Raw genomic sequence first — 110649 nt, 5'->3', positions numbered from 1 at the left:
CGTCATCGCCCATCTCGCCATCACCGGCGGCATGGCCGCGAGCGACAGCCTGGTGCAGCAGATGCTCGGCCACGGCATCGCGGCGAAGCTGTCGCAGCGCTTGGGTGAAGGCGTGCTGAACGGGCTGCTGACGGCACGGCTGGGATTGGCCGCGATCGATGTGACGCGGCCGCTGCCGTTCGCGGCCCTGCCGCCGCCGAAGCTGTCGGATCTGGCGACGGATCTGCTGCGGAAGAAGGACGCCGACGAGTAGATCGCTCCCTTGGACCGCCTCACTCCTTCAGATTATTCGCCCGCTTCACCCAGGCGCGCACGTCCTTGAGGACGGCGGGAAGCACGGTCTTGACCTCCGCCACGGTCATGCCCGCCTTGATGCGGGGATCGTACAGCAGGTTGAGGATGTACTGGTCGTAGACGTCGAAATAGCCCATCGAGACGTTGTCGTTGAACATGGTCCAGGGCACGCTCGTGGTGTCGTTGATCGGCCCGAGCGATTGCAGCAGCTCCTCATAGGCGCAGTCGAGGAAGGTGAAATCGCCGTTGTCGACGGTGAGGATGACGTCGGAATGCTCGATCTCGAAATTGTCGTTCTTGCGGAAGCCGGACAGGCATTGCGGATCGAGCGAGGAGCGGATCTCGCGCGCCTTCTCGGCGCCGTAGAAGCTCGAGATGGTGCGGAAGAGATCGCGGTCGCGCACCAGCTTCACGCGCACATTCGCCGCTTCGTTGGTGTCGATCATGGCGATGTCGAGATGCTGCACGCGCTTGCCGATGTCGGCCACGACCTTGGCGAGCTGCGTCTTGCGATCCTCGCGGTCGCTCTCGGCGTAGACGCGTACCGGCCCGTCGAACTTGCGGATGCGGTCGACGCGGCCGGCAAGATGGTATTCGGCGCCGAATGCCGTCTTCAGGAAGCCTTCAATGATCTCGCCGTCGGTGAAGCTCTTCTTCTCGGCGCGCTGGCGCGAGGACACCGCGGGCAGCTCGGCGGCGGCAGCCATGGGTGCGATGTCAGGCGCGCAGGCGAGCGTCGCGAGGGCCAGCAGGGCGAAGCGAAAGCCGGGCGAGGGCGGGACGAATGCGCTCATCGTGCTGTGACGCTGCCGCATTCGCCCCGCGTGCACAAGAGCGCAAATTCACGCGCCGCGCGGGTTCCTGGTCAGTTGTTCAGCACCACCACCGGGGTGCCGATCGAGACGCGGCTATAGAGGTCGGTGACGTCGTCGTTGGTCATGCGGAAGCAGCCCGAGGAGACGGCCTGACCGATCGTCTCCGGCTCGTTGGAGCCGTGGATGCGGTACAGCGTCGAGCCCAGATACATGGCGCGGGCGCCGAGCGGGTTGTCGATGCCGCCCTTCATGTGGCGCGGCAGGTCCGGCCGGCGCGCCAGCATCTGCGAGGGCGGCGTCCAGTCCGGCCATTCCCTCTTGGCGGTGATCCTGTGCACCCCGGCCCAGCGGAAGCCGTCGCGGCCGACGCCGATGCCGTAGCGCAGCGCCTGCCCGTTCCCGAGCACCAAATAGAGCCGCCGCTCGGCGGTGTTCACCACGACGGTGCCCGGGGCGTAGCTGCCGTTATACATGACGGTGGTGCGGGGGATCGGGCTCGCGCCGCCGCGGCCGATATAGCTGGTGGAACTGGTGCCCGTGAAGTCTATCATCCCCGTCGCGGACGCGTCGGCTGCGCCAGCCAGCAGCAGCGCCATTGCGGCCATCGGTGCGGCAAAAAACCGGATCATCATCTCCCCCAGAAAAAAATCGATTCAACCGGACCCAGAGGCCATATTTGCGCGCGTTTCGCAAGCCACGGGCCCGTGAGGGTCGCATCGTTAACGACTGGCGTTACCAAATCGCAACTGCGCCAATTTGCTGGAAAGCGTTAGCCAAATCCGCGTCTCACCACGCGGGGCAGGGCCGCAATGCCCGCTATTGCTTTGACGCGCCGCGCGAACAATGATTGACCGAACGGATCACTGGCAGGTTGCGGGAGCAGACAGAATGAACGGTGCGGAAAGCCTGGTGCGGACGATGGTCAAGGGCGGGGTGGACGTCTGCTTCACCAACCCCGGCACCTCCGAGATGCATTTCGTCGCGGCGCTCGACCGTGTCCCCGGCATGCGATGCGTGCTCGGCCTGTTCGAAGGCGTGGTGACGGGCGCGGCCGACGGCTATTTCCGCATGAAGGGCACGCCGGCCTCGACCCTGCTGCATCTCGGCCCCGGCCTCGCCAACGGCCTTGCCAATCTGCACAATGCCAAGAAGGCCAATTCCGGCATCGTCAACATCGTCGGCCAGCACGCCGTCTACCACATCGGCTACAACGCGCCGCTGACCTCCGACATCGAGGGCCTGGCCCGGCCGATGTCGTCCTGGGTCCGCACCTCGCCGGATGCCAAATCGGTCGCCGCGGACGGCGCCGCCGCCATTGCCGCCGCGAAAAGTGCGCCGCCGCAGATCGCGACCCTGATCCTGCCCGCCGACACCGCCTGGAACGAGGCCGACGGCATCGCCGAGGTTCCGGCCGAGCAGCAGCGCGCCGGCTATTCGCCGCAGGCGGTCGAGCAGGCCGCAAAGATCCTGCATGGGGACGGCGAAGGCACGCTGCTCCTGATGACCGGCAGCGCGCTGAGCGCGCAGGGTCTGGCGCTGGCCGAGCGCATCGCCGGCAAGACCGGCTGCACCGTGATGGGCCCGACCTTCCGTCCGAAGATGGCGCGCGGCCGTGGCCGTTTCTCGATCGACCGCATCCACTACGTCATCGATCAAGCCCTGCCGATGCTGGCGAAATTCCGTCACATCGTGCTGGTCGAGTCCGACGACCCCGTGGCGTTCTTCGCCTATCCGAACAAGCCGAGCATGCTCAAGCCGCAGGGCTGCGAGGTGCATCGCATGACCTCCTGGGGCGAGAATTCGGTCGCCGCGCTCGAGGCGCTCGCCGGCGCCGTGAAAGCCAGCGCCAGGGACGTCAAGCCGCAGGCGCTGGCTGAGCTGGTCAAGCCGACCGGCGCGCTCACCTTCGCCTCGATTGCGCAGGCCATTGCCTGTGCGATCCCCGAGAACGCGATCATGGTCGACGAATCCCTCACCACCGGCCGCGGCTTCTTCCCGCCGACGGCGGCGGCTGCCCCGCACGACTGGCTGCAGAACATGGGCGGCTCGATCGGCTTCTCGACGCCGCTGTCGATCGGTGCCGCGATCGCCTGCCCGGACCGCAAGGTGATCACCATGGTCGGCGACGGCAGCGCGATGTACACGATCCAGTCGCTGTGGACCCAGGCACGCGAGAACCTCGACATCGTCACCATCGTGTTCGCCAACCGCATCTACCAGATCCTGCGCGGCGAGTTCGACAATGTCGGCGCCGGCGAGCCCGGCCAGCGCGCCAACGACATGCTCCGCCTCGACCGCCCGACCCTGGACTTCGTGGCGCTGGCCAAGGGCATGGGCGTGCCCGGCCGCGCCGTCACCAACGCCGACGAGTTCAACAAGGCACTGGCAGAGGCCGTCGCCGAGCCCGGCCCGCGCCTGATCGAAGTTCAGATGTAGACCGGACCGATTGCGCCGCGAATTCCGGTCTCATGTAGCCCGGATGGAGCGTAGCGTAATCCGGGGCTGGTGTGTTTTGCGAGAGTCCCGGATTGCGCTACGCTTCATCCGGGCTACCAACTTGGCGCGCACGTGATGGGCCCGGAGGCACGATGCAGACGGAGCTGAACAAGGTGATCGCGGCTGTCAGGGACTTCTACGCCCACGAGGGCTTCCTGTTCGAGAAGGACGTCGGCGAGCGGGCGGTCACGCACCGTTTCGCCGTGCATCTGGAGAAGCAGTTCTCGGGCTGGTCGGTCGACTGCAACTACGACCGGCTCGGCGAGCGCACGCTGCATCTGCCGCACGGCACCATCATCTCGACCGACGACCATCTCGGCAAGTCGATCTACCCCGATGTCGTCGTGCATCAGCGCGAGATCCCAAACAATCTGCTCGCCGTGGAGATCCGCAAGGCGAGCAACCACACGCCGCTCGATCACGACCAGCACAAGCTGCGGGCGCTGACCGACGTCCATGTCTGGTTTCCCTATTGGATCGGCCTGCTCCTGGTGCTGGACAGGCAACATGTGACGATGTCGGAGGTCTATGTCAGCGGTGCCGTCGACGAGCCGCTGTCACGCTGGTTCGCCTCGCGACTGGAGGAGACCGGCCGCGCAGCTCGCGCATAGCCGAGCGCGCCATTGCGCACCTGCGCACGCTGCGAGGTCGTGAAGGCAGACCATGCCGGGAGTGTGACCCCCACCACAGTTCCGGCGTGCGATCGGGCCTATCGTGGGCGGACTTGCACGCGTCGATGCCGTAGGCCTACGCTGGCTCATTCGGATCAGGCATTTTGGAGGTTCTGATGCAGAAATCGTATTTGCTGGCTGCGACGGCAGCGCTGATGCTCATGATGCAATCGCCGCTCGCGCTGGCGCAGGGCGCGCCGGCCACGGGCGGAACCGCCGCGCCTGCCGCGACAAGCACTGCGCCGGCTGCGACGACCACAGCGCCAAGCGCGACCACCGACACGTCCAGCCAGCCTACTGACGGCAAGAAGAGCGCGTCGAAGAAGCCGGCGAAGAAGAAGATGACCCGCCAGCAGGAGATCGATCATTCGGTCGACACCGGCACCGTGCCGGCGCGCTATCGCAGCTCGGTGCCCAAGCGGTACCACCAATACATTCCGTTCGCTAAGCAGTAACGGATCGCACCGTGGCGCGACGTGATCGAACGTGGTGCCGCCGATCATTCGGCGGCGTCCGGCCCTCCATTGCGCCACATCGCCGGTGGCGGTCTGCGCGAGCGGTGCTAGAGTAGGCCGAAGCCCGGGGGGAATGATGAGCGACGAGGTGAAGGATGCCGGCCTTGTGGCCATGATCAGCAGCATCCTGGGAGGCAGTAAGCGCGCAGACCCTGTTGCACCGCCTCCGCTCGCCGAGGTCCCGCCGATCGTGCCGGCGGATCCCGTGGAGCCGGCCGCGACGTCCAGGTCCGAGTCCAAGTCCGAGTCCGGATCCGATGCGGCCGAAGCCGAGAGCGCGCCCGATGCCGCAGCGGCGGCCGCCGAGCCGGCCGAGCCGCCCGCGCAAATCGCAACCACGCGGGACGGCAAGCGGCTGCTGCCGGCGGAGGCGATCGCCGATCTCGTGCTCGGCGAGCTGCGCAAGCTGGACAACTTCCCGAGTTCCGGCGTCTCGGTCACGGTCTACGGTTACCGGCACTGGAACGCGATGCTCACTTTCGCGCCGTTCTCCACCAGTTTCCAGAACGCAACCCGGTTCCGCCAGGCCGTGCCGGACCTCGTCTTCAAGCTCCGCCGTTTCGTCGAACTTGAGATATAATCTCGGTCGTCGGCGCCATGGCGTCGCAAGCGAAACAGTTCGACAGGATCTTCAATTGAGCGTCGCCTTCACCAAGGAAGAGAGCGCCGAAACCGCGTCCGAGACGCTGTTGCCGGACCGCCCGATCTCGCCGCATCCGAACCTCGTGACGGAAGCAGGCTTCAACGCATTGCAGGCGCAGCTCGCCGAAGCGCGGGCGGCCTATGAAGCCGCGCAAGCCATCGAGGATGTCAACGAGAAGCGCCGGCAGTCCGCCGTGCCCCTGCGCGATCTCCGCTATCTCACGGAACGCTTGCGTACGGCGCAGGTGATGCCCGATCCTGTCGCGACCGAAATCGTTGCGTTCGGCAGCACCGTGAGCTTCAGCCGCGCTGACGGCCGCGTCCAGACCTACCGCATCGTCGGCGAGGACGAAGCCGATCCCAAGGCCGGCTCGATCTCGTTCGTCGCGCCCGTCGCGAGGTCGCTGATGGGCAAGGCGGTCGGCGACGTCGTCGGTTCAGGTGCGCAGGAGATCGAGATCCTGTCGATTGCGTAGGGGTGCGCAAGCCGAGGTGAGTTGCGTGGCAAAGAGCGCCATCGACAGCAGCAACCCCATTCGCCTAAAGCAGATCCGGAACAGCGCGAGGCCGTCGTCTCCGCCAAACGAAGTTGATGATTGGATGAGACGGTTCTTGTCTGGAGCCTTGCCGTTCTATGCGCTGGCGGGCCTCGCCATGTGCATGTACCTCGTTCTCTACAGGACGAGCCTGTTCGACCTGAACGCCATCGTCCATGGCGCGGCCGGGTCGGCATGGTTTCCAGCCTTCATGTTCGCCTGCGTGCTGGTGGAAGCGGTCTTCCCGTATTTCGGCTATTTTCCCGGCACCGCCCTCATCCTGATGTCCGTGGCGCTCAGTCCGAAGGCCGTGGATGGCTCCGTCTTCCTCGCGGCGTGGCTCGCCATCATCCTGGGCGCCGTTCTCAGCTATGGACAAGCGCGTTTCTTCAGGCCGTTTCTGCAGCGGGTGGCCTCGAAGGCGGCCTTGCGCCGATGCGAGTCCCTGTTCGACGCCTATGGCCGCTATGCGCGCATTGCCTTGTTCGTTCATCCCAACGCCTGTTCGATGTATTTCACGGCCCTCGGACTGCTCGGCCGCAGCCTGACGCGCGAGCTCGCTTATCTCTGCGTGGGTGCCGCGGCCGCAGTGGGCATTCTGTTCGTCATCGTATCCCGGCTGGTGTCGTCCATCGGCCCCACCGACAACGGCGAATTGCAGGTGCTGCTGGCAGCCGCGCTGGTCGCCATGGGGACACTGATCGGTCTCTACACGGCCTGGCGGCCGAAGGCCGCCTGAAGCCTGCTTCGTCATTGCGAGTCTGCAATGACAACGAATCGTTGTGCGTCACTCCTCCGGCAGCTCGACGCCCGTCAGCTCGGTCAATTTGCCGATGAGCCGGTCCTGAAACCTCGGATCGGTCGCCTCACGGGCCGGCTCTTGCTGCTCGAGATGATGCCAATAGCGGCCGCTCACGAGGGCCGCAGGATCCTCGCTGACTGCCAGCCAGGTCTGGGTCCGTTGCCCGGTGTCGATATCGACAGGGGCGCCCGCGCCTCCCATCTTCGTGCGCACCCAACCGGGATCGACGGCGTTGCAGAGGACGTTGGGCCACCGCCGCGCCAGCGCGTAGGCGAGCGCGACGACGTGCAGCTTGCTCTCGGCATAGGCCGTGGCGGCGTTCCAGGCCCGCTTGGTCCAATCGAGGTCGTCGAGCGAGCCCTCTCCGCCGCGGTGCAATCCGCTGCTGAGATAAATCAATCGAGCGGGCCGCGCGATCAGAGCCGTCAGCATGAACGGCGCAAGCGTGTTGATGGCCAGCGTCTCGGCATGGCCTTCCGGCGTCGCGCCGCGGCTCGGCCGCGTGTAGACGCCGGCGTTGTGAATGACCGCATCCATGCGCCCGATCGCGTTGACCTGGTCGGCGATGCTCCGCGTCTCCGCCGCGCTCCCGAGATCGCCGATCACCAATCCCTTCGCACGCGAAGTGAGGCCGCCGAGAGCCGCGGCACGATCGGCTGAACGCGCGTGCAGCACCACGCGGTGCTCCTGATCGAGCAGCCATTGGGCCGCCGCCCGGCCGAGGCCATCGGTGCTGCCGGTGATGAATATGGTCGCCATGGGTTCTCCTAGGTGTTTCGGGACGCAATCTACGGCGCTCGCGGCACGTGGGTCCCGCGATCCCCCTGGCGCCAGCACCAGGCGGACCCGAGGTAAATCGGCCTCCAGCGGCATTGTGTGAAACTTGCCGCTTCGGTCGATCACGAGGACGAATTGACGCGTAGTCGATCGAAAATCAACTCACGGTATGTCTGGTCGGAAGCACCTGATGGTGAAATAATTCCCGGCGCTTTCTTGATTAAATTTTGACGTCGGCCGCGAACCGGCTGCCGACACGGATTTTCATCATGGCCGCGCTTCCTCAGGGCGTTGTGGCGGAATTGCAGCAGGAGAACGCGCGGCTCCTGGCCGAGTTGCGCGCCGCACAAGATCGCGAGACCGCCACCGCGGACATTCTCAAGATCATTGCCAGCTCGCCATCGGAGGTGAAGCCGGTATTCGATGCAATCGCGAGGCGCGCAAATGCCTTGCTCGGCGGCTTTTCGACGACCGTATTCCGCTTCATCGACGGCAATGCCCACTTGGCGGCGTTCACGCCGACGAATTCTGCCGCCGATGAAGCTTTGAAGAAGATGTTTCCGCGTCCGATCACCGATTTCGAGAGTTTTGCGAGGACACAGGCGGGCAAGGTGGTGCCGACCCCCGATACGGAAGCGTTGACGAACGAGATCAAATTCATCGCGCGCGCCCGCGGCTTTCGCAGCATGTTGTTCGTTCCGCTCGCGACTGGCGGCGTGGTGATCGGCATGATCAGCGTCACGCGGGCAGAGCCGGGGGCCTTCGCTCCGCATCACGTGCAGCTTCTGCAGACCTTCGCCGACCAGGCCGTCATCGCCATAGAGAACGTGCGGCTGTTCGACGAGGTGCAGGCGCGTACCGACGACTTGCGGGAATCGCTGCAGCAGCAGACCGCGACCGCCGATGTGTTGAAAGTCATCAGTCGCTCCGCGTTCGATTTGCAAACGGTTCTCGACACGCTGACGGAATCGGCGGCGTCGCTGTGTGGGGCCGACATGGCGGCAATCCTCCGGCAGGACGCCGATGGCTCCTTCTATCACGCAACTCGGTACAATTTCTCGCCGGAGTGGGCCAAGGTCTCGGCGGGCGTTCGGCTCAATGCTGGACGCGGTAGCCTCGTTGGGCGCGTCCTGCTGTGCGGCAAGGCTGTTCAGATTCCGGATGTCCTGGTCGATCCCGACTATGCCTATCCCGAGCAACAGAGGGCCGGCGGTTACCGCACCCTTCTGGGCGTACCCCTGCTGCGGTCCGGAGAAGTGATCGGCGTGCTATTCCTAGGCCGCAAGACCGCGAACTCGTTCACGGACAAGCAGATCGACCTGGTCTCCACTTTCGCTGATCAGGCCGTGATCGCGATTGAGAATGTGCGGCTGTTCGATGAGGTCCAGGCGAAGACGCGCGATCTCGCCGAATCGCTCCAGCAGCAAACTGCGACCGCCGACGTGCTGAAGGTGATCAGCCGCTCGACCTTCGACCTGCAAACCGTGCTCGACACGCTGGTCGATTCGGCGGCACGGCTGTGCGAGGCGGAGATGGCCTTCATCATGCGCCGCGAGGGCGATGAATATCAGGCCGGAGCAGCGGTCGGGTTTTCCGAGGACTACATTGCCTTTCTGCGGGCTCATCCGATCGCTCCCGGCCGGGGCACGGTCACGGGTCGAGCCGTCCTCGAACGCCGTCCGGTGCAAATCCTCGACGTCGCTGCCGATCCCGAATACGGCCTGGAGGCGTCGATCACGATCGCTGGTCAGCGCACGGCGCTCGGTGTTCCCCTTCTGCGCGAAAATGAGCCGATCGGCGCGATCGTGGTCGCCCGCAAGCGCGTGCAGCCCTTCACCGAAAAGCAGATCGAACTCGTCGCCACCTTTGCCGACCAGGCGGTGATCGCCATTGGCAATGTGCGTCTGTTCGAGCAATTGAATGAATCGCTGGCGCGGCAGACGGCAACGTCGGAGGTGCTGGAGATCATAAGCGCTTCATCGGGCGCGCTCGCTCCGGTCTTCCACAAGATGCTGGAGAATGCGACGCGAATTTGCGGCGCCGGCTTTGGCACCATGAATCTGTACGAGGAGGGCGGCTTTCGCACGGTCGCATTGCACAACGCGCCGCAAGCTTATGTCGATACCCGGCTCTACCAGAACATTCGCCCACATCCCGCGAGCGGGCTCGGCACCGTCGAGAAGACTCATCAGACGGTTCATATCGACGACATCAGGACGCAGCCGCCCTATATCGAAGGCAACCCCAACGTTCGCGCGCTCGCCGACCTTGCTGGCGCAAGGACACTCGTCATCGTGCCCATGCTCAAGGAAGATGAGCTGATCGGCACCATCACGATCTTCCGCCAGGAAGTGAAACCGTTCACAGACAAGCAGATCGAGCTCGTGTCCAACTTCGCACACCAGGGCGTGATCGCGATCGAGAATGCACGCCTGCTGAATGAACTGCGCGAGCGCACCATGGAATTGTCGCAATCGCTCGAGGAATTGCGAAATACGCAGGATCGGCTGGTCCAGACCGAGAAGCTTGCCTCGCTCGGGCAACTCACCGCCGGCATTGCGCACGAGATCAAGAACCCGCTCAATTTCGTCAACAATTTTGCTGCGCTATCCTCCGAACTGACCGACGAGCTCGGCGACGCGCTGCGCTCAGCCGGCCTCGGCGAGGTGGAAAGGCAGGACATCGACGCGCTGATCCACATGCTGCAAGGTAACCTGGAAAAGATCGTGCAGCACGGAACGCGCGCCGATTCCATCGTCAAGAATATGCTTCTGCACTCCCGCGAGGGGTCCGGCGAACGCCGCGCGGCGGAGATCAACGCCATCCTCGAAGAAAGTCTCAACCTGGCCTATCACGGAGCCCGCGCTGAAAGAGCCGGCTTCAATATCACGCTTGAAAGAAAACTCGATCCGTCTGCGGGAGCCCTCGAGCTGTATCCGCAGGAAATCACGCGGGTGTTCCTCAATCTGGTTTCAAACGGTTTCTACGCGGCCAGCAAACAAAAGGAGGTCGTCGGTGACGGCTTCGAGCCAAGGCTGCGTGCGACGACCACAGACCTCGGCGGCGCCGTCGAAATTCGCATTCGCGACAATGGCAACGGCATCCCGGCCGACGTCAGAGAGAAGATATTCAATCCATTCTTCACGACCAAGCCGGCCGGCGAAGGAACTGGCCTTGGGCTTTCGATCTGCCACGACATCATCGTGAAGCAGCACGGCGGCAGCATCGAGGTCGATACCGAGCCGGGCGAATATACCGAGTTCATCATTACGCTGCCGCGTACGCGGGCGGCACCATTGTAGAGCGGAGGCAGAAATTGAGCGTCTATATCATGGTGGTCGACGACGAGCCCGATGTCGAGGCGCTGTTCCGCCAGCAGTTTCGGCGCGATCTGCGCGCCGGTCGTTTTCTGATGGAGTTTGTATCCTCGGCGCCCCTGGCATTGCAGCGCGCCGCCGAGATTGCGGATGCCACCCTGATTCTGATCCTGTCCGACATCAACATGCCCGGAATGAGCGGACTGGAGATGCTGCCTATCGTGCGCTCGGCCCGCCCCGATGTACCGGTTATCATGATCACGGCCTACGGTGATGCCGAGACCAAGCGCAAGGCGCTGGAGAAGGGCGCCGCCGACCTGTTGACCAAGCCAATCGACTTCGCCGCGCTGCGCCAGGAGATCGATGCAAGGCTTGAGCAGGCCGCATGATTGCAACCGTTGACGGTGGCAAACCAGAGCGGCTCGCAAAGTGAAGCTGTTGCAGACGCCGCCCCAATTGAGAGCATACATCCACCGTCAATCTTCGTCAGAAAATCGGAGATTCGAAATGAAGACGCTCCTGGTCCCGCTTCAGAATATTCCGATGATGACAGCTACGCTCGCTGTGGCCGTAGGCCTAGCGCGTCGCTCCGGCGCCTATATCGAAGGCTTTCCACTCCGGTTCGGCATCCCTCAATATGCGGCCGCCGAATTGGCCACCGGCATTCTCCTGGACACGTATCAAGTGAAGAGCGAAGCCGAACTGAACGACATGCGCAACTTTTTCGAAGCATTCATGCTGAAGCATGATGTTCCCCGCGCCACCGCAGGGTCGAACCCGCCATGCTTCGGCTGGCTGGAGACCGCGCCTGAGGGCGAAGACTTTGTCGGAAGTTATGGGCGCGCTTTCGATCTGATCGTGATGGCGCGGTCTGACATTGATGCGGTGGGCCCTCACCGCCGCGCGATTGAGTCCGCGCTGTTTGAGAGCGGCAGGCCCGTTCTACTGGCGCCGTCGAATGGACCAAGAAGCGTCGCAACAAACATTATGATCCACTGGAACGGGAGTACCGAGCAAGCTCGGGCAAACGCATTTGCCATGCCGTTGCTCCGTCTGGCCGAAAGGGTATCGGTCCTAACCGTTGTCGGCGGCCAAGCGGTGCCAGGACCGTCTGCCGGTCAGATCGCTCGGCAACTCCAATACAATGGCATTGCGGCCAGCTTGATCAGCGTTGAGCTGGACGGGCGCGAAACTGGTGAGGCGGTCCTCGATGCCGCCAGGGCACACGGTTGCGATCTATTGATCAAAGGAGCCTTCACCCGCACGCGGCTACGGCAGATGATATTCGGTGGAGCGACCAGCTATATCATGGAGCACGCGGATATCTCCCTCCTTATGGCTCACTAGCGCGCAAAAGGCCTGGTTTTATCGCCATTGGCGAGACAGAAATCATTTGATTAACGTTTGTCCGCGGGGTGCAAAGGATCGTGTTGTTCAGGCGCATTGCATTGATCTACGGCAAGTGGTGTATGAAATTGGTGTCGAGCTACCGTAGTGCCACGGCCGCTGCCGGATTCCGCCAGCATTCTCAATGACGTGTTAGCCAATATCCTGCATTTGCTTGAATGTAGTCCACGCCCGTTAGCGGCTTGGTAGCGGAAGATGACGATCATCATCCCATATGCAGCCGAACAGGTGAATGGTCGTGGCATCATTGCATCAGTCGATACACCGCAAGCCCCAAGCGGTCGTTGGCGCCTTCCTGGCCGTCATGCTGGCGTGCGTCCTTGGCCTGGTTGCCTGGAAGGCATCGGTTGCCCGTAACGCGACCCTGGTCCGGGCACAGGAGGACCTGAGCAATCTGGCCCACTCGCTGGCCCGGCACGCGACCAACACCTTCAAGGCCCCTGACGTGGCTATGACGGGAATGGTGGACCTGCTGAAGTACCAGAATCCGTTGCCTGAGCGGTTCAATGCGCACCTGGTCGCGGCGACGCGCTCCATGCCGCAGATCCGCGAGATTGGCGTGCTGAATGCGGAGGGCAGCTGGCGCTACTCATCGTTCGAGCGTCTGCCAGGCCACAACAATTCCGATCGCTCGTACTTCGTTCATCATCGCGACAATCCCGGTTCGAAGATGCTCGTGAGCGGGCCGATTATCTCCAGGACGAGTGGCCGCCCCTCCATCATCCTGTCAAAGCGGATTAGCGCCCCGACCGGCGACTTCGCAGGCGTGGTGCTCGCCGCCGTCGACTGCGACTACTTCAGCAGCTTCTACGCCACATTCGGCGTCGGCACTCAGGGCGGCATCAGCCTTCTGTCCACCGATGGAACGTTGCTCGCACGCTGGCCGGTGGTGGAAGCTGGTCGAAAGATCGCCGACACCTCGCTGTTTCAGAAGCGCCTGAACGAGAGCCCCTCCGGGTCCTACAAGATCACCTCGCCGTTCGACGGTCTCGCCAAATACATCGCATACGAGCAAGGTCCTGAATACCCGACCGTCGTGACTGTGGCGCGATCCGAGAACGAAGTGCTCGCCAACTGGCGGACCGACCTCATTTCGGATGGGCTCATAGCGGCCTTGCTAGTGGCCATCATCATTGGGATGGCGGCACTGCTGAGCAGTCAATTCAGGTTTCGGACCGGGCTCGAGCGGACGCTGCGGGATCGCGAGGCGCGACTGCGATTGTTGGCGGACAACATCGCGGACATCGTCATCGTCATGGATCGAAAAGGATGCCTGAGATACGTCTCCGCGTCCGTGACCACTGTGCTCGGGATGACCGAGAATGACTTTCTCGGCCGGTCATGCCTCGACGTTGTCCATGATGACGATCGGGAAAAGGTCATCGCCGCGAGTCGAGAATTGAAACAGGCGAAGGCTTACAGCTCTGTCCGGTTCCGTGTGCGGCGCAGCGACGGGGCCATGGTGTGGCTGGAGGCTCACTTCAAGCTCGCCGAGCACTCTGTGGGTAGCGAGTTGGAGATTGTTGGGGTCCTGCGCGACGTCACCAAGCAGAAGGGGCTTGAGGACGAATTGTCGTCCGCCAACTTGAAGCTGGCGCAGCTTGCGACCACCGATGGGCTAACGAAGCTCGCGAACAGGCGCAGCTTCGATGCCTTCATCCGCGAGACCTATGGCAAGCATCTCGTGCTGTCAGTTCTCCTCATCGACATCGACCATTTCAAGGGCTTCAACGATGCCCTGGGCCATCAGGCGGGCGATGCATGCCTCCAGCGTATTGCTGAGGTGATCGGAGGCGCCACCGCAAATACGGGCGGCCTGTCAGCGCGGTATGGCGGTGAGGAGTTTGCCGTGGTCCTGCCCGGGGTGGACGAGGAAAGGGCGGTCAGGGTGGCCAACGCGATCCGGATGTTGGTCACGCGGTTGCACATCTATCATCCCCGTTCGCCGAGAAAATACGTGACCATAAGCGTTGGGGTCGCCGGCAAGAGCGAGACGACAGCCGATGAGTTGACGCTCACCCGTGAAGCCGACATCGCGCTCTACTATGCCAAGGCGCAGGGGCGGGATACCACGATCGCCAGTTCCACGATCTTGTCTTCCGGTTTGGAGCTGGCCTCACTGGTGCCGTCGATATCCGACCTGGAGCAGGCCTCCTGATGATCTCTACAAGAGACGGGCGCAGCGTCGCTTTCGAGAGACCCATTCCTGCTACGTGATGGCAATCGACGGCACTTGGCGAGGGCCTGCACAGTCAGGGACGTCTCTGACACTGGGACCAAGCTGATGGCCCGCGCGTCGGCGCATCACGCATGGAAAGAATCACAAGATCTGGCGGAAGAACATTCCGGGCGGCAAGCGGCTCGACGGGGGGGCAACATGGTTTAGTCGCCACTGGCGAGACAGAAATCCCTTGGCTCACGGAGCAACCAAGCGCATGGCTTTGGCTATCAACATTCGGTCCGACCATTCCTCCGCAGAGCGCATCGAAGCCTTGTGGGATGAAGTTGCCGCGTTTGAGAGCCAGCCTTCGATGAGGGATCTCGGCTATCGGCCGCATTTCACATTCGCCATTTATGATGCGCCCGAGATTACCGCGAAGACCGCGTGGGAGACCATGCTCCGCGCAGTTGGAGGCGAAGGGCCATTGCAGGTCGCGTTCAGGCGAATTTGTTGGTTCGCAGGTCCGCCGCTCGTGCTCTGGGCGGAGCCGGAGTTCGATGAAACGCTCGTCCGGTGGCACGCTTCCATCAGCGCTGCAATCGATCCAGCCTTGTGTCGGCTGCATTATCGGCCGGAAAACTGGCGACCTCATTGCACGCTCGGCACACAAATCGCCGACGCAAAGCGCGATGACGCGATCGCTTTCGCGCAGTCATTCAGCGGCAGCATCAGCGTGCTGTTCGACGTCGTGGATTGCGTTTCTTTTCCGCCGGTGCGCGTGGTTGCGGAGCAGAGATTGCCGGTTCGGGCTCCATGAAGTGGTGATCATTCGTCGAGCCCGCAGATCATATGTAATCGATCCGGATCGAGCCGACCTTCTCATCGTGCCGGATGAAGCCTCCCTCGACCCCTGGCATCATCGCAATTTCGACGACGTTGCTCCCGCGCCAGCTGGGTAGTATCTCCGCGTGACCGGCGAAGCCGAGGAATGCGTGGCTGCGATCAGGTGAAAAGGTCCGGTCCATCGGTGCGATGCCCGCATATGTGGAATCCGGTACCGTTGCGTTGCATTCCTGCCTGAAGACGAACACGGCCTTGGTGCCGTCGGGCGACCGCGTCGAGCTCAGGACCACGTTGCGGCAGCTGGCAAATCCTTCGAGTGCGAACCAGATGAGACCAACCATGGCCGCGATTCCGATGCCGGCCACAGCAAGCACCGCGATCGCGATTCGTATCCAGAGTTTCGAGGAGGGCGAGGGAGCGTCATCCAGCTCATCCCTGAATCTCTAAGCCGGCGATGCCCTGCGGGCCCTCAGGCGCAGCATGCTCATCAAGCGTGCGCCCCTCCCGATGATGCCATCATGCCCCTGTTTTGCCCGACGGAGCAAGGAAAATTCGGAAAACTCGTAAACCTTTGATCCGACTGAGGTCGGCTACTGTGCATGGGGTTGTTTTCGAGTTTTTGACAGAGCGGAAGCAAGGCCCGCAGTCCGGCTACGCTCTTCGAGCTACGCCGGACACGCTTCGCTGCCATTGGGGGTGGCTGCGCCACGCGAAGCCTTTTGGCGAAGCGTGGTGGGCGCACAAGGGATCGAACCTTGGACCTCTCCCGTGTGAAGGGAACGCTCTCCCGCTGAGCTATGCGCCCGGGACCATCATGCAGGCGGCCGCAACCTTGGGCCGGCCGGCACATCGGAGCCCGCGATTTAGAAGTGCCGGCCCAAGGTGTCAAGTTTCAAGCCGTCGCCGGGGCGGAAAACCTTGGTCAGGTCGCGCCTTCCGCAGGGGAAGCCGGATTTTGGCCGGTTACGCGCCCTGCTGGCGGGCGCGGGAGGCGTGGGCCTGGAGCGCGCGGATGCGCTCGGCCAGCGTTCCACCGCCTTCGGGCAGGCGGGGCGCTGGAGCGCCGCCCGTCGCGGCATCGTTGGCCGGGCGCGGCGCCGGCTTCGGCGGCTGGCCGGCCTCGGCCGCGAGCAGCGCCTCGATCGGCGAGTTCGGGCCTTCGAGCTGCATCGCGAGTTTTGCCACCTCGGCCGCGATGTCGTTGATGCGCTCGCGCAGAAGCGCGTTCTCCATGCGCTCGGTCGCCCAGGAACTCTCGGCCTGCTGCTGGATCGCGTTGATGTCGCGCTGGAGTTTCGCGCGTTCGTCGCGTGCGCTGCGCAGCTGCTCCTCCAGCGCGGCCTTTTCCGCGCGCAGCTGCTCCATCGCAGCCGACGACTTGCCGCCGCTGAGGCCCGCGATCTCGACGCGCAGCTCCTTGATGGTGCGCTCGTTGGCCTCGTTGGCCTGGCGCAGCTGGTTGTTCTCGTAGTCGCGCTCGGCGAGCAGCTTGCCCTGCGTGGCAAGGCGTCCTTCGAGATCGGCGACGCGGCTCGACAGCATCTCGGCCTCCTTGACCTGCACGATGAGCTGGCGGTCGAGCTCGGTGACGCGCTGGCTCAGATTCTCGACGCGGCCGCGCGCCTCGGCGAGCTCGCGCGAGGCGGTCTCGGATTCGGTGCGCTCCTGTGCGAGGCGCGCTTGCGTGGCGGCAAATTCCTTCTCGGCATCGCCGACCCGGTGCTTCAATTCCTCGATCTGCGCGCGCACTGCGACCAGCTCGACCTGGCGGCTCTCCGCCATCATCGAGCGGTCGGACAGTTCGGAGTTGATCTTGGCGAGCTCGGCCTGCTTGTCCGTCAACGCGATCTCGGCTTCGCGCAAGGACGCCGTCTTGGCGGCGAATTCCTCCTCGGTGGCGCGGAGCTGCTCTTTCACCGCCTTCTCGCGCGCCTCCAGCGCGAAGATGGTGGCGTTCTTCTCGCCGAGCTCGATCTTCATGCGGTTGATGGCGTCGCTCTTCTTGCCGAGCTCGGCGAGCTGGCTCGTGGTCTTGTTCTTGAGCTGCTCGACGCTCATCTCGAGCCGCCGCGCGGACATGGCGAATTCGGCGCGGAGCTGGTCCTTGTCGGCCTGGATCTCGGCCATCGACAGCGGGGTGGCGGCCTCGAGCCGGCGCGTGGTCAGGCGCACCGCGCGGTTATGCACCAGCGGCACGATCGCAAGCCCGCACAGCATCGAGAGCAGGAAACCGATCGCCAGGTACATGATCGGTTCGACCATGGGCCAGAACTCCCAAGCTTAAGGAAAAATTCACCAACGACAATGCCATGGCGGGCCGGCAGAAAGCCAGCCCCGCTCTGTCGTTAACCTTGATCGGTGGGCAGTGGGGAGGACGTGGGCCTAGAACGGGTTCCAGGTCGCCCGCGGGGTGTATTTGAGATAGCCGATATTGGCGCCGAGGCGCAGGCCGAGCCCGGAGCGGATCGGCACCAGCACGATGTTGTTGGAGGTCAGCGCCGTCATGCCGAAGCCGCCGATGATGTAGGCCGAGCCGTCGATGCCGGCGAAGCGCTGGTAGATCGCGTTGGTGGCCGGCAGGTTGTAGACCAGCGTCATGGTGCGGGCGCCGTCGCCGCCCCAGTCGAAGCCGAGCGAGGGGCCCTGCCAATAGACGCGCAAGTCGCCGGCGTTCTTGGTGTAGAGCGTGCCCTCGCCGTAGCGCAGGCCGGCGACGAAGGCGCCGGAGCCTTCCTCACCCAGGATGTAGCCGTTCGGCAGGCCCCATTGGCTGACCGCCTTCTCGATGATCGAGGCGAGCCCGCGCGAGACGTTGCCGAAGAAGCGATGGCCGGCGGTGACGAGCTCGTCCGGCCCATAGGTATTGGGCGTCGGGGTCCGCTGCGGCGGCGGCAGGTCAGGCGGCGGCGCCTGCTGGGCGGAGGCCGGCACGATCCAGCCGATCATCGCGGCAAGCGCGAGCGCAGCAAGGCGTGATGCGAAAGTCATAAAAGAACCCCTGGTACCGAATCCGGTCGCTTCCTTAACCTCACGCCAACAGGCATGGCCCTAGGTTGCGCCGGATGTCCCCTCGACTCGGATGTTATCCGCAGCAACTATGACGGCACAACGGCAGGAAGATAGCCCTTTGCGCCCCGGAATTGCCTTGATCGCCCGCCGCCTCTGCCTGCTGGCGGGCATTTGGATCCTCGGTGCCGGCGGACCGACAGGCGCCGCCACCACCGAGCGGATCGTCGTCAACCGCTTCAGCGGCGTCGCCATTGAGGGCTTCGACCCCGTCGCTTATTTCGTCGCCGGCGCGGCCGTGCAGGGGACGGCGGAGTTCGAGGCGAACCTCTGGGGGGCCGTCTGGCGCTTCCGGAACGAGGGCAACCGCGCCTCTTTCCAGGCCCATCCCGAAATCTACGGACCGCAATTCGGCGGCTACGATCCGGTCGATATCGCCCGCGGCGTCACCGTCCCCGCCAATCCGCATTTCTTCGCGATCGTGGCGCAGCGGCTCTATTTGTTCAGCCGGGAAGACAATCGCGACGCCTTCGTCGCCGATCCCGAGCGCTTCCTCTATGAGGTGGGCAAGCGCTGGCCGGCCCTGCAGGAGAAGCTCGGGCAGTAACGAGCCCTGGTCAGTCGCAGCCTACCGCCTGCGGGTCGCCCCACGCGATGAATTCCGGGATGATGAAGCCGGTATCGCCGCGCTGGCCAAATCGGAGCTCGCCGCCCTTGCCGTCGGTCACCTTGCCGCCGGCCGCGGTCACGACCGCGCAGCCGGCTCCGACGTCCCATTCCGAGGTCGGCCCGAAACGGGGATAGATGTCGGCGCCGCCTTCCGCGATGCGGCCGAATTTCACGGCCGAGCCGCACGTCATCCTGACGGCATTGGGCCTGTCGGCGATGAACGCCTCGCTTCTGGCATCGCCGTGCGAACGGCTCACTGCGGCGATCCAAGGCTCCCCGCGCGCCGGCAGCTTGCGGGTGCGGATCGGCTCGGCGGCGACGATCGTCGCGCCGTTGAACCTCACGCGCTCGGCACCGCGGCCGACGGTGCCGCGCCAGAGCAGGCCGAGTGCGGGTGCGGAGACGATGCCGAGCAGCGGCACGCCGTCCGTCACCAAGGCGAGGTTGACGGTGAACTCGTCGCGGCCGGCGACGAACTCCTTGGTCCCGTCGAGCGGATCGATCAGGAAGAAGCTGCCCTGGAACGGCGGGGAGGCGAGCTGGGTCCGCTCCTCCGACAGCGTCGGAACGTCGCCCGCGAGCTGCGCGAGTCCGTCCGCGATGATGCGGTCGGCGGCAAGGTCGGCCTCGGTCACCGGCGAGCCATCCTGCTTGCCGTCGATCCGCATGGCCGCGCGGTTGACGGCGAGGATCGCCTCGCCCGCCTTCACCACCAGCGCAGTCAGCGGCTCCATCAGGCCGGCAGCGGCCGCTCCGTCAATGATCCGTTTCACCTGCATGCCTCATCTGTCGGCAATATCGTTCCTCGTCCACTGATTCGCCCCGATCGATTCGCCCGGGCTTATGGCCGCCTCGAACCGATCGCAAGCTAGCTGCCGCGGGGTTGCGAATGTTAGAACCCGCAGCATCCGTCAAGCATGCGTGATTCGCGGCGTCCAGCGCCGTGCAATTCCAGGAACCCTCCAGGACCCCATTATATGTCTGACGCTTCGTCGCCCGCGACCACTGCCGCTCCCGATATGCTCGAACTCGCCGCGCTGCTGTGCTCGCGGGTCTGCCACGATCTCATCAGCCCCGTCGGCGCCATCGTCAACGGGCTCGAAGTGCTCGACGACGATCCCAAGCCCGAGGACCGCGAGTTCGCGCTCGACCTGATTCGCAAAAGCGCCAAGACGGCCTCCGCCCGGCTGCAGTTCTGCCGCCTTGCCTTCGGCGCGGCCGGCTCCTCCGGCGCGCAGATCGATCTCGGCGATGCCCACACCATGGCGAAGGGCCATATCGAGGACGGCAAGTGCTCGATCACCTGGAATCTGCCGCGGCTGCTGCTGCCGAAGAACCGCGTCAAGCTGCTGCTCAACATGCTGGTCGTCGCCCAGCACACGATCCCGCGCGGCGGCATGCTGACGGTCGATCCGGTCGGCGAGGGCGAGGTGATGAGCTTTCGCATCACCGCGACCGGACACAATGCACGCCTGCCGCAGAACATCTCCGAGCTCCTGAGCGGCGAGCGCGGGCCGGCTGCCGATGCGCATGCGATCCAGCCTTATTATACGCGGCTGCTCGCGCAGGCCTGCGGGCTCACCGTGACGCTCAAGCCCGAAGGCGAAGCCATCATCGTTACCGCTTCGTAAACGCGAAGCGTCGTTTCCGACGCGTAAATGCAATCTTTACGAGGCGCTTCGGCTTGTCCGGAGCGCCTTATCTCTTTGTTGGTGCCGTTCTTTTGCACATACTCAACCAATATTAAACGCTTTGCGGTGAAGCTGGCCCCATTCCGAAATGGCGCATCACGCCTCGTGCGCGCCCTTCCTGTATGAAGGCCTGTTTTCATGGATGATCTGTTGCGGGAGTTTCTGACGGAGACCAGCGAGAGCCTGGACACCGTGGACAATCAGCTGGTGAAGTTCGAGCAGGAGCCGAACAACGCCAAGATCCTGGATAACATCTTCCGCCTGGTCCACACCATCAAGGGCACCTGCGGCTTCCTCGGCCTGCCGCGGCTGGAAGCGCTGGCGCATGCCGGCGAGACCCTGATGGGCAAATTCCGTGACGGCATGCCTGTGACTGCCGAGGCGGTGACGGTGATCCTGTCCTCGATCGACCGCATCAAGGAGATTTTGGCTGGCTTGGAGGCGACCGAGGCCGAGCCGGAAGGCAACGACCGCGATCTCATCGACAAGCTGGAAGCAATGGTCGAGCAGGGCATGGCGGCCATGTCAGGCTCGGCGGAGCCGATGCCGACAGCCGGCACTGCGGCTCCCGTTGCCGATGCGCCGCCGCTGGTGCCGGAAGCGCCCGCCGCTGCCGCCGTCCCCGCCAAGGAGATGACCATGGGCACGCTGGTCGATCAGACCCTGGAGCGTCCGCTGCGTCCGGGCGAGGTCTCGCTCGACGAGCTCGAGCGCGCCTTCCGCGAGACCGCGATCGAAGCGCCGGTCCCCGCGCCCGTTGCCAAGGCTGAGGTCAAGGCCGAGCCTGCACCAGCTGGTGAAGCGCCCGTGGCGAAGGAAGCCGCAAAGCCCGCCAAGGAGAAGGCCGCGCCGAAGAAGTCGATGGCCGACGAGATGGCCGGCGAGGGCGACCGCATCGCCAACCAGTCGATCCGCGTCAACGTGGATACGCTGGAGCACCTGATGACCATGGTCTCCGAGCTGGTCCTGACCCGCAACCAGCTCTTGGAGATCTCCCGCCGCAACGAGGACACCGAGTTCAAGGTGCCGCTGCAGCGCCTCTCCAACGTCACCGCCGAGCTGCAGGAAGGCGTCATGAAGACGCGCATGCAGCCGATCGGCAATGCCTGGCAGAAGCTGCCCCGCATCGTCCGCGACCTCTCATCCGAACTCGGCAAGCAGATCGAGCTCGAGATGCACGGCGCCGACACCGAGCTCGACCGCCAGGTGCTCGATCTGATCAAGGACCCGCTCACTCACATGGTGCGCAACTCCGCCGATCATGGCCTCGAGACCCCCGCCGAGCGCCTCGCCAGCGGCAAGGGCGAGCAGGGCACCATCCGCCTCTCCGCCTATCACGAGGGCGGCCACATCATCATCTGCATCGCCGACAACGGCCGCGGCCTCAACACCGAGAAGATCAAGGCCAAGGCGCTCTCGTCCGGTCTCGTCACCGAGGCCGAGCTCGAGAAGATGAGCGAAGCCCAGATCCACAAGTTCATCTTCGCGCCGGGCTTCTCCACTGCCGCTGCCATCACCTCGGTCTCGGGCCGCGGCGTCGGCATGGACGTGGTCCGCACCAATATCGACCAGATCGGCGGCACCATCGACATCAAGTCGGTCGCGGGCGAAGGAAGCTCCGTCACCATCAAGATCCCGCTGACGCTCGCCATCGTCTCGGCCCTGATCGTCGAAGCCGCCGGCGACCGCTTTGCGATCCCGCAGCTCTCGGTGGTGGAATTGGTCCGCGCCCGCGCCAACTCCGAGCACCGCATCGAGCGCATCAAGGACACCGCGGTGCTGCGTCTGCGCAACAAGCTGCTGCCGCTGATCCATCTGAAGAAGCTCCTGAAGATCGACGACGGCGCGGCCAGCGATCCCGAGAACGGCTTCATCGTGGTGACGCAAGTCGGCAGCCAGACCTTTGGCATCGTCGTCGATGGCGTGTTCCACACCGAAGAAATCGTGGTCAAGCCGATGTCGACAAAACTGCGTCACATCGACATGTTCTCCGGCAACACCATTCTGGGCGATGGCGCGGTCATCATGATCATCGATCCCAACGGCATCGCCAAGGCGCTCGGCGCCGCCGGCTCCTCGGCCCATGGCATGGGTGACGAAGCGGCCGGCCATCACATCGGAAGTGGCGAGCAGACCACCTCGCTCTTGGTGTTCCGCGCCGGCTCGTCGCAGCCCAAGGCGGTTCCGCTCGGCCTCGTCACGCGCCTGGAAGAGCTGCCGGCCGACAAGATCGAGTTCTCGAACGGCCGCTACATGGTGCAGTACCGCGAGCAGCTGATGCCGCTGGTGGCCATGGAAGGCGTCACCATTGCGAGCCAGGGCGCCCAGCCGATCCTGGTGTTCGCCGACGACGGCCGCTCCATGGGCCTCGTCGTCGACGAGATCATCGACATCGTCGAGGAACGCCTCAACATCGAGGTCGGCGGCTCCTCCTCCGGCGTTCTCGGCTCGGCCGTGATCAAGGGCCAGGCCACCGAGGTGATCGACGTCGGCCACTTCCTGCCGATGGCGTTCGCCGACTGGTTCACCCGCAAGGAGATGAAGCCGTCGCTGCATTCGCAGTCGGTGCTGCTGGTCGACGACTCGGCCTTCTTCCGCAACATGCTGGCGCCGGTGCTGAAGGCCGCCGGCTACCGCGTCCGCACCGCGCCGACCGCGCAGGAGGGCCTCGCGGCACTGCGCGCCCAAAGCTTCGACGTGATCCTGACCGACATCGAGATGCCCGATATGAACGGGTTCGAGTTCGCGGAAGTCGTCCGCTCCGACAACAACCTCGCTGCGACGCCGATCATCGGCCTGTCGGCGCTGGTGTCGCCGGCGGCGATCGAGCGCGGCCGTCAGGCCGGCTTCCACGATTACGTCGCCAAGTTCGACCGTCCCGGCCTGATCGCGGCGCTGAAGGAGCAGACCGCGGGCGCCGCCGGCGCCTCCGAGCTGAGCCGGGCGGCCGCGGCTTAAACCTTGAGCGGCATGGACCAGGAGACCCTGAAATGAGCAAGAAGACCCAGTCCAGCGAAGGCGCCATGGTCGAGTACGTCACCGCGATGATCGGCGGCCAGCTGTTCGGCCTGCCGATCTCCCGCGTCCAGGACGTGTTCATGCCCGAGCGCGTCACCCGCGTGCCGCTGGCCTCGCGTGAGATCGCGGGCGTGTTGAACCTGCGCGGCCGCATCGTCACCGTGGTCGACATGCGCTCGCGCCTCGGCCTGCCCAAGGACGAGGACGGCAAGACCGCGATGGCGGTCGGCGTCGACCTGCGCGGCGAATCCTATGGCCTCCTGATCGACCAGATCGGCGAGGTGCTGCGCCTGCCCGAGGACGGTAAGGAAGAAAACCCCGTCAACCTCGACCCCCGCATGGCCAAGCTCGCCGGCGGCGTCCACCGCCTCGACGGACAGCTCATGGTCGTCCTCGACGTCGACCGCGTCCTCGAGCTCGCGCCCGAGATGATGGCGGCCTGATACGGCGGCATTGCCGCCGAGGGACTTGCGATTGGAAGTGCCCCCGCAAAGGGGGGAAGGAAGCAGAGGTTCACATGCGAACTTGTCTCGTCGTTGATGATTCCAGCGTCATCCGAAAGGTTGCGCGCCGGATCCTGGAGGGGCTCGACTTCCAAATCCTCGAAGCCGAGGACGGTGAGAAGGCGCTGGAGGCCTGCAAGCGCGGCCTGCCGGACGCGGTGCTGCTCGACTGGAACATGCCGGTCATGGATGGCTACGAGTTCCTCGGCCATCTCAGGCGCATGCCCGGCGGCGACCAGCCCAAGGTGGTGTTCTGCACCACCGAGAACGACGTCGCGCATATCGCGCGCGCTCTGCACGCCGGCGCCAACGAATACATCATGAAGCCGTTCGACAAGGACATCGTGACGGCGAAATTTCAGGAAGTCGGCCTGATCTGAGCGATCTCCCGGAGGCTGAACGGATCCTTCGGCGCTTGTTTTCAACTGAACCGTTTCAGTCTGAGTTGGTGTGTAATGAGTGTTGCGTTCGCAGGTAATTCGACCACGGGCACGTCGCGTGAAACCGGGCCGCTGCGGGTGATGATCGTCGACGACTCGGTCGTCATCCGCGGTCTGATCTCGCGCTGGATTGGTGCCGAGCACGACATGGAGGTCGCGGCCTCGCTGCGCACCGGGCTCGAGGCGGTCAACCAGCTCGACCGCATCAATCCCGATGTTGCCGTGCTCGACATCGAAATGCCCGAGCTCGATGGCCTCTCGGCGCTGCCGCAACTGCTCGCCAAGAAGCGCGATCTCGTCATCATCATGGCTTCCACCCTGACCCGCCGCAACGCGGAGATCAGCTTCAAGGCGTTGTCGCTCGGCGCAGCCGACTACATTCCCAAGCCGGAATCGACGCGTGAGGCGTCGGCCGCGGACATTTTCCATCACGACCTGATCCAGAAGATCCGCCATCTCGGCGCGCGGCTGCGTCGCAAGTCTGCGGTTGCGAGTCCGCCGCTGGCGCCGGCGAGCCCGGCTCCCGTCGCGCGCAGTCCTGTCGCGCGGCCTGCCGTGCCTGCGCCCGCTCCGGCCCCCTCGTCAGGCTCGGTGTCAACGCGTCCGTTCTCGACCCAGGCGCCCAAGGTGCTGTTGATCGGCTCCTCGACCGGCGGTCCTCAGGCGCTGATGTCGCTCGTCACCGAGCTCGGCGCCGTGATCGATCGCTTCCCGGTGCTGATCACCCAGCACATGCCGCCGACCTTCACCACCATCCTGGCCGAGCATCTGGCGCGCTCGAGCCGCCGGCCGGCGGCCGAGGCGGTCGACGGCGAGCCGGTCAAGCCGGGACGGATCTACCTCGCACCGGGCGGCAAGCACATGCGCGTCACGCGCAGCGGCGCCGATCCTGTGATCGCGCTCGACGACGGCCCCGCCGTCAATTTCTGCAAGCCTGCGGTCGATCCGCTCTTCACCTCCGCCATCGACGTCTGGCACGGCAACATCCTCTCGGTGATCCTGACCGGCATGGGCTCGGACGGCATGCGCGGCGGCAAGGACATCGTCGCGGCCGGCGGCAGCGTGATTGCGCAGGACGAAGCCTCCAGCGTGGTCTGGGGCATGCCCGGCGCGGCGGCCAATGCCGGCATCTGCGCGGCGATCCTGCCGCTCAACCAGATCGGCGCCAAGGTCAACCGCCTGTTCGCTGGAGACCGCTCGTGACGCCCGCAGATTACGACTATCTGCGCAAGTTCCTGAAAGAGCGCTCCGGTCTCGATCTCTCCGCCGACAAGCAATATCTGGTCGAGAGCCGGCTGCTGCCGCTCGCCCGCAAGGCAAGCGTTCCCGGCATCCCCGACCTCGTCCTGAAGATCAGGAACGGCGACAGCCGGCTTGCGACCGACGTGGTCGAAGCGATGACCACCAACGAGACGTTCTTCTACCGCGACAAGATTCCGTTCGATCACCTGCGCGACACCATCCTGCCGGGCCTGATCCAGGCGCGCGCGGCGCGCAAGTCGCTTCGCATCTGGTCGGCGGCCGCCTCGACCGGGCAGGAGCCCTATTCGATCGCGATGTGCGTGAAGGAGATGGGCGCGGCGCTCGCGGGGTGGCGCATCGAGATCGTCGCCACCGATCTGTCGCAGGAGGTGCTGGAGAAATCCAAGGCGGGCCTCTACAGCCAGTTCGAGGTGCAGCGCGGCCTGCCGATCCAGCATCTGGTGAAATACTTCACGCAGACCGGCGAGCTCTGGCAGCTCAACGCAGACATTCGCGCCATGGTGCAGTTCCGCCAGCTCAATCTGCTGCAGGACTTCTCCCATCTCGGCACGTTCGACGTGATCTTCTGCCGCAACGTGCTGATCTATTTCGACCAGGACACCAAGGCGGTGATTTTCGAGCGCATGGCGAAGGCCATGGAAGCCGACGGCACGCTGCTGCTGGGCGCTGCCGAATCCGTCGTCGGCATCACCGATGCATTCCGCCCGATCGCCGATCGCCGCGGCCTCTATCAGCTCAACCCCGCGCGCTCCGGCCGTCCGATGGGCGGATTGATGCCGCAGCCGCTGAAGGTCGCCGCGGCGAGATGAGTTCTCTTTGTCATTCCGGGGCCGCGCATAAGCGCGGAGCCCGGAATCCATAACCACAGGCCATCGAAATAGGCAGGCGGTTAGACCAGGGCCATTTCATCCGACTGTGGTTATGGATTCCGGGCTCGCGACTTTGTCGCGCCCCGGAATGACAAAATCACAAAATCGCATGCGGCAAGAACCGCGAGCGGTTGCCCGTGATCGGGCTCTCGTCCTCGCGGATCGATATCCCGCAGGGCTCGTGGTTCACCAGCCAGCTTCCGATCACCGGATAGCAGCCCGAAAAGTTCGGTAGCGGTGCCAGCGCCTGACGTACGAAACCTTCGGCGCCGTACGGCCCCGTCTGCTCGTCGAGCGGCATGCCGCCGGAGACCAGCGTGACATTGGCGCCTTCGCGCGACAGCAGCGGCTTGCGCACATAGGACGTGCCGAGCTCGGCGGCGCGCGGATCGTCCTCGAAGAAGGCCGGCAGCAGATTGGGATGGTTCGGAAACATCTCCCAGAGCAGCGGCAAGATGCCCTTGTTGGAGAGCACCGCCTTCCACGGCGGCTCGATCCAGCGCGTTGGCGCATCCTTCAGCTTTGCGCCGAAGGCGTCCTGGAACATCCATTCCCAGGGATAGAGCTTGAAGGCGAGCGCGATGTCGTTCTCGCCGAGATCGACGAAGCCGCCGGCCTCGTCGCGCCAGCCGACCTGCTCGATGTCGAGCAGCGTCGTCGAGAGTCCGGCCTGGCGCGCGGTGTCTTCGAGATAAGCGAGCGTGCCGGCGTCCTCTTCGTTGCCGGTGATCCCTGTGAGATGGACGTGACGGCTCCCAGCGATCTCCTTCCATGCCGCGATCAGCCGCTCGTGGATGGAGTTGAATTGGTCGGCACGCGAGGGGATGACACGGCGTTCGATCGCCTCTTCGAGCCAGGTCCATTGGAACACCGCGGCCTCGAAGATCGAGGTCGGCGTGTCCGCGTTGTATTCGAGCAGCTTTGCCGGCGACTTGCCGTCGAACCTCAGATCGAGCCGGCCGTAGAGGCTGCGGTCGTCGCGCTTCCAGCTCTCGACGATCAGGCCCCAGAACGCTTCCGGAATCTTCAGCCGTCGCAAGGAACGCTCGTCGCCGATGACGCGGCCGGCGAGTTCCAGGCACATCGCGTCGATCTCGCCGGTCGGCGCCTCGATGCCTCGCTCGATCTCCTCCAGCGTAAAGCCATAATAGGCGCGCTCGTCCCAATAGCGCTCGCCGTCGATGGTGTGGAAGACGAAGCCGCATCGTGCGGCGGTCTCCCGCCAGTCGTCGCGCTCGAGGCAGGTGATGCGCTGCATGGATCAGCCGCCGCCCGAGAAGCCGTGGCCGAACGAGCCGAAGCCGCCGCGGCTCACGCTGCTATGGCTGACATTGGACGACGTTCCCGACGAGGAATGGCTGGAGGAATCGCCGCTGAACAAGCTCGATCGCGACGACCAGCGCGAACTGCTGCCGCCCGACGAACTGCTGCTGCTCGTGCAGGTCGTGGTCGTCTGCCCCGGCACGGCGCCGGGCGTGGGCTCGCAGTTCTGCCGCGGCATCAAGGTATAGGCCGTGGTGCCGACGGCGATCGTGCCCATCACCAGCAGCGCGACGTGGCCGGAGCGCTTCACCGGCGGTCGCGGCGGCTCGGCGACTGGCCGGCGCTTGCCGAACTCCTTCTTGGCGGGTTTGTCGGCCATGTCAGTAGATCATGCTGGCGGCGTTCAGCAGGCCCGCGGCGAGCGAGGACAGGCCGAGCCAGATCGCCGGGGCAAGCTCGCCGTCATCGATGCGCCTCGACAAGTCCGGCACCGGAACCTTGACGAGATAGAACACGATGACCTGCACGATCAGCGCGATCGTCGCCCAGATCAGGCAGTCCAGCACGTTGGCCGAATGCGCGATGGCGCTGACCAGCGGCGCCACGAAGCCGAGCAGGCTGAGCCCAAGCGCGATCGCCGCGGCCGGCTGGTTGTCGCGAATGAGCTGGAATTCGTTATGCGCCGTGATGCGGGTGTAGACGAACAGATAGGCCACGATCACGATCAGCCCGGTGCAGAAATAGACCAGGAAGGCGGGCAGGCCGGCGAGTGATTGCAGGATCATCGTTCCCCCATCGTGCAGCGACCATTCGTCGGCAGGGGAAGGCTAGGGGTTCAAACGTTAAGCTTCCAATGAAGCGTCCCCCCAAAAACGAAAACCCCGCCATTTGCGGCGGGGTCCAGGCTGGGAGGAGCGAGCCTGACTGGGCTCGCGACGTAACCCAGGGATCAGGCGGGGATGCGCTCGTCGGCCTCGTGCGGCTCGCGCAGCACGTAGCCGCGGCCCCAGACGGTCTCGATGAAGTTGCGGCCCTCGGAGGCGTTGGCGAGCTTCTTGCGGAGCTTGCAAATGAAGACGTCGATGATCTTCAGTTCGGGCTCGTCCATGCCGCCATAGAGGTGGTTGAGGAACATTTCCTTGGTGAGGGTCGTGCCTTTGCGGAGCGAGAGCAGTTCCAGCATCTGATATTCCTTGCCGGTCAGATGCACGCGCTGGCCGCCGACTTCCACCGTCTTGGTGTCGAGGTTGACGACGAGGTCGCCGGTCTGGATGACCGACTGAGCATGGCCCTTGGAGCGGCGCACGATGGCGTGGATGCGGGCCACCAGCTCGTCCTTGTGGAAGGGCTTGGTCATGTAGTCGTCGGCGCCGACGCCGAGACCCTTGACCTTGTCCTCGATGCCGGCGAGGCCGGAGAGGATCAGAATCGGTGTCTTGATCTTGGAGACCCGGAGCTGCTTGAGCACATCGTAGCCGGACATGTCGGGCAGGTTGAGGTCGAGGAGAATAATGTCGTAATCGTATAGTTTACCGAGATCGACGCCTTCTTCCCCCAAATCGGTCGTGTAGACGTTGAAGCTCTCCGACTTCAGCATCAGCTCGATCGACTGCGCGACGGCGCTGTCATCTTCAATCAGCAAAACGCGCATGCCAGTTCCCCATAGTCGCCGCTCCTGGGCGTCAGGTCGGCCGCATTCGCGGCACTCAACAAAACGCCTTTGAACAACTGATTCGGATCCTGACAACAGATGGTTAACAAAGTCTGATTCTGGAACGCAAGTCCCCCCGGTGCAATTTTTGTCGAATCGCCCTAAGGTCTTGCGTACGAAGCAGCTTTCGTTACCCGATTCCGTTCAAGCTCCACTTTAAGAGACGGGCCTAACCGACTCCCGCGACTCAGCCTTCTTCTGAAGGGGAGGCACGCTCAGTCTCAAAGACAGTGACGCAATGATTAATGATGCGGGTAAACACGAAGTTAAGCGCCGTTCAGAAATATGGCGAAACTTAAGGTTTTCACCGTGATGTCCCGGGATCACCGAAGGCGACCATCTCATGAGGACCCTCATATGAAGGTGCGCTGCTGATGAAGGCCCCCCGATGAAGGCGCTGGCCGAACAGATCGGCGACATCGACGGCATCAACATCTATGGCCGCGTGGTCGGCGTTCGCGGTCTGATGGTCGAGGTGGCCGGCCCTATCCACGCGATGTCGGTCGGCGCGCGGCTGGTGATCGAGACCGGCGCCAACCGCACCATTCCGTGCGAGGTGATCGGCTTCTCCGGCAACAATGCCGTGGTGATGCCGTTCGCCGGCCTCGAGGGCGTGCGCCGCGGCTGCAAGGCGGTCATCGCCAATGCCGCCAACCAGGTGAGGCCGTCCGCGGCCTGGCTGGGACGCGTCGTCAATGCGCTGGGCGAGCCGATCGACGGCAAGGGGCCGCTGCCGCAGGGCTCTTCGCCGATGCCGTTCCGCAATACGCCGCCGCCCGCCCATTCGCGCAAGCGCGTCGGCAGCCCGCTCGACCTCGGCGTGCGCGCCATGAACACCTTCCTCACCTGCTGCCGCGGTCAGCGCATGGGCATCTTCGCAGGCTCCGGCGTCGGCAAGTCGGTGCTGCTGTCGATGCTGGCGCGCAACGTCGATGCCGATGTCAGTGTCATCGGGCTGATCGGCGAACGCGGCCGCGAGGTGCAGGAATTCCTGCAGGACGATCTCGGCGAGGAGGGCCTTGCGCGCTCAGTCGTGGTGGTCGCGACCTCCGACGAGCCGGCCCTGATGCGCCGCCAGGCGGCCTACCTCACGCTCGCGGTCGCCGAATATTTTCGCGACGAGGACAAGGACGTGCTCTGCCTGATGGACTCGGTGACGCGCTTTGCGATGGCCCAGCGCGAGATCGGCCTGTCTGCCGGCGAGCCGCCGACGGCCAAGGGTTACACGCCGACCGTCTTCACCGAGTTGCCGAAGCTGCTGGAGCGTGCCGGGCCGGGATTGGGCGAGGGCGCCATCACCGCGATCTTCACGGTGCTGGTCGACGGCGACGACCATAACGAGCCGATCGCCGATGCCGTCCGCGGCATCCTCGACGGCCACATCGTGATGCAGCGCTCGATCGCCGAGCGCGGCCGCTATCCCGCGATCAACATTCTCAAATCCGTCTCGCGCACGATGCCGAAATCGGCCGATCCGCAGTTCTGGCCGGTGATCCAGCGGGCGCGCCAGGTGATGGCGACCTATGCCGACATGGAGGAATTGATCCGTCTCGGCGCCTACCGCGCCGGCTCCAGTCCCGAGGTCGACGAGGCCATCCGCCTCAACGAGCCGCTGGAAGCCTTCCTGCGCCAGCGCAAGGACGAAAAGGCATCGCTCGCGGAGGGCTATCGCCAATTGGCGCAAATCCTCGGCAATTTGGAAACGGAACGCTAACTTTGTCCGGTCATCATCCGATCCCACAGAGTAGCAGAGCCGGTCTGGGCCCCCTTCGGGCCCGTGGGGTGACCGGTATCGTCCCACGTGCAGCGGGGGGACTTCTGGGGAGTACGAGTCGATGAAGTCACGAGATACCCTCATCCGCCTGAAGAAGTTTCAGGTCGACGAGAAGCGCCGCCGGGTCACCCAGATCGAGACCATGATCGCCGACTTCCAGCGCATGTCGGTCGATCTCGAACGCGAGATCCAGACCGAGCAGGAGCGCGCCGGGATCAACGATCCCTCGCACTTCGCCTACCCGACCTACGCCAAAGCCGCGATCCAGCGCCGCGAGAACCTGACCCGCTCGGCCGACGAACTCAAGGGCCAGCTCGAGGAAGCCAAGGCCGCACTGGCCGAGGCCTTCGAGGAGCTGAAAAAGGTCGAGCTGCTCGACGAGCGCGACCAGGCCCGCGAGCGTGCCGAGGAGAACGCCCGCGAGCAGGCCGACCTCGACAGCATCGGCCTGATGCGTGCCCGCATCGGCGCCGTCGCCTGAGCCGCTAGCGCCAACCATCCAGAAATTCCAAAACCCGGACCCACAAGGTCCGGGTTTTCGCATGTGCTGTCCACAGTGTGGCGCCGCGCCCCTTGGTGGTCCGCTTGGCTGCGCGCTATGGTGGTGCGGTGCCGGGGTCTGCGCGGAACGCGACGGCCCGCGTGTTGGGGGGGCTGAATGCTGACGCCAGCGGAGCTGGTCGGGTTGATTGAGGCGGTGGCGAAGGGCGATCAGGCCGCGTTCGAGCGCCTCTACGCCGCCACGCGCGCGAAACTCTATGGCGTCGTGCTCCGTATCTTGCGCAGGCAGGATCTCGCGGAGGAGGTCATTCAGGAGACTTACGTCAAGATCTGGAACAGCGCGGGCCAGTTCAATCCCGCCCTGTCCTCGCCGATCACGTGGATGGCCTCGATCGCCCGCAACCGCGCCATCGACATCGTCCGCAAGAAGTCGGAAGCCTCCATCGAGGAAGAGCCTCAGGCGATGGAAGTCGCGGCCGAAAGTCCCGATCCGCTGGCCCGCCGCGAGATGACCGAGGAGCTGAAGCGGCTCCTGGAATGCATCGGCCGGCTCGAGCCGGACCGTCAGAGGCTCGTGCTGCTCGCCTATTACAACGGCTGGAGCCGCGAGCAATTGGCGGAGAAGTTTTCAGCGCCGGTCAACACGGTGAAGACGTGGCTGCGGCGCAGCATGCTGGATATCCGGGAGTGCCTCGGACTGTGATCGCTTGGATGATGAGGGTGGTTCTGGACTGCAATTGATGGCCTACACGGAGGACCATATCGCGCTCGCCGCGGAATATGCGCTCGGGACGCTCGGCGCCGACGAGCGCGCGCAGGTCGACACCATGATGGCGGTGGACCCGGCGTTCGCCGAGATCGTGCAGGCCTGGGCCTATCGGCTCGGCGTGCTCAACCAGATGGTCGGCTCGGTCGAGCCGCGTCCGATCGTGTGGGAGAACATCAGGGCGGAGATCGCGCGCACGACCGCCGCGCAGGAGCCGCCTGCGCCTGCCGAAGCTTCGCCGCCACCACAGCCGCCTGTGCCCGAGACGCCCTCGCTGGCAGCTGCGGAATCTCCGCCCGAGAGCTCGCAGTCGGCTGAGGTGCAGCAGCCCGAAGCCGCGGCGCCTGAGGCGCCGCGTCCCGAGTTTGATGCTGTTCCGGAGATCGCGCCGCAATTCATCCCGCAAGTCCATGCGCCGGATGCCAACGTCGTCCGTACGCCGCAGGCGCCGGTGGTCGACGACAGCAATGTGATTCGTCTCGAGAGACGGGTGAAGCGCTGGCGCACCATCGCTTCCGCCATTGGCGCGCTCGCGGCCGCGCTGCTCGTAACGCTGTCGCTGCAGATCTTGCTGCCCGACGCGCTGCCGGGCGCTTTGCGTCCCCCGCCGCGCATCCAGACGGTCGAGGTGAAGACGCCGGCCGCGCCGCTCGCCGCTTCCGCGCAATATGTCGCGCTGCTGCAGGGCCAGGGCGGCGGTCCCGCCTTCATCCTCACCATCGATGGCGCGACGCGGAATTTCACGGTGCGGAAGGTCGGCGCGACGCCGGAGCCCGGCAAGAGCTTCGAGCTCTGGCTGATCTCGGACAAGCTGCCGCGCCCGCGCTCGCTCGGCGTGATCGGCGCCGGCGATTTCACCGCGCGTCCACTGCTCGCCTCCTACGATGCCGAGGTCGTCAATAGCGCGACCTTCGCCGTCACCATCGAGCAGGCGGGCGGCTCGCCGAACGGCCAGCCGACCTCCGCCCCGGTGTTTTCCGGCAAGCTGATCGAGACCGTGCCGCCGGCCCAACCGCAGGCGCCCGCGCAAAAATAGGTGCCACGGCGACTGTCGCCACGGTCCATCCCGCTGTCGCAGCCCGACAAGTGCTCCCGAATCCGCCCTCGATTTGAACCTCGCCTCGGTCCACGGCGTCAAATTCCCGGAATTTGAACGCGATTGATGCCGGAAAGGGCGAGAAAATCAGATGGATGCAGCGAGAACGTCGGGCATCTTCCTTCACCAATATGCAGGCCTGCCGCACGGTCCGGCCTTCGAGCATTGGCGCGAGCGGGCCGTCGGTCGCTGCGGCCTCGATATCGGGCCGAGCCATGGCGACAGCATCGATTGCCGGCTGCAAATCAGCGTCGTCGACAACATCACGCTCGCCATTCCGGAAGGCGCCTCGGCGCAATATTCCCGCACGCAGAGCCACCTTGCCGACGGCAGCGACGATCTCGTCCTGATCGCGGCCCACGCAGGGCTCGTCCGCGTCGGGCAAAACGGCCACACCGTCGAGCTCACGCCCGCCCAGATGGTGCTCGTCGACATGAGCGTGACCGGGACCGTCGGCCACACCGAGGCCGACCGCTTCACCAGCATTCGCATGCCGCGCCGTGCGCTGCTCGACATCAATCCACGCGCCGAGGACAAGCTCTCGCAGGTGCTCGTCGACGGCGCGGTCGCCGAGACCATCTTCCGCTACCACGCGCTCGCCGCCAATCACGCGCCGCATCTCGATGCGGTCGGCCAGCGCCTGACCGCGCAGCACATGGTCGATCTCGTCGGTCTCCTGCTCGGCACCGATGCCGAGCACGCAAGCCGCGCCCGCGGCCGCGGGCAGGCGGCGGCGCGCCTCGATCTCATGCGCGCCGACGTCATGGCCGCACTCGGCCGTAACGATCTCTGCCTCGCCGAAGTTGCGACGCGCTCGGGCCTGAGCCCGCGCCAGGCCCAGCGCCTGTTCGAGCAGGCCGGCACGACCTTCACCGAATTCGTGCTGGAGCAGCGCCTGCTCCACGCGCGCAAGCTGCTCGGCGATCCCCGCGCCAGGATGCGCAAGATCAGCGACATCGCGCATTCCTCCGGCTTCTCCGATCTGTCCTACTTCAACCGCGCCTTCCGCAAGCGCTTCGGCACGACGCCGTCTGAGCTGCGCGAGGCGTAAATCGCGATTTTGTGCAGCGGCGCGGACGCCGCCGCATTTGGTCGGCGCCTGTTGTTGCGCTAGTCTGTCTCCGCGGGCAGGCCGCAGGTTTCCTCGGGAAAGTGCAGTAGGCGGAGATGGCGCGTATCGTCGTGCTCGGCGCCGGGTTTGCGGGGTTGTGGGCGGCCATCGGCGCCGCGCGCAAGCGCGAGGAGATCGGTGCGAGCGATCGCGACATCGAGATCCGTCTCGTCGACCGCAATCCCTATCACAATATCCGCGTGCGCAATTACGAGGCCGATCTCGCCGAGGTCGCGCTTCCGCTTCCGCAACTGCTCGATCCGATCGGCGTCAGCCACGGCCTTGGCGAGGTCGAGGCGATCGATCCGGCCCGGCGCGAAATCTCGCTCGTCACCAGCGCCGGCAAGGAGACGCTGCACTATGACCGCCTCGTGCTGGCGCTCGGCAGCGCGGTGATGCGCCCCGATATTCCCGGCCTGGCCGCACACGCCTTCGACGTCGACACCTATGCCGCGGCGCTCCGCCTTGAAGATCATCTGGTTTCGCTCGGACGCAGCGCGCCGTCTCCGGGCCATTCAACGGTGGTCGTGGTCGGCGCCGGCTTCACCGGCATCGAAGTCGCAGCTGAGATGCCGGACCGGTTGGCGCGCGCAGGGATCACCGGCAGCCGCCGCATCATCCTGGTCGATCCCAATCCGAGCGTCGGCGCCAGCATCGGCGCGAACGCGCGCCCGGTGATCGAGACGGCCCTGGCTTCGCTCGACATCGAGACGCGGCTCGGCGTGCGTGTCGCCGCGATCGAGGCCGCGGGCATGCGCCTGAGCTCGGGCGAATTCATTCCGTCGCAGACGGTGATCTGGTGCGCGGGCATGCGGGCAAGCCCTTTGGCGGCGAGCTTTCCGGGCGGGCGCGATTCCCTCGGGCGCCTCCTCGTCGATCCCTTCATGCGCGTGGCCGATGTCGGCGGCGTGTTCGCGGCCGGCGATGTCGCCTCGAGCGTGATCGACGGGCTGCATCCGACGGTGATGTCCTGCCAGTTCGCCCGTCCCATGGGCCGCTTCGCCGGCCACAACGTGGTCGCCGATCTCGTCGGCCTGCCCATGCTGCCGCTGCGGATCGACTGGTACGTCACCGTGCTCGACCTCGGCGGCTGGGGCGCGCTCTATACCGAAGGATGGAATCGCGAGGTCCGTGCCACCGGCGCGGCGGCAAAGGCGACCAAACAGACCATCAACCGCAAGCGCATCTATCCGCCGCTCTCGGGGCACAAGGACGAGCTGTTCGCGGCGGCCGCGCCGACCGTGCAGGCGCCGCCGCCGACGTATGGGGGAAGGTAGTTGGCAGGCAGGGCCGTGCCGCTTGCTCCGTCATTGCGAGCGCAGCGAAGCAATCCAGAGTCTTTCCGCGGAGGCAGTCTGGATTGCTTCGCTGCGCTCGCAATGACGAATTGGACGCGCGTGCGCTCGCAATGACGAGATACCAGAAATGGGAAAGCGCCCGTGGGGGGCGGGCGCTTTCTGTAGTCGACTTGGGGTTGGGGTCGTCTACATATCCACGTGGCGACTTTGGGGGGCTGGTAAAGAGCCGCGTGAATTCACAAAACTCGTCAGATCTCCTTAGCGAACGAGGGACGCGTTCGAACTGGTGACAACGACCGGCTTGCCGGCCTTGATGACGCGGGCGGTCTGGGTCAGGCCTTCATCCGAACCCGAGCGTGCCGTAATGCCGAGGCCAGCCACCGCGATCCCTGCGACGAGGGCGACGACCACGATTTTCAAATGGGTCGCGCGATCTGCGCTGTAGATCGAGTGGTTCATGGAAGCCTCCTGCCGCCATCTACCCGAAGTAGTCGCCGGCCATTTGAGGCAGGTTCATGCTTCCGGTGCCCATCAACCTAGTATCGGGGGGATTCGTTCCCAAGGGGCCATCACAAGGGCGTGATATGACGTGATAGATCGCGATCAAAGGCGACCCTTGATCGTTCTTTTACATAATTATTTCAAAGCTGTAATGAGCCTAGTGCCGGGTTTTTGAGGCCTTGGTCGACAAGGCGCCAGGAACTCAAAAACCATTTGCCTGTGGCTGAAAAACACACGGCTTCTTAAGGCAAATCAGATGCTTCCGACGGTTTTCAGCCTCGCCCTGGGGTGGATTTCGGCCTGAGACAGCACGGTGGTCTGGGCCCGGAACCGTTCCACCAGGGAGCGCACGAAGGGCCGAATGGAAGCGGAGGTGACCAGCACCGGCGCCTCGCCTTCGCGGGCGGCGCGCTCGAAGGCCTCGCGCACGGCAGTCATGAATTCCGAGAGTTTCGAGGGCTGCATGGCAAGGCTCCGCTCCTCGCCCTGGCCGATGATGGATTCGGCAAAAGCCTGCTCCCATTTCGCCGACAGTGCGATCAGCGGCAGATAGCCGGCGTAAGAGGTGTTCTGCGCGCAGATCTGCCGCGCCAGCCGCGCGCGGACGTGCTCGACCATGGTCGCAGGGTTGCGCGAGAAGGCGAGCGAATCCGCGATGCCTTCGAGGATGGTGGAGAGGTCGCGGATCGAGATGCGCTCGGCGAGCAGCAGCTGCAGCACGCGCTGGATGCCGGAGACCGTGACCTGGCCCGGGACGATGTCCTTGACCAGCTCGCTCTGCTCCTTCGGCAGCTCCTTGAGCAGCTTCTGCACCTCGCCGTAGGACAACAGGTCCGACATGTTGGCCTTGAGCAGCTCGGTGAGATGGGTCGAGAGCACGGTCGCGGCGTCGACGACCGTGTAGCCCTTGAGCGAGGCCTCTTCCTTGAGGCTGGCATCGACCCAGGTTGCGGGCAGGCCGAAGGTCGGCTCGGTGGTGTGGATGCCGGGCACCTGCACCTGGCTGCCGCCGGGATCCATGACCATGAACTGGTTCGGCCAGATCTTGCCGGTGCCGGCGTCGACCTCCTTGATCTTGATGATGTAGGTGTTGGCCTCGAGCTGGACGTTGTCGAGGATGCGCACCGCCGGCATCACGAAGCCCATCTCGATCGCGAGCGAGCGGCGCAGCGCCTTGATCTGCTCGGTGAGGCGGTCGGTGCCGTCGGGGCCGTTGACCAGCGGCAGCAGGGCGTAGCCGAGCTCGATCTTGAGGTCGTCGATCTTGAGCGCGGCCGAGATCGGCTCTTCGGTCGCGGCAGCGCCTGGCGCACCCGGCGTTCCCGGCGCGGGCGCCGCATGAACGGCTGCTTCGGCCTTGGCCGCCACCCGATTGCGGTTGCGGGCGTTCCAGGCCAGCGCGCCGGCGCCGGCGCCGAGCGCGAGGAAGGGCAGGGTCGGAATGCCCGGCAGCGCCGCCAGCACCAGCATCACCGCCGAGGACATCGCCAGCGCCTGCGGATAGCCGGAGAACTGCTTCATCAGCGCCTTGTCGGCCGCGCCGGAGACGCCGGCCTTGGAGACGAGCAGGCCGGCCGCGGTCGAGACGATCAGCGCCGGCACCTGGGTGACGAGGCCGTCACCGACGGTCAGCAGCGTGTAGGTACGGCCGGCGTCGGCGAAGGACATGCCCTGCTGCGCGACGCCGATGATGATGCCGCCGACGACGTTGATGAACACGACCAGGAGGCCGGCGATGGCGTCGCCCCGGACGAACTTGGAGGCGCCGTCCATGGCGCCGAAGAAGCCGCTCTCGTCCTCGAGCTCCTTGCGCCGCTCCTTGGCGACCTTCTCGTCGATCAGGCCGGCGCCGAGGTCGGCGTCGATCGCCATCTGCTTGCCGGGCATGGCGTCGAGGTGGAAGCGGGCGGCGACTTCGGCGATGCGGCCCGAGCCCTTGGTGATGACGACGAAATTGACGATGATCAGGATGGCGAAGACGATGATGCCGATGACGAAGTTGCCGCCCATCACGAAGTTGCCGAAGGCCTCGATGACGTGACCGGCGGCGGCCGTGCCCTCGTGCCCGTGCGACAGGATCAGCCGGGTTGAGGCCATGTTGAGCGAGAGCCGCAGCATAGTCGAGATCAGGAGGACGGTCGGGAAGGCCGAGAACTCCAGCGGCGTCTGGATGAACAGCGACGTCATCAGGATCAGGATCGAGAGCGTGATCGAGATCGCCAGGAACACGTCCAGCACGATCGCGGGCAGCGGCAGGATCAGCACCACCAGGATGGTGAGAACGCCGAGCGCCAGCGCGATGTCGCCGCGCTTGAGGACGGTGACGATGTCATTGAGGGAAGGGATCGAGGGCCTTGCGCTGCCTACGCCCTGTCCTGCCGTGACGTCGACCATGGTAGCTGCCTCCCCGCGCGACTGCCGTCCGCGCGCCCCAAACGTCTGCGCGGCGGCCGACGGGCCGCCGTTCCGAAAGTGAGGCACCGCACTGGCGTCCACGGGAGCTCCCGTTCTAAACGCGGCCGACGACACTCGACTTCACCCGGCAATTCTTGCCGGGTGTATGGTTAGCAAAGGGTTAACGGAGGGGGTGGGAGGAGCTCAGACCGGGATGTTTCGGGGGCGGGTTGTCATTCCGGGGCGATGCGGAGCATCGAGCCCGGAATCCATCGGGCCGCAGGCATGGTGGTGAAATGGATTCCGGGCTCGCGCCAAGAGGCGCGCCCCGGAATGACGGGCAGGCGAGGCTGCCCTACTTCGCCTTCTGCATCTTGGTCACCGTGTAGCCCGACGCCGCTTCCTCGGCCTCGAAGGTGATCTTGTCGCCGACCTTCACCTGCTTGAGCATGGCGGGATCCTTGACCCGATAGACCATGGTCATGGGGTCCTCCATGCCGAGGCTCTTCGCCGGTCCGTGCTTGAGCGTGATCTTGCCGGCGCCTTCGTCGATCTTCTTCACCTCGCCGCTGATCGCCGCGCCTTCGGCGGCGAGGGTTGCAGTCGCAAGGCCGACGGTCAGCGCCAGCGCCGAAGCGATACGGATGATGCGGTTCATGTGGATCTCCTTTCGCGTTACTTCACGGTGACCTGGCCGACCATGCCGTACTCGCGATGGTCGGGAATGAGGCACGAATATTCGAAGGTGCCGCGCTTGCTGAACTTCCAGAGGATCTCGGTCGTCTTCTTTGGGGCAAGCCGCGCCGCATTAGGCTCGTCGTGCTCCATGTGCGGATGCTTCTTCATCTGGTCCGCATGCGCGAGGTTCTCCTTGGTCGTGGCCAGCAGGAATTCGTGGTCCTCCTTGCCGACATTGCGCAGCACGAATCGGATCTGCTCTCCGCGCTTTACCTCGATTTTCGCGGGCGTGTAGTCCATCTCGTTCATCAGGATCTCGATGGTGCGCGCGGGCTTCTTGGGATCGCCGGGCTCGCCGGCTGAATAGTTTCCGTGCCCGTGCTTGTCGTGCGCAAAGGCTGGCGCGGTGGAAAGCGCAGCCAGCGCGAGGGCGAGCCTGATCGTGGTCTTCATCGTGGTCTCCGGTTGGTGGTTCATCGAAACGCTCACATCTTGTGCTTCATCGGCGGACTGCCGGATTTCTGCCGCGCTGGCTCCGGGGTGGGTGCGGCGACTTCGTAGGCGACAGTGCCTTTCGGGAATTTGTACGGACCGGGATCGCGGTAATCGTCGCGCGCGAGGTCCTCGCGGATCTTCATCACCGTGAACATACCGCCCATCTCGATCGGCCCGAACTGGCCGGTGCCGGTCATCATCGGCAGCGTGTTGTCGGGAGCAGGCATCTCCATGTTGCCCATCGCCATGCCGGTCGAGCCCATGGCCATGCCGTCGGGCGCGAGCTTGCCGACGGCCTTGGCGAGGTCCTTGCGCGACACGCCGATCAGGTTGCGCACGTCGTGTCCCATCGAATTCATGGTGTGGTGCGACTTGTGGCAATGGAACGCCCAGTCGCCGGGATTGTCGGCGAGCACGTCGAACACCCTGATGGCGCCGACCGGGACGTCGGTGGTCGTCTCCGGGATCTGCGCGCTCTCTTGAATCCAGCCGCCATCGGTGCAGGTCACCGCAAAGCTGTGGCCATGCAAATGGATCGGATGGTTGGTCATGCTGAGATTGCCGATACGCACGCGTACCTTGTCGCCGAGCCTGACCGGCAAGGGATCGATGCCGGGAAAGACCCGCGCGTTCCAGGTCCACATGTTGAAGTCCGTCATCTCGTTGACGTGCGGCAGATAGGTGCCGGGGTCGACGCGATAGGTGCTCATCACGAACACGAAGTCGCGGTCGACGGCGCGGAAGTTCGGGTCGCGCGGATGCACGATGAACATGCCCATCATGCCCATCGCCATCTGCACCATTTCGTCGGAATGCGGGTGGTACATGAAGGTCCCGCTCTTCTTCATCTCGAATTCGTAGACGAAGGTCTTGCCCGGCTGGATGTGCGGCTGGTTCAGCCCGCCGACGCCGTCCATGCCGCTCGGGATGATCATGCCGTGCCAGTGCACGGTGGTGTATTCGGGCAGTCTGTTGGTGACGAAGATGCGGACCTTGTCGCCCTCGACGGCCTCGATGGTCGGGCCCGGCGATTGCCCGTTGTAGCCCCACAAATTCACCTTCATGCCCTCGGCGAACTCGCGAACCACCGGCTCGGCGACGAGATGGAATTCCTTCCAGTCGCCGTTCATGCGGAACGGCAGCGACCAGCCGTTCAGCGTGACCACGGGGCGATAATCCGGGCCGCTGGTCGGATGCAGCGGCGGCTGCATCACCACCTTGTCCATGGTGGGGGCTTCCGGGATAGACGCGGCCTGGACGCGGCCTTGAATGGCCGATGCGCCGACAAGCGCGGCGGTCCCTAAAAATCCTCGGCGAGAAAACATCTTGGCCTCCGTCTTTAGTGGCCGCCGCCTTCGGCAGGAGCTGCCGCGGCAACGGTGGTTGGATTGTCGGCGCCGCCGGCGGGCAGACCGCCGCCGTTGACCGCGGTCTGCAGATCGGCCTGGGCGAGGAAGAATCTCTGCCTGGCGTCGATCGCGCCGCGCAGCGCCGCGAGGCGCTGCCGCGCTTCGGTGAGCAGCGCGAAGATGTCGACCTGCATGCTGGAGAAGCGCAGCTGCATCTCCTCGGTGATGATCTTTCGCAACGGGATGATCTCGCGCTGGTAGTGGCCGGCGATGTCGTAAGTGGAGCGGTAGACGCGATAGGCGTCGCGCGCCTCGGAGCGCACATTAACGGCCCGCTCGGTCAGGCGATTGAACGCGAGGTTGTAGGTCTCGGCGGCCTGGCGCACGCGCACCTCGCCGCCGTCGAAGATCGGAATCTGGAACTGCAGGTCGAAGCCGCGCTCGCGGAACGGCGGCCCTTCCGGATCCTGGGTGCGGCGGGAGATGCCGGCGATATCGAGCAGCGTCACAAAGCGCGTCGCCTCGGTGAGGTTCAGCGCCTTCGCCAGCGCGGCCAGCTCCAGCCGCGCGACCTGCAGGTCGAGGCGATGCGCGACTGCATCGGCCTCGATCGTGGGGAGGGCCAGCGGCCGGCGCGGCAACGGCGGCAGCTGATTGGGCAGGCGGAAGTCGAGACCGTCGTCCCACAGCCCCATCAGGCGCGCCAGCCTTTCGCGCGCGCTCGCAGCCATCTGCCGCGCGGTGGCGAGGTCGGCGGTGGTCTCGGCATAGAACACCTGCTCGCGGGCCTGGTCGAGCTTGTTGAGCGAGCCGGTCTCGCCGAGCTTGAGCGCGAGCTGTGCGGTCGATTCCGCCGTCGCCTTCGCGTCGGTCAGCAGCCCCACCATCTCGTTGGCGGCAACCGCACGGACATAGGCGCGGCGCACGTCCGAGGCGAGCCGCAGCGTCGCCAGCGCGGCGCGCAGCTGCGCTCCGCGGAAGCGTTCCCGAGCGATCTCGGACCGGAACGGCAGGGTGGCGAGCGCGAGGATGTCGCCGACCACTTGGCGCTCGATCTCGCTGGCGCCATTGCCGGTGATGCGAGAGACTGCGAACACCGGATTGGCCGGCAGGCTCTGCTCGACCAGGTCGGTCTCCGCCAGCGCCAGCTCGTTGTAGGCGGCCTGCAGTCCCTTGTTGTTGAGCAGTGCGATCTGCACGGCGGCGTCGACGCTGAGCGTGCGCGAGAGCAGCTGGCGGACGCGGGCATCGACTGCGGCGGCACCCTCGGCCGAGCGCACGAAGGCGACGTCCTTGTTGATGGCCTGGCTCGTCAGATCCGAGACCGCGCTCATGCCGCTGTCGGGCGAGAACGCGGCGCAGCCGGAAAGTCCGAGCGCCGCGAGCACGAGCAGGCCTCGCGTAAAATGCTGTGACATGGCGCGCTCCTACCGCTCTTGCTTCGGCTGCGGCGTCACCGCCTCGTTGCGGCCGCGCCAGGGTGCCGGCGTCGCTGGCCGCAGGCTGGTATAGGGCGCGATGGTCGAGCGATAGGTTACGGGGGCCATCTTCGCCGCCGGATCGGCCGGATCCGCGCTGGCCATGTGCGTCGTTGCCGGCATGCAGCCGGACAGGGCACCCAAGGCCAGCAGCAGCCAAATGAAACGTGAGTGTCGATCACCCACCGCAGATGCGGCAGATTTCGCCCCGGAAAGCGCAACCATGTCTTAATTCCTGATCTGGAGACCACAGGTTCGCGCGCGCAGAAGCGCGCATCGAAACCGACGCCGTCGTGTCAGATCAGGCGATGGGGGGACGGTAGTGCTGGGGCGGCGCGGCGCTGTGCAGGCTGGGCACGATCTCGGGCGCACAGGTCGATATCGGCCGGACCGGCATGGCGACGCTGGGCAGATCGGCCGGCAGCGCGCTGACGCACATCATCGCACAGCAGGGGCCCACTGTTCCCTTGCCGTCATGATGATTCGGAGCTGGCGCGTCCTTTGCGGCGGTCTGGGAAGAGGTGCCCGCATGCTCGTGCGGAACGTCGCCATGGCTCGCAGCCATACCATGGCTCGCAGCCATGTGATGATGCGCCGGAACGAGGTCAGCCAAGGCCTCGTCGCCAAGGCAGGGCGCAGCACTGCCCCAGGCGAGGCTCGCGGCCGGCGCGAGCACGCAGAACAGATAGGCGAGGGCGATGATCCGCCCCGCCCTGATCCGCGCCGATCGCGTCAATCGCATTAACATCCCGCTGATAGGCTCCTCGCGCGGCAATGTTGCACACGCTTGTTGCAAACTAATGGCAAAAGACGCATTCGCCAAGACCTTATTACCGCAGCGCACCGCGCATGCCCAATATCGCGGCAAGCTGCTTGACCATACGGCGATCCGCGAACATGGTCCTGCCCGTGCACGCGCCAAATCATCCAGGACAAACACCTGACGCCTTCACCCCTGACTCCCGTCAGGCCTGGGTGCGGCTCGTCCTTGCCCTCGTGATCGGCTCGATTGGCGCCGTCGGCATGTGGGCCGTCGTGGTCGTGATTCCGATCGTGCAGGCCGAATTCGCTGCCACGCGCGGCGCGGTGTCGCTGGCCTTCACCCTCATGATGTTCGGCTTCGGGCTCGGCGGCGTGATCGCCGGCAAGATCACCGACCGGTTCGGCATCGTGCCGGCGATGGCGATCAGCATCGCCTTCCTCGGCATTGCCAATGTGCTCGCCGGCCTGTCGGGCCAGCTCTGGCAGTTCGTGGCGGCTTATTTCTTCATCGGGCTCGGCACCTCCGCGACCTTTGCGCCGCTGATGGCCGAAGCCTCGCATTGGTTCGAACGCTATCGCGGACTGGCGGTGACCATTGTCGCCAGCGGCAATTATGTCGCCGGCGCGATGTGGCCGCCGATCGTGAGCTGGGGCACGCAGGAGATCGGCTGGCGCTATACCCATATCGGCATCGGCATCGTCTGCGCCGGCCTGATGACGGTGCTGGTGCTGATCCTGCGCGCACAGATGGGCCGCGACACGGTTCACGATCATGCCAACGCACCGCCGCCCCGGGTCGATCTCAGGCTGTCGACGAACACGCTGACCGTGCTGCTCTCGATTGCCAGCATCTCCTGCTGCGTGGCGATGGCGATGCCGCAGGTGCACATCGTCGCCTATTGCGGCGATCTCGGTTATGGCGTCGCGCGCGGCGCCGAGATGCTGTCCTTGATGATGGGCTGCGGCATCGTCAGCCGGATCGGCTCGGGCTACCTCGCCGACAAGATCGGCGGCATCTACACGCTCCTGGTGGGATCGCTGGCGCAGGGCTTTGCGCTGGTGTTCTATCTGTTCTTCGACAGCCTGACCTCGCTCTATCTGATCTCCGCGATGTTCGGCCTGTTCCAGGGCGGCATCGTGCCGAGCTATGCCATCATCGTGCGCGAGGCGATGCCGGCGAGCGAGGCCGCGACCCGCGTCGGCATCGTGATCTTTGCGTCCGTGTTCGGCATGTCCTTCGGCGGCTGGGTGTCCGGCGTCATCTTCGATGCCACCGGCTCGTATGCCGCAGCGTTCGCCAACGGCGTCGCCTGGAATGCGCTGAACATCGGCATCGTCGTGCTGCTCTTGATCCGCGCGCGGACGGGCTCGGTCAAGACCGGCCCGGGCTTTGCCACCTAAACGGCCTGTCCCGCCTTCAGCAGCGAGCAGCCGGTGATCTTGTAGCTGCCGTCGCCCTGCTGCTCGAGCGTGTAGAGCGCCTCCCAGGCCTCGCCATTGGCATCGATGATATGGACGCGCTGGGCGATCCAGCCGCCATCGCTCTTGCTCTCGCCAAATTCGAAACTCTTGTGACGATAGACCGGCGCGTAGCCGTTCTGCACCATGGACATGAAGATGTCGGGTGCGGGAAAGATCTCCTTGATCGCCGGTGCAGCATAGGAATAAGCGGCCGTCGCATCGTCGCGAACGAAGGCCTGCTCCTGGGCGCGGATGATGCTCTGGGCCGCCGCGACATCGCCGGCAAACGCCGAAACGTGATGACAGGCAACAATGAGAGCGACCAGCAAGGCTGCGATGCGCATGACAGGCTCCGCGTTGAGTATCCCGGCGGAGGCGATGCTAGCACATCTGCGGCGCCAGGGCGTGCACTCAGAAATCACGCGCTGGGCTTGGATGCTCCAGATGCCCACTCATCCGGGACAGCGACACAAAGAGCAGGCAGTTGCGACATGTTCTCCTTAGTTTGACAGGAACGGCTCCGCGATGGCCGAGTTAAGCCGGCAAAACCACCTTACCAAGGAGCAAAGTCATGGCCCGTGCAACAGCCCATCCGGATCATCACTGCATCTCAAGCGAGGACATTGAGGGTACCGAGGTCTATGGAGCAGATGGGACGAATATCGGCGAGATTGATCACCTCATCATCGACAAGGTGTCAGGCCGCGTGGCTTATGCGGTCATGAGCTTTGGTGGATTTGTGGGCTTGGGTCACAGCCACTACCCCATTCCCTGGGGCGCTCTGACATATGACACGTCGCTTGCCGGCTTTCGAACCAATATCACCGAGCAACAGCTGAGGGATGCGCCTGAGTTCAGCGATGACTCCTGGGAAGATCGAGACTGGGAAACGCGAACTCACCGGTATTATGGAACGCCAACCTACTGGGAAGGGCGAGGCGGCCTATAACGCCAGCGGCGCGTCAGGACAGCTGAACTGACGGCGGCACAAACATCAGAGGTCGTGCAAGTCGCCGATCGGCCAGAAGCTGATTCCTGCGTCGCGTTGAAATGGCGCTACCCTGTTTAGTGCCGATGGCGAGATCATACTGCGCCAGAGTTGGCGTTTTGATCGAAGGGATGTTCGAAAGCACGGGCCGAGAGCTACGGTATCAGCTCTCTCAAAATGTGATCGCGGTGCGCGAGGTGCCGCGCCAGTGTCAGCCGAAATGTTTCGCCGATAGCGCGAGCCAAGCTCGTGTCGTGCCCCGAAAGCTCAAGGTCCGCAATTCGAACCTCCTGCTCGGAAAGGTGTCGGTCGGCCAGTGAAATGTGCTCTTCGGCTTCCGCCAGATGGCGAAGCGCCATGGCGCGATCCATTTGTCGCTCCCATGCATAGATGCAGGCGGGAGCACGATTGGTCTCTCAGCCACCGACGCCTACGGCACGGCCTTGGCCGGTGATGACAGGCAAGTTATCTCAGCAAACTCGGCGCAGCAATCCTTTGAAGTTGCTCTAATCAGAGCGGTTACGGATCTGCGACAGGTCGGTTCGCGCTCCAGCAAGTCCTGCTGCACGGCCATGGCTCGCCATTGCCGGGCGGCTTCGCGCAGGCTATGGCCACCACGTTGTCGCGCGTTAGGTCAGCAAGCTTTTCGCATCCATCGGCTCGCTCTAGCATCTGGTCTGGCCAGCATTGTCTAATCCGGTTTTCCGATGAGGCCGATATGCCTGCCACGGCCCGGAAGTGCATTCAGGTGTGTTAATGAAGCCTTTACGTTCTTGGAAACGGCTCGCGGCTTGAACGCTGCGCCACCCTGGTCAACTTTGTTTCGTCCTCATTCGGAAACGGCTCTTGAGTCTTACGGCCTAGAAACGTATCCGGCTTTGGACAGCGTTGAAGCACCTCGGTCGCCTCCGCCACGACCTCGCGGGCACGTTGAAGCGCCAGACGATCCTGTCTGAGCGAATTGGTGAGCCGGGGCAAATTGAGAACTGGCGCCATGCCTGAACCTGCCATGTCGCAAGTCGAAGCGATGTATCAAATGATCCTTTAAATCGGATTAGGTGACAACAGTTCCATGTTTAGCGAAGTCCGCTCGGGGTCAGCGGCTCCCATCGGCAAGCTCCAGCCTAGCGCTTTCGCTTCGTCGCAGGCTTTGTCGTCATCGACGAGCGGGCCTTGCCGGGCGGCGGCACGCGCAAGCCGTCGACGAACACGTCGAGCAGGCGCAGCGCCGTCTCTTGCCAGCCGGGCTGGTCGTGCACGTAGCACATGCCGAAGAAGGCGCGCAGCAGATCCTCCGGGCTGATGTCGGCGCGCATCTCGCCGGCTGCGATGGCGCGGTCCAGCAGCGAGCCGATCGCCTTGGTCAGACGCTCGAAGGAGAAAGCATGCAGCTCCGACCCGCTCTGCACCGCGAGCGCGAGCGCTGCCATCATCCCCTTCTTGGTCGCAACAAACTCGACCCCTGATCGCAGCCAGCGCCGCAGCGCCTCGACCGGATCCTTGGCATTCTTCAATTGCTCGGCCAGCTCGCTGAGCTGCTCGACCTCGCGGCGGTACACCGCCTCGAACAAGGCCTCGCGCGTCGGAAAATGCCGATACAGCGTGCCGATGCCGACGCCGGCCCGCTTCGCCACCGCTTCCAGGCTCGCCTCCGAACCGCCGGCGCTGAACACCAGCTTCGCCGCTTCGAGCACGCGCTCGCGATTGCGCACGGCGTCCGCGCGGGGCTTTCGGGTCTGATCGGTGTGGTCGTCCATGGCGCGCAATGTAGATCACGAATTGGTTAGATTGAACCCATTGGTCGCCTTATCGCGTTGGTGACGCACGGGCTTTTGACGAATTCCAGATTTTTCCGCACCGGCCTTGTTAAGCGGAGGCTGCCTCCGTATCTTCGATCGAGCGTCGGCCGCATCGTGTTCGGCCGGCGCTATTCGACGGCGGCCACGGCGATGGCGCGCTGCGCGATGACTCATGTCCAAATCTGATCGGAGCCTTGTATGAACCACTCCATCAGCCTCACCGTGAACGGTGCGCGGCGCGATTTCGTCCTCGACGATCCGCGCGTCACGCTGCTCGATCTCCTGCGTGAGCGCCTTCATCTGACCGGAACCAAGAAGGGGTGCGACCGCGGCCAATGCGGCGCCTGCACCGTCCTGGTCGACGGCAAGCGCATCAATTCCTGCCTCGCGCTCGCTATCAGCCATGACGGGGCCGACATCCTCACCATCGAAGGCCTCGCGCGCGGCGACCAGCTCCATCCCGTGCAGGCCGCCTTCATCGCACATGACGGCTTTCAATGCGGCTTCTGCACGCCGGGCCAGATCATGAGCGCGATCGGCATGATCAGAGAAGGCCAGGCCGGCAACGATCCCGAGCGCGTCCGCGAATGCATGAGCGGCAATCTGTGCCGCTGCGGCGCTTACGTCGGCATCGTCGATGCCGTGCTGGACGCGCAAGGACAGATGGACGAGACCAATCAGAGGCGTTCCGCATGAAACCGTTCGATTATGTCAGGCCGGCCACCGTCACTGAAGCGGTTGCGGCGGCGGCCCAGCCCGGCGCGGTGTTTCTTGCAGCCGGCACCAACCTGCTCGACCTGATGAAGGGTGGCATCAGCCGTCCGGACCGGCTGGTCGACGTCACGCGTCTCGATGGGCTCGATCAGATCGAGACTCTCGCGGACGGGTCTTTGCGCATCGGCGCGCTGGTGAGCAACGCAGATCTCGCGCATGACGCTGAATTCGCGAGATCATATCCCGCGGTGGCCGAAGCACTGCTGTCCGGAGCGTCGGCGCAATTGCGCAATGCCGCGACAATCGGCGGCAATCTCCTGCAACGGACGCGCTGCGCGTATTTCTACGACACCGCCAGTCGCTGCAACAAGCGCGCACCTGGCTCCGGCTGCGACGCACTTCACGGCGAGAACCGCGGCCATGCCGTGCTCGGCTGGAGCGAGAGCTGTATCGCCACGCACCCTTCCGACTTCTGCGTGCCGCTGGTCGCGCTTGATGCCATCGTCGAGATCGAGGGCAGGGGCGGCCGGCGCGAGGTCGCGCTCGACGAACTGCACCGCCTGCCGGGCGATGCGCCCGAGCGCGAGACCGTGCTTGAGCCCGGCGATCTCATCGTCGCCGTGCGCCTGCCGCCTGCCGCACGCGGCTTTGCCGCGCATGCGCGTTACCTCAAGGTGCGCGAGCGTACCTCCTACGCCTTTGCTGTCGTCTCGGCCGCGGCCGCGCTGCGGATCGAGAACGGCAGAATCGCACAGGCGCGGCTCGCGCTCGGCGGCGTCGCCGCAAAGCCTTGGCGCGCTCGCGCAGCGGAAGACGTCCTCAAGGGCGTCGCGCCGACCGCGGACGCGTTCCAGGAGGCGGCCCGGCGTGCGCTCGAGGGCGCGAAGCCATCGGGCGACAACGCCTTCAAGATCGAGCTCGCGCGCCGCATCGTCGTGCGCGCGCTGACCTTGGCCGCTGCCGGAACGCCAGCGCGTATCCCCGCGCTGCCGGCTTCTCCCTTTGCCACGACTTCCGGAGCCCTCCATGTCTGAGCTCAATTTGACCAGTGCGCCGGCACATCTCAGGCACGGCTCGAACATCGGCCAGCCGCTGACCCGCCGTGACGGCATCCTCAAGGTGACGGGGCAGGCGACTTACGCCGCCGACAACCATCCGCCCGGCATGCTGTTTGCCGTGACGGCTGTCTCGAGCATTGCGCGCGGCCGTGTGGTCTCGCTCGATGTCGCTGCCGCAAAACGCCATCCCGGCGTCGTCGACGTCATGACGCCCGATCACAAGCCAGCGCTCGCGATCGACCCCGACCTCAAGACCAATCCGTTCGTGTTCCGGATGGAGGTGCTGCAGAGCAACGATATCCGCTACGCCAATCAGGCAATTGCGGTCGTGATCGCCGAAACGCTGGAGGCCGCGACGGAAGGCGCGGCGCTGCTGGCCCCGGCTTACGAGGTGCAGCCTGCGCTGGTCGGCCTCGATTCCGGCGAAAGCTTCGTGCCCCCGGTGGTCGGCGTCGGTAATCCGACGGAAAGCCATCGCGGCGATGTCGAAGCGGGCCTCGCCGCGGCCGACAAGCAGATCGAGGCGACCTACGAGACGCCGCCGCAATATCACAACGCGATGGAGCCGCATGCGATCGTGGCGCGCTGGGAGGGCGACAAGCTCTTCCTCGACACGCCGAGCCAGGCCATGGTGATGGCGCGAGCCCGCGTTGCCGAGCTGTTTGGCCTCGCGCCGGAGAAGATTCATATCCGCAGCCCGTTCCTGGGCGGCGGTTTCGGCTCGAAGGGATTCCTGACCGGGCCGCAGATCCTGGGCGTGATGGCCGCGAAGCTGGTCGGGAAGCCGGTCAAGCTGGTGCTGCGCCGCGAGCAGATGTATGGCCCGGTCGGCCACCGTGCGCCGACGCGCCAGCGCCTGCGCCTCGGCGCCGACGGCGAGGGGCGCCTGACTGCGCTCGATCATCACGCGCGAACCGTGTCGAGCACGTTCGACGATTTCTACGAGCCCGCCGCCGATGCCTCGCACACGCTCTACGCGGCGCCTGCGATCCGCACCTCGCACGATGCCGTGCGCGTCAACACCGGCACGCCGCTGTTCATGCGCGCGCCGGGCGAGGCGACCGGCTCGATCGCGCTGGAGAGCGCGATCGACGAGATGGCCTTCGCCTGCGGCATGGATCCGCTCGCCTTCCGCCTGAAGAACTACGCCGAGGTCGAGCCGATGACGGGACGGCCCTTCTCCTCCAAGGCGCTGCGGGCCTGCTACGAGCAGGGCGCCGCGCGCTTCGGCTGGGCCAAGCGTTCGCTTAAGCCGCGGCAGATGCGCGACGATGCCGGCCTCCTGGTCGGCTGGGGCATGGGTACGGCGACCTTCCCGGCGCTGATGTTCCAGGCGGAGGCGCGCGCGGCGATCCGCCGCGACGGCTCCGGCGTGATGGAGATCGGCGCGCACGACATGGGGCAGGGCGCCTGGACGGCGCTGGCGCAGATCGCGGCCGATTCGATAGGCCTCGACATCGACCGCCTCGACTTCAGGTCCGGCACGTCCGACCTGCCCGATGCCGGCATCGCCGGCGGCTCGGCGCACACGGCAACGGCAGGCGCTGCGATCCACAGCGCCGGTGCGGCCGTAATCGGAAAGCTCGCCGATCTCGCCACCAGCGACGAGCGCTCGCCGCTGTTCGGCGCCGGCAATGCCGGCGTGATCGCGCGCGACGGCAGGCTGATCCGCCGCGACGACGAGAGCCGGAGCGAGAGCTATGCCGAGATTCTGGCGCGCGCGGGCGTTGCCGAGATCGAGGCCCGCGGCACCGGCGCGCCGAACCCTGCGGCGATGGAGCATTATGCGATGCATGCCCACGGCGCGGTGTTCGCCGAGGTGAAGGTCGATCCCGAGCTCGGCCAGGTCCGCGTCAGCCGTATGATCGGCGCCTTCGCCGCCGGGCGCATCGTCAATCCGCGCATGGTGCAGAGCCAGCTGTTCGGCGGGATGATCTGGGGCCTGTCCTTCGCGCTGCATGAGGCGGCGATCACAGACCGGCGCAGCGGACGGATCATGAATGCCAATCTCGGCGAGTACCATATCCCCGTGAATGCCGACGTGCCGACGCTCGACGTCATCACCGTCGAGGAGCATGACCCGCACGTCAATGCGCTCGGCATCAAGGGTGTCGGCGAGATCGGCATCACCGGCAGCGCCGGCGCGGTCGCCAACGCGGTCTGGCACGCCACCGGCGTGCGCGTCCGCCGCTTTCCGATCCGGATCGAGGAGTTGCTGACGCAGCGCTGAAGCGCGATTGAAATCGGCCACATTGCTGCAACGACGCAGGTGCGCTCCCTCTCCCGCAAGCGGGAGAGGTGAACGAGCCGCGCCGGACGCGCCGATCTCGCCGTCAGAACGTCGGCGGCGTGCAGGCCGAGATCACCTCGCAGGGCTTGCCGCCGACGCAGCGGAAGCGATGCGGGCGGCGGCTCTCGAAATAATAGGCATCGCCGGGATTGAGGATGCGGCGCTCGTCCTCGACGGTGACCTCGAGCTTGCCTGAGATCACGATGCCGCCTTCCTCGCCGTCGTGGACGAGATGCACGCGTCCGGTGTCGCTGCCGGGCTCGTAGCGCTCTTTGAGGATCTGCAGGCTGCGCCCGAACAGATTGTCGCCGACCTGCCGGTACGAGATCGGCTTCTTGCCGACCTCGGTAAGCTCCTCGGCGCGGTAGAAGATCTTGCGCCTGGACTCCGGCTCCAGCGCGAAGAACTCGGCGAGCCCCATCGGGATGCCGTCGAGGATGCGCTTGAGCGCGCCGACCGAGGGGTTCATCTGGTTGGATTCGATCAGCGAAATCGTCGAATTGGTGACGCCGGCGCGCTTGGCCAGCTCGCGCTGCGACAGCTTGTGGCGCGCCCGGATGAATCGCAGCCGTCCACCGATGTCGACGCTCATGTCCTGGTCCTTGCCCTGATCCCGTGTTGCAGGTGTTGCGGATCGCGCAAATATGGACCGGCAGCCCCAGTCAAATCAATGGCTTGCAGGTCACCAGAAAAGGACTTGTTGCGCTTTCCAAGCCATGGCTCAGCTATGGGGTCAGCAAAGGAGCGCGGCCGTGACCCTTCATCAGATTCCGAACACCATCAAGACCGATTCGTACTGGATGCCGTTCACGGCCAACCGGCAGTTCAAGAAGTCGCCGCGCCTGTTCTCCTCGGCCGAGGGCATGTACTACACCAGCGTCGACGGCCGCCAGGTGATCGACGGCTCCGCCGGGCTCTGGTGCGTCAATGCCGGCCACGGCCGCAAGCAGATCGCCGCCGCCGTCGAGCGCCAGCTGATGACGCTGGACTTCGCGCCGTCGTTCCAGATGGGCCATCCGCTGGCATTCGACTTCGCCGAGCGTCTCGCCGAGATCGCCCCAAAGGGCCTCGACCGCGTCTTCTTCACCAATTCCGGCTCCGAGTCGGTCGACACCGCGCTGAAGATCGCGCTGGCCTATCACCGCGCCAACGGCCAGGCCAGCCGCACCCGCCTGATCGGTCGCGAGCGCGGCTATCACGGCGTCGGCTTCGGCGGCACCTCGGTCGGCGGCATGGTCGCCAACCGCCGCGCCTTCACCACCCTGCTGCCAGGCGTCGACCACATCCGCCACACCCATGATCTCACCCGCAACGCCTTCGCCAAGGACCTGCCCGAGCACGGCGCCGAGCTCGCCGACGATCTCGAGCGTCTGGTCGCCCTGCACGGCGCGGAAACGATCGCCGCCGTCATCGTCGAGCCGGTGCCGGGCTCGACCGCGGTGTTGCCGCCGCCGAAGGGATATCTGCAGCGCTTGCGCGAGATCTGCGACAAGCACGGCATCCTCCTGATCTTCGACGAGGTCATCACCGGCTTCGGCCGCCTCGGCACGCCGTTCGCCGCCAACTTCTTTGGCGTCACGCCGGACCTGATGACCACGGCCAAGGGCATCACCAACGGCACCGTGCCCTGCGGCGCCGTGTTCGCCAGCCGCAAGGTGCACGACGGCATGATGACCGGCCCGGAGAACCAGATCGAGCTGTTCCACGGCTACACCTATTCGGCGCATCCGGTCGCCTGCGCCGCGGGCATCGCGACCCTCGACATCTACAAGGACGAAGGCCTGCTCACGCGTGGTAGCTCGCTCGCCGAATACTGGCGCGATGCGCTGCATTCGCTCAAAGGCCTGCCGAACGTCGTCGACATCCGCAATTGCGGCCTGATGGGCGCGGTCGAACTCGCACCGCGTGGCGGCGTGGTCGGCGCGCGCGGCTACGACATGCTGGTCGAATGCTTCAACAACGGCCTCTATCTTCGCACCGGTGGCGATTCCGTCGCGATGTCGCCCCCGCTCATCGTCGAGAAGAGCCACATCGACCAGATGATCTCGATCCTCGGCGACGGCATCAAGAAGGTGGCCTGATAATTGCTCTCGCCGCTAGCGAGTTGTGTCCTTGCAGCGGCGAGCGTGATGCCGCAGGAGTTTGACGAAGCGTGAAAGTTCTGATCCTCGGCAGCGGTGTCATCGGTGTCACCTCTGCCTACTACCTCGCGCGTGCCGGCCATGATGTGACGGTCGTCGACCGCCAGCCGGAGCCGGCACTGGAGACCTCCTTCGCCAATGCCGGCGAGGTGTCGCCGGGCTATTCCTCGCCCTGGGCCGGCCCCGGCGTGCCGGTGAAGGCGATCAAGTGGCTGTTGATGAAGCACGGTCCGCTGGTGATCCGGCCGAAGCTCGACCCGGTGATGTGGGTCTGGCTGCTCAAGATGCTGCGCAACTGCACCAGCGCGCGCTACGCGGTCAACAAGAGCCGGATGATTCCGATCGCGGAATACAGCCGCGACTCTTTACGCGATCTGCGCCGCGACATCGGCATCCAGTATGACGAGCGCTCGCAGGGCACGCTGCAGCTGTTTCGCTACCAGGCCCAGCTCGACGGCACGGCCGAAGACATCGCCGTGCTCAAGCAATATGGCGTTCCCTTCGAGGTGCTGAGCCGCGAGGGCTGCATCGCCGCCGAGCCGGCGCTCGGCGGTGTGAAGGAGAAGTTCGTCGGCGGGCTGCGCCTGCCGCAGGACGAGACCGGCGACTGCCACATGTTCACGCAGGCGCTGGCCAAGCATGCCGGGGCGCTCGGCGTGCGCTTCCTGTTCAACACCTCGATCAACCGTATCGTCACCGATGGCGCGCGCGTCAGCGGTGTCGCCACGAGCGCCGGCCTGCTGCAGGCGGACGCTTACGTGCTCGCGCTCGGCAGCTGGTCGTCGCGGCTCCTGGCGCCGCTCGGTATCTCGCTGCCGGTCTATCCGGTGAAGGGCTACTCGATCACCGTGCCGATCAAGGACGCCGCAGGCGCGCCGGAATCGACCGTGATGGACGAGAGCTACAAGGTCGCGATCACCCGCCTCGGCAATCGCATCCGCGTCGGCGGCACCGCCGAAATCTCCGGCTATTCGGACAAGCTTTACGACGCACGCCGCGCCACGCTCGATCATTCGCTGACCGACCTGTTCCCGCGCGGCGGCGACCTGTCCAAGGCGACGTTCTGGAGCGGCCTGCGCCCGATGACGCCGGACGGCCCGCCCGTGATCGGCCGGACCCACTACGCCAACCTCCACCTCAACACCGGCCACGGCACGCTCGGCTGGACCATGTCGTGCGGCTCGGGCCGCGTGCTCGCTGACATGCTGTCGGGCAAGAAGCCGGACATCGACGTCAGTGCGTTGTCGGTGGAGCGGTACAAGCACCGGTTTGGGTGAGGCTCTATCCTCTCGTCATTGCGAGGAGCCCTTGCGACGAAGCAATCCAGGCTGTCTCCGCGGTGAGACTCTGGATTGCTTTGCTGCACTCGCAATGACGGCGTGGAGACGCCGCGGATTTCTTCCACCCGCCGCGTCCGTTGAAAGCAGCTACCCCGCCCCCGTCACGCAATTCACCCACAGCACCACGGCCTTCGCATCCCGCGCCGGATTGGAAAACCGGTGCGGCCGTCGGCTCGCGAAACGAAAACTGTCGCCCGTCTTCAGCGACCACGTCTGGCTGTCCACCGTCAGCATCATCTCGCCTTCGAGCACGAGCCCGGCCTCTTCGCCGTCGTGGGTGTAGAGCTCGTCGCCGGTGGAGCCGCCGGGCTCAAGATGCACCAGGAACAGATTGAGCTTGTTGTCGCTGCTCGCCGGGCTCAGCAATTGCTTGGACACGCCCGTGCGCCACAGCTTCAATTCGGGCCGCTGCACTCCGCGCGTCACCACCTGATCCGATGCGCCGTCGGCGCTCGGGCTCGCGCCGAACAGCGCGGCGATGCCGACGCCGAGCACGTCGGCGAGCGTCGCCAGCACCCGCAGCGACGGCGACGACAGCCCGCGCTCGATCTGGCTGAGGAAGCCGATCGACAGCTCCGTGCGCGCGGCGACCGTCTCCAGCGAGAACTGCCTGACTCGCCTGAGATCCCGGATGCGGCGGCCGACCGCGACGTCCATCGCCGGCTCGGCCGGCTTGGCAGCGGCTTTGGCTTTCACCTTGGCCGGCCTGTTCCTGGCCGGCTTTGCGGCGGCCGGTTTGCGCATTCTTTTGCCACCGCTCACGTCAAACCGCTTCCTTCATGTGCATGAAAACCGCTTGCATCACCCGCAAAAGTGTGACCAAATTTTCATATTGGTGAAAATAGGCCGAAACGGGCCGGCCCGCAACGTTTGATCGCGACATGCGCGCGCCGCCGCCGGCCAGGCCCAAAAGGGGGATGCGATGAAGCGTTTTGTTCAGGCCGCAGTTGCGGCGCTCGCCATTGCCACAGCGGTGCCGGCAGCGGCGCAACAGGCTCTGAAGGTCGGCTCGACTCCGACGGGCATTCCCTTCACCTTCCTCGACACCAAGACCAACACCATCCAGGGCATCATGGTCGATCTCATCACCGAGGTCGGCAAGGATGCCGGCTTCAACGTGCAGATCGAGCCGATGGCGTTCTCGGCGCTGATCCCCTCGCTGACTTCGAGCAAGATCGACATCATTGCGGCAGCGATGTTCATCACGCCGCCGCGCAAGGAGGTCATCGACTTCTCCGACCCGATCTACAGCTACGGCGAGGGCCTCGTGGTGCCGAAGACCGACACCAAGGCTTACGCCACGCAGGAGGATCTGAAGGGCCAGACGGTGGGGGCGCAAGTCGGCACCGCCTTCGTCGACGCGCTGAAGAAGACCGGCCTGTTCTCCGAAGTGAAGGCTTACGACACCATCCCGGACATCCTGCGCGACGTGAACACCGGCCGCCTCAAGGCCGGCTACGCCGACTATCCGATCCTCGCCTACAATCTGAAGCAGGGCGGCTTCCCCGAGGTGCGCCTGGTCGACGGCTACAAGCCGGTCACGGTCGGCTCGGTCGGCATCGGCGTGCGCAAGGGCGAGAGCGCACTGCTCGGCAAGATCAACGCTTCGCTGGCGAAGCTGAAAGCCAACGGCACCATCGACAAGATCCTCGATAAATGGGGCCTGAAAGCACAAGGTTGATCGATAGAAGCTGATCGAAGGCTGCCCGATGAAAGGCTTCTGGCGCGACGCCGTCGAGTTCTTCCCGATCCTGCTGAACGGCGTCGCGCTGACGATCATCGTCACGATCGGCTCGCTGTTGCTGTCGACGGTGCTCGGCCTGGTCTGGGCGATGATGCGGGTCTCCGGCATCAAAGCGCTGTCGATGCTCAGCGCCAGCCTGATCAACGTGATCCGCGGCATCCCGATCATCGTGCTGTTGTTCTACCTCTACTTCGTGATGCCCGATCTCGGCGTTACGCTCAGCGCGTTGCAGGCCGCGATCCTCGGGCTCGGCATCGCCTATTCGGCCTACCAGGCCGAAAACTTCCGCGCCGGCATCGAGGCGATCGACAAGGGGCAGATCGAGGCGGCGCAGTCGATCGGCATGGGCTGGTGGCTCACCATGCGCCGCGTGGTGCTGCCGCAGGCCGTGCGCATCGTGCTGCCGCCCTACGGCAACGTCATGATCATGATGCTGAAGGATTCCTCGCAAGCCTCGACCATCACGGTCGCCGAGCTCGCGCTGCAGGGCAAGCTGATCGCGTCCTCGACGTTCAAGAACACCAGCGTGTTCACGCTGGTCGCCCTGATGTACCTCACCATGAGCATTCCGCTGATCCTCTTGGTCCGTCACTTCGAGAAGCGGGCCGGCAAGCGATGATCGAGCTGAGCGACGTCCACAAGAGCTTTGGCAAGGTCGAGGTGCTCAAGGGCATCACGGCGAGCGTCGAGAAGGGTGAGGTGGTCTGCATCATCGGCCCCTCCGGCTCCGGCAAGTCGACCATCCTGCGCTGTATCAACGGCCTCGAAAGCTACGACCGCGGCGAGATCAGCGTCGAGGGCTTGAGGGTCGATCGCGACGCGCCCTCGATCGTGAACATCCGCACCCAGGTCTCGATGGTGTTCCAGCGCTTCAACCTGTTCCCGCATCGGACAGCGCTGGAGAACGTGATCGAGGGGCCGCTCTTCGTGAAGAAGGAGCCGCGCGCCCAGGTGCTCGAGCGCGGCCGCGCGCTGCTCGCTCAGGTTGGGCTTGCGGAAAAGGCTGATGCGCATCCGCCGCAGCTCTCCGGCGGGCAGCAGCAGCGCGTCGCCATCGCGCGGGCGCTCGCCATGCAGCCCAAGGCGATCCTGTTCGACGAGCCGACCTCGGCGCTCGACCCCGAGCTGGTCGGCGACGTCCTCGGCGTCATGCGCAAGCTCGCCGACGACGGCATGACCATGGTCGTCGTCACCCACGAGATGGGCTTTGCGCGCGACGTCGCCGATCGTGTTCTGTTCATCGATGGCGGCGTCATTGTCGAGCAGGGCCCGGCGAAATCGGTGCTCAATCAACCGCAGCACGCGCGGACGCAGGACTTCTTGCGCCGCGTGCTGCATCCGCTCTGACCGGTTTCGACATGACGCGCCTGCCTCTGCCGCCCTCGCTCTATGCCGACACCGCCGTGGCGCCGGTTGCCACGCCGCCGCTCGATGTCGACAAGAGCGTCTCGGTCGCGATCGTTGGCGGCGGCTACACCGGCCTTTCCACCGCGCTGCATCTGGCGGAGCAGGGTGTCGAGGCCTTGGTGCTGGAGGCGCAGGAGCCGGGCTGGGGCGCGTCCGGCAACAATGGCGGCCACACCAATCCCGGCCTGAAGCACGATCCGGATCAGATCGAAGCCGATTTCGGCACCCAACTCGGCCGCCGCATGATCGCGTTCGCCTATGGCACGACCAACTTCACGCACGATTTGATCCGCCGCTACCAGATCCCGTGCGAGGCGCGGCAGAACGGCACCTTGCGCGCGGCTTACAACGAGAGCAGCGCCGCCGCGATCGAGAAGACCGCGCAGCAATGCATCCGCCGCGGCATGCCGGTGAATTATCTGAACCGCGAGCAGTTGCGCGAGATGACGGGCACCGACCGCTACATCGGCGCGATGTTGGATGCACGCGGCGGCGATCTGCATCCCCTGAGCTACGCCCGTGGTCTTGCCCGCGCCGCGATGTCGGCGGGCGCGAAGGTTCATGGCGAGACGCCGGCATTGTCCCTGCGCCGCGACGGCACGCGCTGGCGCATCGAGACGCCGCGCGCAGTGGTTCATGCGGATAAAGTCCTGCTCGCCACCAACGGCTTCACCGACGATCTCTGGCCGGCGCTCCGCCGCACCATCGTGCCGGTGTTTTCCTCGATCGCCGCCACCGCGCCGCTTTCCGACGCAGTCGCCCGTTCGATCATGCCGACGCGTCCGGTGCTCTACGAGAGCGGCCATATCACGGTCTACTATCGCATCGATCAGCAGAACCGTCTGTTGATGGGCGGGCGCGGCCCGATGCGCTGGATCAGGTCGCCGCATGACGTCGCCTATCTCATGCGTTATGCGGAGCGACTCTGGCCGCAGCTCAAGGGCGTTGCCTGGACCCACGGCTGGAACAGCCGGCTCGCCATCACTGCGGACCATTATCCGCATGTGCACGAGCCCGCGGAGAACATCCTGATCTCGCTCGGCTGCAACGGCCGCGGCGTTGCGCTTGCGACCGCCATGGGTGCGCAACTCGCCCGCCGCCTCATCGGCGGCGCCAAGGCCGAGATCGACATGCCCATCACGGGCATCAAGCCGATCCCGATGCACGCGTTCTGGCCGGTGGGCGTGACGACTGCGGTGATGGCGGGCCGTGTGCGCGATCGACTCGGCATATGAAAAAGGCGCCGCTCGGTGAGGAGCGACGCCTTGCTCGGATCCTAGCTCGACTCAGCAGCGACCCTGCTTCCAAAGTCCGGGCGGGCACGCGTGACCGCGCCAGCCGACCTTGCGACCGTGGTACCAGCCGAACGACTTGCCATGGTGATGATGGCCCATCTTGTGGCCATGACCATGTCCATGTCCGTGCCCACCCTTCGCCAGCGCGGCGCTCGTAAATGTGAAGCCGGCCGCAATGATCAGCGAGGCGGCGAGCGCAAGTTTCTTCATGATGTCCTCCAGTGGGGCGAGCGCATTTGTCCGTTCAGTGAACGAACGGTGGGTGGGTAAGTTCCCTGCGAATGTGGAGGAGTCGTGACGCTCGCCTGGATGCGTAATCGCGCCGGAGCTCAACGCGCGCTGGCATGTCGAGCGGAGTCAAGCCTCCGCCACCGCATCGGCCCAGGGCTGGAAAATCTCGACCGCGCCGGAATTGACCTCGCCCTCGCGCATCACGACGCTCGGGCAGGCGAACTTCTGCGGCAGCGCCTGCACCCGGCTCTCTTCATAGTCGAAGCGCGCGGCCAGCGCCTCGCGCACCTCCGCCGGCAGACGCGCATCGCCGATCACCACCGCGCCTTCGCTGGCGTCGATGCGCGGCTGGTGGATGGCGCCGTCGAGGTCCATCCCATAATCCATCGCGAAGGACACGAGCTGCATCACCGACGGCAGGATGCGGCGACCGCCGGAGGCGCCGATTGCGAGGCGCTTGCCGTCCTTGGTCTCGGCGATGACGGGCGTGTAGTTGCAGAGGCAGCGCTTGCCGGGTGCAAGCGAGTTGGTGGTGCCGGCTGTCGGGTCGAACCACATGATGCCGTTGTTCATGGTGATGCCGGTGTGCGGTGTCACGTAGCGCGAGCCAAAGGACGACAGTAGCGTCTGCGTCACCGCCGCGATGTTGCCGTGACGATCGACCACCGAGAAATGCGTAGTGCAGGCCGGCGCCAGATATTCGGCGCCGAGCGAGCGCTTGCCGTCGGCATCGCCCATATCCTTGAGCCGTTCGCGGAAGGCGGCCTGCAGGGCGAGCGCATATTCGACATAGGCGCCGGCATCCGGCGCGCCTGCCGGCGTCAGGCTCTGCTGCAACAGCCGCAGCGCATGAGCCATTGTCGGCCCCGCGGTGAGCTCCGGGGTCGCGAACACCCTGCCTTGGCGATAGGGGATCGCCAGCGGCGCGCGCAGATGGGCGCGGAATGCGGCGAGATCCTCCACCGACAGCGAGCCGCCGTCGGCCTTGATGTCGGAAGCAATGCTCCTGGCGAGATCGCCCTGATAGAAATCGCGCGCGCCCGCGTCGGCGAGATGTGTCAGCGTCGCCTTCAGGGCGTCCTGCGGCAGCCGCGTCTCGAATTTGATGCCCCAGGGCGCGGTTGGGGGCAGGCCGTCCTTCAGATATGCGGCCGCGCTCGCGGGGTATCGCCTGAGATCGGCGGCCGAGCCCGCGATCGTCACCGTCGTCCACCAATCGACCAGCAGGCCTTCGCCGGCAAGCCGAGCTGCCGGCGTGACCAGATCCTTCCACGGCATCTTGGCGTAGCGGCGGTGCGCCTCTTCCATTCCGGCGACGACACCGGGTACGGCGATCGAGCCGGGGCCGTGGATGTTGCGATCGTCCTTCACCCTTGGCCAGGGAAACAGGTCGGACGACGCGCCTTCGCCGCTGAGCGGATAATCGGCCGTGCGCAGGCTTTGCGGCGCGCACATGCCGTAGTCGATCACCTCATAGCGATTTTCCTTGGCGCGGTAGAGCACCATCGCACCGCCGCCGCCGATGCCGCTGTTCCAGGGCTCCAGCACGTTGAGGGCAAACGTGGTCGCAACGATCGCGTCGACGCAATCGCCGCCCGCGGCCAGCACCTGCGCCCCGGCTTCGGCCGCCCGCCGCGATTGCGAGGCGACGATGCCGCCCTTGGAGGTGACGGCGGGCTTGCGGACGGTCTGGTTGAGGCTGAACTGGTGAGGCATGGTGTCGTCTTGATCTCTGGATTCAGTTGCGTCGTGCACTGAGGTTGAAAGCTCTGCGATTGGCGAAGCGCGCGGACAATGGCACATTGCCGCCAACGAGAACATCGAAAGGGAGGCGCGGCATGGCTGGTGTGAAACAGGCGCGGGATGGCGCGGTCGGGATCCTGACGCTCGACGAGCCGGCCAGCCTCAACGCGATGACGCCAGACCTGCTCGGCGCACTTGCCCTAGCCGTCGGCGAAATGACGGGGGACGAGGCCATCCGCGCGCTGGTGCTCACGGGCGCCGGGCGGGGATTTTGCTCAGGACAGAATTTGAAAGCCTCAGAGGCGCTCGGCGAGGACATCGCGGCCGGCGTGATGCGCTTCTACTGGCCGGCCTTCAAGGCCTTGCGCGAATGCCGAGTGCCTGTTGTCGTTGCCGTCAATGGCGTCGCGGCCGGCGGCGGCTTCAGTCTCGCAATGGCCGGCGACATCATCGTCGCGGCGCGGTCGGCGAGCTTCATCCAGGTGTTCAGCCGCATCGCGCTGGTGCCCGATCTCGGCTCGACCTGGCTCTTGCCGCGGCTGATCGGCCGGCAGCGCGCGCTCGAGCTGATGCTGCTCAATGAGCCGCTGACGGCGGAACGCGCCCAGGAGATCGGCCTGGTCCGGCAGGTCGTCGACGACGCCAAGTTGATGGATGAGGCGTTAGGTTTGGCGCGCCGCCTCGCCGAAGGACCGACGCGCGCTTTGGTCGCAACCCGCGCTCTGGTCGAGGAGAGCGAGCATGCGACCTATGAAGCGCAGTTCCGCCGCGAGATCGAGCTTCAGGCCACGATCCGCAAGAGCGCGGACGCCATGGAAGGCCGCAATGCGTTCGTGGAGAAGCGCAAGGCGAAGTTTACCGGGAGGTGAGGTGGGCATGCTTCTCATCCAACCGTCATGCCCGGGCTGTCCCGGGCATCCACGTCTTCCTATCCGAGCCCCCAAAACGTGGAATGGCCGGGTCAAGCCCGGCCATGACGACGATTAGTGCGATTTCTATGGCCGCGCGCTCAGCGCATGCGATCCAGCCGGCTGGCCTGGTACTTGGCGCGCCATTTCGGGCCGGGTCCGCGCATGTAGTGCAGCTCGGGGCGGTAGGGATTGGCTGCGACGCGGATCAGCGTCTGCCATCTGGTGGCGACGAAGCTGAGGGGCTGGCGCAGCAGGCTCAATGAAGCGAGCAACATGGCATCACCTCAATGCGGCTTGCCGAGCATGGCGGTGAAGGGGAGGTCGAACAGATCCTCGCCGTCGGAGCCGCTGACGTGGATCACCCAGTCGCGCCAGTCTTCGGCGCCGGGGGTCTGGATCATCGAGTTCATGATCTGAGCGGCGCGGTCGCGCGCCTCGGTCAGATTGGCGACTGCGGCGCCGTAGCGGTCGATCAGCGTGCCCTCGGTGTTGGAGCAGTGAAAATAGACCTGGACCATAGGCGCCTCCTGTAGAAAGCGATCGGGACGGCAAACCGATACCACCCCAAGCATTCGCGAAACATTCGGGTCGAGCCCGGTAAGGGAATTTACGGATATTGGTCGGGCCCAAGGTCGTTACAGGTTTAATCACAGGCGGGTGATGACTGGACGGCGTTGCGGCGGCATGGAACAACGCCCGCGGGAAGGCGGGGCTCACCGTGAACCAGTTCACATTCGATCGCGAACGGCCAAATCTGCGCTTGCCTGCAGCGGTCGTTCTTGCAGCGGGCTTCGCCGCCGCGCTGCTCGGCTTCGCCCCGGCTTCGTCCGAGCCGGTCAGAAAGAGCGGCTACGCGATCGGCACGGAAGCCTGCGGCAGCGGCGATCTCGCCTTTCCCAGGATCCAGATCGACATGAAGGCGGGATATTGCGCCGGCCTCGTCGCCAGCGAGGGGGACCGCCTCAAATTTCCGCGCTCGATCGTCCAGGTGCCCGGCCGCGACCTTTTGGTGGTCGCCGATATGGGCGGCTGGGGCCACACCGACGGGCGGCTGCTGCTGCTCGATCCGCGTGCCCCGCAGGGGCAACGCCTCAAGGAGCTGCTGACGGGGATAGAATATCCGTTCGCTCTCGTCATCGGCCCGGACAGGAAGCTCTATGCCTCGACCGCGGAAACGATCTTCCGGTTCGACCCGCTTGCCGACAATCCACGCAGCACGGTCGAGACCATCATCCGCCACATGCCCGGCCGCCGGATCGCGCTGCCGGATGGCACGAGGACCGATGAGAGCGCGCACCCGTTCAAGCAGTTCGTGTTCGACCGGAACGGCCGGCTGTTCGTCAATGTCGGCTCGCACAGCGACGATTGCATCACGCCTGCGCCGATCACAAGACCCTGTGCGGCGGCCGAGGGCGTGTCCGCGCTGGCCTCGATCTGGCTGTTCACGCCGCCCTCAAGCGGCGTCTTCCTGGCATTGAAACCCGGCGATCCCGACCCGCCGCACAGCGTCTATGCGCGCGGCCTGCGCAACTCGATGGCGCTGGTGCTGCACCCGAAGTTTCCGGACGCTGGCTACGCCTTCCTGCAAGGCGAGAACGCCCGCGACCTGCCCGACATCTTCAAGCCGAACGAGGAGATCAACGCGATCGAGCAGGGCAGGCACTACGGCTGGCCCTATTGCTACGATTTGTCGACGCCGAGCCCCGAATTCAGGCTCGTGCTGCAATCGGGCGCGTACAAGTCGTTCTGCTCGGCCAATGCGCTTTACAAGGCGCCGCTCTCGCTGCTGCCGCCGCACGGCGCGCCGCTCGCGATGCTGTATTACCACGGCGCCAAATTCCCGGAGCTGGAGGGCAAGCTGCTGGTCGGTCTGCACGGCTATCGGCCGACCGGGAGCCGGCTGCTGGTCTATGACGTCGACGATCACGGCTTTCCAAAGCCCAGCGCGGCACCGGTGCGCTATCACGTCAGTTGCGCGGCCGAGCCGACCCGCAGTTTCCGGACCGACGCCGGCGAGGTCGCCGCCGCGCCGTTCGAAGAGCTGATTGCAGGTTGGCACCGCGTCAACGGCGCGCGGCCGCAAGGTGCGCCGGTCGGCATGACGGTTGCCGAGGACGGCGCGATCTGGCTGGTCGAGGACAAGAACAGGACCGTGATCCGCATCGATCGCGCTGCTGGCGAAGGGCCTGCGCCTCTCCCCTGCGATACGCGCAGCCAGGCGATGATCGACCAGCTCGCGGCTTTCGTCGCCAGAGACGCGCAGAACGGCGTTCGCCTTACCACCTTGCGCAAGGGCCTCGTCGAGAAGCATTGCGTCGGCTGCCATTCGGATTTCGGCCTGAGCGCGGGGCAATCGGATGCGGAGAAGGACAGGGCGGTGCTGCACTTCATGCTGGCGCAGGACGGCTGGATCTACCCTGGCGATCCCGACGCCGGCAGGCTGCGGACGCGCCTGCGCGGCCTAGGCGCCGAGAAGCTGATGCCGCCGGGCGGCGAGAGCCTGCCCAAGACCGAGCCTGGTTACACGCGCCTGCTCGATACCGCGGACCTGTTCGTCGCCAAAATGGTGCCGGGCACGCGGATGCGGATCAAGCCAGGCCCGCCGCAGCGGAAGTTTTTCAGCAAGGCCAACAAGGAATGCGGCGAAATACCGGCTGGAAACGTCGTCGTCGTGACACAAAGGAGCGCTGTAGACAGACCCGGCTTTAGCCGATTCTTCCGGCCAGCCGATCCCTATCTGAACGGCGAGTGCACCGACGGCGATGGCTATTACATCCGGCAGGAACTTCTGGTGCCTGTGCAGTAGCATCCTGCTGGTCACGACGCTGCCGGCCGCTGCCGAAACAAAACTGTTCGAAAGCGCACAGGTGACGCCCGCCGGCGAATACACCTTCGGCATCGAAGGGCCGGCCGCCGATCTCGACGGCAATCTGTTCGTCGTCAATCTCGGCAAGCCCGGCACCATCGGCAAATTGCCCGCTGGTGGCGCCGCCTCGGAGCTGTTCACGACGCTCCCCGAAGGCAGCGTCGGCAACGCGATCCGTTTCGATCGCAGCGGCACCATGTTCATCGCCGACTACAAGAAGCACAACATCTTCGCCATCCCCAAGGGTGCGACCAAGCCCGCGGTGTGGTTTCACTCCGGCGAGATGAGCCAGCCCAACGACATCACGATCGCGCCGGACGGCACGATCTATGCGAGCGATCCGAACTGGAAGGGGCGCGAAGGCCACATCTGGCGCATCGCCAGGGGAGCGGACGGTACGGTGCGGGGGCAGGTGATGTCGACGCTGCGCGCCATGGGCACCACCAACGGCATCGACCTCAGCCCTGACGGCAAGACGCTCTATGTCGGCGAATCCAGCAGCGGCCAGATCTGGTCCTATGCGATCAGCGGCAACGAGCTGACGGCTGCAAAACTCGTCAAGGCGTTTCAGCCCGACACCATCGACGGCCTGCGCACCGACGTTGCCGGCCGCCTGTACGTCGCGCGCATTCTCAAGGGCACGATCGCGCTGATGAAGCCGACCGGCGCGGTCGAGCGCGAGATCCCGCTGAAGGCCAAGGAGCCGACCAACATTGCCTTCGGCGGCAGCGACGGCAAGACCGTCTTCGTCACCCAGCGCCAGGGTGGCTTCATCGAGTCCTTCCGCACCGACCAGCAGGGCCGCGAGCACTGCCTCCAGCGTGGGCGTTGCTGAGCTTCGCAAGCGCTCTGCTTTCCGCGCAGGGCAGCGCGCCGATGGACGGCATTTTTCTTGCTTGCATCCGGCGGCCGTGGCGATCAAGACTCTGCGGCACGTCCAGTAGCAGGCGACCACGGAGTGTTGAGTGAAAGCCGTCTATACCGAGCTGCACCGCAGCCACGATCCGCAATTCTTCTTGGTGCGTGGTGTCGTCAAGCGCACCACAGAGCAGCCCGAGCGCGCCGATCGCCTGCTCAGGGGATTGAAGGACGGCAGGCATCAACTGGTCGAGCCAACCAAGTTCGGGCCCGGTCCGCGCGCACGCATTCACAGCCCGGAATACCTGTCGTTCCTCAGCGAAGCCTGGGACGCCTGGACGGCGCTCGGCGATTCCGGCCCGGAGATGATCGGCAATATCCATCCCGTGCGCCATGCCGCGACCTATCCGACCCACATCGTCGGCAAGCTCGGCTGGCATACCGCCGACACCGCAGCGCCGATCGGCCCGGGCACGTGGGCCGCGGCCTGCGCCGCCACCGATGTTGCGGTGACCGCAGCGCAGATGGTGATGGATGGCGAGGACGCAACTTACGCGCTCTGCCGTCCGCCCGGCCATCACGCCTATCGCGACATGGCCGGCGGCTTCTGCTTCCTCAACAACAGCGCGATCGCGGCGGCGCATCTGCGGCAGAAGCATGAGCGCGTCGTGATCCTCGACGTCGATGTCCATCACGGCAACGGCACGCAAGGCATCTTTTATGCCCGGCCCGACGTCTACACGATCTCGATCCATGCCGACCCCGTTGCGTATTATCCGTACGTATGGGGCTATGCGCATGAGCGCGGCGAAGGACCCGGCCTCGGCACCAACCTCAACATTCCGCTTCCCATCGGCACCGGCGATGACGGCTATCTCCAGGCGCTGGACATCGCGCGCAAGGCGATCGAATCCTTTGCACCCGGCGCCCTCGTCATCGCACTCGGCCTCGATGCCTCCGAGCACGATCCGCTCAAGGGATTGGCCGTCACCACACCCGGCTTCCGCCGCATCGGCCAGGCCATCGCGAAGCTGGGCCTGCCGACCGTGCTCGTGCAGGAAGGCGGCTATCTCTCGGACATTCTCGGCGCCAACCTGACCTCTGTGCTGGCAGGATTCGAAGAAGCGCGGTGAGATCGCTTCGCCTCTCCGCTTGCCCGCCTCACTCAGCCGCTTCGCGGAGGGGCCAGGCATGGCGGCTGATGGGAAGGCCGCCGTCGGTGCGGGAGCCGTCGGCGATCGCGAGGCGATGCGCGGGCGATGGCGAGCACAGCGAGAAGCGCCAGGCGTCCGGATCGTCGACGATGTCGGGCTTGAAGCTGATCTCGATGGCCTCGCGTGACACCTGCATGGCGAAGGCGTCGAGCGGCAGATTCAGCCCGAAGCCCCTGGCTTTCAGATAGGCCTCCTTGAGCGTCCAATAGTCGAAGAAGCGCTCGATCGCCGCCGGCTCCGGCAGTCCGCGCAAGGCTTCGACCTCTTCCGGCGCAAAGAAGCGAAGCGCGGTGGACAGCGGCGCGACGCGCCGCGACACGGTTTCGACGTCGACCCCGACGGCCTCATGCCGCGACACCACGCAGGCGACGCAGCCGTCGGCATGCGACAGGCTGAAATGCAGCGCGGTCGAGGTGGCCGGTGCTGCGACGAACGGCCGGCCATAGCGGCCCGCGCCAAACGTCCAGTCGGTGGGCGCGACGTTGGAAGCGACCTGTGACAGCGCCAGGCGCAACATCGCATGCGCGAAGATGTACTGCCGCCGATGCCGCTCGAACACGAAGCGATCGGCCCGGGCCCGCTCGTCGACCGAGAGCAGGCGTCGGCACGCCTCGGCCGCGCCCGGCACGTCAATGGTCTCGATCAGTCCGACAAAGAGTTCGATTCTGTCGTCTGCCATCAATTGGGCCCATGGCGTCGGGCGAGGCCAAATCCCTCGGTCTCGACGGAAGAAACAACTGCGCAAGAATCAGCCGAGAGGACCGTACCTAGCGGTCCACCCGGGCGAATTCTTGTCGATTTGCAGGCCGGTTTACAGGCGCAAGCTTGTGCGAGCCCCCAAACTCGACACGCAAGCGGCCGCTCTGCGAAGATTCGTACGGCCGTCCCCGACCGACGAGTTTACTTCTTCTTGGACTTCTTCTTCTTGGACCCGCGCAGAGCCTTAAGGCTGGCGTCGACATCCTTCAGTGCGAGCTGGAGTTTTTGCTTCTCGAAATTGAGCAGGTCTTGCAGCGCCTTGCGGTCCTCCGCGCTGAGCGAGGTCTTCTTGGTAAATTTGATGAAACCCATAACACTCCCCCGGTTGAAAATGATCATCCCAAATCAAAATCCGAGAATAATCTTGCGCGACGACGCCAAATAATCAAGCTGCAACTTGATCATTCACAGCTTTGGGGCGTGAACCCGTATTCTGGCGCGATGTCGCGGCATCAAGCGGCCCTGCGCGCGAGCAATCTGCCGAGTGGTGCGTTGGGCTGGGCGATCGCCGCCGTTAGCAGGGCGACGAGGTCCTCCATCCATTCGCCGACCGCTCGGCCCTCGAGCAAATCGCGCTTGTAATTGCAGGAGCCGGTAATGCCGGTCGGGCGCTCCTTGAGCATCAGCGACAGCCAGGTCTGGTCGATCGGCAGCACCGGCTGGCCTTCGCGCGTGACGTTGCCGATCGATTCCGTCGCGAGATCCGGGAGATCGAGCGGCCGGCGCAACGGATTCTGCAGCGTGAAATAGACCTGGAGCAGCGAGGCCGGATCGATCCCCTCCTGCTCCAGTCGATCGGCCAGGACGTTGAACGGCAGCTCCTGCCGCGCATGCGCCTCGAGCACGCTCTGGCGCACCCGCAGCAGAGCCTGCGCGAAAGACAGGTCCGGCGTGATTGTCGTGCGGACGATCACCGTGTTCTCGAACGGGCCGATGATCCGGTCGGTGTCCGGCTGGGCACGATTGGCCATCGCGGTCGCGACCGCGATGTCGGTGCGGCCCGTCCGGGCCAGCAGCATGGCCTTCAGGCCGGTGAGGAAGCACATGAACAGCGTGCAATTGTGCTGGCCCGCAAACGCCGTCAGCCGGGCGATCAGCTCGCGCTCGAGGCAGACCGGATGATGCCCGGTGGAGGCGCCCGGGCTCGATTCGCCGTCGAAGAGGGGACCCGCTCCGCGCAAATTCAGGATCCAGTCGGAAGCCTGGCGGCGCGCCGCGTCGGTGCCGCACCACCAGCGCTGCCAGCGTGCCACGTCCGAAAAGGCCGGCGGCGGGCTCGGCAGCGGCGCAGACGGATATCCGGCCAGCGCGGCATAGCGGCTCGACAATTCCTCGAACAGCACGCCGATCGACCAGCCGTCGACGACGGCGTGATGCAACGTCAGCAGCAGCACGTGGTCATCGTCGTGGAGCCGCAACAGCCGGGCGCGCAACAGCGGCGCGCGCGTGGTGTCGATCGGGGTATAAGCCTCCTGCTCGATCAGGAGATCGATCTTCCTGAGCTCGAGCGCCTTGCGCCGCTTGTTGTTGTGGGAATGACCGTCGCCGATCGTCTCGACCGTCATGATTCGGCCGAGCGTGCGTGGCGCGGCGATGCGGCTTTCCGGCTCATCGCTGTTCCAGGCGAACGCGGTGCGCAGCGATTCGTGCCGGCGCACCACGTCGTCGATCGCCTTTGCCAGGGCGGCCGAATCGAGCGGGCCCTGCAGGCGGAAGGCGAAGGGCAGGTTGAGCTGCGGCAGCCCCGGCAGATTCCGCTCGATGTGCAGCATCTGGTCCTGTCCGATGGAAGGCGCCGGCGGCCCGCCCGCAGCCGATCGCGGCAGGCTTGCGGCAGGCTCGTGCGGCTTCGTGGCCACGGTCTGTTCGACCCGCCGCGCCAACCCCTCGATCGTCGGCGCCTCGAAGATGGCCTTGATCGGTAACGAGACGCCGAGCGCCCGCGCGATGCGCGCCATCACCTGGCCGGCCAGCAGCGAATGGCCGCCGAGGTCGAAGAAATTGTCGGTAACACCGATGCGTTCGACGTTCAGCAGGTCGATCCAGATGTCGGAGAGCACCTTTTCGGTGAAGCGCCGCGCCGGGACGGCCGCATCCGCGCCGGACGTTTCCGGCGGGACGGACGCCAGCAGCGCCGAGCGGTCGATCTTGCCATGGGCGTTGAGCGGCACCTGATCCAGGAACAGGAAGGCGGCGGGGATGGCGTGGACGGGCAGGCGGCTCTTCAGGAAGTCGCGCAGCTCGCTGGCGCTGCTCCGGCTGCCGGGCTTGGCGACGACATGGGCGATCAGCCTGATGTCGCCGCTCGCCTCGCGGCGCGGTTCGACGATGGCGGCGCGCACGCTTGGATGCTCGGCCAGCGCGTTCTCGATCTCCTTGAGCTCGATACGATAGCCACGGATCTTGACCTGATGGTCGGCGCGGCCGAGGCATTCGATCGTCCCGTCGGCGCGGCGCCGGGCCAGATCGCCGGTCCGGTAGAGCCGGCTGCCGGCCTGGCGCGAGAACAGATCGGGCAGAAAGCGCTGCCGGCTCTGCGCGGGATCGTTGATATAGCCGCGGCCGATTCCGGCGCCGCCGATGCAGAGCTCGCCGGTCACGCCGATCGGTTGCGGCTGGAGCTGCGCGTCGAGCACGTAGAGCTGCGTGTTCGGCAGCGGCGCCCCGACCGGAACGTTGGCCGTCGCGATCGCCGGCGCCTTGGTAAGGCGATGCAGGGAGACGTCGTCGGAGCATTCCGACGCGCCATAGGCATTGATCAGCGGCACCCTCGGGCAGCGGGCAAACCAGGCGCGGCAGAGCTCGACGGGCAACGGCTCGCCGGTCGAGATCAGCAGCCGCAGCTTCGCGAAGGCGCGCCGGATCGGCGCCTCGTCCATAAGCTCGAGAATGAGGCGCAGCAGCGAGGGCACGATCTCGAGCACCGTGATGCCCTCGCGCTCGATCTCGCGCGCCAGCAGCATCGGGTCCTGCACGATCGCGCTGCCGCAGACATGGACGCGCGCGCCGACCATGGGACCGGCGAGGAATTGCCAGACCGAAATGACGAAGCTCTGCGGCGCGATCTGCGCGATCACGTCCTTAGGCGAGAGGCCGAGTTCGGAGATGAGCGAGGCCAGATGGTTCGACAGGCCGCGCTGCTCGATCATGACGCCCTTCGGCGCGCCGGAGGAGCCGGACGTATAGACGAGATAGGCAAGGCTCGAGGCGGCGCGGCGTGCGGCGCGGGCCGGCTTTGTCGACCCGGATGCAAGAGCGTCGTCGAGCTCGGCCACCGGGATGCGCTCGACCAGCGGTTCGAGCAGGGCCTCGACCATGGCAGACTGAGCCCGCCCGGTCAGCAGCACGCGGGCACAGCTCGATCCGAGGATGGTCGAGAGCCTAGCCGTCGGCTGGTCGGGATCGAGATTGAGGAAGGCCGCGCCGACGCGCTGCACCGCGATCATCGCGGCGAGCAGGTCGGGCCCGCGCTCCGCGAGCAGGGCAACCACGCTCTCGGCGCCGACGCCCTCACGGGCAAGCCAGCGCGCGGCCGCCCCAGTGCGACGCGCCAGCTCGCGATAGGTCAGGGACGTGCGACCGTCCGAGACCGCGACTGCGTTCGGCGTCTTCCTCGCCTGGCGCTCGAAGCGTTCGCTCAAGTTGCCGCGTGTGGTGAAATTGGCCGGCATGCCCCGGCCTTTTGCCAGCGCTTGCCGACGTTCGGCCTCGGTCAGGAGCGGCAGGCGCGAGATGCGCTGTTCCGGATTGGCGATGACGGCCTTGAGCAGCGCCTTGAACTGGGCCGCCATGGCTTCGATCGTCGCGGCCTCGAACAGATCGGTGGCGTATTCGAAGAAGCCGGTGAAGCGGCCATCGGCCTCGACCAGTTCGAGCGTGATGTCGAACCGCGCCACCCTGGGATCGACTTCCAGCCGCCGGGTCGACAGGCCAGGAAAACGCGCTGCCTCGATCGAGGCGTTCTGGAGGATGAACATGATCCGGAACAGCGGATTGCCGTCGCTGCGGCGCGCCACCCGCAATGCGCGCAACACCTCCTCGATCGGAAGGTCCTGGTTGCGGTAGGCGTCCAGCGTGACCTGCCGTACCCGCCGCAGCATCTCGCCGAAGCTCGGATCGCCGCTGAAATCATTGCGCAGGACCAGGGTATTGGCGAACAGCCCGATCAGGCGTTCGCTCTCGATCTGGTTGCGGTTGGCGATCAGCGATCCCGTGGCGACGTCCTCATGCGAGGTGTGGCGGAACAACAGGCACTGGAAAGCGGCGAGCAGCGTCATGAACGGCGTGACGCCCTGGTTCTGGCTCAACGCGCGCAGCTCGGACGAGAGGGACTTTGAGAATTCAAGGTAGTGACGCGCGCCGTGTCCGCTCCAGATCTCAGGTCTCGGCCTGTCGGTTCTCAGCGGCAGCATGGTGACGCCGTCGAGCTGGGTCCGCCAATAATCGAGCTGCTCCCTGGCCGCGGGCGTCTGCGCCCAGCTTTGCTGCCAGAGTGCGAAGTCGCGATATTGGAAAGCGGGCGGCGGCAGTGCGGCCGAATGCTTCTTGCGTGTCGCGGCATAATGGACGGCGAGCTCCTGCCAGAACAGCCGCTGCGACCAGCCATCGGTGGCGAGGTGATGGACGTTGACCACCAGCGCATGGTTGTTCCTGTCGAACGACAGCAGTCTCGTCTTCAGGGGCGGCGCGTGGGCCAGGTCGAACTGACGTTGCGCAAGCCTGAGCGCCTCGCGCCGGATTGCCGCAGGCCGCCTGCCCGCAGGGCATGGCTTGAGCTTGATGCGCTCCAGCCGCGGCGTCGATGACAGCACGAGTTGCATCGGCTCGCCCTGGCGCTCGACGAACACCGAGCGCAGCGCCTCATGGCGCGTTGAGATCGCAGCGAGGCTCGCAGACAGCGCGGCGGCGTCGACCGGGCCCTTGAGGACGGCGATCTCGACGACGTTATAATTGTACTGCGTCGGGTCCAGTCGCGAGAGCACGTACATCCGCTGCTGCTGGAACGACAGCGGTGCGTCCGTGCCTGCAAGCCGGCGCCAGCCCGGCAGCGCCGTCTCGCGCCGGCTTGCGGCGGTCTCGATCCGGGCCGCAAGCGCTGCGACCGTCGGGCAATCGAAGATATCCTCGAACGAGAAGTCGACATTGAAGCGGTCGCGCAGGCGCGAGCGCATCTGTGTCACCGCGAGCGAATCCGCGCCGAGCGCGAAGACGTCCTGGTCGGCGCCGACCTGCGGCAGCTCCAACAGGCCGGCCCAGATCTCGGCGAGCTGGCTCTCGACCGCATTGCGCGGCAGCCGGGTCTCGTCGTCCGCGTCGACCGTTGCAATCAGCCCGGCGAGGGCGTTGCGCTTGACCTTGCCGCTGGCGCCCTTCGGCAGCGCCGCCACGCTGCGGATCACGCTCGGTATCTTGTAGGCCGCAAGCCGTTTTCGTGCGAATTGGCGCAACTGGTCCGGGGTCGCCTCGGCATTCGGCCGCAGCACCACGACGGCCGCGACGTTCTCGCCGAGCTTCTGGTGCGGGACCGCGAACACGCCGGCTTCCAGCACCGCCGGATGGCTGAGCAGGACGTCTTCCACCTCCAGCGGCGATATCTTCTGCCCGCCGCGGTTGATGACGTCCTTGATGCGGCCGACGATGAAGAGATAGCCGTCGTCATCGAGATAGCCGAGGTCGCCGGTCCTGAACCAGCCGTTGCGGAATGCGGCCCGCGTCGCCGGCTCGTCATTATAATAGCCGCGGCTCATGTTCGGCCCGCGCAGCACGATCTCGCCGTGCGCCCCGCTTGCGAGCGTGCGGCCGGTCTCGTCCATGATCGCGATCTCCGGGCCGGCGGCGCGACCGACCGACGCGACCTTGCGCAGCTCGAACCGATTGGCCGCAATCTGCGAGGCCGCCTCGGTCATGCCGTAAGTTTCGAGCACGGGAACGCCGAACGTTGTCTCCAGCCCGGCGAGAATCGTCGGCGCGAGCGAGGCCGAAGCCGACCGGATCACGCGCAGCGACGATGGTCGGGCGCGGTCGGGGTTTACTTCCGCCGCCGTCAGCAATGCGCGATGAATGGTCGGCACCGCCGTGTACCAGGTCGGTTGCAGCTCCCGCATCCAGCCGAAGAACGAGGCTGCGTCGAAACCGTCGGTGCAGATCACGCTGGAGCCCGCGGCCAGCGCCGTGAGCAGGCCGGAGATCAAGCCATGGGCATGAAACAGCGGCAGGACGTTGAGCAGGCGATCATGCATCGTGAGCGACAGCACATGGCCGGCATTGTAAGCGGACAGGCAGACATTGCGATGGGTCAGCGGCACCATTTTCGGTCGCGCCGCCGTGCCTGACGTCAGCAGGATGAACGCATCGTCGTCGCCGCGCGAAGCGCCGCCGGCATTGGCCGGCCCGATCGCCGGAGCAATGAACGCGCAGCCGCCGAGATCGTGGGTGGGCCCCGCCACGAAATCGATCAATGCGATGTCGAGCATCCTGGCGGCGTCACGGCTCGCCGAGTTCATGTCGGCCCGGGTCACGAGCGCGGTCAGCTTCAGTTCGCTGAAATAGCGTTGCAGCTCGTCCGCCGTCAGATCAGGGTTGACGGGGACGCAGGCGCAGCCTGATGCGACTGCTAGCAGCGCCAGGGCAGTATCGGCGCCGCGCGGCAGCGCCACCGCGATGCGGTCTGCGGGACGGATGCCGAGTTCACGCAAGGCACGCACCAGTTGCCGGATCGACTCGGCCAGCGCGCCATAGCTGAGCGCCGGCCGGCCGGGAGCGAGGAGTGCGGGCGCCGCCGGCGTCCTGCGGGCGTAGAATTCGAGAAGGCCGCTGATATGCGCGAACACCTTCGTTTCGGCCGTGGTGCCGGCTGATGCTTCGTCCGCTCCGGATGCAATGTCCGACAACGCCATTCCCTTTTGGACCGATTAAGTTATTCTTCCAAGAAGTTGGGGAATGCGTCCAGTCCGAGGTGAAGTTTGGACCCCAAAATCTGTGGTTGAGGGGCCCTCGAGCCCTTCGACGGAGTAAGGGTCGGGCAGAATCACGATGCTGGAGAACGAGCCGAGCACGAGTTTGGAAGGTGGGCTGAATCACTGGCTCGAAAGCATCGGCCTCGGGCACTACACCGATCTTTTCGCGCAGCACCGCCTCGATCTCGACGTCATCGCGGATCTCACCGAAGCCGATCTGGTCGAGCTCGGATTGCCGCTCGGCGATCGCAAGCGGCTGCAGCGGGCGATGGCGGCGCTGTTTCAAGCGGAAACCACGGAGGCGCCGGCGGAGGCGCCGCGTCCGCAAATCCGGGCGGAGGTCGGAGCCGAACGGCGCCAGCTCACCACGATGTTCTGCGACATGGTGGATTCCACCTCGCTGTCCGCGCAGTTCGATCCGGAGGACGTCCGCGACATGATCGCGGATTTTCGCGAGACCTGCGTCCGGGTGGTCAAGCAATACGAGGGCTTTGCCGCCCGTTTCGTCGGCGACGGTATCCTGGTCTATTTCGGCTATCCGACCGCACATGAGGACGATGCCGAGCGCGCGGTGCGCGCCGGGCTCGAGATCGTGCGGGTGCTGTCGACGGCACGCGCGGTCGAGCCGCGTGGTGCGCTCAGCCATTCACCCGCCGTCCGCATCGGGATCGCGACCGGCCTCGTTGTGGTCGGCGACCTCGTCGGGCAGGGCACCGAAGAACGCGACTCCGCGGTCGGGGAAACCGTCAATCTCGCGGCGCGCCTGCAAGGCCTGGCGCCGCCCAACGGCGTGGTGATCTCGGCCTCGACGCAGGCGCTGCTGAAGGGGAAGTTCGACTACCGCAATCTCGGAGTCCACGACTTGAAGGGGATCTCCGAGAAGGCCCAGGCCTGGCACGTGGTGCGCGCCTCGCGGTTGGAGACCCGTTTCGCTGCGGCGATGGGTACGCGCCTGACGCCGCTCGTCAACCGCGAGGAGGAGATCGCGCTGTTGATGGGGCGCTGGCAGCAGGCCAAGGACGGCGACGGCCAGGTCGTGGTCAAGTTCGGCGAGCCCGGAATCGGCAAGTCGCGCATCATCCAGGAGATCTTCGAGCGGATATCGGGCGACCGCCATGGACAGGTCTCGCTGCAGTGCTCGCCCTATTACACCTCCACCGCGTTCCATCCGTTCGTCGAGCAGCTCAAATTCTCCCTCGGTCTCGATCGCGAGGATTCGTCCGCGCTGTCGCTGGCGAGCCTGGAGAACGCGATCGCCGCCGCCGATGGCGACATTGAGCAGGTCACCCCGCTGTTTGCCGCGCTGCTGTCGATACCGACCGGGGACCGCTATCCGCCGCTCGAGCTGTCGCCGCAGCAGCAGAAGGATGCGACGGTCGTGGCGCTGGTCAACCATTTCCTCGGCCTTGCGCGCGAGATGCCGCTGGTGATCGCGTTCGAGGATTTGCATTGGATCGACCCGACCTCCCGCGAGGTGGTCGACCTCCTGGTCGATCGGGTGCAGAACCAGCCGATCCTGGCGATCATCACCGCGCGCTCGGAATTCCAGGCGAGCTGGAACGCGCATTCGCACATCACCACCCTGGTCCTGAACCGCTTGAGCCGGCAGTTGCGCACGACGCTGGTGGAGCGCGTCGCGGGACGCGAGCTGCCCAAGGAGGTTGTCGAGGAGATCATCGTCAAGACCGACGGCGTGCCGCTGTTCCTGGAAGAGCTGACCAAGACGGTTCTGGAATCCAATCTGCTGACCGAGCGGCACGGGCGCTACGTGCTGTCGGGACCGTGGCGGCAGCTCGCAATCCCGGCCACCCTGACCGACTCGCTGATGGCGCGGCTCGACCGGATGGGACCTTTCAAGCGCATCGCGCAGATCGGCGCCACGATCGGCCGCGAGTTCTCCTACGAGACGCTGCACGCCGTTGCCAATGCGCCGGCCGAGCAGATCGAGGCGGCGCTCAGCCATCTGCAGGAAGCCGGGCTGATCATGCGCCGCGGCCATCCGCCGGATGCGCTGTACTCATTCAAGCACGTGATGATCCAGAACGCCGCGCATGGGAGCCTGTTGCACAGCGAGCGGCGCAAGCTGCATGCGCGGATCGCCCAGGTGCTCGCCGAGATGTATCCGGAGAGGACCGAGCGCGAACCGGAGCTGCTCGCCCATCATTTGACCGAATCCGGCCAGAGCGAGGGCGCTGCCAGCTTCTGGCTCAAGGCCGGCAAGCAGGCGGCCAAGACCGGGGCCAATCTGGAGGCGATCGGCCACCTGCGCCGCGGCCTTAACGTCGTGCAGGCCAATGCGCGCATGCAGGGCGCCGACGAGATGGAGCTCAAGCTGCGCATCGCGCTCGGCAACGCGCTGATCGCCGCCAAGGGCTACGCGGTGCAGGAGGTCGAGGAGAACTACATCCGCGCGCTGGAGCTCGGCCGTCAGCTCGATGACGACGAAAAGGTCTTCGCTGCGACGCGCGGGCTCTGGGTGTGCCATTTCATCCGCGCCGATCTCACCCGCGCGCACGATCTCAGCGTCGAGCTGTTGAAGTTTGCCAAGCGCGAGCGGCTGAACGAGCGGACGCAGCCGGCGCAGCAGACCGGCTATCTGATCGAGGCGCACCGCGCGATCGCGATGACCATGCTCTATCGCGGCCGCTTCGCAGCCTCGCAGCACCATTTGCACCGCTGCATCAACCTGTTCAGCCCCGATCTGCACTCCGACCTGATGGAACGGCACGGCATCGATCCCGGTGTCGTTTCGCTGTCCTATCTCGGTTACCTCCTGTGGTTCCTCGGTCGGCCCGACGCGGCGCGCCAGCACAGCGAGCAGGCGATCGCGAACGCCGAGAAGATCCGCCACCCCTTCACGCTCGCCTTCGCGCTGGTGTTCGGCGCCTATCTCCGCCAGCATTTGCGCGACGTCGAAGGCACGCGCGACTACGCCAATCGCGCCATGATCATTGCCACCGAGCACAATTTCCTGCACTGGAAGCAGCAGGCGGCGATCCTGCGCGGCTGGGCGCTGGCTCAGCTCGGCGAAGCCGACGAAGGCCTCGGCCAGATGCGCTTCGGCCTCGACGAGTACGAGGCGATGGATTCCTGGCTCGCCGGCTGCTGGTTCCGCTGTCTGCTCGCGGAAACGTACGCCAAGGTCGGGATGCGCGACGCCGCCTTGCGCGCGCTGGATGGTGCGCTTGCGACCGCAAGGCGGACCGGCGATCACTTCTATCTCGCCGAGGTCTATCGCATGCAAGGCGAGATCACGCTGGCGGGTGGCGACCCGGCGTCGGTACAGGAGGCGGAGGACCTGTTCGGCCTTTCGCTGGAGACCGCACGCAAGCAGGGAGCGCTGTCCTGGGAGCTTCGCACCGCCGTCTGCCTCGCGCGCCTGTCGCATCAAGCCGGCAAGCGCGAGCACGCAAGACTCCTGCTGATGCCGATCGTCGGCAAATTCAGCGAGGGCTTTTACACGCCGGACCTGAAGCAGGCGATGCAGCTCCTCGATGAGCTCGGTAGCGACGCGGCGGTGCGCGAGCAGGCCGGTCTGTGACATGAGCGATCTTGCCGCCGCGCGTGCGCGCTACGCTGAGTTGATCGCCAGGCGCGAGCGGATTGCCTCGAAGCGTCTGCTCGATGCGCTCGCCGCTGTTCCGCGCGAGGACTTTCTGCCAAGAGGACCCTGGCGCATCAAGGGCGAGGCGGCGCGCAGCTACCGGCTGACGTCCGACGCCGATCCCGTTCATCTCTACGACAACGTGCTGGTCGCGATCGATGCACGCCGCAAGCTCGACACCGGCCTGCCGAGCCTGTGGGCGCATTTGATCGACATTCTCGACGTCAAGCGGACGGACCGTGTGGTGCAGATCGGCTGCGGCCTCGGCTATTTCTCGGCGGTGCTGTCGATGATGGTCGGCGAGAAGGGCCGCGTCCATGCGATCGAATGCGACGAGCGGCTCGCGACCCGGGCGGCGAGCTATTTGCGCGGCTATGGCAATGTCACGGTCGTCCACGGCGATGGATGCAAGGACGTGAGCGAGCCCGCCGATGTGATCATCGTCCATGCCGGCTTCCCGCACCCGCACCCGCTCTGGCTGCGGTCGCTCCGTCCGCGCGGCCGTCTTCTGGTGCCGCTGACCCAGCGCGACCGCGAAGGCGCCGCCCTCAAGATCACGCGGAGGGCCAGGGGTTTCGAGGCAGAGGCGATCCAGCAGATCCGGATCTTTCCCGGCCGGGGCCGCGGCGTGACCGCCCTCGACGACCGCGTCGCCGACTGGTGGCAGCGCGCCTCAGCCCTGGCGCCGCTCCGCTTTCGCGGGCTGGAGCAGGGGCTGCCGTCGGATGGCTAACACTTCGTTTCGCTTTACCTTGATTTCGATCGTGAGTTTCCGGCATCTCGCATTGCCGCTATCAGTGCGGGTCTGATGGCCATTTGAGCGTGCTCCATGCATTCCGTTGCCCTGCTGACTGCCAGCTACGCCAAGGATATCGAACGCTTTTCGCTGCTTAGCGAGAGCATCGACACCTGGCTGTCGGGATACACGCGCCATTATGTGCTCGTTAACGATGAGGACGTGCCGCTGTTCGCGCGCTTCGCGTCCGACAAGCGGGTGATCGTTCCGGCCTCGCGCTATCTGCCGAAGTGGCTGTTCGCGCTGCCGCCGGCGCTCCAGTTCGGCAGCCGGCGCGTCTGGCTGTCGCTGCTGTCCTCGCCGGTGCACGGCTGGCACATCCAGCAGATCCTGAAGATCGCCGGCGTCCTCAACGCGCCCGAGCAGCGCGTCTGCATCCTGGATTCGGACAATCTGTTCTTCCGCGAGTTCGACGTCAGCCGATATGCCGGCGCTGAGACGACGCCGCTGTTCGTCACGCGCAAAGCGATCGCCGCCGACCACCCGTTGCACGGCCTGTGGCTGCGCACCGTCGACCAGCTTCTCGGCATCAAGGAGCGCGCGTTCCCGGCGGACGATTATGTCGGCAACGCGCTGGTCTGGGACAGGGACACGGCGCGTGCGATGACGGACGCGATCAAGTCGGCGACCGGCCTGAGCTGGGCGCTGGCGCTGTGCCGGAAGAAGAAGTTTTCGGAGTATCTGCTTTACGGAAACTTCGTCGCCAATGCGCCGGAACACCTGGCGCGACATCGGCTCACCGAAGACAGCATCGCGGTCTCGCACTGGGACGACACGCCGCTCGACCGCCCGGCCATCGAAGCGATGATGCGCACGGCCTCGCCCGAGCAGGTCGCGCTTTGCATTCAGTCCTATTCGTCGACGTCGATCGCCGACATCCGCGACGTGTTCCGCCTGTCCTCGCGCGAGCGGCGCGCGCCGAGCCTGGCCCCCGATCATATCGGCGATGTGGCCGCGTTCGAAACGCCGAAGACACGCTGATTTCTAAAGCATGATCCGGAAAAGTGCATAGCGGTTTCCGAAAAGATCATGCTCGAACAATAATCTAAAGCGCGATGACGATTCATCCTAATCGCATCGCGCTTTAGCCGTCCTTCGTGAACTTGCTGATGACGTCCATGAACGGCTTCGGCTTGAACTCGCCGTCGAGCGGCAGGGGGCGGTTCGGCTGCTTGTCCTTGCGGGCAAAGGTGCCGTTGATCCAGCTGTAACGGTCCGAGATGCCCCAGGTCAGGATCGACCGCACCGGGCCGCTCGCGGCAACGGCCGTCAGCAGGTCGTCGACGCGCTTGGCGACGACGGCGTCGCGCTCCGCAGGACTTCCCGCCAGCTTCTGGTCGTCGACGTCGAGCTCGGTGATGAGAACCTCGAGCCCCCAGGAACGCAGCTCGGTGACGAATTTGGCGAGCCCGTGCGTGTCGATCTCAAGCTCGGCGTGAAGATGCGCCTGCAGCCCGACGGCGTGGAGCGGAACGCCCTGATCGAGCAGGTCCATGATGAGGGTGCGATAGGCCGCCCGCTTGGCGATGAACGAGTCCTTCGCCGACTCGATGTCATATTCGTTGATCGCGAGCTTGACGAAAGGGTCGGCCGCGGCCGCCGTGCGGAACGCCAGCGGAATCCAGCGATCGCCGAGATGTTGCGTCCAGAAGGTGTCGCGCCGGTCCTTCGGGCTGCGCGGATTGTCCGGGATCGGCTCGTTGACGACGTCCCACGACGTCAGCTTGTCCTTGTAGTAGGAAACGACGGTGCCGATGTGGTCGAGATAGGCGCGTTCGACGCCCTTGCTGCCCTTGATCTGCTTGGTCCAGTCCGGAATGTCGTGATACCAGGCGAGTGCGTGGCCGCGCATGGTCAGATCGTTGTCGCGCGCGAAATCCAGGATCGCGTCGGCGCGCTCGAAGGTGAACGTATGGGCGTCCGGCCGCAGCATCGGCCATTTCAGCTCGAGCACCGGCACCACCTGCGTGCAATAGGTGCTGATGGCCTCGCCGAGCCGCGGATCGGCTTGCAGGTCCCAGAGCGTGGCGGCTGCGCCGTAGCCCGGGCGGCGTTGGACGCGTTTCGAGGCCGGCACCGCGGACGCCGATGCGCCCGCCGCGAGCGTTGCGACACTGCCGAGCAGGAATTCGCGTCGGTCGAGCCCGGTCACGCGTGCCGCTGCATCGCGGCTTCCGCGATTTCGTAATAGTGAAGCGCGCCCTTCTCGAGCGTCAGGTGGTCCAGCACATAATCGCGCGGCGCGAAGCCTCCTGCGTCGACCTGCGACCAGAAACGGCCCCAGCCCGCCGCGAAGCTGCCCGCATCAGTGAAGGTCATGCCGCAGCGCGCGTCGAAATAGGGCACCGAGGACACGTTGCCCTCGTATCGCACCTTGTCCGGGAAATATTTCGGATCCTGCCAGGGTCCGCCGCGATCCCAGGCGAAGACGGGCACGCCGCTCGAGAGTGCTTGCTGGCAGGCGATGCCCTGGCTCTCGTGCTCGCAGAGGAAGATCATGCTGCGGCAGCGCGCCAGCGCGGCCTTGTAATCCTCTTCCTTGTATTGCCCGTAGCGGATCGTTTCGACCGTGCGGCCGCTGGCTTCGAGAAACTTTCGGATCGGCTCGATCAGCTCCGGTTGATACCGGTCGTAATCCCAGCGGACCTTGTCGTAGAACAGCACGTCGATCTTCTTCTGCGCGGCCGGCGCCGGGACCCACAGATCCGTCTCGATGCCGACGGGCCAGGCACCGACATGGGGCCAGTGCGGACGGAACATGTCGGCATACCAGGCGCACGGCAACAGCACCTGCCTCACGTCGAGATCCTCTAGAGTTTCTGGTGCGTCGATCGGATGGTCATACATGGCGACGCCAAGCAGCAGTGGATTCTTCCACTTGAACCAGTCGAGCACGAACGGCCGGCCGATGATGCAGGCCAGTTCCTCCGGATGCTTCCGAATGTAGCGATAATCGTTGATGCGGTAGCGAATGCCAAGCCGATCGAGACCTGCGCACAGATTGAGCAGAACGCGCCGCTGTCCGCTGATGAAGGACTTGCCCAGCAGCAACCGGCGCAGCAGCGGCCGAAGGTGACGGTCGCCGGGAAACCAGCGGTCGTCTCGTTCCTCGAAGAAGAGGTTGAGGACCATCCTGTCGCGGCCCTTCGCGCCGGGATACGCCGGAGCCGCGGGAGCAGTGGCGGTTCGACGCGGGAGGGAGGTCGATCTCGCCCGTGTTCGTTCGACAACGTCCATATCAGTTACATCAGTGCGTCGGAGGAGTCGGGCGACGTTTCGCTATCATTGCTTCTTTTCTGTGATCGCGCCCGCTCCTTCAAGGACAGGGCAAATTTAACGCTAACGCGCGATAACCGCGTGCTCGCTCCATTAGCGATCCGATTTGCAGGGTTATCCGGCTATCCTTGACTTGTCCTTGACCTATCCTTGGCAATGCCAGCGGCGAGCCCCGATTGTCGCACCCAATCGTCTTAACGATCCGTTAATCCTGATGGCCGCCCACGGTCCCGTGCTCGCATGCTGAACCGCCATTTCTCGATCTATCTCGTCGCCTACATCCTGCCTGCGGCGGTGGGCTTCTTCGCCGTCACGGCCTATACGCGGCTCCTCAGCCCGGCGGAGTACGGCGTCTATGTCGTCGGCATCAGCCTTGCCGGGATTCTGGGCGCGATCTTCTTCGCCTGGATCAAGCTGTCGGTGTCGCGCTATCAGGCGATGTCGGCGGAGGTCGATTTTCGTGGCACGGCAATCGTCGCCTTCGCGCTCACGGCCGCGGTGCTCTGCGCCACCACTCCGCTGGTCGTCCTGTTCCGCAGCGATGTCAGCGTCGAGCTGCTGCTCGCCAGCATGTTCGTCGCGATCATGGCCAATGCAGTCGATGTCGGCCAGGAGTTCGAGCGCGCTAAATTGCGCCCCTACCGGTTCGCGGCGATCTCGATCGTGCGCAGCGTCTCCAGCGTCGGCTTCGGTCTTCTCGGAATCTGGCTCGGCTGGGGTGGATTGGGGCTGCTCGCCGCATTCGGCCTGGGGTCGCTCGCCGGCATCATCCTGAACCTCGTCGGCGACCGCACCGGGATCGCGCGCTTCCAGCGCAGCCAGTTCATGCAGCTGGCGCGCTACGGCCTGCCGCTGACGCTGGCGGGATTGTCCGTGGCGGTCTATTCGGCCTGCGACCGCCTCATTGTCGCTTATCTGCTCGGCAAGGACGCTGCCGGCATCTTCGGCGTTGCCGCCGATCTGCCGCGCCAGTTCATGGTCATGATCGCATCCAGCGTCGCCGCGGCGACGGTGCCGCTGGTGTTCCGGTCATTGTCCGAGAACAACGGCGAGACGACGCGGGAGCGGCTGACCGAAAGCCTCGAGCTGCTGCTCGTCGTGGTGGCGCCCGTTGCGGTCTGGCTTGCGCTTGCGGCGGACCAGGTCGCCGGAACGCTCGTCGGGATCGACTTCCGCGCCGGCGTCTCGGCCCTGTTGCCGACACTGGTGCTTGCGCGGCTTTTCGGCATCGCCAATCAGTTCTACGTGCAGATCAGCTTCCAGCTCGCCGAGCGGCCCTTCATGCTGGCGGCGCAATCCTTTCTCACGCTGGTGATCAGCGTCATCCTGATGTTCGCGCTGATCGGCGGCTACGGCCTTCACGGCGCGGCGCTGGCGACGCTGGCAACCGAGGCGATCGGCTTCCTCGTCGCACTCGTCCTGATGCATCGGGCCCATCCGGTCCCGTTCGAGCTCAACCGCCTCGCCGGCGTTGCCGCCTCCGCGGCATTGATGGCGGCGGCGATCCTTGTTGCGCGCGCGCAAGTGGGCGGCACCGGCCTCGCCTCGCTCGTCATCGTCAGCCTCGCCGGCGGCCTTGCCTATGCGGCCGCGGCCTGGCTGCTCAATGTTGCGAACGTGCGAACGTTGTCGCTGCGTTTCCTGCGAACGTTGAACCGCAAGGCTCTCGGCGTCTAGCGGGAGGGCTATTCGCGCGTCCGTACGGTCGCACCAAAAGGTGATCCGGACATTCTGCCGCAGCGATCGAGGCCAGCTCCGGCCGCCCTCGGCTGACGGCCGCCTTCCGCCTCCGCGAGGCGTCGTATATGAGAGATTTGTCGTCCGAACGTACCGAATCCCGCCACAGACGGAACGTAAGGCGACTGCAATTTCTTAATGCAACGATTCCAATCTGACACGTGAGCGATACCAGCCGACTGGCAGCTCGACCGAGGATGGCATGAAAAACCGATCGACGACGGCGCAATCCATCAGGGCGGTGGGGCGCCGGGGGCCTGCCGGAATCATGGCGCTCGTGGCGGCGGCGACCCTTGCGGCGGCCACCCCGGCGATTGCGGCCAAGCAGCAGCGCCAGGTGGCCGAGGCAGTCGCGCCGCGGGTGGCCGGCGATCCGGTCATGGCGATCGTGTCGATCAAGAGCCAGCAGGTCACTTTCTACGATGCCGACGGCTGGATCGTGCGCGCGCCGGTATCGACCGGCACCACCGGACGCGAGACGCCGGCTGGCGTCTTTGCCATCCTTGAGAAGAACCGGGAGCATCGCTCGAGCCTTTATGACGATGCCTGGATGCCGCACATGCAGCGCATTACCTGGAACGGCATCGCCCTGCATGGCGGACCGCTGCCCGGCTATGCCGCCTCGCACGGCTGCGTGCGAATGCCGTTCGGCTTCGCCGAGAATGTGTTCGACAAGACCTATATCGGGATGCGCGTGATCGTCTCGCCGCATGACACGGTCCCGACGGAATTCTCTCATCCCTCGCTGTTCGTGCCAAAGCCGGAGGCCATCGCGGCCGTGCCCGGCCGGGCCGACAAGCTCTCCGCCGAGGCGGAGGAGGCCACAAGGGCGGCCGACGAGGCCAAGAAGGCTGCGTCCGCCGCCGCGAAGGAAGCCGCCTCGCTCCCGGCCGCGTTGCGCAAGCTGGAACAGCAGAAGACCCGCGCCGATGCCGAGCTCGCCTTCGCCGACAAAATGCTCGCAAATGCCAAGACGGATCAGGCCCGCGCCAAGGCCGAGGAGCTGAAGCAGAAGGCAGCAACCAAGGCTGCCGACGCGGCGACGCAGCTCGAGGCCGCCAGGGCCGCCGCGCAGCCGAAGCGCGATGCGGTGGCTGCGACCAAGGAAGCCGCGAAGACCGCTGCGGCCAGAAAGACCGAGGCCGTGAAGGCGGCGACCGACGCGAAGCTCGCGGGCGAGCCGGTCTCGGTCTACATCAGCCGGGCGACGCAGAAGCTCTATGTGCGTCGGAACACGCACAAGCCGGCGCCCGACGGCGGCGGCGAGGTGTTCGACACCAGCATCGAGGTCCCCGTCACGATCCGCAATCCCGAGCAGCCGATCGGCACGCATATCTTTACGGCGATGGCGAAGACCGGGACGGGCCTGCGCTGGAGCGTTGTCACGATCGAGAACGGCGATGAGGCGCGCAACGCACTCGACCGCATCACCATCCCGCAGGACGTATGGGACCGCATCGGACCGACCGCGTTGCCGCGTTCCTCGATCGTCGTCTCGGACGAGCCGCTGAGCAGCGAGACCAATTACCGCACCGAGTTCGTCGCGGTGCTGAGCAACGAGCCGCAAGGCGGCTTCATCACGCGCAAGCCGACCGCGCCTGCCATGATCGCCAGCGATGACGGCTGGGACAACGGCTTCGGCTTCTTCTATCGCGATCCCTACGTCCAGCCGGCCAACCCGCGCCGGCGCAGCCAGTACCAGTACTATCAGCCGGCGCAGCCGTTCCAGCGCGGCTTCTGGTAAAGGACGCGCCGCCTCGGCCAACGCCCCTGCTACGGGCGGGCCTCGATCACGATCGCCTGGATCTTGCCCTCCACCGGACCGGATCCATGGCGGGCCCGGATTGCCTCCGCAACCGTATCGGTCGCAGCCTGAAGCTTGCCGGCATCCCGTGCCTCGATCTCGCTGCGCAGCGGCGTGCCCTGGCAGAGCGCAATGGCGACATCTTCGGCTAAAGGCGCGCGGCTGATTTCGGATCGGGTTTCGATCGAGATGTCGCGGAAGCCAGCTCGTTCGAGATCGCTCCTGATGACGGCCTTGTCGTGATAGCCGTGCGGCGTCCGGACCATGAAACGCGGCGGATCATTGGGAAACAGCTTCTCGAGCGCGACCGTTGCTTCATGCGTGAGCGCATTCTCCTCGATGCGATCCCAAACGTTGAACACGAACGTGCCGTCCGGCTTCAGGACGCGCCTGACCTCGCCATAGGCCTTGATGCGGTTCGGAAAGAACATCGCGCCGAACTGGCAGCAGACCACGTCGAACTCGGCGTCGCCCAAGGGCAGGGCCATTGCGTCCGCCTGGCGCCAGGTGATGCGATCGTCATTCGCCTGGCGCTGCGCTGCGACCGCGAGCATCGGTTCGTTGAGGTCCGTTGCAACGTATCGAACGCCGCGCGGCAGCGCCGCCGCCACGGCACGCGTCACCGCACCGGTGCCCGCTGCGATCTCGAGCAATACAGCGGGAGAGCGTGCGGCAACGCGCCTTGCGATGTCCTCCGCATAGACGGCGAAGATCATCGGGACCAGATACTCGTCGTAGATTTTCGGAATCGAGCCGGCGAAAACCTTGTCAGTGTCGGGCATGCTAGCCTCGCTGAAGGTTCGGACACGAGGCCACGTTACCATGGTTTCCCGCAAGAGCCAGCAACGGCGTACATTGCGGGCAATCGGTTCTACGATCTCCCGCCGCCGATCTCGCGGATCGGCCGCGTGCCGTCCCAGCTCATCGCGGCCTGCCGCACCTTCTCGAAGAACGGGCCCTTGGTGCCGCTGATGTCGGAGATTTCGATCACCGTGCCCGGATGCGCCTGCGTGTCGAAATAGGCAAAGCGTCCCTTGTTGCCGCCGATCTGGCCCTCATGGCCGATCCGATAGCCGAGCCCGAGCGCCTTGTCGTAGAGCGCCTGATAGTCGTGGCTCCAATACGACATGTGCTGGAGCCCTTCGCGCCCGGCATCGAGAAATTCCCTGTAGAGCGAGGGCGCGTCGTTGCGCTGCTGGATCAGCTCGATCTGGAGATCGCCGGAATTCGCCAGCGCAATGCTCATCTCGACGGCCGAATCCCGGCCGCGATGCCGGAACCAGTCGGTCTTGACCCGGTCCATGTAGTACCAGGGGCCGACGCCCATCACCTCGATCCAGTGCTTCATCGCGGCGTGGATGTCCCGCACCACATATCCGTTCTGGCGCACCGCGCCGAAGATACGGCTCATGCCCGCGCTCCTGTCGTCAGCTTGCTCACTTGACCTCGATGCCCGCGTCCTTGGCAACCTGCTTCCAGGCCGTGATGTCGCGGGCGTTGATGTCGCGCTGCTCCTCGCCGGGCACGAATTGCGGCGTGATGCCGAGCGCCAGCAGCTTCTGCTTCACGACCTCATCGCCAAGGGCCTCCTTCAGGGCCGCCGACAGCTTCTGCGTGATCGGCGGTGCGACACCGGCCGGCGCATACATCGCCCAGGACAGGCTGCGGTCGAACGCCACGCCCTGCTCCTTGTAGCTGGCGATTTCGGGCAGGCTCGGCGACCGCTCGCCGCAGGCGGCCAGCGCCTTGATCGAGCCCTCCTTCACCAGCGGCGTTGCGGTGGCAACGTCGAGCGTCGCGAGCGAAATGTGGCGGCCGAGCAAATCGCCGGCCAGCTTTGCGATGCCGTTGAACGGCACGTGGTCCATCCTGATGCCGGTCTGCTGCATCAGGATCTCCGCGCAGAATTGTCCGGTCGAGCCGACGCCCCAGCTGCCGTACTGGATCGGCTCGCCCTTCTTGGCCAGCGCGACCAGACCCTTGATGTCATTGGCGGCAAAGTCCTTGGTTGCCACCAGCATGATGGAGGAGACGCCGACGCGCCCGATCGTCGTGAAATCCTTGATCGGATCGTAGGGCAGTTTTGGATAGATCGCGGGCGCCAGCACATGCGTGGTCATGCCGCCGACGGTGATGGTGTAGCCGTCATTGGCGGAAGTCGCGACCATCTGCGTGCCGATCGTGCCGGCGGCGCCGGTGTGGTTCTCGATATAGATGCTCTGCCCGAGCGTCTTGCCCATCCTGTCCGCAAGCAGCCGGCCGACTACGTCGCCGCCGCCGCCGGCCGCGTAAGGCAGCAGCATCCTGATCTTGCGGGTGGGGTAGGCGGCAGCATCCTCGGCGCGGGCGGACGGCGCCGCTGACAAGATCAGCAGCAATGATGTGACGATGCGAAGCGCTGCGATGGTTTGCGCGGGCAAAAGGCGAGCGTGGCTTGCCATGGCATTCTTCCCCAATTGCTCTCCGCTTATCGAGCGGAGTTAAAACGAACGATCGTTCGTACGGTTGACTAGCGAACGAGCGTTCGTTAGTCAAGCAGCATGGCTGTCGACACCTCCAGCGCGGCTGAAGCGGCTGCGCCCACGACGCGCGAGCGCATCCTCGCCGAAGCGCTCAACCTGTTCGCGCAGAGCGGTTATGGCGGCGCCTCGATGCGCGAGCTCGCGCGCCGCGTCGGCATCCGCGAGAGCAGCCTCTACAACCATTTCCCCGGCAAGGCGGCGATCCTCGAGGCGATCGTCAGCGAGCATGGCCCGGCCAGCTCGGCGAGCCGGCTGGAGGAGCCGCGCTACAAGCAGCTGGCGCGGCAGCCGGCGGAGTTCTGCCGGCAGTTCGCGCTCGACCTCGTCGAGCAATGGTCCGATCCGCGCGAGCACCAGTTCCAGAAGGTCATCACCGCCGAGCGCAACCGCGTGCCAGGCATTCGCGCCAAATTCGCCGATCATTTCTACGCGCGCGAGCAGAGCCTGATGACGGATTATTTCCGCGGCTTCGCGCTCGCCGGCCTGATCTCGACCACTGATCCGCGCGAGACCGCGCGGCTGTTCGCCGCCGGTCTGATCTACATCCGCCTCGAGCATTACGTGATGGGCGCGGTGCCGTCGCCGCGGCCGAAGGTGATCGAGGCGATCGACCGCTATCTCGCCTTCTTCCTGTCGCTGATCGCGGCAGGTCAAGACGCCGACAACAAGAAGCGAAAGCCCAAGGGAGAAATGCGTGGCAAGGCTGCCCCTGATTGATCCGGAGACGACGAGCGGCGACATTCGCGCCTCGTTCGACCGCATGCCGGTCAAGCTCAACATCTTCCGCATGATGGCCCATGCCGAGGCCAACATGATTCCGGCGATGCGGCTCGGCAATTCCATCCTGCACAAGCAGAAGCTCAGCGCGGTCAACCGCGAGCTTCTGATCCTCCAGTCCGCCCAGCTCGAAGGCGGCGCCTACGAGTGGCGCCAGCACGTGCCGATCGCGCTCGGCGTCGGCTGCACGCAGGACCAGATCGACGCCGTCGAGCGTAGTGACTACGACGCCGCCGGCCTGAGCGAGGCCGAGCGCGCGCTGCTGAAGTTCGGCCGCGAAGTGGTCGAGAACGTCCGTGTCCCCGAGACCATCTTCGCGGCCGTGCGAAAACATTTCAGCGACCAGGAAATCGTCGAAGCCATCGTCGCGCTCGGCTTTTACATGATGATGGCGCGCCTGACCGAAGCAACGGAAACCGATCTCGATCCCGCCGCTGGCATGAAGGTCTATGACGGCGGCAAGAAGCCAGGCGGCTGAGATGGCGGACACCGAGAGCAAGCCGGAGCGTTACATTCGTCCGCCGAGCGTGGAATCATCCGGAGAAGCGCCGGGCAGGGGGCGCCTCAAAGGGCGCCGCATCCTGATCGTCGGCGGCGGCCAACGCGTGTTCGACGCAGCGAGCGATCCAATCGGCAACGGCCGTGCCATGAGCATCCTGTGCGCCCGCGAGGGCGCCAAGGTCGCGGTCGCCGATCTCAACCGCAGCTCCGCCGAACAGACGGTGAAGCGCATCACGGATGAAGGCGGCGACGGTCTTGCCATCGCGGCCGACGTCACCTCGGAGGCCGACGTCGTCCGCATGATCGACGAGGCGCGCCGCGCCATGGGCGGGCTCGACGGCATGGTGCTGAACGTCGGCACATTCGGCAAGGTCGGGCTCGATGCCGTCAGCCCCGAGGAGTGGAACAAGATCTACGACGTCAATGTCCGCGGCCCCATGCTGTGCTGCCGCGCCGGCTTGCCGAAATTCGACGATGGCGGCGCCATCGTCTTCATCTCCTCCATCGCCGCGCTGAAGGCGGGCTCGCAGATGGCGGTGTACGATTCCTCGAAAGCCGCGCTCGGCGGTCTGATGCGCAACATCGCCCATCTCGGAGCGCGCCGCGGCATCCGCGCCAATCTCGTCTATCCCGGCCTAGTCGACACCCCCAACGGCCGCGAAGCCGGCGCGGGCCGCCCCAGCCGTGGCAAGGGCCACATCCCGTTCGGCCGCCAGGCGACGGCCTGGGAGATCGCCTATGCCGTGCTGTTCTTCCTCTCGGACGAAAGCGTCTACGTCACCGCACAGACCCTCGCAGTCGATAGCGGCCTGAGCGCAATGTAAGTGCTCTTCTGTAGCCCGGATGGAGCGCAAGCGTAATCCGGGACCGATGCCTCACCGCGCAACCTGCCCCGGATTGCGCTGCGCTCCATCCGGGCTACGGATGCGACAGATCAGATGATCGAGCGAGATGTGCCCCGGCCCGTAAGCCATGAGGGCAAGCGCCATCGCCGCCCAAGTGAGGTGAATCGGCCAGCCGTCGGGCACCGTGAGCTCGACGATCACGGTCATGAACAGCAGCCCGAGCGCGGCGAACCGCGTGCCCAGTCCCAGCACCAGCAGGATCGGGAACATGATCTCGCCGGAGCCCGAGAGAAAGGCCATCACCGTCGGGGCCGGAAAGTGATAGGGCCCGCCGGGCAGATGCAGCATGAATTCGTCGCTGAACAGCGTCACCGCGGTGTCGTTGAGCTCGAGGAAGCCGCTCCATTTGAGCAGGCCCGAGCGCCAGAACGGCACGGCCAGCGCGAGGCGCAGCACCAGCTGGACGAGCGATGGCACCGCGAGCGCCTGCACCAGATGATTGGCTCTGTCGATGAGTGCTCCGGGCGACGGCAGGCCGCTGGCGGGCGTCATGGGCTGCTCCGTGATCATGATGGGTCTCCGCAACAGAGCGAGGTGAAGGCGCCGGCTTCGATCAGCCCGGCAATATTCGCGGCAATGTCGAATTCGCTCGCCGCTTCCAGCGCTGCCGCAGCGGCTTCGCCGAGCGGCCGGCCCGACATGAGATGGTGCGCGAAGACCGCTCCGCCGGGCGGAAGGCGGCGCACGGCGACGTCGAATTCGCCTCGCGTGATCAGGGCATCCTCCGGCGTCGAGGCATCGATCCGCATAATCGGTGCGTCGTCGCGGTTGGCCGCAAAGATCGTCACGGCAGCGTAATTCGAACGCAGGCACCGCGCGGCCGGGTGCGGAATGAAAACCAGATCAGCCAGGCGGTCGGGCGTCACCGCCGAGAGCCGGGCCGACGACAGCGGGATGGCGTCGGCGGCGTGATAGGCGTCGAGCCAGGCCCGCTCGAGACGCGCGACGTCGCCGAGCCAGGGCAGATCTTGCGCATGCTCGTAGGCTTCGATGAAGTCCGGAAAGTCGCGGCCATATTCGAACAGCAGCGGCGATGTCGGCGGATTGCTGCGCACATGCAAGCGCGCCATCGCGCGGAAGAAGTCGACGCCGGTGATGCGCTGCACCGCCGGATAGATTGCGGCGAGCGCGTCGATCAGGCTGACCGTGACGTTGTTGCGGTAGACGTCGTAGCGCCGGCCAGCGGCCTTGCCGTTCGGGCCGGTCACGAGCTCAGGCGTGCTGCGCGCCGGATCCAGCAGCGCCGGCGCGAACGATGCGGCAAAGCACAAACCTGGTTCAGGCGGCATGACGCTCTCCTGCCGGCACGGCGGACTGATGGCGGTCGAGGATCGCCTGGGCGGCAGCGGCTTCCGCTTGCAGCACCGGCCAGTCCGGAATCTTGCTGTCCCATTCGATCAGCGTCGGCACCGGCCCGCGGCGGCGGATCACGATCTCGTAGAGTTTCCAGACGGCGTCGGCCACCGGGCCATCGTGGCTGTCGATCAACAGCAGGTCACCTTCGTTGTCGGCCTGCTCGGCATGCCCGGCGAGATGAATTTCCTCGACGCGCGACAGCGGGAAATCAGCGAGGTAGTCGAGCGCAGAATATCCATGGTTGGCCGCGGAGACGAACACGTTGTTGACGTCGAGCAGCAGGCCGCAGCCGGTGCGCTCCGCAACGGCGCGGATGAACTCGGTCTCGCGCATCGAGGATTCGCGAAAGGCGAGATAGGTCGACGGGTTTTCCAACAGCAGCGGCCGCCGGATCGCCTCCTGCACCTGATCGATGTGATCGCAGACGCAAGTCAGCGTCGCTGCCGTGTAGGGCAGAGGCAACAGATCGTTGAAGAAGCTGGTCTCGTGCGTCGACCAGGCGAGATGCTCGGAGACCAGCGCCGGCTGATAGCGCGCGACCAGGCCGCGGAAGCGCGCCAGATGCGCCTTGTCGAGCGGCCGGGGTCCGCCGATCGACATGCAGACGCCGTGCAGCGAGAGCGGATGATCGCGGCGGATCGCCTCCAGCGCGCGATGCGGCGGCCCTCCCGCGCCCATGTAGTTCTCGGCGTGGACCTCGAAGAAGCCGCGCCGATTCTTTGCCTCGAGGATTGCCGGGAGGTGCTCGGGCTTGAAGCTCGTCCCGGCAACGCCGCCGATCGGCGTTGCGAAGCGGAGCGGCAGCGCTGCTGGCGGGGCCGGCTTGATCGTGCTCATCGTGCTGCTCCGTTCGCGCTTGCCGTTGCGCCGGCCGTCAGATCGGCTTCAGCGAACCCTTCTTGCCGCCCGGCAGCTCGATGCTGGTGCAGGTGCCGCCCTTGACGAATTTCCAGGCATTACCCTGGTAGTCCACGGTCGAGGTGCCCTGGCAGGTGGTGCCCGGTCCCGCCGCGCAATCGTTCTGGCCTTTCAGTGCGACGCCGAAGCACTTCTCTTTCTTGGCGGCGACGGCGGCATCGGCTTCGGCCTTGCTCAGGGGGGCGGCGGAGGCAAGGGTCGCGAGCGCGGTCGACACCGCACCGGCGAGGACGAGGGAGGTGACGGTATGTTTGGCAGACATCGAGGTTCTCCTGTTCGAATGGTGCCGCCCGGCAGGCGAGCGCGCATGATCTCCTTCGTTCCGCGCGCCGCCCGTGTTACGGCGGGCTGCTCACGAAACCGTGAGATCGATTGGATCGGGCGCACGGTCGGTGCGCTTGGACGGGATTAGCGGGCAAGTGGGTGCCCAAATCCAATGCCTTGGCGCTATCGACACGTTAGAGCGAGAGCATTGGATGCGTCCGACCAAACTTGGCAGAGGTAACGGACGGTAGGAAATCTGCGTAGGAAGATGACAGGAGTCGCGCCCACCCAAAGGCGGATAAAACCATGAACGTCGATCCCGGACGCCAGCTGCGCGCGATCGCAAGGATGACGGTCAGTATCCGCCTTGCTGTCTCCGCGCTGGTCCTCGCCGCGATCCTGCTGACCGCGGCGCTCTCCAGCCTGCTGTGGTGGCGCACCGCGGAGGCGGCCAGCCGGCAGCTCGCCTCGACCATCAACGAGCAGATCGTCGCGGCGGTGCGCAAGGAGGTCTCGGCCATCGTCGACGAGGCGCGCGCCGCGCATACCGCGATCCGCACCCTGTTCCTCCAGAACGTGCTCGACACCCGCGAGGCCGACAAGCGCGAATTCGTCTTCCTCTCGCAATTGCAATCGCAGGCCACGATTTCCTGGGTCGCGTTCGGCTGGCCTGACGGCTCCTTCTTCGCCGCGCACAAGCTCGGCGATCGGCGCCTGGAGATGATGGAGATCTCGCTGACGGATCATCCGGGCGAGCGCCGCGTCGACGAATACGACGTGGTGCCCGGCGACATCGAGTTCGCCAACCGCCGCTTCGAGCCGACCGATTTCCGCGTCGCCGATCAGGCCTGGTTCAAGGCCGGCCTCGGCGCGGAAGACCCGCAATGGTTCAGGGTGATGGACCACGCGACCGGCGAGCGGCCGTCGATCGCCTTCGCCGGCCCGATCGACGTCTACCAGGAGCGCCAAGGCGTGCTTGCCGTCATCATCGAATATACCAGGCTTGCGCGCTTCCTGTCGCAGCTGGAGGTCGGACGCACCGGCACCGCCTTCATCGTCGACGGCAGCGGCGAGCTCGTCGCAGCGCCGGACAAGGACGCCGACGAGCTCCATCCGGCGCGTGGCGACACGGCGCTGCTGCCGCTGGCGCGCGCAGCGCTCGATCAGGCCGGGGAGGCCGGCCGCAAGGAGGCCTGGCAAAGCCGGCTCACCTCGGGCGGCGCGGCCTATGAGGTCGCGCTGACGCCGCTGCCGTTTCCCGGCTGGTCGCTCGCGACCGTGATCCCCGAGGCCGAATTTCTCGGGCCGGTCGAGACGACATTGCATCGCCTTATCCTCGGCCTCGCCGTCGGCGCCGTGCTCGCGGCGCTGGCCTCGGCGATGCTGGCGCGGTCCGTCATTGCCGCGCCGCTGTCGCGCGTCGTCGGCGAACTGCGCCATGTCGAAGCCTTCGCGCTGGAGCAGGTCCGCCGCCATCCGTCGCGGCTGAAGGAGATCGCAAGCCTATCGGGTGCGATCGCGGAGATGGCGGCCGGCCTGTCCGCATTCCGCAAGTTCATCCCGGCCGATCTCGTCCGTGGCCTGCTGCGCCAGGGCGTCGAGGCGAAGCCCGGCGGCAGCGTTCAGGAGCTCAGCGTGATGTTCATCGACATCGCCGGCTTTACCGGACTGTCGGAGCGGCTCGGCGATCGCGTCGTGCCGCTGCTGTCGCGCTATCTCGACCTCACCTCGGAGATCATCGTCGCCAATGGCGGGACCATCGACAAGTTCATCGGCGATGCCGTGATGGCGTTCTGGGGCGCGCCGCAGCCGCAAGGCGATCACGCCGCACGATGCTGCCGCGCCGCGCTCGCCTGCCGCCGGGCGATCGACGAGTCGGGCCTCGTCGACGATCTCGGTCAGCCGCTCCAGATCCGCATCGGCATCAATTCCGGCCGCATGCTGGTCGGCAATATCGGCTCGGAGCTGCGGCTGAACTACACCGTGATCGGCGATGCCGTGAACGTCGCGAGCCGGCTCGAAAGCGCCAACAAATCCTACGGCACGCAGATCCTGATCGGCGCGGCAACCGAACGTCTGGCGCGCGGCGCCGTCGTCACGCGCGAGGTCGACAGCATCGCGGTCTACGGACGCGAGGAGGGACTCTCCGTCCACGAGCTGATCGGGATGGTGAACGAGAATGCGGTCGGCAGCATCGGCTGGATCGCGGATTACGAACGCGGCCTCGCCGCCTATCGCGCCCGCCGCTTTGCCGATGCGCTCGCCGATTTCGAGGCGGTGCTGAAGCGGCGCGGCGACGATCGCCCGGCCGAGCTGATGCGTGACCGCTGCCGTCGGCTCGCTGCAGCTGCGCCCGACGTCAGCTGGCGGCCTGTGGCGGCATTGGCGTCGAAATAGCGACATCATCCGGCTACAAACTCTGGTACATACTCCGACTTTCCCGGACGAGCTCAAGACATGAAGGCAACGCTGCTCAATCCTGAAATCTACACCCGCTCGCCGTGGAAGAACGGCGCCGGCGTCTTCACCGACATCGCGGATGCGCATCGGGCCGATGCGCCGCGGAAGGACTGGGACAGCCTGCTCTGGCGCTTTGCGTCGACGCCGATTCTTGCGTCCGGTCCGTTCTCCCACATGCCCGGCATCGACCGCTTGCAAATGGTCGTCGAGGGCCGCGGGCTGGTGCTGAAGTCGCCGACGCAGGAATTCGACGAACGTGAACCTTTTACGACGGTGCGGTTCACCGGCGAGCTCGAGATCGTGACCGAGCTCGAGGCCGGTCCCGTCGAGGTCGTGAACCTCATGGCGCGGCGCGGCGCGGCCGAGATCGATCTCCTCGCGTTGAAGCAGCCCGGCGACCGGCACCTCGCCGCCGGCACGCATCTGGTCTACGCCCCGCGCGGCGAATGCCGCATCCGCCTCGACAACGAGGAATTTGCGATTCCCCGCACCGGCACGTTGAAGGTCGAGCTGGCCGGGCCGTCGCAGCTTGCGCTCGTCGCGGGTCTGGCGGTGCTGGGGTCGATCCGGCTTCTGGTCTAGAACCTCAGACCGATGCGCACAATCCATGCAACTAGCTAGGTTGACGCCGCCGGGCCGGCGCACGATATCTGCTGGCTAAACCGCAGCTCGAGGGGCAGGATATGAATGCGCCACACACATACGCCCCCACACTGGCCGACGGCGTCATCGACTGGCTGACCAACGGCACGCGCGACGAGCGCTTCATCGACGACATCTTCGCGCTGATGTGCATCCGCCTGCAGCAGGCGGGCATTCCGCTCAAGCGATCGACGCTTCACGTGATGATCCATCATCCGCAATGGCTGGGTGCCCGCATGATGTGGTCCGACGGCAAGCGCGAGGCGGAGATCACGCTGGCCGACTATGACGTTCGCGAGCGGTCCGAATATATCGGCAGCTCCGCCAACGAGATCCATGACGGTGCCGACGAGGTCCGCGAAAAGCTCGAACAGGATTCCTCGCTCGGTCGCAAGCATGCCCTCTATGACGACATGCGGTCGCTGGGCATGACCGACTATGTGGCCTGGCCGCTGCTGCACACGCTCGGCAAGCGCCACGTCGTGACCTTCGCCACTGATCGTCCCGGCGGTTTCGAGGATGTCCACATCGCCGGCCTGAAGAAGCTGTTGCCGGTGCTGGCGCTGGTCAGCGAGATCCGCATCAAGAATCGCCTGGCGCGCACGCTGCTGGAAACTTATGTCGGCTCCCATGCCGGCGAGCTGATCCTGGCCGGCGCCACCAGGCGCGGCACCGGCACGACGGTGCGCGCCGCGATCATGATCTGCGACCTCAGGGACTTCACCAAGATCTCCGACAACTGGCCGCGCGACGATGTCATCGACCTTCTCAACGACTATTTCGACGCGATGTCGGAGCCGATCGCGCGGCACGGCGGCGAGATCCTGAAGTTCATCGGCGACGGGCTGCTCGCCATCTTCCCGCTGCATCAGCCGAACGCCTGCGCCAATCTTCTGCATGCGGTGGCCGAGGCGAGGGGAGCCATGGCCGCGCTCAACGATCGGAACAGCGCGACCGGCCGCGCGCCGCTGAACTACGGCATCGGCGTCCACGTCGGTGATGTCATGTACGGCAATATCGGATCTGCCCAGCGGCTGGATTTCACGGTGATCGGCCCGGCCGTCAACATGGCCTCCCGCCTGGAGGCGCTGACCAAGACGCTCGGCAGGAATGTGCTGCTGTCACGCGATTTCGCCGAGCTTGTCGAGAAGGAGTTCGCATTGGAGCATGTCGGCCGGCACGAGGTGCGCGGCTTCAACGCCCCGATCGAGCTCTATGCCTATCCGGCTCGCGCTATTTCCGGTTAGTTCCGGGGGCGTTCGGCAGGGCCTGTTGGCCCCCCTGGGTCTGCCTGGCCGGATCGTTGTCGCCCGGCCTCATCGTTGACGACTTCGCCGGTGCATTGGCGCCGCCGTTGTTGGCGTCCGACGACGTATTGAGGCTGGAGGCGCCCGCGCCGGTCGTGCCGCCGGTGCCGGTCGAATTGATGCCGGAGCCCGTCCTCGACGGCCCCGCGCCGCTTTGCGCGAAGGCGGAAGGAGACGAGGCGAGCGCCGCGATGAGCCCTGCTATGACGAGTGCTTTCATGTCCGCTCCTGTGCTCGGCCTGGTGCATGATCCGGACCCGGAGGGCCGCGCAGCGCAAAGTGCGCAGCGGTTTTCCAAAAAGATCATGCTCAAAAAATAACCTGGAGCGCGATGACGGTTCATCCTAATCGCATCGCGCTCTAGGCCGCCCCGGCCCGGCATCCGGGGGCGGGCTTGAGCCGGGGCCGCCATTTGCCGGAATGGTGAGACGCCGGCGAAGGGCCAATGCGCGGGAACGCGTGGTCGTTCCAAATTCGATGGGGCGCCGCAAACCCGCTGAACTAGGCTGACCAGCGGTCCTGCTCTTCCTGGTGGGCTTGCTCGTTCAGCCGGTCGGCGATCTCGTCCGCAATCTGCTCGGTCTCGGCCGAGGCCACCGGCTCGCCCTTGTGTGTCTTCAGCTTGTCCTTGTCGGCTTCGATCGGAAAGTCGTCGGGTGTCAGTCCGGTCGTCTTGTTCATGGTGCGCCTCACTGTCTCCAGTTGGGGAAAACACACGTGAAGGGCCGATCGTTGCTTTGAGGATGAAGCCGCTGGACGAGGCGGCGTCAGGCGCCGCCGACTGCCCGCGTGATGGTGCCGCTCCCGCCGCAGGTGGCGCAAGGCGCGCCGTCGATGCGTCCCTTGCCGTGACAATCGGGACAGACGTCGTCGCCGGTGCCCTTGGTTCCGGGCGGAGCTTCGTCACCGGGATTGAGCGCTGCTTGCGTGGGAATCTTGGCGTCTTGTGCGTGGGCAGCCTTGGTCTTGGTCATCTGCGCCTCCTCGACAACACCGCAACGCGCCTTGCCGCAGAAAGTGCCAATCGGAGTTCGCAGCGCAGTCAACGGAACCGCGCCGCTGTTCTCGCTACTTCTCGACTGCGCCCGTCCAGTCCTTGAAGCCGCCGACGTTGTAGACGTTCTCGTAACCCATATCCTTCAAGAGCTTGCCGGCCAGCGCCGACCTGCCGCCGGATGCGCAATAGAGGATGACGGTCTTGCCCTTGTCGAACGCCTTGTCGTGATAGGGCGACTCCGGGTCGGCGCGAAACTCCAGCATCCCGCGCGAGACGTTCACGGCGCCGGCGATCTTGCCGCTGGCGGCGACTTCCGGCGCATCGCGAACGTCCACGACCAGCGTGTTGCCCTTGTTGATCATCTCGGCCGCCTGCTCCGAGGTGATCTTCGGGACCGCCGCGCTCGCAGCTTCCAGCATTTGCTTGACACTCGTTGCCATAAATTCTCTCCGGATTTTCTTCTGCCGCCCCATAGGAGGATAGCACATCGATCTGGACATCGCTCCTGGATAAGCTTGTCCCGCCGGAGTCAGAGGCCGGAGGTCCGGTTGCCAAGGCCGGATTGTCCGACTAGCCTTGCCGAAGCTACGCCCAAACGGTCTCTGGCCGCACCTTCATGCCCAAATTTCTCCGCATCGGTGTCCATCAGTCCAACGTCTCCGGATACACCTCGAAGGCGTGGTGCGTCAGACGCGTCGGCGCGGCGGTCTTCCTGAAATGGGGCGCGGTGGAGGTGCAGGGCGCCGGCGCCGGGCGCAAGGTCTACTGGTCGCGGTCGCCGCAGGAGAAGACGATCCGTTGCGGCACCGCGCAGCGCGCGCAGGAGTACACGAAAGCCGCGATCGCGCGGCGCCGCAATCACCGCTATGAGCCGCTGACCGGACCCATCGCGAACCGGCGCCGGTCGGCTGCCCGCGCCGCCGAGCTCAAGCAGGCGCTCGCCACCATCCTCATCGTGGACATCGTCGGCTCCACGGCGAAGGCAGCCAAGCTCGGCGATGCGCGCTGGACCAAGGTGATAGGCCATTATTACGCGGCGGTCCGCAAGGAGCTGAAGACGTGCCGCGGCAAGGAGGTCGTGACCACGGGCGACGGCGTGCTGGCGACCTTCAGGAAACCCGCTGCCGGCATCGCCTGCGCGGCCGCGATTCAGAAAGCCGTGCGCACGCTCGGCCTCGAGATCAGGGTGGGTCTCCACGCGGGCGAATACACCATCAGCGGCGGCGAAATGGTCGGCCTCGCGTTCCACATCTGCACCCGGGTTGCAGCGAAAGCACGCGCGGGCGAGGTGCTGGTTTCGAGCGCGGTAAAGGAACTGATGGCGGCGCAGTCCGCAATCAACCTGAGGGATCATGGCCAGCACCGGCTCAAGGGGGTGCCCGAAAGGTGGCGGCTGTACCGGGTGGAGGGCTGAGGGCATCGCGGCGCAATAAGCCTTGCGAGGCTGCGCCTCAGTCACAGCCCCTGGATTCAAGCTTCCGCCTTCATGTTTGCGAAACGGTCCCGCAAATAGGCGGCGAAGGGACGCCTTCCCTCATCCTGGCTCCAACTGTCGATCGCAAGGCGAAAAGCTCCGATTGAGACCATCGCGACTATGCGGAGTGCCGTTCGCCGCTTGGGCTGCGGCCACATCGTGCAGAGCGCGTCGAAGACCGCCTGTTCCTGTTGGGCGTATTTGGTGGCCTCGCGGGCGCGAAGCGTCTCGTTGGTGCGGATGAACCGGTCGATCTCCATCATTTGTTTCCGGGCCTGGACGTCCTCGTAGGACGCCGTGAGTCTGACCACTGCATTCTTCACCGCTTCGAGCGGCGGCTGCTTGGTCGATTGCTCCAGAACGGCGCGCCCTATGGCTTCGGCGAGACCGCCCTGCCAGGCCAGGATGATGTCTTCCTTCGACTTGAAATAATAGAAGAAGGTCCGACGCGAAATTCCCGCTGCCTCCGCGATGGCGTCGAGCGTCGTCGCCTCATAGCCGTTCCGAAGGAAGAGCCTCAGACCGGTGTCGGTGATCCGTCGCAACGTTTCGCGGCGCTTTTGCTCCCTCAGTCCCTCGCTTTTCGGTGATGGGTCGTCTCCGTCCTGTTTCGACACACAACGGCCTCATTCAAAATTACACTCAGTGCGATAAAATTCCGCATCAAGTGCGAAATTACTGCATGTGAGGCCGGCCAGCAAGGCTCGGGCCGATTCGAGGCGTCCAAGACCAGCGAACTGGATCAAGATGACTGCAGACAGGGACGGCCCGGCGAACGACCGGGATGCCGATGCTTCGCGTTGCGATTTCCACGATGCCGAGGCCGGTTTGCTGCAAGCGGCGGCCGGGAAGGACCAGCGCACGCGCAGCTCCGGCAACATCGAGCTTCTACGCCGCAATCCTGCCGGTTACGTCGCCTCCAGCCATCGCCAGGGCGCGCCGCACCGGCCTCGCCGTGCAATCAGCAGACCTCGCAGGAGCCTGCAATCCGTCCCCCGGACGATACATGACGCGCGAGCCCGTCATGCCGGCGAGCAGCGCCTCGACGGCGCCGTGCAAGGCTCGCCAAGGGAACGTGACCAGCGTCGATTTGTCGCTCGGACCCTCGCGCGCGCGGTGAAGGCCATACGTTCGCCGTATCTCGGCAATTTCGGCGTTCTCATCCTGCTGTGCGCAATCTCGTTCCATCCCTGCTTCGATCTGGCGAACGTCGTTTCGAACAGCTTCCTCTGTCTCGGTGCGAAGGCGGCGTTCGCCGCGACCGTCAATCTCGTGGTGGACGACTGGACCCCGACGATCCAGGCCTTTCTGGCCGGCCGCCTTCTGCGCTGGATTGGCCTCAGCCTTCTGCTCGCGCTGCTCCCCGTGCTGACCGTCATCCGCGCCGGGACGCTGGCCAAGCTGCGGGCGCTAGCCGCCCTCTTGCTTGTCCGGCTGCGCGGGATCCTCAGAGCTTCGCTGCGGCCACTGAATCGCGCAGCGCGGGAGGGCCGCGGCGCAGGTGTCGTTCACGAGAAGGTCAACAGGCTCGGGCGGCACAACGCTTGAAAATTACACTAGGTGTAATTTAACTGGCCCGATGTGATGTTGTGCCGTGGGAGATGGCCCGATGCCTGGTTGGAGTGCGAGCGATATTCCGTCCCAGCGGGGGCGTTGCGCCGTTGTCACGGGCACGGGTGGCCTGGGTTACCAAGATGCGCTGGCGTTGGCGCGTGCGGACGGCGAAGTGATCATTGCCGGTCGCAATGCCTCGAAGGGAGCAGACGCCGTCGCGCGGATCCGATCCCGTCAGCCCAACGCCAACGTCCGGTTCGAACGGCTCGACCTTGCGGATATTCATTCGGTGCGGGCCTTCGGCTCCCGTTTGCGTGGCCAACGGGACAGTCTCGACCTGCTCGTCAACAATGCCGCGGTCATGATGCCCCCTGTCCGGCAAGTAACGGCCGACGGGTTCGAAATGCAGTTCGGCACGAACCACCTCGGCCATTTCGCGCTGACGGCCGAGCTTCTGCCGCTGCTGCACAAGGGCGTCGAGCCGCGCGTCGTCACCGTGTCCAGCCTGGCAGCGCGCAGCGGAGCGATCGAGTTCGACAATCTGCAGGCTGAGCGTCGCTACCAGCCGATGCCGATCTACAGCCAGTCCAAGCTTGCGAACCTGATGTTTGCGTTCGAGCTGCAGCGACGCAGCCGGAGGTTCGGCTGGGGCATCACCAGCGTTGCGGCCCATCCCGGCGTATCGCGGACCGACCTCATTCCGAATGGCGCCGGCCGGATGAGCCTTCCCGGCCTGGCGCGGACCGCCCTCTGGTTCCTGTTTCAGCCGGTGGCGCAAGGTGCGCTGCCGACGCTGTTCGCGGCGACGTCGCCGGACATCGTCCCCGGCGGCTATTACGGTCCGGACAAGTTCGGCGAAATCCGCGGTTCGCCGTCCGTGGCCCGCGTGCCGCCGCAGGCCGATGACGATGCGGTGGCGTCTCATCTGTGGGATGTCTCGGCAAGACTGACCGGCGCTCGCTTAGCGACGGAGTCGTCCCGCACCCAGGCGAGGACGGATCTGTGCACTTGAAGCGGCCTCGCGCAGGTCCGCCATTCCGAGGCCCGGCGGCCGCGTAGAAAGACGAAGCAGAGGACTCCAACATGACCCGTCGAAATCTGGTGCTGATCGCTTTGGGAGTTTGCCTGATGAGTGCTCCAGCCCACGCGACGCCGCCGAACAAGGTGCTCGGCACCTGGAGAATGGTCTCCGCTCAGATCGATCCGGAAGGAAAGAACCTGCCGGCCTATGGCGCGCGGCCGAACGGGCTGCTGACCTTCACGCCGGACATGCACTTCATCGAGGTGCTGACCGACTCGGACGTCCCGCGCTTTGCCTCCAGCGTGCGGGGCGAGGGCACGGACGCGGAAAACCGCGCGGCCATGGCCGGCAGCATCGGCTTTTTCGGCACCTACACGGTGGATGAGAACGGCGAGTTCAGCGGCAACAAGGTCGAGGGCTGCACCTTTCCGAACTGGATCGGCAGCGTTCGGACGCGGAAGGAATTGCGTCTGGTGGTCGACGGCGACGTCATGACCGAGAATTTTGAACGACCTGACGGCACGAAGATCCGCATCACGTTCGAGCGGGTCCGCTAGCGCCGTTCACGCCGACGGCGTTACCTTCGGCTCCGGAAAGGGGCAGGGCGATCGCATATGGGAGCGATCTCGCCTGTGGCCATTCTTCGAGACGCCCGCCGTTAGCGGGCGTTGAAGGGCGAGGCGCGCGCTCAGCTCGCGCAAAGCACCATATGCAATAGTCCTGGAAGAGGGGCTCGGCCCGACCGTCGCCGCCTTGATGTTGACATTCAGCTTCAACCTGCTGACGAGTCTGGGGCTTGGCGAATCCGCCAAGCTGATGCTGCAGGGTGCGATCATCGGCCTTGCAGCGGCCGCATATTCGGCAAGGCGCCAGTCATGATTGCCTCGATATCGAAACGAGAACGGATGCGGCCGCAGCCGCGATGACAACAGGAGAGATGACATGACCGATGTGATGGCTGGAGCCGAACCATTCTTCATGCAGGGCAAGGGGCCTGCGGTCCTCGTGCTCCACGGCTTCACGGGAACGACGCAAAGCATGCGGTATCTCGGCGAAGAGCTTCACCGGCGCTTCGGCTTCACCGTCAGCGGGCCTCGCCTGCGGGGCCACGGCACCTCACCGGACGACATGGAAACGACCGGCTATCTCGATTGGCTCGCGTCGGCGGAGCAGGCGCTTCACGAGCTGGCTGGCCAGGGCACCAAGGTCTTCGTCACCGGCCTGTCCATGGGAGGCACGCTGACGCTCAACCTAGCCGCACGTTTTCCGAACATCGTCGCAGGCGCCGTGCCGATCAACGGTGCCGCCGGAATCTTCGATGGCGCGATGGCCGAGCTCGTATCGGACGGCGCGGCGCCGAAGCGCGTTCCCGGCATCGGATCGGACATCAAGGCCGCCGGCGTCAAGGAGCTGGCCTATCAGGAGGTGCCAGTCGCTTGCCTCCGGCAGGTCCACGTCCTGATTGCTGCGACCGAAAGCCTGCTGCGCAAGGTCAGCTGTCCCACGCTCGCCATTCATTCCAGAGAGGACCACGTCGTGCCGGCGGCCAATGGCAAGCGAATCGCGCAGGAGGTCAGTTCCAACGACGTGCGCCTGCTTTGGCTCGACAATTCCTATCATGTCGCCACGCTCGATAACGACAAGGATCTGATCGTAGAGCGCTGCGGACGATTCATCTCGGAAATCGCCGGGGCGGCGCCTGGATAGAACAGCGCTTCTGCATACGGCGGTCGTAGAATGATGGGCTTGAGATCCTACGATAGCCGCTTTCGCATCTTCGGGCTGGCTCAGCCTTCGAACCGCCAGTTCGCCGGCACCCAGCGATAGCCGTCGTCCGTCTTCCTGATGTTGCCGATGCCCGGAAACGGGAAATGGAATCCAAGCACCGGTATGCGGTCCGTCGCAGCGCGGTCGAACAAGCGCCTGCGCGACTGCAACGCGGTATCGGGATCGAGATCCGGCCCGGGCCGCCAGGCATTGTCGATGTTGAGTAGGGGGCTATAGGCGGCATCGGACGTGATCAGCAATGCTTGCGCGCCGGAATGCACCAGGATCGCCGACATGCCCGGCGTGTGGCCGCCGGCGGCGATCGTCGTTATGCCCGGCAACAACTCGCTGCCCGGCCGGTACAGCACGGCAGACTTGGCGACGGGCGCCACGCTTCGCTTGATATTGGCGATGAAGGCGCGCCGGAAATCTTCCGGCATGGGCAGCCGCGACAGGTCAGGCTCGTTACGGATGAAGAACGCAAAATCGTCCTCGGGAAGATGGACCGTCGCCTTCGGAAAAGCGCTCGATCCGTCGGCGCGGCTGAGATTGCCGACGTGATCGGGATGCGTATGCGTGATCACGATGGCGTCGATGTGCTCGGGCTCCACGCCGATCGCCGCAAGATTGCGGAATAGATGTCCGCCATCGGGGCCGAGCGTTTGCGCTGCACCTGCCTCGATCAGGATTCTCCTGCCACCGGTTTCCAGCAGAAGCGTGTTCAGGTTGAGCCTGAAGGTGTCGGTCGGCAGGAACGCATCGCTCAGCGTCCTGCCGAGTTCCTCCGCCTGGGCGGTGTGGGCATAGATGCGCGGATTGCCGCTCAGCGTGCCGTCGCTGACGACGGTTGTCTTGATATCGCCGATCCGAAAACTGTAGTGGCCGGAATTGGCCCTGCCAGCAGGCGTTTGCGCGATCGCGGCCGGCATGCCCAGCAGCGGCGTCATCGCTCCGGCCGCGCCGCCTGCGAGCATTATGCGGCGGCTGATGTTCAGAGGTGATGGCATACGGCTTCTCCGGCCTATCGCGGTGGGGTCTGTGTACGATGATCTGGCATCATCCACAAATGTCATGATAGAATTTACATTATGCGTTCGATGGATTTGGCGAAAGTCGACCTCAACCTGCTGGTGGTGTTGCATGCGCTGCTCGAGACCGGCAGCGTCACGCGCGCCGCTGAGCGTCTCGGCAGCAGCCAACCCGCGATCAGCCGTGCGCTGGCAAAGCTGCGGCGCCTGTTCGGTGACCGGCTGATGGTGAAGGCGGCAAGCGGCATGACGCCGACGCTGCGCGCCGAGGCGATGCGCGAGCCGCTGGCGACCTTGCTCGGCGGCGTCGAGACATTTCTCCACAAGCCGAAATTCGATCCTTCCGCCACCGACCGCGTCTTTCGCATCGCGACGACCGATTATGGGGCGCTCGCCATCCTGCCCAATGTCGCCGCCCACTTTGCGCGCGAGGCACCCGGGGCGGCGATCGAGGTCGTCAGCTTCTCGCGTGATGTGTTCCGCATGCTCGCTGACGGTCAGGTCGATTTCGTGCTGTATGCCGATAATCCGGTATCCGGCTCGTTTCGGGCGCGCGAGCTGTTCCGCGAAAATTTCGTGACGCTGGTCCGGCAAGGGCATCCTTTGCTCAAGCAGATGCGCGGGGCAAAGGACGTGCTGCCGATCAAGCTGTTCACGGCCTGCCCGCACATCGTGGTCAGCATTTTTGGCGGGCAGGGCGGGCCGATCGATACCGCATTGGCCGAGCGCGGCTACAAGCGGCACGTCGCGCTGCGTGTTCCATATTTCGCAACGGCCGCGGTGATCACGGCTGCGTCGGATTACCTGGTGACCATGCCCTCGCGGGCGGCCCGGCAGCTTGCGCCGCGGCTCGGTCTCGTGATGCTGAAACCGCCGGCGCAGGTGACGCCCTACGGCTATCGCCTGCTCTGGCACGAACGAAGTCACGACGATCCCGGCGCGGTCTGGTTGCGCCGGCTGGTGGTCGATTCTGTCAAGTCGGGCGCCGCCTAAACCAAAACATGGAGCAAGACGCCGCAAAGCGTGCTCGTCATGAATGTTGCTCCCGATGTCGGAACCCGGGCCGGCTGTTCGTCTTGAATCCAAGCCGCCTCGAACCGGAGTTCTGCGTAAATGGCCCCGCGCGCCAATTGGAAAGGCTTCCTGAGACTGTCCCTCGTCACCTGTCCCGTGGCGCTCTATCCCGCTACCTCCGAGAGCGAGAAGATCTCGTTCAACCAGCTCAACCGGCAGACCGGCCACCGCATCAAATACGTGAAGGTGGACGCGGAGACCGGCGACGAGGTGACGAACGAGGACATCGTCAAGGGCTATGAGCTCGAGAAGGGCCAATACATCGAGGTCTCCAAGGAAGAGCTCGAGGAGATCGCGCTGGAGTCCACGCGCACCATCGAGATCGACGAGTTCGTCGACAAATCGGACATCGACGCGCGCTATCTGATCCGCCCCTATTACATCCGGCCCGACGGCAAGGTCGGCCACGACGCCTTCGCGGTGATCCGCGAGACCATTCGCGAGATGAACAAGGTCGCGATCGGGCGCGTGGTGCTGACCAACCGCGAGCACATCATCGCGCTGGAGCCGATGGACAAGGGCCTCGTCGGCACCCTCTTGCGCTACCCCTACGACGTGCGCAGCGAGGCCGAATATTTCGACGACATCCAGGACGTGAAGGTCACCAAGGACATGCTCGATCTCGCCCGGCACATCGTCAACCAGAAGGCCGGACGCTTCGCGCCCGAAAAGTTCGAGGACCATTACGAGACCGCGCTGATCGACCTGATCAACGAAAAGCGCGCCGGCAAGGTGATCCGGCCGAAGGAGCGGCCGAAGGGCGAGAACGTCGTCGACCTCATGGAGGCGCTGCGGCGGAGCGTCGGCAAGGAAGTCGGGAAGCAGGCCGCGCCCGCGAAGGCGGACAAGCCGGCGAAGAAGCCGAGGAAGGCGGCGGCCGGCCAGAAGGAGATGCTGATGCCGATCGCCGGCAAGAAGGCGGCCGCCAGGGAGACGTCCGCGAAAAAGCCGGCCGCAGGGGCGCGGCGGAAATCGGCATGAAGCATCCCGTGACGCCGGACTTAAATCGAAAACACGCCCTATGCCGCTTGGTACGCGAAGGTCCTAGTCGCAGGCCTCAAAGGCGCTCGTCAGGGCACTCCGGACATGTATCGCCGATCGAATCGAGGACATCGTTGATCTCCGCGACCGCCTGATCGGCAGAGACGCCGTCCGGCGGATCCTGGCGCGCAAGCGCGACCGCGCGATGGCGCGCGTGCGGGTCGGCGCGATCCCTGGCCCAGCCGTGCTCCTCGCATTCGCAGATCGCGCCGGCCTCGTGCAGCACGTGGGTGGCCCATCCCCGTAAGGTCCGGATCGCCGGCCGTCTTTCCCTGGTCATCAGCATGCGAGATTGCTCCTGCGGGACGAATCCGTGCCGCCGCCAGATCGTTCCGGGCTGTTAACACGGGTCAGAGATTCTCAAACGGCAGGGCTGGGCTTGTCCACGTGTTCCGGATGAAGGGGAGCGCGCGTTGTGACGCAGCGTCTGTATGCGTTGCAAGCACCCAGCAGAGCCAGGCAGGTTTCCTCCTGAGGAACCCTGGTGCTGAGAGGCGGCTTATGTCGTCATCGGTTTCGGAGGAAAAGCCATGGTCATTGATGCGTTCGCTGGCACCACGCCGGTGTTTCTCCCTGAGCAGTTCTTCGTTGGTCGCTTGGAAGGATGGGCGGTGGTCGAGAGTCTCGTCGGCGGGCTGTTGAAGCGGGCGACGATCACGGCGCATGGCGAATTGGACGCGGACACCGACACTGTCGTTCTGACTGAAACCTACACCTTTGATGACGGCCATAGCGACACGTTGCGCTGGACGATCCACAAGCTGGGCGAAGGTCAATACATCGGCCACGAAAATCGACTGGAGGGTGAAGCCACGGGCGAGCAGACCGGTTGTGCATTCCATTGGAAGTACACGCGCGACACGCCCCAAGGCGACGGAAAGTCGTTCAAGCTGAACTTCGACGATTGGTTCTATGCGATCGATGACCGCGCCTGCATCGTGCGCGGATCCGCCGGGCGCGCGGGCATTCCGTTCGCGACGGCGCATGTGACGTATCGGAAGCTTTAGGTTCGCCCGACGCGGGCTGCAGCCCCGCTCTCCGGTGCGCCCTTCTTTCTCGAACTTAACATTTTTGAATCGCGAAGGCACCGAAGCAAAGTACGGTGGGCGTTTTCGCGGGAGTGAATCTTCTGGCGCTGATTGAGCCAGAGCGGGGGCCGGGGCGTGAATTTCCAGGTTACGGTTTTGAAGATCCTGGTGAGCTATCCGGATGGCTTTGCCGTCATGGAAGACCTCAAGCGCGACATGGTGATCCTGGCGACCAGCGGCCGCGATTGGGCCGACCGGACGAGGCGTCTTGCCAGCCGCGTGCCGGACCTCGACATCTTTTCACAGGGGCTGGTCGAGCGCATCAGCGGTGGCTGGAGACTGACGTCGAAGGGGCGAGACATCTTGGCGTTCATGGAAGCCCGACCGGCACCAAGCGAGCCCAGCCTGGCGGCCCCGGTCGATGAGACGTCCCAGCCGGTATTGGAGATTGCTCCGCTTTCCCCGCTGCCGCAGCCAGCCGACCGGGCCAAGCGTCGGCGCGAGCGCCGAGAGCGTCGCCGCGAAGCCCGCGAACGGGCGCGGGCGAACGCCTCCTGAACCGGGATTGAGGTCGGCAACGAACTAGCGGTCCATCGCCGCGCTCGAAGGGGCGCCAAGCCGGCGGCGACGCGGAGGCGACGGGGTGCTAACCACCCCATCTCTCGTAAGGATTATGACCTGGCTCTGGTTGATCATCATAGTGCGGGGCCGGTTGACGGCGGTCCGGCCGTGCCGGTGAATAAGCCCAGGCCGCAGTACTCCCGGTCGTCAGAACACGAGGATGCGCTTTTGCATGATGCCGATGGACCTGGCCTGCCACCGCGGCGCTGACGGGGGCCCACAGGATAATCAAAAGGCTCAAAACGAGACCCGATCGCATGGGAGTTTCTCCGATAGACCTACGATGATGAGTTAGATGAGCCTCGGTCCACGCCCTCGCAATCGGTGACGCCTGCAAGACTGGTAACGTCCTCGGCATCACGCGCGGGTTGGCGGTCGAATTCGTGCGAATCTGTAAACCCCGCACTCGGCTTCATGCTGGCAGTTGCGTCACGGTTTGGAGTCTTTCGTCGCCGGGGTGCGTCACGCGATGATGAGCACACCGATTT

The 110649-nt window shown here is 65.3% G+C and carries 108 protein-coding genes and 1 tRNA gene (1 of these 109 running past the window's edge); 62 read left to right on the top strand and 47 right to left on the bottom strand.

Going from position 1 to position 110649, the window contains the following annotated elements; genetic code table 11:
• On the top strand, positions 1-253 hold the end of the coding sequence (locus tag ACTEK7_RS23580) for a YcjF family protein (RefSeq protein WP_225148005.1). It extends 776 nt beyond the left edge of the window; 253 of the gene's 1029 nt are visible here — the last part of the coding sequence; its start codon lies beyond the left edge, outside the window; its stop codon occupies positions 251-253.
• 19 nt (positions 254-272) lie between these two features.
• Here ACTEK7_RS23580 and ACTEK7_RS23575 read toward each other — a convergent pair whose 3' ends face one another.
• Positions 273-1088: a DUF2927 domain-containing protein gene (locus tag ACTEK7_RS23575; RefSeq protein ID WP_225113924.1), complete on the bottom strand. Its 816-nt coding sequence runs from the start codon at positions 1086-1088 to the stop codon at positions 273-275.
• 71 nt (positions 1089-1159) lie between these two features.
• A complete protein-coding gene (locus ACTEK7_RS23570) occupies positions 1160-1738 on the bottom strand; it encodes a L,D-transpeptidase (protein ID WP_036009766.1) in 579 nt (192 codons plus the stop codon).
• Positions 1739-1997: 259 nt separating this feature from the next.
• Here ACTEK7_RS23570 and ACTEK7_RS23565 point away from each other — a divergent pair, with 259 nt between their 5' ends.
• The 6 genes from ACTEK7_RS23565 to ACTEK7_RS23540 all read left to right on the top strand — a co-directional run bounded on the left by ACTEK7_RS23565 (position 1998) and on the right by ACTEK7_RS23540 (position 6708).
• Positions 1998-3545: an acetolactate synthase large subunit gene (locus ACTEK7_RS23565; protein ID WP_225148004.1), complete on the top strand. Its 1548-nt coding sequence runs from the start codon at positions 1998-2000 to the stop codon at positions 3543-3545.
• Positions 3546-3697: 152 nt separating this feature from the next.
• The gene (locus ACTEK7_RS23560; RefSeq protein ID WP_036009755.1) at positions 3698-4216 is read left to right on the top strand and encodes a hypothetical protein; all 519 of its coding nucleotides are present in this window, start codon (positions 3698-3700) and stop codon (positions 4214-4216) included.
• A gap of 176 nt (positions 4217-4392) precedes the next feature.
• On the top strand, positions 4393-4731 hold the full coding sequence (locus tag ACTEK7_RS23555) for a hypothetical protein (protein WP_036009769.1): 339 nt from the start codon (positions 4393-4395) through the stop codon (positions 4729-4731).
• 136 nt (positions 4732-4867) lie between these two features.
• Entirely contained in the window at positions 4868-5371 is a 504-nt protein-coding gene (locus ACTEK7_RS23550) for a hypothetical protein (protein ID WP_225148003.1), read from the top strand.
• Between the two features lie 55 nt (positions 5372-5426).
• Positions 5427-5909: a transcription elongation factor GreA gene (gene greA / locus ACTEK7_RS23545; protein ID WP_036009784.1), complete on the top strand. Its 483-nt coding sequence runs from the start codon at positions 5427-5429 to the stop codon at positions 5907-5909.
• A 124-nt stretch (positions 5910-6033) separates the two neighbouring features.
• Entirely contained in the window at positions 6034-6708 is a 675-nt protein-coding gene (locus tag ACTEK7_RS23540) for an SNARE-associated domain-containing protein (protein WP_225126682.1), read from the top strand.
• Positions 6709-6756: 48 nt separating this feature from the next.
• Here ACTEK7_RS23540 and ACTEK7_RS23535 read toward each other — a convergent pair whose 3' ends face one another.
• Entirely contained in the window at positions 6757-7530 is a 774-nt protein-coding gene (locus ACTEK7_RS23535; protein ID WP_225148002.1) for an SDR family NAD(P)-dependent oxidoreductase, read from the bottom strand.
• A 287-nt stretch (positions 7531-7817) separates the two neighbouring features.
• Here ACTEK7_RS23535 and ACTEK7_RS23530 point away from each other — a divergent pair, with 287 nt between their 5' ends.
• The 5 genes from ACTEK7_RS23530 (at position 7818) to ACTEK7_RS23510 (ending at position 15250) form a co-directional block, all read left to right on the top strand.
• Positions 7818-10850: a GAF domain-containing protein gene (locus ACTEK7_RS23530; RefSeq protein ID WP_225148001.1), complete on the top strand. Its 3033-nt coding sequence runs from the start codon at positions 7818-7820 to the stop codon at positions 10848-10850.
• Positions 10851-10864: 14 nt separating this feature from the next.
• Positions 10865-11254, top strand: coding sequence for a response regulator (locus ACTEK7_RS23525; protein WP_036009791.1), 390 nt, complete (start codon positions 10865-10867; stop codon positions 11252-11254).
• A gap of 118 nt (positions 11255-11372) precedes the next feature.
• Positions 11373-12212 carry a universal stress protein gene (locus tag ACTEK7_RS23520; RefSeq protein WP_225148000.1) on the top strand — a complete coding sequence of 280 codons (840 nt, stop codon included), beginning with the start codon at positions 11373-11375 and terminating at the stop codon, positions 12210-12212.
• A gap of 292 nt (positions 12213-12504) precedes the next feature.
• Positions 12505-14430, top strand: coding sequence for a diguanylate cyclase (locus ACTEK7_RS23515; RefSeq protein ID WP_225147999.1), 1926 nt, complete (start codon positions 12505-12507; stop codon positions 14428-14430).
• A gap of 277 nt (positions 14431-14707) precedes the next feature.
• Positions 14708-15250 carry a 2'-5' RNA ligase family protein gene (locus ACTEK7_RS23510; protein ID WP_225147998.1) on the top strand — a complete coding sequence of 181 codons (543 nt, stop codon included), beginning with the start codon at positions 14708-14710 and terminating at the stop codon, positions 15248-15250.
• Between the two features lie 28 nt (positions 15251-15278).
• On the opposite strand, the gene ACTEK7_RS23505 is transcribed toward ACTEK7_RS23510, so the two are convergent.
• The 4 genes from ACTEK7_RS23505 to ACTEK7_RS23490 all read right to left on the bottom strand — a co-directional run bounded on the left by ACTEK7_RS23505 (position 15279) and on the right by ACTEK7_RS23490 (position 18264).
• Entirely contained in the window at positions 15279-15617 is a 339-nt protein-coding gene (locus ACTEK7_RS23505) for a hypothetical protein (RefSeq protein ID WP_225147997.1), read from the bottom strand.
• 389 nt (positions 15618-16006) lie between these two features.
• Positions 16007-16081 (bottom strand) — tRNA-Val (locus ACTEK7_RS23500).
• 158 nt (positions 16082-16239) lie between these two features.
• Entirely contained in the window at positions 16240-17538 is a 1299-nt protein-coding gene (locus ACTEK7_RS23495) for a coiled-coil domain-containing protein (protein ID WP_128266564.1), read from the bottom strand.
• Positions 17539-17658: 120 nt separating this feature from the next.
• Positions 17659-18264 carry a DUF1134 domain-containing protein gene (locus ACTEK7_RS23490; protein ID WP_036009799.1) on the bottom strand — a complete coding sequence of 202 codons (606 nt, stop codon included), beginning with the start codon at positions 18262-18264 and terminating at the stop codon, positions 17659-17661.
• A gap of 139 nt (positions 18265-18403) precedes the next feature.
• Between ACTEK7_RS23490 and ACTEK7_RS23485 the strand changes: the two genes are divergently transcribed.
• Entirely contained in the window at positions 18404-18889 is a 486-nt protein-coding gene (locus tag ACTEK7_RS23485) for a YHS domain-containing (seleno)protein (protein ID WP_036009801.1), read from the top strand.
• A 10-nt stretch (positions 18890-18899) separates the two neighbouring features.
• Here ACTEK7_RS23485 and ACTEK7_RS23480 read toward each other — a convergent pair whose 3' ends face one another.
• Positions 18900-19730 carry a 3'(2'),5'-bisphosphate nucleotidase CysQ family protein gene (locus tag ACTEK7_RS23480; RefSeq protein WP_225147996.1) on the bottom strand — a complete coding sequence of 277 codons (831 nt, stop codon included), beginning with the start codon at positions 19728-19730 and terminating at the stop codon, positions 18900-18902.
• Positions 19731-19928: 198 nt separating this feature from the next.
• On the opposite strand from ACTEK7_RS23480, the gene chpT reads away from it, so the two are divergent.
• The 6 genes from chpT (at position 19929) to ACTEK7_RS23450 (ending at position 26675) form a co-directional block, all read left to right on the top strand.
• Positions 19929-20582 carry a histidine phosphotransferase ChpT gene (chpT, locus tag ACTEK7_RS23475; protein WP_036009803.1) on the top strand — a complete coding sequence of 218 codons (654 nt, stop codon included), beginning with the start codon at positions 19929-19931 and terminating at the stop codon, positions 20580-20582.
• Positions 20583-20780: 198 nt separating this feature from the next.
• Positions 20781-23600 carry a hybrid sensor histidine kinase/response regulator gene (locus ACTEK7_RS23470; RefSeq protein WP_474809623.1) on the top strand — a complete coding sequence of 940 codons (2820 nt, stop codon included), beginning with the start codon at positions 20781-20783 and terminating at the stop codon, positions 23598-23600.
• A 32-nt stretch (positions 23601-23632) separates the two neighbouring features.
• Positions 23633-24103, top strand: a complete 471-nt coding sequence (locus tag ACTEK7_RS23465) for a chemotaxis protein CheW (RefSeq protein WP_074448087.1) — start codon at positions 23633-23635, stop codon at positions 24101-24103.
• A 74-nt stretch (positions 24104-24177) separates the two neighbouring features.
• Positions 24178-24543 carry a response regulator gene (locus ACTEK7_RS23460; RefSeq protein ID WP_007600538.1) on the top strand — a complete coding sequence of 122 codons (366 nt, stop codon included), beginning with the start codon at positions 24178-24180 and terminating at the stop codon, positions 24541-24543.
• A gap of 75 nt (positions 24544-24618) precedes the next feature.
• The gene (locus ACTEK7_RS23455) at positions 24619-25806 is read left to right on the top strand and encodes a protein-glutamate methylesterase/protein-glutamine glutaminase (protein WP_225147789.1); all 1188 of its coding nucleotides are present in this window, start codon (positions 24619-24621) and stop codon (positions 25804-25806) included.
• The gene (locus ACTEK7_RS23450; RefSeq protein WP_225147788.1) at positions 25803-26675 is read left to right on the top strand and encodes a CheR family methyltransferase; all 873 of its coding nucleotides are present in this window, start codon (positions 25803-25805) and stop codon (positions 26673-26675) included. Before ACTEK7_RS23455 ends, ACTEK7_RS23450 begins: the two co-directional genes overlap by 4 nt.
• Positions 26676-26832: 157 nt before the next feature.
• Here the strand turns inward: ACTEK7_RS23450 and ACTEK7_RS23445 are convergent, their stop codons facing one another.
• From ACTEK7_RS23445 to ctrA, 4 genes are all read right to left on the bottom strand, one after another.
• Positions 26833-27993, bottom strand: coding sequence for a glutathionylspermidine synthase family protein (locus tag ACTEK7_RS23445; protein ID WP_225147787.1), 1161 nt, complete (start codon positions 27991-27993; stop codon positions 26833-26835).
• Positions 27994-27996: 3 nt separating this feature from the next.
• Positions 27997-28377, bottom strand: a complete 381-nt coding sequence (locus ACTEK7_RS23440; RefSeq protein WP_074448088.1) for a hypothetical protein — start codon at positions 28375-28377, stop codon at positions 27997-27999.
• 1 nt (position 28378) lies between these two features.
• A complete protein-coding gene (locus ACTEK7_RS23435) occupies positions 28379-28783 on the bottom strand; it encodes a DUF350 domain-containing protein (RefSeq protein WP_036011880.1) in 405 nt (134 codons plus the stop codon).
• Between the two features lie 164 nt (positions 28784-28947).
• Positions 28948-29649, bottom strand: coding sequence for a response regulator transcription factor CtrA (gene ctrA, locus ACTEK7_RS23430; RefSeq protein WP_016848562.1), 702 nt, complete (start codon positions 29647-29649; stop codon positions 28948-28950).
• Positions 29650-30097: 448 nt separating this feature from the next.
• Between ctrA and fliI the strand changes: the two genes are divergently transcribed.
• The 6 genes from fliI (at position 30098) to ACTEK7_RS23400 (ending at position 36234) form a co-directional block, all read left to right on the top strand.
• On the top strand, positions 30098-31423 hold the full coding sequence (gene fliI, locus ACTEK7_RS23425) for a flagellar protein export ATPase FliI (RefSeq protein ID WP_036011877.1): 1326 nt from the start codon (positions 30098-30100) through the stop codon (positions 31421-31423).
• Between the two features lie 121 nt (positions 31424-31544).
• Entirely contained in the window at positions 31545-31964 is a 420-nt protein-coding gene (gene fliJ, locus ACTEK7_RS23420; protein ID WP_025032035.1) for a flagellar export protein FliJ, read from the top strand.
• Between the two features lie 177 nt (positions 31965-32141).
• Complete coding sequence (locus ACTEK7_RS23415; protein WP_036026817.1) at positions 32142-32687, top strand: sigma-70 family RNA polymerase sigma factor; 546 nt, start codon at positions 32142-32144, stop codon at positions 32685-32687.
• Between the two features lie 37 nt (positions 32688-32724).
• The gene (locus ACTEK7_RS23410; RefSeq protein ID WP_225147786.1) at positions 32725-33786 is read left to right on the top strand and encodes an anti-sigma factor; all 1062 of its coding nucleotides are present in this window, start codon (positions 32725-32727) and stop codon (positions 33784-33786) included.
• Between the two features lie 151 nt (positions 33787-33937).
• Positions 33938-34897: a helix-turn-helix transcriptional regulator gene (locus tag ACTEK7_RS23405; protein WP_225147785.1), complete on the top strand. Its 960-nt coding sequence runs from the start codon at positions 33938-33940 to the stop codon at positions 34895-34897.
• Positions 34898-35013: 116 nt separating this feature from the next.
• Positions 35014-36234, top strand: coding sequence for an NAD(P)/FAD-dependent oxidoreductase (locus ACTEK7_RS23400; RefSeq protein WP_225147784.1), 1221 nt, complete (start codon positions 35014-35016; stop codon positions 36232-36234).
• A 279-nt stretch (positions 36235-36513) separates the two neighbouring features.
• Here ACTEK7_RS23400 and ACTEK7_RS23395 read toward each other — a convergent pair whose 3' ends face one another.
• From ACTEK7_RS23395 to ACTEK7_RS23360, 8 genes are all read right to left on the bottom strand, one after another.
• On the bottom strand, positions 36514-36714 hold the full coding sequence (locus ACTEK7_RS23395) for a hypothetical protein (protein WP_036011854.1): 201 nt from the start codon (positions 36712-36714) through the stop codon (positions 36514-36516).
• A gap of 294 nt (positions 36715-37008) precedes the next feature.
• Complete coding sequence (gene flhA / locus ACTEK7_RS23390) at positions 37009-39150, bottom strand: flagellar biosynthesis protein FlhA (RefSeq protein ID WP_036036007.1); 2142 nt, start codon at positions 39148-39150, stop codon at positions 37009-37011.
• Positions 39151-39505: 355 nt separating this feature from the next.
• Positions 39506-39808: a copper-binding protein gene (locus ACTEK7_RS23385; RefSeq protein WP_057027389.1), complete on the bottom strand. Its 303-nt coding sequence runs from the start codon at positions 39806-39808 to the stop codon at positions 39506-39508.
• Between the two features lie 17 nt (positions 39809-39825).
• Positions 39826-40281: a cupredoxin domain-containing protein gene (locus ACTEK7_RS23380; protein ID WP_036011860.1), complete on the bottom strand. Its 456-nt coding sequence runs from the start codon at positions 40279-40281 to the stop codon at positions 39826-39828.
• A 32-nt stretch (positions 40282-40313) separates the two neighbouring features.
• Positions 40314-41648, bottom strand: coding sequence for a multicopper oxidase family protein (locus ACTEK7_RS23375; protein ID WP_225147783.1), 1335 nt, complete (start codon positions 41646-41648; stop codon positions 40314-40316).
• A gap of 14 nt (positions 41649-41662) precedes the next feature.
• Entirely contained in the window at positions 41663-43090 is a 1428-nt protein-coding gene (locus ACTEK7_RS23370) for a TolC family protein (protein ID WP_225147782.1), read from the bottom strand.
• Between the two features lie 9 nt (positions 43091-43099).
• Positions 43100-43375, bottom strand: coding sequence for a hypothetical protein (locus tag ACTEK7_RS23365; RefSeq protein ID WP_225147781.1), 276 nt, complete (start codon positions 43373-43375; stop codon positions 43100-43102).
• A 76-nt stretch (positions 43376-43451) separates the two neighbouring features.
• Positions 43452-43898, bottom strand: a complete 447-nt coding sequence (locus tag ACTEK7_RS23360) for a hypothetical protein (RefSeq protein ID WP_225147780.1) — start codon at positions 43896-43898, stop codon at positions 43452-43454.
• Between the two features lie 149 nt (positions 43899-44047).
• On the opposite strand from ACTEK7_RS23360, the gene ACTEK7_RS23355 reads away from it, so the two are divergent.
• A complete protein-coding gene (locus tag ACTEK7_RS23355; RefSeq protein WP_225147779.1) occupies positions 44048-45313 on the top strand; it encodes an MFS transporter in 1266 nt (421 codons plus the stop codon).
• Here the strand turns inward: ACTEK7_RS23355 and ACTEK7_RS23350 are convergent.
• Complete coding sequence (locus tag ACTEK7_RS23350; RefSeq protein WP_225147778.1) at positions 45310-45717, bottom strand: DUF4864 domain-containing protein; 408 nt, start codon at positions 45715-45717, stop codon at positions 45310-45312. The genes ACTEK7_RS23355 and ACTEK7_RS23350 overlap by 4 nt on opposite strands.
• 227 nt (positions 45718-45944) lie before the next feature.
• Between ACTEK7_RS23350 and ACTEK7_RS23345 the strand changes: the two genes are divergently transcribed.
• The gene (locus ACTEK7_RS23345; protein WP_051057095.1) at positions 45945-46322 is read left to right on the top strand and encodes a PRC-barrel domain-containing protein; all 378 of its coding nucleotides are present in this window, start codon (positions 45945-45947) and stop codon (positions 46320-46322) included.
• A gap of 194 nt (positions 46323-46516) precedes the next feature.
• On the opposite strand, the gene ACTEK7_RS23340 is transcribed toward ACTEK7_RS23345, so the two are convergent.
• Positions 46517-46732, bottom strand: coding sequence for a hypothetical protein (locus ACTEK7_RS23340; RefSeq protein WP_036011828.1), 216 nt, complete (start codon positions 46730-46732; stop codon positions 46517-46519).
• 753 nt (positions 46733-47485) lie between these two features.
• Positions 47486-48118 (bottom strand): TetR/AcrR family transcriptional regulator, encoded by a 633-nt coding sequence (locus tag ACTEK7_RS23335; protein ID WP_225147777.1) that lies wholly within the window; start codon positions 48116-48118, stop codon positions 47486-47488.
• Positions 48119-48358: 240 nt separating this feature from the next.
• Here ACTEK7_RS23335 and ACTEK7_RS23330 point away from each other — a divergent pair, with 240 nt between their 5' ends.
• From ACTEK7_RS23330 to ACTEK7_RS23320, 3 genes are read left to right on the top strand one after another with little or no spacing between them, the layout of a single operon-like run.
• Positions 48359-48856: a (2Fe-2S)-binding protein gene (locus ACTEK7_RS23330; protein WP_225134779.1), complete on the top strand. Its 498-nt coding sequence runs from the start codon at positions 48359-48361 to the stop codon at positions 48854-48856.
• Entirely contained in the window at positions 48853-49908 is a 1056-nt protein-coding gene (locus tag ACTEK7_RS23325; RefSeq protein WP_225147776.1) for an FAD binding domain-containing protein, read from the top strand. The genes ACTEK7_RS23330 and ACTEK7_RS23325 overlap by 4 nt, the downstream gene beginning before the upstream one ends.
• Entirely contained in the window at positions 49901-52162 is a 2262-nt protein-coding gene (locus tag ACTEK7_RS23320) for a xanthine dehydrogenase family protein molybdopterin-binding subunit (RefSeq protein ID WP_225147775.1), read from the top strand. Before ACTEK7_RS23325 ends, ACTEK7_RS23320 begins: the two co-directional genes overlap by 8 nt.
• Positions 52163-52265: 103 nt before the next feature.
• Here the strand turns inward: ACTEK7_RS23320 and ACTEK7_RS23315 are convergent, their stop codons facing one another.
• Entirely contained in the window at positions 52266-52814 is a 549-nt protein-coding gene (locus tag ACTEK7_RS23315) for a cupin domain-containing protein (RefSeq protein WP_018646206.1), read from the bottom strand.
• Between the two features lie 160 nt (positions 52815-52974).
• Here ACTEK7_RS23315 and aptA point away from each other — a divergent pair, with 160 nt between their 5' ends.
• Both aptA and ACTEK7_RS23305 read left to right on the top strand, forming a co-directional pair.
• On the top strand, positions 52975-54303 hold the full coding sequence (aptA, locus tag ACTEK7_RS23310; RefSeq protein ID WP_225147774.1) for an omega-aminotransferase AptA: 1329 nt from the start codon (positions 52975-52977) through the stop codon (positions 54301-54303).
• A 71-nt stretch (positions 54304-54374) separates the two neighbouring features.
• The gene (locus tag ACTEK7_RS23305; RefSeq protein WP_225147773.1) at positions 54375-55640 is read left to right on the top strand and encodes a D-amino acid dehydrogenase; all 1266 of its coding nucleotides are present in this window, start codon (positions 54375-54377) and stop codon (positions 55638-55640) included.
• A 150-nt stretch (positions 55641-55790) separates the two neighbouring features.
• Here ACTEK7_RS23305 and ACTEK7_RS23300 read toward each other — a convergent pair whose 3' ends face one another.
• Positions 55791-56447 (bottom strand): helix-turn-helix domain-containing protein, encoded by a 657-nt coding sequence (locus ACTEK7_RS23300; RefSeq protein WP_192893337.1) that lies wholly within the window; start codon positions 56445-56447, stop codon positions 55791-55793.
• Positions 56448-56625: 178 nt separating this feature from the next.
• Between ACTEK7_RS23300 and ACTEK7_RS23295 the strand changes: the two genes are divergently transcribed.
• Genes ACTEK7_RS23295 through ACTEK7_RS23280 form a run of 4 tightly spaced genes read left to right on the top strand, consistent with a single transcriptional unit; the run spans position 56626 to position 60089 of the window.
• Positions 56626-57384, top strand: a complete 759-nt coding sequence (locus ACTEK7_RS23295; protein WP_225147772.1) for an ABC transporter substrate-binding protein — start codon at positions 56626-56628, stop codon at positions 57382-57384.
• A gap of 28 nt (positions 57385-57412) precedes the next feature.
• Complete coding sequence (locus ACTEK7_RS23290) at positions 57413-58066, top strand: amino acid ABC transporter permease (RefSeq protein WP_024341720.1); 654 nt, start codon at positions 57413-57415, stop codon at positions 58064-58066.
• Complete coding sequence (locus ACTEK7_RS23285; RefSeq protein ID WP_036011798.1) at positions 58063-58794, top strand: amino acid ABC transporter ATP-binding protein; 732 nt, start codon at positions 58063-58065, stop codon at positions 58792-58794. Before ACTEK7_RS23290 ends, ACTEK7_RS23285 begins: the two co-directional genes overlap by 4 nt.
• 11 nt (positions 58795-58805) lie before the next feature.
• Positions 58806-60089: an NAD(P)/FAD-dependent oxidoreductase gene (locus tag ACTEK7_RS23280; protein WP_225147771.1), complete on the top strand. Its 1284-nt coding sequence runs from the start codon at positions 58806-58808 to the stop codon at positions 60087-60089.
• A gap of 51 nt (positions 60090-60140) precedes the next feature.
• Here ACTEK7_RS23280 and ACTEK7_RS23275 read toward each other — a convergent pair whose 3' ends face one another.
• On the bottom strand, positions 60141-60359 hold the full coding sequence (locus ACTEK7_RS23275; RefSeq protein ID WP_225147770.1) for a hypothetical protein: 219 nt from the start codon (positions 60357-60359) through the stop codon (positions 60141-60143).
• Between the two features lie 147 nt (positions 60360-60506).
• The gene (locus tag ACTEK7_RS23270) at positions 60507-62096 is read right to left on the bottom strand and encodes a gamma-glutamyltransferase family protein (RefSeq protein WP_225147769.1); all 1590 of its coding nucleotides are present in this window, start codon (positions 62094-62096) and stop codon (positions 60507-60509) included.
• A gap of 122 nt (positions 62097-62218) precedes the next feature.
• Between ACTEK7_RS23270 and ACTEK7_RS23265 the strand changes: the two genes are divergently transcribed.
• Positions 62219-62992, top strand: a complete 774-nt coding sequence (locus ACTEK7_RS23265; RefSeq protein ID WP_109145186.1) for an enoyl-CoA hydratase-related protein — start codon at positions 62219-62221, stop codon at positions 62990-62992.
• A 140-nt stretch (positions 62993-63132) separates the two neighbouring features.
• Here ACTEK7_RS23265 and ACTEK7_RS23260 read toward each other — a convergent pair whose 3' ends face one another.
• Together ACTEK7_RS23260 and ACTEK7_RS23255 are read right to left on the bottom strand one after the other, a co-directional pair.
• A complete protein-coding gene (locus ACTEK7_RS23260; protein WP_172788150.1) occupies positions 63133-63309 on the bottom strand; it encodes a hypothetical protein in 177 nt (58 codons plus the stop codon).
• Positions 63310-63318: 9 nt separating this feature from the next.
• Positions 63319-63552, bottom strand: a complete 234-nt coding sequence (locus ACTEK7_RS23255; RefSeq protein WP_036011788.1) for a DUF6894 family protein — start codon at positions 63550-63552, stop codon at positions 63319-63321.
• A gap of 200 nt (positions 63553-63752) precedes the next feature.
• Between ACTEK7_RS23255 and ACTEK7_RS23250 the strand changes: the two genes are divergently transcribed.
• From ACTEK7_RS23250 to ACTEK7_RS23240, 3 genes are all read left to right on the top strand, one after another.
• Entirely contained in the window at positions 63753-65840 is a 2088-nt protein-coding gene (locus ACTEK7_RS23250) for a PQQ-dependent sugar dehydrogenase (protein ID WP_225147768.1), read from the top strand.
• A complete protein-coding gene (locus ACTEK7_RS23245; RefSeq protein WP_225147767.1) occupies positions 65797-66735 on the top strand; it encodes an SMP-30/gluconolactonase/LRE family protein in 939 nt (312 codons plus the stop codon). Before ACTEK7_RS23250 ends, ACTEK7_RS23245 begins: the two co-directional genes overlap by 44 nt.
• Positions 66736-66865: 130 nt before the next feature.
• The gene (locus ACTEK7_RS23240) at positions 66866-67891 is read left to right on the top strand and encodes a histone deacetylase family protein (RefSeq protein ID WP_225147766.1); all 1026 of its coding nucleotides are present in this window, start codon (positions 66866-66868) and stop codon (positions 67889-67891) included.
• Positions 67892-67919: 28 nt separating this feature from the next.
• Here ACTEK7_RS23240 and ACTEK7_RS23235 read toward each other — a convergent pair whose 3' ends face one another.
• The 3 genes from ACTEK7_RS23235 to ACTEK7_RS23225 form a co-directional block, all read right to left on the bottom strand.
• A complete protein-coding gene (locus ACTEK7_RS23235) occupies positions 67920-68651 on the bottom strand; it encodes a 4'-phosphopantetheinyl transferase family protein (protein WP_225147765.1) in 732 nt (243 codons plus the stop codon).
• A 221-nt stretch (positions 68652-68872) separates the two neighbouring features.
• On the bottom strand, positions 68873-69043 hold the full coding sequence (locus ACTEK7_RS23230; protein WP_167361674.1) for a hypothetical protein: 171 nt from the start codon (positions 69041-69043) through the stop codon (positions 68873-68875).
• A gap of 140 nt (positions 69044-69183) precedes the next feature.
• Positions 69184-75627, bottom strand: coding sequence for a non-ribosomal peptide synthetase (locus tag ACTEK7_RS23225; RefSeq protein ID WP_225147764.1), 6444 nt, complete (start codon positions 75625-75627; stop codon positions 69184-69186).
• A 136-nt stretch (positions 75628-75763) separates the two neighbouring features.
• Between ACTEK7_RS23225 and ACTEK7_RS23220 the strand changes: the two genes are divergently transcribed.
• From ACTEK7_RS23220 to ACTEK7_RS23210, 3 genes are all read left to right on the top strand, one after another.
• Positions 75764-79228 carry an ATP-binding protein gene (locus ACTEK7_RS23220; RefSeq protein WP_225147763.1) on the top strand — a complete coding sequence of 1155 codons (3465 nt, stop codon included), beginning with the start codon at positions 75764-75766 and terminating at the stop codon, positions 79226-79228.
• 1 nt (position 79229) lies between these two features.
• The gene (locus ACTEK7_RS23215; protein WP_225147762.1) at positions 79230-80024 is read left to right on the top strand and encodes a protein-L-isoaspartate O-methyltransferase family protein; all 795 of its coding nucleotides are present in this window, start codon (positions 79230-79232) and stop codon (positions 80022-80024) included.
• Positions 80025-80120: 96 nt separating this feature from the next.
• The gene (locus ACTEK7_RS23210) at positions 80121-81068 is read left to right on the top strand and encodes a DUF6492 family protein (protein WP_036026769.1); all 948 of its coding nucleotides are present in this window, start codon (positions 80121-80123) and stop codon (positions 81066-81068) included.
• Between the two features lie 103 nt (positions 81069-81171).
• Here the strand turns inward: ACTEK7_RS23210 and ACTEK7_RS23205 are convergent, their stop codons facing one another.
• The gene (locus ACTEK7_RS23205; protein ID WP_225147761.1) at positions 81172-82239 is read right to left on the bottom strand and encodes an endo-1,4-beta-xylanase; all 1068 of its coding nucleotides are present in this window, start codon (positions 82237-82239) and stop codon (positions 81172-81174) included.
• Positions 82236-83324, bottom strand: a complete 1089-nt coding sequence (locus ACTEK7_RS23200; RefSeq protein WP_225147760.1) for a glycosyltransferase family 1 protein — start codon at positions 83322-83324, stop codon at positions 82236-82238. Before ACTEK7_RS23200 ends, ACTEK7_RS23205 begins: the two co-directional genes overlap by 4 nt.
• A 279-nt stretch (positions 83325-83603) precedes the next feature.
• Here ACTEK7_RS23200 and ACTEK7_RS23195 point away from each other — a divergent pair, with 279 nt between their 5' ends.
• Both ACTEK7_RS23195 and ACTEK7_RS23190 read left to right on the top strand, forming a co-directional pair.
• Positions 83604-85040 carry a lipopolysaccharide biosynthesis protein gene (locus ACTEK7_RS23195; protein ID WP_225147759.1) on the top strand — a complete coding sequence of 479 codons (1437 nt, stop codon included), beginning with the start codon at positions 83604-83606 and terminating at the stop codon, positions 85038-85040.
• 262 nt (positions 85041-85302) lie between these two features.
• Positions 85303-86844: a L,D-transpeptidase gene (locus tag ACTEK7_RS23190; protein WP_036026748.1), complete on the top strand. Its 1542-nt coding sequence runs from the start codon at positions 85303-85305 to the stop codon at positions 86842-86844.
• A 29-nt stretch (positions 86845-86873) separates the two neighbouring features.
• Here ACTEK7_RS23190 and ACTEK7_RS23185 read toward each other — a convergent pair whose 3' ends face one another.
• The 3 genes from ACTEK7_RS23185 to ACTEK7_RS23175 form a co-directional block, all read right to left on the bottom strand.
• A complete protein-coding gene (locus tag ACTEK7_RS23185; protein ID WP_225147758.1) occupies positions 86874-87686 on the bottom strand; it encodes a class I SAM-dependent methyltransferase in 813 nt (270 codons plus the stop codon).
• Positions 87687-87775: 89 nt separating this feature from the next.
• Positions 87776-88315 carry a VOC family protein gene (locus ACTEK7_RS23180; RefSeq protein ID WP_225147757.1) on the bottom strand — a complete coding sequence of 180 codons (540 nt, stop codon included), beginning with the start codon at positions 88313-88315 and terminating at the stop codon, positions 87776-87778.
• 25 nt (positions 88316-88340) lie between these two features.
• Complete coding sequence (locus ACTEK7_RS23175; RefSeq protein ID WP_050995989.1) at positions 88341-89345, bottom strand: Bug family tripartite tricarboxylate transporter substrate binding protein; 1005 nt, start codon at positions 89343-89345, stop codon at positions 88341-88343.
• 99 nt (positions 89346-89444) lie between these two features.
• On the opposite strand from ACTEK7_RS23175, the gene ACTEK7_RS23170 reads away from it, so the two are divergent.
• The 3 genes from ACTEK7_RS23170 to ACTEK7_RS23160 are packed head-to-tail and all read left to right on the top strand — an operon-like array spanning position 89445 to position 91528.
• Positions 89445-90143: a TetR/AcrR family transcriptional regulator gene (locus ACTEK7_RS23170; protein ID WP_036026741.1), complete on the top strand. Its 699-nt coding sequence runs from the start codon at positions 89445-89447 to the stop codon at positions 90141-90143.
• On the top strand, positions 90121-90681 hold the full coding sequence (locus tag ACTEK7_RS23165; RefSeq protein WP_036011690.1) for a carboxymuconolactone decarboxylase family protein: 561 nt from the start codon (positions 90121-90123) through the stop codon (positions 90679-90681). The genes ACTEK7_RS23170 and ACTEK7_RS23165 overlap by 23 nt, the downstream gene beginning before the upstream one ends.
• 1 nt (position 90682) lies before the next feature.
• Positions 90683-91528: an SDR family NAD(P)-dependent oxidoreductase gene (locus ACTEK7_RS23160; RefSeq protein WP_225147756.1), complete on the top strand. Its 846-nt coding sequence runs from the start codon at positions 90683-90685 to the stop codon at positions 91526-91528.
• Between the two features lie 51 nt (positions 91529-91579).
• On the opposite strand, the gene ACTEK7_RS23155 is transcribed toward ACTEK7_RS23160, so the two are convergent.
• From ACTEK7_RS23155 to ACTEK7_RS23140, 4 genes are read right to left on the bottom strand one after another with little or no spacing between them, the layout of a single operon-like run.
• Complete coding sequence (locus ACTEK7_RS23155; protein ID WP_036026738.1) at positions 91580-92119, bottom strand: DoxX family protein; 540 nt, start codon at positions 92117-92119, stop codon at positions 91580-91582.
• Positions 92116-92898 carry an HvfC/BufC N-terminal domain-containing protein gene (locus ACTEK7_RS23150; protein ID WP_225147755.1) on the bottom strand — a complete coding sequence of 261 codons (783 nt, stop codon included), beginning with the start codon at positions 92896-92898 and terminating at the stop codon, positions 92116-92118. Before ACTEK7_RS23150 ends, ACTEK7_RS23155 begins: the two co-directional genes overlap by 4 nt.
• Positions 92888-93802, bottom strand: a complete 915-nt coding sequence (gene bufB / locus ACTEK7_RS23145) for an MNIO family bufferin maturase (protein WP_036026735.1) — start codon at positions 93800-93802, stop codon at positions 92888-92890. Before bufB ends, ACTEK7_RS23150 begins: the two co-directional genes overlap by 11 nt.
• Before the next feature lie 37 nt (positions 93803-93839).
• Positions 93840-94145 (bottom strand): BufA1 family periplasmic bufferin-type metallophore, encoded by a 306-nt coding sequence (locus ACTEK7_RS23140; RefSeq protein WP_036026732.1) that lies wholly within the window; start codon positions 94143-94145, stop codon positions 93840-93842.
• Positions 94146-94453: 308 nt separating this feature from the next.
• On the opposite strand from ACTEK7_RS23140, the gene ACTEK7_RS23135 reads away from it, so the two are divergent.
• From ACTEK7_RS23135 to ACTEK7_RS23120, 4 genes are all read left to right on the top strand, one after another.
• A complete protein-coding gene (locus ACTEK7_RS23135; protein WP_225147754.1) occupies positions 94454-96544 on the top strand; it encodes an adenylate/guanylate cyclase domain-containing protein in 2091 nt (696 codons plus the stop codon).
• Positions 96545-96604: 60 nt separating this feature from the next.
• A complete protein-coding gene (locus ACTEK7_RS23130) occupies positions 96605-97189 on the top strand; it encodes a HutD/Ves family protein (RefSeq protein ID WP_036026727.1) in 585 nt (194 codons plus the stop codon).
• Positions 97190-97290: 101 nt separating this feature from the next.
• The gene (locus tag ACTEK7_RS23125) at positions 97291-98496 is read left to right on the top strand and encodes an adenylate/guanylate cyclase domain-containing protein (protein ID WP_036011675.1); all 1206 of its coding nucleotides are present in this window, start codon (positions 97291-97293) and stop codon (positions 98494-98496) included.
• A 56-nt stretch (positions 98497-98552) separates the two neighbouring features.
• Positions 98553-98876: a hypothetical protein gene (locus ACTEK7_RS23120; RefSeq protein WP_225147753.1), complete on the top strand. Its 324-nt coding sequence runs from the start codon at positions 98553-98555 to the stop codon at positions 98874-98876.
• 181 nt (positions 98877-99057) lie between these two features.
• Here ACTEK7_RS23120 and ACTEK7_RS23115 read toward each other — a convergent pair whose 3' ends face one another.
• From ACTEK7_RS23115 to ACTEK7_RS23105, 3 genes are all read right to left on the bottom strand, one after another.
• A complete protein-coding gene (locus tag ACTEK7_RS23115) occupies positions 99058-99237 on the bottom strand; it encodes a hypothetical protein (protein WP_036011671.1) in 180 nt (59 codons plus the stop codon).
• 86 nt (positions 99238-99323) lie between these two features.
• On the bottom strand, positions 99324-99530 hold the full coding sequence (locus ACTEK7_RS23110) for a hypothetical protein (RefSeq protein ID WP_050991724.1): 207 nt from the start codon (positions 99528-99530) through the stop codon (positions 99324-99326).
• 94 nt (positions 99531-99624) lie between these two features.
• Positions 99625-99993: a rhodanese-like domain-containing protein gene (locus tag ACTEK7_RS23105; protein ID WP_225147752.1), complete on the bottom strand. Its 369-nt coding sequence runs from the start codon at positions 99991-99993 to the stop codon at positions 99625-99627.
• Between the two features lie 176 nt (positions 99994-100169).
• Here ACTEK7_RS23105 and ACTEK7_RS23100 point away from each other — a divergent pair, with 176 nt between their 5' ends.
• Positions 100170-100967, top strand: a complete 798-nt coding sequence (locus ACTEK7_RS23100; protein ID WP_057026102.1) for an adenylate/guanylate cyclase domain-containing protein — start codon at positions 100170-100172, stop codon at positions 100965-100967.
• Positions 100968-101023: 56 nt separating this feature from the next.
• Here the strand turns inward: ACTEK7_RS23100 and ACTEK7_RS23095 are convergent, their stop codons facing one another.
• Positions 101024-101572, bottom strand: a complete 549-nt coding sequence (locus ACTEK7_RS23095; RefSeq protein ID WP_225147751.1) for a TetR/AcrR family transcriptional regulator — start codon at positions 101570-101572, stop codon at positions 101024-101026.
• 283 nt (positions 101573-101855) lie between these two features.
• Between ACTEK7_RS23095 and ACTEK7_RS23090 the strand changes: the two genes are divergently transcribed.
• The 5 genes from ACTEK7_RS23090 (at position 101856) to ACTEK7_RS23070 (ending at position 105309) form a co-directional block, all read left to right on the top strand.
• Positions 101856-102575 carry a hypothetical protein gene (locus ACTEK7_RS23090; RefSeq protein ID WP_225114034.1) on the top strand — a complete coding sequence of 240 codons (720 nt, stop codon included), beginning with the start codon at positions 101856-101858 and terminating at the stop codon, positions 102573-102575.
• A gap of 61 nt (positions 102576-102636) precedes the next feature.
• Complete coding sequence (locus ACTEK7_RS23085; protein ID WP_225147750.1) at positions 102637-103593, top strand: oxidoreductase; 957 nt, start codon at positions 102637-102639, stop codon at positions 103591-103593.
• 116 nt (positions 103594-103709) lie between these two features.
• Positions 103710-104159: a lipocalin-like domain-containing protein gene (locus tag ACTEK7_RS23080; RefSeq protein ID WP_225147749.1), complete on the top strand. Its 450-nt coding sequence runs from the start codon at positions 103710-103712 to the stop codon at positions 104157-104159.
• A 199-nt stretch (positions 104160-104358) separates the two neighbouring features.
• Positions 104359-104481, top strand: coding sequence for a hypothetical protein (locus ACTEK7_RS23075; RefSeq protein WP_260345905.1), 123 nt, complete (start codon positions 104359-104361; stop codon positions 104479-104481).
• 63 nt (positions 104482-104544) lie between these two features.
• Positions 104545-105309: an alpha/beta hydrolase gene (locus ACTEK7_RS23070; RefSeq protein WP_036026712.1), complete on the top strand. Its 765-nt coding sequence runs from the start codon at positions 104545-104547 to the stop codon at positions 105307-105309.
• An 80-nt stretch (positions 105310-105389) separates the two neighbouring features.
• Here ACTEK7_RS23070 and ACTEK7_RS23065 read toward each other — a convergent pair whose 3' ends face one another.
• Positions 105390-106376 carry an MBL fold metallo-hydrolase gene (locus ACTEK7_RS23065; RefSeq protein WP_463671668.1) on the bottom strand — a complete coding sequence of 329 codons (987 nt, stop codon included), beginning with the start codon at positions 106374-106376 and terminating at the stop codon, positions 105390-105392.
• Between the two features lie 81 nt (positions 106377-106457).
• Here ACTEK7_RS23065 and ACTEK7_RS23060 point away from each other — a divergent pair, with 81 nt between their 5' ends.
• A complete protein-coding gene (locus ACTEK7_RS23060; protein WP_225128735.1) occupies positions 106458-107390 on the top strand; it encodes a LysR family transcriptional regulator in 933 nt (310 codons plus the stop codon).
• Between the two features lie 120 nt (positions 107391-107510).
• Positions 107511-108452 carry a non-homologous end joining protein Ku gene (ku, locus tag ACTEK7_RS23055; protein ID WP_225147748.1) on the top strand — a complete coding sequence of 314 codons (942 nt, stop codon included), beginning with the start codon at positions 107511-107513 and terminating at the stop codon, positions 108450-108452.
• A 76-nt stretch (positions 108453-108528) separates the two neighbouring features.
• Here ku and ACTEK7_RS23050 read toward each other — a convergent pair whose 3' ends face one another.
• Positions 108529-108798: a hypothetical protein gene (locus ACTEK7_RS23050; protein WP_225147747.1), complete on the bottom strand. Its 270-nt coding sequence runs from the start codon at positions 108796-108798 to the stop codon at positions 108529-108531.
• A gap of 244 nt (positions 108799-109042) precedes the next feature.
• On the opposite strand from ACTEK7_RS23050, the gene ACTEK7_RS23045 reads away from it, so the two are divergent.
• Entirely contained in the window at positions 109043-109519 is a 477-nt protein-coding gene (locus ACTEK7_RS23045; protein ID WP_225147746.1) for a DUF3833 family protein, read from the top strand.
• 156 nt (positions 109520-109675) lie between these two features.
• Positions 109676-110098 carry a hypothetical protein gene (locus tag ACTEK7_RS23040; RefSeq protein ID WP_036026707.1) on the top strand — a complete coding sequence of 141 codons (423 nt, stop codon included), beginning with the start codon at positions 109676-109678 and terminating at the stop codon, positions 110096-110098.
• Positions 110099-110649 lie beyond the last annotated feature (551 nt).

It is taken from the genome of Bradyrhizobium sp. JHI2711, from assembly GCF_056156565.1.
The sequence above is the reverse complement of the archived record's forward strand: the minus strand, read 5'-3'. Positions and strand labels throughout refer to the sequence as shown.

What these genes read in the sequence shown, in the direction of transcription:
- ACTEK7_RS23575 (WP_225113924.1), bottom strand. Translation starts at nt 1,088, where the DNA reads ATGAGCGCATTCGTCCCGCCCTCGCCCGGCTTTCGCTTCGCCCTGCTG.
- ACTEK7_RS23570 (WP_036009766.1), bottom strand. Translation starts at nt 1,738, where the DNA reads ATGATCCGGTTTTTTGCCGCACCGATGGCCGCAATGGCGCTGCTGCTG.
- ACTEK7_RS23565 (WP_225148004.1), top strand. Translation starts at nt 1,998, where the DNA reads ATGAACGGTGCGGAAAGCCTGGTGCGGACGATGGTCAAGGGCGGGGTG.
- ACTEK7_RS23560 (WP_036009755.1), top strand. Translation starts at nt 3,698, where the DNA reads ATGCAGACGGAGCTGAACAAGGTGATCGCGGCTGTCAGGGACTTCTAC.
- ACTEK7_RS23555 (WP_036009769.1), top strand. Translation starts at nt 4,393, where the DNA reads ATGCAGAAATCGTATTTGCTGGCTGCGACGGCAGCGCTGATGCTCATG.
- ACTEK7_RS23550 (WP_225148003.1), top strand. Translation starts at nt 4,868, where the DNA reads ATGAGCGACGAGGTGAAGGATGCCGGCCTTGTGGCCATGATCAGCAGC.
- ACTEK7_RS23540 (WP_225126682.1), top strand. Translation starts at nt 6,034, where the DNA reads ATGAGACGGTTCTTGTCTGGAGCCTTGCCGTTCTATGCGCTGGCGGGC.
- ACTEK7_RS23535 (WP_225148002.1), bottom strand. Translation starts at nt 7,530, where the DNA reads ATGGCGACCATATTCATCACCGGCAGCACCGATGGCCTCGGCCGGGCG.
- ACTEK7_RS23530 (WP_225148001.1), top strand. Translation starts at nt 7,818, where the DNA reads ATGGCCGCGCTTCCTCAGGGCGTTGTGGCGGAATTGCAGCAGGAGAAC.
- ACTEK7_RS23520 (WP_225148000.1), top strand. Translation starts at nt 11,373, where the DNA reads ATGAAGACGCTCCTGGTCCCGCTTCAGAATATTCCGATGATGACAGCT.
- ACTEK7_RS23515 (WP_225147999.1), top strand. Translation starts at nt 12,505, where the DNA reads ATGGTCGTGGCATCATTGCATCAGTCGATACACCGCAAGCCCCAAGCG.
- ACTEK7_RS23510 (WP_225147998.1), top strand. Translation starts at nt 14,708, where the DNA reads ATGGCTTTGGCTATCAACATTCGGTCCGACCATTCCTCCGCAGAGCGC.
- ACTEK7_RS23505 (WP_225147997.1), bottom strand. Translation starts at nt 15,617, where the DNA reads ATGGTTGGTCTCATCTGGTTCGCACTCGAAGGATTTGCCAGCTGCCGC.
- ACTEK7_RS23495 (WP_128266564.1), bottom strand. Translation starts at nt 17,538, where the DNA reads ATGGTCGAACCGATCATGTACCTGGCGATCGGTTTCCTGCTCTCGATG.
- ACTEK7_RS23490 (WP_036009799.1), bottom strand. Translation starts at nt 18,264, where the DNA reads ATGACTTTCGCATCACGCCTTGCTGCGCTCGCGCTTGCCGCGATGATC.
- ACTEK7_RS23480 (WP_225147996.1), bottom strand. Translation starts at nt 19,730, where the DNA reads ATGCAGGTGAAACGGATCATTGACGGAGCGGCCGCTGCCGGCCTGATG.
- chpT (WP_036009803.1), top strand. Translation starts at nt 19,929, where the DNA reads ATGTCTGACGCTTCGTCGCCCGCGACCACTGCCGCTCCCGATATGCTC.
- ACTEK7_RS23470 (WP_474809623.1), top strand. Translation starts at nt 20,781, where the DNA reads ATGGATGATCTGTTGCGGGAGTTTCTGACGGAGACCAGCGAGAGCCTG.
- ACTEK7_RS23465 (WP_074448087.1), top strand. Translation starts at nt 23,633, where the DNA reads ATGAGCAAGAAGACCCAGTCCAGCGAAGGCGCCATGGTCGAGTACGTC.
- ACTEK7_RS23460 (WP_007600538.1), top strand. Translation starts at nt 24,178, where the DNA reads ATGCGAACTTGTCTCGTCGTTGATGATTCCAGCGTCATCCGAAAGGTT.
- ACTEK7_RS23455 (WP_225147789.1), top strand. Translation starts at nt 24,619, where the DNA reads ATGAGTGTTGCGTTCGCAGGTAATTCGACCACGGGCACGTCGCGTGAA.
- ACTEK7_RS23445 (WP_225147787.1), bottom strand. Translation starts at nt 27,993, where the DNA reads ATGCAGCGCATCACCTGCCTCGAGCGCGACGACTGGCGGGAGACCGCC.
- ACTEK7_RS23440 (WP_074448088.1), bottom strand. Translation starts at nt 28,377, where the DNA reads ATGGCCGACAAACCCGCCAAGAAGGAGTTCGGCAAGCGCCGGCCAGTC.
- ACTEK7_RS23435 (WP_036011880.1), bottom strand. Translation starts at nt 28,783, where the DNA reads ATGATCCTGCAATCACTCGCCGGCCTGCCCGCCTTCCTGGTCTATTTC.
- ctrA (WP_016848562.1), bottom strand. Translation starts at nt 29,649, where the DNA reads ATGCGCGTTTTGCTGATTGAAGATGACAGCGCCGTCGCGCAGTCGATC.
- fliI (WP_036011877.1), top strand. Translation starts at nt 30,098, where the DNA reads ATGAAGGCGCTGGCCGAACAGATCGGCGACATCGACGGCATCAACATC.
- fliJ (WP_025032035.1), top strand. Translation starts at nt 31,545, where the DNA reads ATGAAGTCACGAGATACCCTCATCCGCCTGAAGAAGTTTCAGGTCGAC.
- ACTEK7_RS23415 (WP_036026817.1), top strand. Translation starts at nt 32,142, where the DNA reads ATGCTGACGCCAGCGGAGCTGGTCGGGTTGATTGAGGCGGTGGCGAAG.
- ACTEK7_RS23410 (WP_225147786.1), top strand. Translation starts at nt 32,725, where the DNA reads ATGGCCTACACGGAGGACCATATCGCGCTCGCCGCGGAATATGCGCTC.
- ACTEK7_RS23405 (WP_225147785.1), top strand. Translation starts at nt 33,938, where the DNA reads ATGGATGCAGCGAGAACGTCGGGCATCTTCCTTCACCAATATGCAGGC.
- ACTEK7_RS23400 (WP_225147784.1), top strand. Translation starts at nt 35,014, where the DNA reads ATGGCGCGTATCGTCGTGCTCGGCGCCGGGTTTGCGGGGTTGTGGGCG.
- ACTEK7_RS23395 (WP_036011854.1), bottom strand. Translation starts at nt 36,714, where the DNA reads ATGAACCACTCGATCTACAGCGCAGATCGCGCGACCCATTTGAAAATC.
- flhA (WP_036036007.1), bottom strand. Translation starts at nt 39,150, where the DNA reads ATGGTCGACGTCACGGCAGGACAGGGCGTAGGCAGCGCAAGGCCCTCG.
- ACTEK7_RS23385 (WP_057027389.1), bottom strand. Translation starts at nt 39,808, where the DNA reads ATGAACCGCATCATCCGTATCGCTTCGGCGCTGGCGCTGACCGTCGGC.
- ACTEK7_RS23380 (WP_036011860.1), bottom strand. Translation starts at nt 40,281, where the DNA reads ATGAAGACCACGATCAGGCTCGCCCTCGCGCTGGCTGCGCTTTCCACC.
- ACTEK7_RS23375 (WP_225147783.1), bottom strand. Translation starts at nt 41,648, where the DNA reads ATGTTTTCTCGCCGAGGATTTTTAGGGACCGCCGCGCTTGTCGGCGCA.
- ACTEK7_RS23370 (WP_225147782.1), bottom strand. Translation starts at nt 43,090, where the DNA reads ATGTCACAGCATTTTACGCGAGGCCTGCTCGTGCTCGCGGCGCTCGGA.
- ACTEK7_RS23365 (WP_225147781.1), bottom strand. Translation starts at nt 43,375, where the DNA reads ATGGTTGCGCTTTCCGGGGCGAAATCTGCCGCATCTGCGGTGGGTGAT.
- ACTEK7_RS23360 (WP_225147780.1), bottom strand. Translation starts at nt 43,898, where the DNA reads ATGTTAATGCGATTGACGCGATCGGCGCGGATCAGGGCGGGGCGGATC.
- ACTEK7_RS23355 (WP_225147779.1), top strand. Translation starts at nt 44,048, where the DNA reads ATGGTCCTGCCCGTGCACGCGCCAAATCATCCAGGACAAACACCTGAC.
- ACTEK7_RS23350 (WP_225147778.1), bottom strand. Translation starts at nt 45,717, where the DNA reads ATGCGCATCGCAGCCTTGCTGGTCGCTCTCATTGTTGCCTGTCATCAC.
- ACTEK7_RS23345 (WP_051057095.1), top strand. Translation starts at nt 45,945, where the DNA reads ATGGCCCGTGCAACAGCCCATCCGGATCATCACTGCATCTCAAGCGAG.
- ACTEK7_RS23340 (WP_036011828.1), bottom strand. Translation starts at nt 46,732, where the DNA reads ATGGATCGCGCCATGGCGCTTCGCCATCTGGCGGAAGCCGAAGAGCAC.
- ACTEK7_RS23335 (WP_225147777.1), bottom strand. Translation starts at nt 48,118, where the DNA reads ATGGACGACCACACCGATCAGACCCGAAAGCCCCGCGCGGACGCCGTG.
- ACTEK7_RS23330 (WP_225134779.1), top strand. Translation starts at nt 48,359, where the DNA reads ATGAACCACTCCATCAGCCTCACCGTGAACGGTGCGCGGCGCGATTTC.
- ACTEK7_RS23325 (WP_225147776.1), top strand. Translation starts at nt 48,853, where the DNA reads ATGAAACCGTTCGATTATGTCAGGCCGGCCACCGTCACTGAAGCGGTT.
- ACTEK7_RS23320 (WP_225147775.1), top strand. Translation starts at nt 49,901, where the DNA reads ATGTCTGAGCTCAATTTGACCAGTGCGCCGGCACATCTCAGGCACGGC.
- ACTEK7_RS23315 (WP_018646206.1), bottom strand. Translation starts at nt 52,814, where the DNA reads ATGAGCGTCGACATCGGTGGACGGCTGCGATTCATCCGGGCGCGCCAC.
- ACTEK7_RS23300 (WP_192893337.1), bottom strand. Translation starts at nt 56,447, where the DNA reads ATGCGCAAACCGGCCGCCGCAAAGCCGGCCAGGAACAGGCCGGCCAAG.
- ACTEK7_RS23295 (WP_225147772.1), top strand. Translation starts at nt 56,626, where the DNA reads ATGAAGCGTTTTGTTCAGGCCGCAGTTGCGGCGCTCGCCATTGCCACA.
- ACTEK7_RS23290 (WP_024341720.1), top strand. Translation starts at nt 57,413, where the DNA reads ATGAAAGGCTTCTGGCGCGACGCCGTCGAGTTCTTCCCGATCCTGCTG.
- ACTEK7_RS23285 (WP_036011798.1), top strand. Translation starts at nt 58,063, where the DNA reads ATGATCGAGCTGAGCGACGTCCACAAGAGCTTTGGCAAGGTCGAGGTG.
- ACTEK7_RS23280 (WP_225147771.1), top strand. Translation starts at nt 58,806, where the DNA reads ATGACGCGCCTGCCTCTGCCGCCCTCGCTCTATGCCGACACCGCCGTG.
- ACTEK7_RS23275 (WP_225147770.1), bottom strand. Translation starts at nt 60,359, where the DNA reads ATGAAGAAACTTGCGCTCGCCGCCTCGCTGATCATTGCGGCCGGCTTC.
- ACTEK7_RS23270 (WP_225147769.1), bottom strand. Translation starts at nt 62,096, where the DNA reads ATGCCTCACCAGTTCAGCCTCAACCAGACCGTCCGCAAGCCCGCCGTC.
- ACTEK7_RS23265 (WP_109145186.1), top strand. Translation starts at nt 62,219, where the DNA reads ATGGCTGGTGTGAAACAGGCGCGGGATGGCGCGGTCGGGATCCTGACG.
- ACTEK7_RS23260 (WP_172788150.1), bottom strand. Translation starts at nt 63,309, where the DNA reads ATGTTGCTCGCTTCATTGAGCCTGCTGCGCCAGCCCCTCAGCTTCGTC.
- ACTEK7_RS23255 (WP_036011788.1), bottom strand. Translation starts at nt 63,552, where the DNA reads ATGGTCCAGGTCTATTTTCACTGCTCCAACACCGAGGGCACGCTGATC.
- ACTEK7_RS23245 (WP_225147767.1), top strand. Translation starts at nt 65,797, where the DNA reads ATGGCTATTACATCCGGCAGGAACTTCTGGTGCCTGTGCAGTAGCATC.
- ACTEK7_RS23235 (WP_225147765.1), bottom strand. Translation starts at nt 68,651, where the DNA reads ATGGCAGACGACAGAATCGAACTCTTTGTCGGACTGATCGAGACCATT.
- ACTEK7_RS23230 (WP_167361674.1), bottom strand. Translation starts at nt 69,043, where the DNA reads ATGGGTTTCATCAAATTTACCAAGAAGACCTCGCTCAGCGCGGAGGAC.
- ACTEK7_RS23225 (WP_225147764.1), bottom strand. Translation starts at nt 75,627, where the DNA reads ATGGCGTTGTCGGACATTGCATCCGGAGCGGACGAAGCATCAGCCGGC.
- ACTEK7_RS23220 (WP_225147763.1), top strand. Translation starts at nt 75,764, where the DNA reads ATGCTGGAGAACGAGCCGAGCACGAGTTTGGAAGGTGGGCTGAATCAC.
- ACTEK7_RS23215 (WP_225147762.1), top strand. Translation starts at nt 79,230, where the DNA reads ATGAGCGATCTTGCCGCCGCGCGTGCGCGCTACGCTGAGTTGATCGCC.
- ACTEK7_RS23210 (WP_036026769.1), top strand. Translation starts at nt 80,121, where the DNA reads ATGCATTCCGTTGCCCTGCTGACTGCCAGCTACGCCAAGGATATCGAA.
- ACTEK7_RS23200 (WP_225147760.1), bottom strand. Translation starts at nt 83,324, where the DNA reads ATGGACGTTGTCGAACGAACACGGGCGAGATCGACCTCCCTCCCGCGT.
- ACTEK7_RS23195 (WP_225147759.1), top strand. Translation starts at nt 83,604, where the DNA reads ATGCTGAACCGCCATTTCTCGATCTATCTCGTCGCCTACATCCTGCCT.
- ACTEK7_RS23190 (WP_036026748.1), top strand. Translation starts at nt 85,303, where the DNA reads ATGAAAAACCGATCGACGACGGCGCAATCCATCAGGGCGGTGGGGCGC.
- ACTEK7_RS23185 (WP_225147758.1), bottom strand. Translation starts at nt 87,686, where the DNA reads ATGCCCGACACTGACAAGGTTTTCGCCGGCTCGATTCCGAAAATCTAC.
- ACTEK7_RS23180 (WP_225147757.1), bottom strand. Translation starts at nt 88,315, where the DNA reads ATGAGCCGTATCTTCGGCGCGGTGCGCCAGAACGGATATGTGGTGCGG.
- ACTEK7_RS23175 (WP_050995989.1), bottom strand. Translation starts at nt 89,345, where the DNA reads ATGGCAAGCCACGCTCGCCTTTTGCCCGCGCAAACCATCGCAGCGCTT.
- ACTEK7_RS23170 (WP_036026741.1), top strand. Translation starts at nt 89,445, where the DNA reads ATGGCTGTCGACACCTCCAGCGCGGCTGAAGCGGCTGCGCCCACGACG.
- ACTEK7_RS23160 (WP_225147756.1), top strand. Translation starts at nt 90,683, where the DNA reads ATGGCGGACACCGAGAGCAAGCCGGAGCGTTACATTCGTCCGCCGAGC.
- ACTEK7_RS23155 (WP_036026738.1), bottom strand. Translation starts at nt 92,119, where the DNA reads ATGATCACGGAGCAGCCCATGACGCCCGCCAGCGGCCTGCCGTCGCCC.
- ACTEK7_RS23150 (WP_225147755.1), bottom strand. Translation starts at nt 92,898, where the DNA reads ATGCCGCCTGAACCAGGTTTGTGCTTTGCCGCATCGTTCGCGCCGGCG.
- bufB (WP_036026735.1), bottom strand. Translation starts at nt 93,802, where the DNA reads ATGAGCACGATCAAGCCGGCCCCGCCAGCAGCGCTGCCGCTCCGCTTC.
- ACTEK7_RS23140 (WP_036026732.1), bottom strand. Translation starts at nt 94,145, where the DNA reads ATGTCTGCCAAACATACCGTCACCTCCCTCGTCCTCGCCGGTGCGGTG.
- ACTEK7_RS23135 (WP_225147754.1), top strand. Translation starts at nt 94,454, where the DNA reads ATGAACGTCGATCCCGGACGCCAGCTGCGCGCGATCGCAAGGATGACG.
- ACTEK7_RS23130 (WP_036026727.1), top strand. Translation starts at nt 96,605, where the DNA reads ATGAAGGCAACGCTGCTCAATCCTGAAATCTACACCCGCTCGCCGTGG.
- ACTEK7_RS23125 (WP_036011675.1), top strand. Translation starts at nt 97,291, where the DNA reads ATGAATGCGCCACACACATACGCCCCCACACTGGCCGACGGCGTCATC.
- ACTEK7_RS23115 (WP_036011671.1), bottom strand. Translation starts at nt 99,237, where the DNA reads ATGAACAAGACGACCGGACTGACACCCGACGACTTTCCGATCGAAGCC.
- ACTEK7_RS23110 (WP_050991724.1), bottom strand. Translation starts at nt 99,530, where the DNA reads ATGACCAAGACCAAGGCTGCCCACGCACAAGACGCCAAGATTCCCACG.
- ACTEK7_RS23105 (WP_225147752.1), bottom strand. Translation starts at nt 99,993, where the DNA reads ATGGCAACGAGTGTCAAGCAAATGCTGGAAGCTGCGAGCGCGGCGGTC.
- ACTEK7_RS23100 (WP_057026102.1), top strand. Translation starts at nt 100,170, where the DNA reads ATGCCCAAATTTCTCCGCATCGGTGTCCATCAGTCCAACGTCTCCGGA.
- ACTEK7_RS23085 (WP_225147750.1), top strand. Translation starts at nt 102,637, where the DNA reads ATGCCTGGTTGGAGTGCGAGCGATATTCCGTCCCAGCGGGGGCGTTGC.
- ACTEK7_RS23080 (WP_225147749.1), top strand. Translation starts at nt 103,710, where the DNA reads ATGAGTGCTCCAGCCCACGCGACGCCGCCGAACAAGGTGCTCGGCACC.
- ACTEK7_RS23075 (WP_260345905.1), top strand. Translation starts at nt 104,359, where the DNA reads ATGTTGACATTCAGCTTCAACCTGCTGACGAGTCTGGGGCTTGGCGAA.
- ACTEK7_RS23070 (WP_036026712.1), top strand. Translation starts at nt 104,545, where the DNA reads ATGACCGATGTGATGGCTGGAGCCGAACCATTCTTCATGCAGGGCAAG.
- ACTEK7_RS23065 (WP_463671668.1), bottom strand. Translation starts at nt 106,376, where the DNA reads ATGCCATCACCTCTGAACATCAGCCGCCGCATAATGCTCGCAGGCGGC.
- ACTEK7_RS23060 (WP_225128735.1), top strand. Translation starts at nt 106,458, where the DNA reads ATGCGTTCGATGGATTTGGCGAAAGTCGACCTCAACCTGCTGGTGGTG.
- ku (WP_225147748.1), top strand. Translation starts at nt 107,511, where the DNA reads ATGGCCCCGCGCGCCAATTGGAAAGGCTTCCTGAGACTGTCCCTCGTC.
- ACTEK7_RS23050 (WP_225147747.1), bottom strand. Translation starts at nt 108,798, where the DNA reads ATGCTGATGACCAGGGAAAGACGGCCGGCGATCCGGACCTTACGGGGA.
- ACTEK7_RS23045 (WP_225147746.1), top strand. Translation starts at nt 109,043, where the DNA reads ATGGTCATTGATGCGTTCGCTGGCACCACGCCGGTGTTTCTCCCTGAG.